A 114,608-nucleotide genomic window follows, 5' to 3' on the forward strand; every position below is an offset into this window, starting at 1 on the left:
CGGCTTAAGTCAAGGCAAGCTAACGAATTGCAGTTTGCCAAAAAAAGAGCAGTGGCTTTCACTTCGGAGCCCCCGTCGTCAATGAGAAGCAGAATGCTTTAAGAACATTGCCTTTCCCTTTGACAGGTGTCGGGGGGCGTCGGGGGGGACGGTTGGAGCCCTCCCTACGGGAGTTTGAAGTCCCCCCCCGACCCGTACTTTGCATACTTTCGTACGGGACCGAAAGTATGGGCCCGTCCGGCCTGAGGACAGAGAGAAAATTAGAAAAAATAAGGGTTAAGGGGCACTTTGCCCCAGTTTAGAAAATATTTCTTCTCGTGGCTACGAAAACCGCTTTGCGTTCCTATGCGGCCTGAAGCACAAAGAGAAAACAAGAAGAAATAGGGGTTAAGGGGCACTTGGCCCCAAATAAAAATTAGAATTTCTTCGCCGTCGCTGCCTGAAAGCCGCATTTTAACTCGTAAGCGTACAGATGAAAAGAAAAGAATAAAAAAGTGAAGACAAAAATAAGAAAAAAAGAATTTAAGTTGAAATTTATGGAAAGAAGCGGTATACTGTTTCTTGTAAGGCACATAAAAAAGTGCAAAGCAGGGACAAGGTGGTGAGACACCTCGCCCCCTGCATACGGAGAGTAGGCTCCATACACAGCGGTAAAACCGCGCATTTGCAGGTAATATTATACCTCATTCCCCCTGTTTTGTACAGAGCGGGAAAAAGGGGCGAAAAAAATTCCTGCTTTTCACGCGCGCCGGTGTATGGAATGAAAATTCCGTACCGGTGCTTTTTTGTGCCCTGTATCGGGCGAAACGCCCGCTCCCGCGTATTTTTCGGCACGGAACCCGGAAATTTCGTGCCGCCATTCTCTCCGCGGGGGCGGGAGCACGCCGCCCGGTACCGGCGGCTTTTCCGTTTTGAGAGGCGGGAAAGTGCAAAGCAAAACGCGTGAAAAGGAGTTCTTTCAATCAGGCACGCTCTTCTCGAGTTCACCCTCTTGGAGTGTGCCGCAGGCAACATGGCTCTCCGTCCTTTTGAAACGGCGGGGCCGCCGACACTGGGCCGCGTGGGTGATTCAGCACTCACGCGGCCTTTCTTTACGATGAAGGGCAGATACTCTATAGATAATCGCGGCGCTTTATTTATGCTATACTAAAAATAAATCTTTGAACAGCGAAATCATCTGCTGAGAGTCGGCCTTGGGGGCGGTGGGGATGAAAAGAAGGGAGTTTGGCATGGGCAATCGAATCATAAATGCTTAAAAAACCATTCTCTTACAATTATCAATGCTCTGTTGTTCTTTTCCCTGTTTACATCCCCCTGGCTGCTGGCCGCGGCTTGCCTGCTGGGCCTTTTGCAGGTTTTTGTCCAATGGAGGTCGCACGACCCGTCCCATTATAAGAGCACTTATGTCATGCTGATATTCGTCTACGGCGGTCTGCTCCTTGCGTGGATTTTTAGCTATGTGACTGCAAGTCGGAAGTATCTTTTTTGAATCGGAGTGAGGACGAAAGGAGGAGCAGCGATGGAACCAACGAAACCTATAAAAAATCCGTCTATCGGCAAAGCAGCCGCGTCCCTTGTTTTCGGCGTGATTGCAATCATATGCGCGTTTTTGGGTTTGGGAGCCTTCCTTGGCGTTATCCTTGGCTTGATTGGATTCATTCTTGGGCGAAAAGCGCAAAAGGAATCTCCGTCCGTTCTGGCGCGGGCGGGAATCATGATCACGATTTTAGCAATTGTTATTTGCGGGATTGGCATTTGGAACCTGCGCGGCGTTGGAGTGGCCGTCGCGTGGCAGTAAAATTGTAGCCGGAAAGAAACAAACCGCCTTTTCTCCGGGCGGTTTGTTTCTTTTCTCATCGTTGAGAATAACCCTTAATTTTTCCCCGGGAACGTGATATAATACTTCCATAACTTGTATCCGGGGGAAAAGCGATGAAATTACTGGTACTGGACGGCAACAGCATTCTGAACCGGGCGTTCTACGGCGTGCGGCTCCTGACGACGAAAGAGGGGCTGTTTACCAATGGAATCTACGGCTTTCTGACCATCCTGCAAAAAATGAACGCGGAAACTTCCCCCGATGCGGTCGCGGTCGCATTCGACCTGCGCGCGCCGACCTTTCGGCACAAAGAATACGCGGGCTACAAGGCGAACCGCAAGGGGATGCCGGAGGAGCTTGCCCAGCAGCTGCCGACGCTAAAGGAGCTTCTGGTGCTGCTCGGGTATCATCTGGTGGAATGCGAGGGCTTCGAGGCGGACGACATCCTCGGCACCCTCGCGCACCAATGCGAAAAAACGGGCGACGAGTGCGTCCTTGCGACGGGGGACCGCGACAGCCTGCAGCTGGTCGGGCCGCATGTCACGGTCCGCCTTGCCTCCACAAAAATGGGGCAGCCGCAGGTCACACTTTACGACGAAGCGAAAATCAAAGAGGATTACGGCGTGACCCCGAGGGAAATGATCGAGATCAAGGCGATTCAGGGTGATACCTCCGACTGCATCCCGGGCGTCGCCGGAATCGGGCCGAAGGGCGCGGGGCAGCTGGTTCAGGCCTACCATAATATCGATTACATCTATGCGCATCTGGACGAGCTGGAAATCAAGGACGGGATGCGGAAAAAGCTGGAGGCCGGCAAGGACAGCGCGTTTTTGAGCCGTCACCTCGGAACCATCCGAACCGACGCGCCGATCGACACAAACCTGAAAAACTATGTTCCCGTTCCCGGCGACCGCGCGGGCGCGGCGCGGCTGATGACGAAGCTGGAGTTTTTCTCGCTGATTGAGAAAATGGGCCTGGACGTGCCGGAGCCGGAGGAGGTTCGTCAGGAGCAGGCCGTGACGGTCGCGGAGCATACGGACCCGGCGGAGCTGCTGAACGCCGCGCGAAAAGCCGGGCGGGCGGACTTTATCGCGGAAACGGAGGACGGGGCGCTGCGCGTGCTTTGGAACCGGGACGGCGTACTCCATACCGTGGAAGACGCGGACACCCTGCGCGCGCTGTTTTCGGACGAATCCGTCCGGAAGAACACCCACAACGTCAAGCCGCTTTGTTCCAGACTGCTGAAGGACGGCGTGCGGCTGGCCGGGCCGGTGTTCGACACCCTTCTGGCCGCGTACCTGCTGAACCCGTCGGCCTCCGGGTACGAGCCGGCGCGGCTCGCGAGGGAGTACGGCGCGCCGGAACCTGCAGGGGAACTGACGGAAGCGCAGACGGCCGCCGCGCTGATGCCCGGCCTTGCGGACCGGCTTGCGGAAAAAATCGCCGAAAATTCCCAGACGGAGCTGCTCGACCGCATCGAGATTCCGCTGGCGAAGGTGCTTGCGGATATGGAAAACACCGGCTTCGCGGTGGACGAGGACGGAATCCGCGGGTTCGGCGAAAAGCTGGAGCACCGCATCACGGAGCTGCAGCGGCAGGTTTATGAATCCGTCGGGTACGAATTCAATATCAATTCGCCGAAGCAGCTTGGAGACGCGCTGTTTGAAAAGCTGGGCCTTCCGCACGGCAAAAAGACGAAGACCGGCTGGTCGACCGGAGCGGAAACGCTGGAAAAGCTGCGGTACGACCACCCGGCGGTCGAGATGGTGCTCGATTACCGCGCGCTTGCAAAGCTGAAATCCACCTACTGCGACGGCCTTTTAAAGGTCATCGGGCCGGACGGCAGGATTCATTCCAGCTTTAACCAGACCGAAACGCGCACGGGGCGTATCAGCTCCACGGAGCCGAACCTGCAGAATATCCCCGTTCGCACGGAGCTCGGGCGCGAAATGCGCCGCTTTTTCCGCGCCCGCCCCGGCTGGGTGCTGGTGGACGCGGACTATTCGCAGATCGAGCTGCGGGTGCTCGCGCATGTGGCGAACGACGAAAATATGATCCATGCCTTTCTGAATGACAACGACATTCACCGCAGCACGGCCGCACAGGTGTTCCATATGCCGGAGGAGCTGGTCACCCCGCTGATGCGCAGCCGGGCGAAGGCCGTCAATTTCGGAATCGTGTACGGCATCGGCGCGTTTTCGCTGTCCAAAAACATCCATGTTTCCGTCGCGGAGGCGAAGCGTTACATTACGGATTACCTCGCGAATTTTTCCGGCGTGGATTCCTACATGGAGCGCGTTGTGGAAAAAGCAAAGGAAGACGGCTACGTGCAGACGCTGTTCGGGCGGCGGAGGTATCTGCCCGAGCTGAAATCGTCGAATCACAATCTGCGCGCGTTCGGGGAGCGCGTGGCGCGGAACATGCCGATTCAGGGCACGGCGGCGGACATCATCAAAATCGCGATGATCCGCGTGCGGGACCGCCTGGAACGCGAACAGATGAAGTCGAAGCTCATTTTGCAGGTGCACGATGAACTGATCGTCGAAGCCCCCAATGAGGAGGCGGACCGTGCCGCCTCGCTGCTGACCGAGGAAATGCAGAACGCCGTGTCGCTTTCCGTTCCGATGATCGCGGAAGCGAAGACCGGGGAGACCTGGTATGAGGCGAAGGCGTAGCGTATGGGGATTTTTGCCTGCCCCGTCTGCGGGGCTACGCTCCGGCGGGAGGAAACGGCATACCGGTGCCCTCAGGGGCACAGTTATGACCTTGCGAAAGAGGGCTATGTTTATCTGCTTCCGCCGAACAGGAAGCATTCCGCCGACCCGGGGGACAGCCGCGAAATGGTCGCGGCGCGCCGGCGGTTTCTGGAAGCCGGGCATTACGCGCCGTTCAGCGACTGCCTGAACCGTCTGGCGGAGGACAGTCTTCCGCAGGGGCGCCCCGTGATTCTGGACGCGGGCTGCGGCGAGGGATACTATGCCGGGCGGCTGCGGGAACATCTGCTGAAAAGGGGAGCGGCTCCGGAGCAGTACGGGCTCGATATTTCGAAATCCGCGGTGCGCGCCGCCGCGAAGAAGTATCGGGGAATTATGTTTGCCGTGGGCAGCATCTTCGGCATTCCGGCTCTTTCCGCGTCCGCCGATGTTCTTACGGATGTGTTCGCGCCGATTGTTCCGCGGGAATATGCGCGGGTGCTGCGCCCCGGCGGGGTCCTGATCCTCGCCGTGCCGTCGCAGCGGCATTTGTACGGCCTGAAAGAAATCCTTTACGACGAGCCGTACGAGAACGAATACCGGGAAACCGAGTACCCTGGTTTTGCGTTCCTCCGGCGCGTGCCGGTGCGGGGGAATATCACATTAAACGGGGCGCGGGAAATCGGGGACTTGTTCGCCATGACGCCCTACTTCCGAAAAACACCGCGCGAGGGCTGCGAGCGGCTTGCCCGGACGCAGATGCTTAGAACGGAAATAGGATTCGATTTTTTACTCTATCGCAAGGTGGGAGAATGATGAGCAAGCGCAAGGCGTTCGTTAACTTTGTCAAAGCGGAGAATATCTTCTTCATGGTCGCCGTCACGGTCCTCGCCATGGCGGTCCGTCTCAGATTTTTCGGGTATATCTCCAGCGACTACCGGCAGTTTTTATCCGGATGGTTTGAGCTGCTTCGCCAGAACGGCGGCCTTTCGGCGGTGGGAATCAATTTCGGCGACTATACGCCGGCCTACTACTATCTGCTTGCCCTTCTCACCTATCTTCCGTTTTCCGGCCTGCACCTGATTAAGGCGCTTTCCTGCGCGGGGGACGTCGCGGCGGCGTATTATGTGTTTCGCATCGTCGACCGGAAATACGGTGAATTCTGGGGGGAAATCGCCTACGCGGTCACGCTGTTCCTGCCCAGCGTGATTCTGAATTCGGCGGTCTGGGCGCAGTGCGATTCCATCTATACCGCCGCGCTGCTCGCCTGCATCTGCTATCTGATGGAGGATCGGCAGTACCTTGCCGTCACGGCGTTTTCAATTGCGCTTGCGTTCAAGCTGCAGGCCGTGTTTCTCGCTCCGTTTCTGTTCGTCCTGCTCCTCAAGGGCAGAATCAAAGCGCGCTGTCTGCTGATCCCGCCGCTGGTGTATGTGATTTCCATTTTGCCCGCCGCCGTGATGGGCCGTAATTTCTGGGAATTACTGACCGTCTATTTCCGGCAGTCGCAGGAGTACAACGAGCTGACGATGAACCTGCCGAATCTGTTTACCTGGTTCCCCGCGGACGCGCCGGAATCCGTCGGCAGGGCGGCGGTGCTGGCCGCAGGGGCGCTGGTGCTGTTCACGTTTGCCTATCTCTGCGCACAGAAATTCCGCATCACGGATGAAATGCTGGTCTCCCTTGCGCTGTTTTATGTGATGCTGCTGCCGTATTTTCTTCCGTTTATGCACGAGAGATACTGGTACCCGGCGGATTTGCTCTCGCTTGTGTTCGCGTTTTATTTTCCGGAAAAGTTCTATGTCCCGGTCATCACGGTGATGTCCTCCGTCTACGCCTACAGCCGGTTTCTGTTTGGATTCCGGTTTATCAGCATGAAGCTGTTTTCCGTTCTGATGCTCTTTAACCTGATCTGGGTCGCGATTCATATTATTTACCGCATCCGGGACGGCTCGGACTGGAAGGTGATGAGGCGGGGATGGACGGACTGAAGCTGATTCCCATGGCGCCGCGGCACCTGGACCGCCTTGCCGAGCTGGAACGGCTCTGCTTTGCGGAGCCGTGGACGCGGGAAGGACTTGCCGCCGAGCTTTCCAGCGATACCGCCGTCTTTCTGGCCGCGGAGAGCGGCGGAGAAATCGCCGGCTACGCGGGGATGCACTGTGTCCGCGGGGAATGCTATGTGGACAACATCGCCGTTTTCCCCGCTTTTCGGCGTCAGGGCGTCGGACGCGCGCTGACGCGGGGCCTGATCGGCCGGGCGCGCGAGAGGAACGCGGAGTTTTTCAGCCTGGAGGTGCGTCCCTCCAACACGGCGGCGGTCGCGCTGTATCAGTCGCTGGGGCTTCGCCCCGCCGGGAGAAGGAAGAACTTTTACCGGAACCCTGCGGAGGACGCACTGATTCTTACCCTGCATTTTTAAGATGCTTTCTTGGGGCAGGCCGTCCGGCCCTTACTCGCCTACGGCGCCCACGGCTGAAAACAAGTCCTCTGCTTTACTTTCTCTTGCCCTCTTGATGCCGACAATCTGGATGCGGCGTCAGGCTGCTCCTCCCGACCCGCGTACCTTTCGTACGGGACCGAAAGTATGGGCCTGCGCGGTCGAACGCTCGCCTTACGCTGCCTTCAGGGCAAAAAGAAAGAATCGAGTATGAAATTCCGCTCAAAATTAAGAATCAGGGGGAATGCAACATGACAAAACGCGAAACCCGTCTGCTGGCGCTTGCCTGCACGTTCATCGGAATCGTGATCGGCTTTTTGCTTGCGCCGATCAAGGCCGGAACCACCGTTTCCTGCGGCAACAACAATACGCTTGAGGGACCGGACGCCAAGAGACTGAAGCACCGCGCCGGAAAGCGCTTCCGGACGCGGGAAGAGGAGCCCGGGGAGGACACATGCGAATTCTAGGAATTGAAAGCTCCTGCGACGAAACCGCCGCCGCCGTTGTCGAAGACGGCAGAATCATCCGCTCCAACTCGGTCGCCTCGCAGATTGAAGAACACCGGCTTTACGGCGGCGTTGTGCCGGAGATCGCCTCCCGCAGGCACTGCGAGGCGATTTCCGGCGTTGTGAATAACGCGCTGGACGACGCCGGGACAAGCCTGGAAGAAATCGATGCGATCGCCGTCACTTACGCGCCCGGGCTGATCGGCGCGCTGCTGGTCGGCGTCAACTTTGCGAAGGGGCTGGCCCTGTCGACGGGGAAGCCGCTCGTACCGGTGCACCACCTGCGCGCGCATATCGCCGCGAATTACCTGACGTTCCCGGAGCTTACGCCGCCGTTTCTCTGCCTGGTGGTTTCCGGCGGCCACACGCACCTGATCGACGTCCGGAACTACACGGACCTGCGCGTGCTGGGCCAGACCAGGGACGATGCGGCGGGCGAGGCGTTCGACAAGGCCGCGCGCGCGATGGGCATGCCGTACCCCGGCGGGGTCGAGCTGGATAAAGTTGCAGAGCGGGGGAATGATAAGGCATACAAACTCCCGCGCCCGTCCGTGGATGGGGCTCCGTTCGATTTCAGCTTTTCCGGCCTGAAAACCAACGTGCTTAATCAGCTGCACAACGCGCGGCAGCGCGGGGAAACGGTTTCGATTCCGGATCTTGCGGCGTCTTACCGCAGGGCGGTGGTCGACTGTCTGGTGCGGAACACGCTGCTCGCGGCGGAGGAAACCGGTGCGAAAAAGCTGGTGACGGCGGGCGGCGTCTCCGCCAACTCGCTGCTGCGGCGGGAACTGAAGACGGTGTGCCGGGAGCGCGGCCTGTCCTTTTACTGCCCGCGGCTGGACCTTTGCGGCGACAACGGCGCGATGGTCGCGGCCCAGGGCTTCTATGAGTATGCGGCCGGAAACGTTGCCGGACCCGGCCTGAACGCCCGCGCGGAGCTTTCTGTGGAATCTCTCTCCGTTTAATTTTGCAGGATGGGGCTCATCATTATTCATTATTCTGTGAGAGCATAAAAGAAAAATAATTTTCAAAAATTGATATATTTTTAACAAACGAATCCGATGTTATTGCACAATACGAAATGTTGTATTATAATGGCAGTATATTCATTAGGCCATTGGGCCGAAAGGAGAAGCATATGACTCAGAATCAATCGGTACTGGAATGGATGGAAAAGATGAAGGAGTTGGTCTGTCCGGACAGGGTGATCTGGATTGACGGGACTCAGGAGCAGCTTGAATCGTTGAGGGCCGAAGCTTGCAAAACCGGCGAGATGATCAAGCTCAATGAAGAGAAGCTTCCCGGCTGCTATCTTCATCGCACGGCCGTAAACGACGTGGCACGCGTGGAGGGACGCACCTTTATCTGCTCCCGCAGCGAGGAGGACGCGGGTCCGACCAATCATTGGATGGAGCCGTCAAAGGCCTATGAAATGCTGTACGGAATCGCAAAAAACAGCTATCGGGGCCGCACCATGTATGTGATTCCTTATTCTATGGGCCCCGTGGGCTCTCCGTTTGCCAAAATCGGCGTTGAACTGACCGATTCCATTTATGTTGTTCTGAATATGAGCATTATGACCCGCGTCGGCAGCGAGGTTCTTGAAACCCTTGGCAACAGCAGCGACTGGGTGCGCGGCCTGCACTGCAAATGCGAGATCGACGAAGAAAAAAGATACATTTGCCATTTTCCGGAGGACAACACGATTATATCCGTCAATTCCGGTTACGGCGGAAACGTTTTGCTCGGGAAAAAATGCTTTGCGCTGCGCATCGCGTCCTTCCTTGGCAAAAACGAGGGCTGGATGGCGGAGCACATGCTGATCCTCGGCATTCAGAATCCGCTGGGCGAAATCAAATATGTGGCTGCGGCGTTCCCGTCGGCCTGCGGCAAGACGAATCTCGCCATGCTGGTCCCGCCGGAATTCTACCGGAAAAAAGGCTACAAAATCTGGACGGTCGGCGACGACATCGCCTGGATGCGCATCGGACCGGACGGCAGGCTCTGGGCGATCAACCCGGAAAACGGATTTTTCGGCGTGGCGCCGGGAACCAACGAAAAATCGAACCCGAACGCCCTGGCGACGACAAAATCCGGCACGATTTTTACAAACGTTGTGCATAATCTGGACGACAACACCGTCTGGTGGGAAGGATTGGACCACAATCCGCCGAAGAATGCCGTGGACTGGAAGGGCCGCCCGTGGGACGGCACCAGCAGCAAGGAAAAGGGAGCGCACCCGAACAGCCGCTTTACCGCGCCGGCGAAAAACTGCCCGTGCATCAGCCCCGAGTTTGAAAACGGGCGCGGCGTTCCGATTTCCGCGATTATTTTCGGCGGCCGCCGCGCGCGCACCACGCCGCTGGTGTATCAGTCCAGGGACTGGAACAACGGCGTGTTTGTAGGCTCCATCATGGCGTCTGAAACAACCGCAGCCGCGACCGGCGCCGTGGGCGTCGTCCGCCGCGACCCGATGGCCATGCTGCCGTTCTGCGGCTACCATATGGGCGATTACTTCAAGCACTGGATCGATATGGGCGAAAGACTCGGCGACAAGGCGCCGAAGATTTTCAACGTAAACTGGTTCCGGCTGGACGACGAGGGCCATTTCATCTGGCCGGGCTTCGGCGATAATCTGCGCGTGCTCGAATGGATTCTGAAACGCTGCGAGGACAAGGCGGACGCGGTCGACACCCCGATCGGCTTTGTGCCGAAGGCGGAGGACATCAACCTCTCCGGTCTGGATCTGACCGTCGACACGCTCAAGACGATTCTGAACGTCGACAGCGCGGACTGGACGAAGGAAGCCGACGGAATTGAGGAATTCTATCAGAAATTCGGCGACAAGCTCCCGAAGGAACTGAAAACGGAACTTAAAAAGCTGAAAGAAAAACTTGCATAGGATGCAGCTGCCGTCAATATAGAAAAATCAGAGGAGCCCGCCCCTTGTAGGGACGTGCTCCTCTAATCGTTTGGTAACGGGGCTATAGAATCCCCAGACTCTTCATTAAATCGTGCAGCTGCTGTTCCTGAGCGTCGTTAAGCGGGAGCATGGGGGCGCAACAGGTGTCGCTGATTTCCAGGCCGGCGATCCGCATGGCCCTTTTGACAGTGGGGATGAAGGGGTGCGCAACCTCGTAAAGTGCCATTGCCCTGTCGATGTATTTCTGCATCTCCGCCATCCTGAATGCGTCATTTCTTTCCACGGCCTTTACCCATTCTGCGCATTTTTCCGGGATCAGGTTTGAAAGTCCGCCAATGACGCCTGCACCACCGCTCATGACGTTATGCACCAGGTTGTCATCGTAGCCACTGAACACCTCGAAATCCGGAAACTCGGGAGTTACCGTTCGAATGATTGCGCTGGTGTGGCTCATCTGCGTGACGGTATCCTTGACTCCCTTGATGTTTTTATGCTTGCGGGCCAGGCGCAAAACCAGGTCGGGGGAAATGTCGTGGACCGTCCGTTCGGGGAAGTTGTAAAGGAAGATGTCGGCGGGCGTGCTGTTGGCGACCAGGTCGAAAAAGGCTTCCAGAGCCTCCTGCGAAAATTTGAAGTAGTAAGGGCTTACAACCATGACCTCACGAAGCCCTTTGCCGTAGGCGTAGTTGGCGAGTTCAATCGCCTCGTCCGCTATCATGCGGCTGATGCCGATGAAAATTCGCGTCCTGCCTTTCACATAGTCAGCAGCAAGGTCGATCAGCTGCATCTGAGCCTCCATGGTCATGGAAAAAAATTCGCCGGTGCTGCCCATGATCACAAGGCCGCTGACGCCACCCTGAATCAGATGGTCATAGACTTTCTTATTGCCTTCCAGGTCCAGAGTGCCGTCCTTTTTGAAAATGGTCACAACAGGGGTTAAAAACTGAGCTTTCATTTAGGTAATATCACTCCAATCTAAAAAACGAGGGATACGGGGCTTCTTTGAGGAAAAAAAGCGGTGCCTGCCCATACGGAACACTCCGAGGAGCGGAAACCCGTTCTAAATCATAGGTTATAAATTCCGCTCGGGCAAACTCCCTTCCGTATTTATTCTATCATTATACATAGTTGCAGACACGCGCAATGGCCATTTCAGTATAGCCCAGGCTTTCGGCCTTGGTCTGCTTTCCGCTAGCGACCTGCGAAACCAGAGTAATCAGCCTGTCCCCGAGTTCCTCAACGGTTTTGTCGCCGTAAATGAGGGGCGAGGCATCTACGTCGATGTTGTCAATCATACTGGAATAGGTTAGCTTGTTGCCGGTGATTTTAATGACGGGCGCGATAGGGTTGCCTGTGGGGGTGCCGCGGCCAGTCGAAAAAACCACGACCTGGGCGCCGCCGGCCACCATGCCTGCTACGGATGAAGGGTCGTTGCCCGGAGTGTCCATGATAACCAGGCCGGCTTTTGTTCCTACCTGCTGTGCGTAATCATAGACCGCGTTCACAGGCGTGTGTCCGCCCTTGTGGATGCAGCCCAGCGACTTTTCTTCCAGAGTCGTAAGGCCGCCGGCTTTGTTTCCGGGGGATGGATTCCCTTCACGGACCTCTTCACCGACCAGGCTTAGGGCCTTTTCATACCGGTGGACGATTTCGTAAATCCGGTCGTGGACTTCCTTAGTGGCGGCGCGGCGAGCAAGAATATGTTCGGCACCAATAAACTCGGTCGTTTCGCTGAGAATGGAAGTGCCTCCTTCACTGACCATCAAATCGCTGAGCTGGCCTATCAGAGGGTTGGCCGCCAGACCACTGGTCGGGTCGGAGCCGCCGCATTCCGTTCCTATGATTAGTTCGGATAGCGGGAAGAGCTTCTTCTGAACAATGGAGGCCTCTGTGACCATTTCCTTGGCGTAACGTACGGCCTGGTCGATCGCCTTCAGCGTCCCGCCGGCCTCCTGGATGATGACCTGCTTCAAGGGTTTATTTGTGAGGGCCCGAATGGCGTTTACCACTAGGTCCATCTGGCAGTTTTCACAGCCCAGGGATACCACGACGGTTCCGAAAATATTGGGGTTAGCGGCATAGCCCGCCATTACGTCCATGGTGAGCTGTTGATCGGGGGCGACTTGGGAACAGCCGTTCTGGTTATTGAAGGTCACGGAGCCGACCACCTGTTGGGAAACAATGCGGGTAGTATCCGAAGCGCAGACGCTTGCCGGCAGGATTAGTACCTTATTGCGGACGCCAATCCGCCCGTCCGGGCGTTTATAACCGTAAAAATTCATTCTTAATCTCTCCTTCAGACTTCAAGGTCTTCACGATGGCTGGCAACGTTATGGACGTGCACGTGCTCGCCCGCTTTAATGTCACAGGAAGCTATACCGATATGTTCACCGTATTTTCGGATCGGCGTACCTTTGGCGATATCGCGGACCGCCAGTTTATGGTAAATGATAATATCCTGCAGGGCGGTGAGGGATTTTTCCTCACTGTTCACGACATAGGTTACAGTGTCGCCTTTTTTGATCGGTTCGATCGCGACGGCTACGTCATCCTTAAAATCGATAATCATTGCGTTGAGCATAGAAGGGCTCCTCTCTTTATTTTGTCAAATTATTGAGCAAGATGGATCAGGACTGGGCCTGTGAAATGTTCCGGATTTCGGACTGTTTCGGGCATTTGGGGGAACCGTATTTCTTTACCCACCAGTCGGTGATGAATGGGACCAGAATGGCCGTGATGACGGTGGACGCGGCGACCTGCACGGTGGCGGAGTTCACAAAAGGTTGATACCGCGGATCTACCAGAGCGACGGCTGCGGGCACGGCGACCGCATTCCCAGCAGTGGTGGCGACGGCCCAGCCGGCGTAGCCGGGGCGGCGCCCTATGAAGTGGTCGCAGAGAACGATGAACGGCCCGCCGATGAGGCAGGTCACGAGGCCGAGGACAATGCCCTGAGGGCCTCCTTTCACCATGTTTGTGATGTTGATCCCTGCTCCCAGACAGAAGCCGACGAATGGAATCATGATGGAACCGGCGGGGGCAAGGAATTTGCTGAGATCTCTGTCTATGTTGCCGAGGACCATGCCGACTAATATGGGTCCGATGGTGGCGATGAGTGCTTTGATGGGGACATTGGCCAGACCGGAGCCGCCGAGGGCGATCAGGGTGAATAGTGGGCCGTCGTTCAGACTTAGTAAGGCCATGGCGGCGCAGTCGGGAGCATCACCGTAATTTTCCATCAGAGCAAGGTATAGGGAGCCGTTGGAATTGGTCACTGCGCTGATGATAGCAAGGCTGGTCATGCCGAGTACGCCCGCCATGCCGAAAATTTTGCCAATGGAAATGCCGATTGCGGCGCCGATCACGAATTTGGCAAGCAGCAGGATCCCTCCGCGCTTTATTACCGGCGGGATGTCCCTGATCTGAAGGGGTTGTTCCCAGACAGAAAAGCTGAATGCCCATTGCGGTTGCCGCGCCTGCGCTGGTGAAAACCGCCGTGGTGAAGGAACCGATATTGACGATGTTGGGGAAAAAGGTATTGATGATGGAGCCTAATATCAGTGGGACGACCATCATTCCAGCGGGGATTTTTTTCAGGACTTTCATGATCATAAGCGGAGTCCTCCTCAAATTTAATTTGTTCCTATTTACGAACTAGATTCTTAAATAAGAACAAGTAACATTGTTAAATTATCACCAAACGCTGTTTCTGTCAAGATCAAATCTGCCATTTTGCATTTTTTTGTTTTATCTCTATATGCTTTTTTGATAAATTTGTATAATCTAACAACTTTTTTGCGGATTATTGCAATGGGAATATTCGTTTGTTATGATATGATAAAATGTAAAATTAAACGGAAAGATGATGAATACATGGAATTGGACGACATGCCGAAACAGCACCGGAGCACAGCGCGTGTTTTGGATGTTTTGGAATATCTCGCAACTGAGGGGCAAAAAGGATGTACCCTTTCGGAGCTTTCGGCTGCCCTGAACGCTCCGAAAAGCAGCCTGTTTCCGATTCTTCATACTCTCGCGGACCGAAAGTATGTATATCTGGACAAAGGGACAGGCCGATACTCGATTGGAATCGGTACCTATGCTTTGGGAAGGGCATTTACGGCGGGCAGGGATGCACTGGAGCTGATTCTGAAAGCCATGGAGGCGATCGTGAGAAGCTGTGAGGAAACCTGCCAACTTGCGGTGCTGGACAAAGAAAAAGTTCTTTATATTGGAAAGGTGGATTCCCCTCAGGCCATTCGCTTGGTTTCCTCTGTGGGAGCCAGGCTTCCGGCGAACTGTACGGCACTTGGAAAAGCTTTGCTGAGTGGCCTGAAGGACGAAGAAATCCTACTGCTGTTCAAAGACAGGCTTTGTCGCATGACGGACCGTTCAATTACGGACATCCAACACCTGCTTGCGCAGATACGGGCCATCCGGAAAGGCGGAATTGCATGGGAGCATGAAGAGTCGACGGATCATGTCTGTTGCTATGCGGTTCCTCTGCGTAAAGGGGGTAAAGTTTTCGCCGCTGTCAGCGTTTCGTTTCTCACATTCCGCAGTACGCCGGAAAAGGAACGACTGGTAAGGGAAAGTCTTGTAAAGGCGCAGGCAGAAATCGAGCAGATTGCGGAGGAACGGGGATTCGTCCTGAAGTATTAAACGGCGGATCTCCTGTAGCCGTCGTGATTCAGTGTCAGAATCTGCAACTAAAAAGTATGAATAAACTGTTTCTGAATTAAAAATTTTGTGTAAATGCAATATTGCGTTTTCACAGAGGAACCGATATACTTAACCTGTAATCGAAACGGGACCCGGCAATTTTGTCGGGCGATTTTTATTTTACGGAGGAATCGAAATGGCAGACAGTACAACGTCGGCGATCCATCCCAAGGGCGACTTTTTTAACCTGAAGGGGAACCACACGGATATCCGCACGGAGATCATCGCGGGGCTTACCACATTTTTCACGATGGCTTACATCATTTTTGTAAACCCGGCGATTCTCGGCGACGCCAAGATGGACAAGGGTGCGGTCATGCTTGCCACCTGTGTCGCCTCGGCGATCGGGACGCTTTTAAGCGGCCTTTTGTCCAACTACCCGCTGGCACAGGCGCCGGGCATGGGCCTGAACGCGTTCTTTGCCTACACCATCTGCGGCACTTACGGCTATTCCTGGCAGGCGGGCCTGTCCGCCGTGTTCATTTCCGGCGTCATCTTCATTGTTCTTTCCGCCGGAGGAATCCGCGAAAAAAATCGTGGATGCGATACCGCTTCCCATGAAAAAGGCCATCAGCGGCGGAATCGGGCTGTTTATCGCAATCGTGGCGCTTAAGGGCGCGGGAATCGTCGCGCCGAGCGAATCCACCATCATTACGCTGGGCAATTTCACGAATCCTACGACGGCGCTTGCCGTAATCGGAATTTTCATCACCGTCCTCCTGGTGGTTCAAGGCGTAAAGGGCGGCCTGTTCATCAGCATTCTGGCAACCAGTGTCGTGGGCGCTGTGATGCAGTTCGGGTTCGGGGTCAATGTCGGCATTTCGCAGGGCCTTTCGGTCGGCGGCTCGCTCGCCCCGACCTTCGGCAAATTCACGGGCGGCTTTTCCGAGCTGCTTCACACCAATGAAGGCATCGGTGTGGCGTTCTTCTCCCTGATTGCGGTCCTGATTTCCCTGACGATGGTCGACATGTTCGACACGGTCGGCACGCTGTACGGCACCGCCGGCAAGGCGGGCTTCCTGACCCCTGAGGGCAAGCTGCCCAACGCGACGAGAGCGCTGATGGCCGACGCGATCGCAACCTCCGTCGGCGCGGTGTTCGGCACCTCCACGGTGACCACCTATGTGGAATCCAGCGCGGGTATTTCGGAGGGCGGCAAAACCGGCCTGACCAGCGTTACCACCGCCATTTGCTTCATCCTCGCGATTTTCCTTGCTCCGTTTCTCGGCTTTATTCCGGGCTCCGCGACGTATCCGGTCCTTCTGATCGTCGGCGTCATGATGATCGGCGGCGTGAAGGACGTCGACTGGGACGACATGGAAATCGCGATTCCCTGCTTTTTGACGATCGCGATGATGCCGTTCGCGTACAGCATTTCCGAAGGCATCGCGTTCGGCAGCATCAGCTATTGCTTCATCAAGCTGGTGCGCGGCAAGGCAAGGGAGGTCAGCCCGATCATGTACGGGATCGCGGTGCTCTTTGTCATCCGCTACATTCTGGAATACGTTCACTTCTGAGTTTCATTTGAACGGCGGGAAGCCCCTCTCCGCATTTGCGGAGAGGGGCTTCCTTTTTTCGTCCCGGGAGAGCGCCGTCAGCTGATGCCGACGCCCGCGCTGGCATAGCCCGCGATCGTATTGACCAGGGACACGCCCGCCGCGGTGGCCGAAAAGACCATCAGCAGCCGCGTTTGGGCGGTGACCGGAATGGCGAGCCCGGTCGTGACGGCGTTGAAGGTGTCGCCGACGGAAATAACGCCGGTCAGCGGCGGAAGTGTCACCAGCGCGCCGGGGACCGGTGAAAACGTGTCGTTTGGGGTCGGCGAGCTGTAAAGCTGGGCGGTGATGGTCACGGTCGTGCCGGCAAGCGCAAGTGCCGCAGTCACGCTGAAATAGGCGGCGACGGAATTGATGACTCCGTCACGCGGCATTGAGAACGCAAAGTTGGTCAGGCCGGACAGGTCGATGACTCCTAAAGCGAGGACACCCGGCGCGTTCAGCCCGAACCCGATCAGTCCCAGAGTTCCGACCAGACCTCCCGCCACGGTTGTCAGCGAGGTTGGAGTTCCGGATGCGAACGGAATGATGGCTCCCGCACCCGCAGCACCCGTCGGTCCGGTCGGCCCGGTAACGCTCAGGCCCGCGGTTCCCGTTGGCCCCGTCGGTCCGGTCGGCCCGGTAACGCTCAGGCCCGCAGCACCCGTCGGCCCCGTCGGTCCGGTCGGCCCGGTAACGCTCAGGCCCGCCGCGCCCGTGGGCCCCGTCGGTCCGGTCGGCCCGGTAACGCTCAGGCCCGCCGCGCCCGTGGGCCCCGTCGGTCCGGTCGGCCCGGTAACGCTCAGGCCCGCCGCGCCCGTGGGCCCCGTCGGCCCGGTCGGCCCGGTAACGCTCAGGCCCGCCGCGCCCGTGGGCCCCGTCGGTCCGGTCGGCCCGGTAACGCTCAGGCCCGCCGCGCCCGTGGGCCCTGTCGGACCCGTCGGCCCGGTGGACCCGACGGGTCCGATAATACTGATACCCATGGGACCTGTCGGCCCGGTTGGGCCCGGCAGTCCTGGGAAGCCGGGAGGTCCCGGAAAGCCGGGAGGCCCCGGAGGTCCCGGAGGACCCGCCGGTCCAGGGTCACCGGTGAAGCCCTGAAAGCCCATCGGGCCCCTCGCGCCGGGAGGGCCGGGAGGGCCCGGAGGCCCCGGAGGACAGAAGCGTCCGCCGGGCGCCGCAAAAGCGGGACTGGAGCTTCCGACCGGATCCCGGCCGTTACGGCGTGGAAAACTTTGATTACAACCCAAGAAATCCCCTCCTGCTGTCAAAACGGATTCGCCGGCAGTAGGCCGGCAATCTTTTTTATCATAGTATGCCGAAAGTTCTTTGGTGCCAATAAAATTTAAAAGAACTCACGGCGGGATTTGTCCAAATAAGGAATAAAAGGCTTCCCAATCCGGCAAAGCCGGAATTGGGGAGCAGAGGGATCAGCAGGAAATCCGCACGGCGGTGATACTGGCAAAGGATACCGTGGATGCACCGCTCACGGTGAGGGAAACAACGCCGCCGGCAGGTACACTGACGATTGCCTGACCGCTGTAATTGGTGTCCGTCGTGGTAATAACGGCGGAGCCTGCGACCGGTACGCCGTTGAGAGCCAGACTTACCGTAACGCCCGCAAGAGGCGCCGTGACGGAAATATGATATTGAATCAAATAAACGCCCGGCCTGGTAAACAGCAGATTTCCGCCGGACAGTACGATGTCGGGAGTGGAGCTGCCGGTCCCGAAGACCACGGGCACGCCGGCCGCTACAGCCTGAGAAGCAGTCGTGTAATAAAACGCGTAGGAAGGAACCCTTGGATCACAGACGGGCGGACAGGGGACGCATTGGCAGCACTGGCACTGGCACTGGTACGGGCTGCGGTTAATCGGAAGAAACGCGGGAAAAACCCTGTTGCAAGAACATGGATCGCTGCAACTAAAACAGCTCAAAATAAAACCTCCTTTTCACTTATGCTGAACAATCTTTTACAGACCGTTCCCTGTATATACTATGCGGGAAAGGAGAATTTGTCTGCCGTTCGGCGAATTTCCGTACCGCTTTTCCCGGCGTTATGGTATAATCGGCAGTGAGAATCAAAAGGGAGAAAGGGGAGTTTCGCGTGAAAAAAGCGCTGGTGACGGGGGCCTCCGGGGGAATCGGACAAGCGGTCGCCGCGCGGCTGGCCGCCGACGGTTACAAAGTATATTTAAATTATTTTAAAAATGAAAAAGGCGCGCGCAGCCTTTGGGAAAGGCTGACGCGCGCCTGCGGCCCGGAATCCGCCGTTCTGGCGCGGGCGGATATTTCCGATTCCGCCCAGGCGGCGGAGCTGTTCCGCTCCGCCGGAAAGCTCGACCTGCTGGTCAATAACGCGGGGATTGCGCAGCAGAAGCTGTTCACCGACCTGACGGACGGCGACTGGGATCAGATGTTCAATGTGGATGTGCGCGGCGTCTTTCTGTGCTGCCGCGCCGCCCTTCCCGATATGATCCGGGAAAAGAGCGGCTGCATCCTCAATATTTCTTCCATGTGGGGGCAGGTCGGCGCTTCGTGCGAGGCGCACTATTCCGCCGCCAAAGCCGCCGTCATCGGGCTGACGAAAGCGCTCGCGAAAGAGGTCGGGCCCTCCGGCGTGCGGGTCAACTGCATCGCCCCGGGCGTGATCGCCACCGAAATGAACGCGGGGTTTTCCGAACAGACCATGGAAGAGCTGCGGGAGGAAACCCCGCTGTGCCGCATCGGCTCCCCGGAGGATATTGCCGCGGCGGTGTCGTTTCTTGCTTCCGAACAGGCGGGCTTCATCACCGGGCAGGTCCTGGGGGTCAACGGCGGCATGGTGATCTGACTAACCGGGAAAATGGCAAAACGGCTGCTCCGGCTCAGACCTCGGTCAGCAAAATTTCGCAGTCCCCCCTTCACGGTGTACCGGCCGAACCCCGCGGGAAGGAAAATGCTGTCCCCTTTCGCAAAGGTCAGAAGCGTACGGCCGCGGTCCAGAATCAGCGCGTCGCCGCTCAGGCATAAAATGGACTGAAAGCTCTTTTCACTCGCGCAAAGCGCGTGTTCCGTGATTTTCATGCGGTTGACGGTGAAATATTCGCACGAGCCGAGCAGGGTTTTCACGCAGCCCGGTTCCCGGATTTCGTCCCCCTGCGGGCCGACGGGACGCGCGGGGCGGCTCCGGCGGGTGACGTCGAGCGCCTGCGGGATATGCAGCTCCCGCGGCTTTCCGTCCGCGCCCGGGCGGCCGTAATCGTAAATGCGGTAGGTCAGATTGGAATTCTGCTGGATTTCCGCAATCAGAATCCCCGCGCCGATGGCGTGCAGCGTTCCGGATTCGATCATCAGTACGTCCCCGGGGTGCACCGTGACCTTGTTGAGGACTTCGGTCAGCGTGTTGTTCTCAATCCGTTCGCGGAATTCCTCTTTGGAGATTTCGTGGTCGAAGCCGTAATAGAGGTACGCCCCCTCCTCGCAGTCGACGATGTACCACATCTCGGTTTTGCCGAATCCGCCGCCGTGTGCGCGCGCGTACTCGTTGTCGGGGTGAACCTGAATGGAAAGCGCGTCCTTTGCGTCGATCAGTTTGATCAGCACCGGAAAATCGGGGAATTTTTCGCAGTCGGATCCGAGAACCCGCCTTCCGGCCATTTTAAAATATTCGTTCAGAGTCAGATCCCGGCACTCGCCGTTCGCGATGACCGCGGGCCCGTCCGGGTGGCAGGAAAGGACCCAGCTTTCCGCGACTTTCGCCGCGCTGCTCTGCTGATGGTATTCGGTTCTCAGCCGGGTGCCTCCCCAGATATAATCCTTACAAACGGCGTTCAGCCGGATCGGATACAGCTGTTCCATCTGAAACACTCCTTAAGAAACATGGATTTTGTCAGCGAATGAAAATAATCCCAAAAACGATTATACCCGGATTGACGCGCAATTACAATTACAGAACGAAAAAAACGAAAAGGGGGTGTTGCAAAACGGCACGAAAAAAAGTCGGAGCAACCATACGAAAAGGTATTGGCAGCTCCGGCTTTTTGCTTTAAAATTTAGTTGTGAAAGAAAATAAAAAGCTCTTAGAGCATAACAGATTTGAGCGAAAAAATCAACAGTTGACGCTCCCAATGGATATGGAAATAACAATACCGCAGGATGATCCGGTACGGCTTGCCAGCGCGCAGCTTGAGGAACTGGATTACAGGGAACTGTATCGCGCCTATTCTTCACAGGGAAGGAAATCGGCGGCTGAACCCCGGATCATCTTTGAGGTATTGGTGTACGGTTACATGTGCGGCATCTACTCGACGCGAAAGCTGGAGGAGGCCTGCCGGAAACGCGTGGACTTCATGTGGCTGCTCAATGGAGAACCGGTGCCGGACTACAGCACGTTTGCGAGGTTTCGCACCGGACGCACCAAAGAAGCGGTGGAAGATTTGTTTTACCAATTTGTCCGGCGCCTGGAACAGATGGGCGAGACGGAGCACGACGAGGTATTCATCGACGGCACCAAGCTGGAGAGCCGGGCGAACCGCTACACGTTTGTCTGGCGCAAGACGACGGAGAAATATTTGGCCAAAGTGAAGGATGCCGTGCGTGAGGAATTTGAAAGCCGTGGAATTTCCGGCAATGTGACCCTGAAAAAGTTCCGTGAATTGGTAAAATCGGAAAAGGCGGCCTGTGAGAAAAACGGAATTCATTTTGTACATGGAGCCGGTCGCCGCAAGCCGCCCCGGCAGCGGGCGTATGAGAAGATTTTTACATTGCTGGAAAAGTGGGAGGGCTATGAGAAGAAGCTGTTTTTAATGGGAAACAGTCGTAACAGTTATGCCAAAACAGATCCGGATGCCACCTTTATGCATATGAAGGAAGACCATATGCGCAACGGGCAGCTCAAACCGGGCTACAATGTGCAGATTGCCGTGAACAGCGAGTACATCACAGGCGCCGCGGCTTTTTCGAACCGGACGGACAGCGGGACGCTGCGACCCTTTTTGCGCAGACTCGAACAGCAGCATGGGGAACGCTACCGGGATATTGTGGCGGACGCGGGCTATGAAAGTCTGGACAACTACCTGTATCTGGAGGGAAACGGGCAGACCAGCTTCATCAAACCCATCAACTACGAAGCACAAAAAAACAAAAAGTTCAGGCAGCAGATCGGCCGCCGGGAGAATATGCAATATGACAAACAGCAAGACTGCTATGTCTGCGCGGCCGGCAGAAAGCTTCTTTTCCATCACGAAAGTACGCAGCGGAATCGGCAGGGATATTTCCCAACGACGGCGTATTACCGGTGCGATAGCTGCGTCGGCTGCCCGTGCCGTGAAGCTTGCTGCAAGGCAAAAAGCGGCACGCCGAAAGAACTGAGAGTGAAAACGGATTTGGTTCGCCTGAGTGACGATTCCCGGAAAAACATTAAAACCGAACGTGGAATTACGCTTCGGATGAACCGCTCTATCCAGGTGGAAGGGGCCTTCGGCGTTCTGAAAAGCAACCGCAAATTCAAGCGCTTTCTTACCCGGGGCCGGGCAAACATTTCAACGGAGCTTTACCTTTTGTGCATGGGCTACAACTTGAACAAGCTCTGTGCGAAATGCAACACAGGAAGGTTAAAAACACATTTGTTTTGCCTTCAAAAAGAGTAGATTCCAGAAAAACAGAAAATGATTGATTTTTCAGCTTCGCTTTACGGCGGAGCTTAGCATTGCTATTCCTATTTCGACGATTTGTCTCGCAAAGTTTTCAACAAAAGCTTCGTATTTAGATCACTTTTCAACATGAACGGGGGTGTTGCAAAATTTTCATTTTGCAACACCCCCTTTTAAACATGCGGGAAGCGTTTAAATGAACAGGTTCGTGTCGGACTGTTCCGCCGCGCCCAGGAAGGTCGCGACTCCGGCGACCTCGACTCCGTCGATCAGTTCCTCTTTGCGGATTCCCATAATATCCATGGACATCTGGCACGCGACGATCCGCACGCCGGAGTCCATCGCGGACTGGAGCAGCTCCTCCAGCGAAGAAACGTGCTTGCGCTTCATCACGCCGCGGATCATTTTCGGACCGATGCCGAGCATGTTCATGCGGGAAAGGCTGAGCTTTTGCGTGCCGCGCGGCATCATGGCGCCGAACATTTTTTCAATCAGGTTCTTTTGGACGCCGACGCGGTTGTTTCTGCGCAGAACGTTCAGGCCCCAGAATGTGAAGAACATTGTTACCTTCCGACCCATGGAAGCGGCGCCGTTCGCGATGATCAGGGAAGCGATGGCGCGGTCGAGGTCTCCGCTGAACACGATGATGCTTTTGTCGTTTCCGCCCGCGGCGGGCGCGGAAGCCGGAGCGGCGGGCACCGGAGCGCCCTTCTGCACGCGGACCTCATAGACGGTGCCTTTCCGCTCGGAGCCGAGCAGGCGGTTTCCGGTCCGTTCGCACCAGACGCCGATGTCTGAGACAAAGCCGGGGTCCGTCGCGCGGATGCACAGGGTCTCGCCCTCCGATGCCGCTTTCACGGCCTGCGCCGTTTTCATGATCGGGCCGGGGCACTGCAGGCCGCAGGCGTCCACCTCAATCGTCTTTTCGGGGGCGGAGGGCGGCGCGGGTTTTACCGGCTCACAGTTTTTTTTTATGCCCACGCAGTCGGTGGGCGAGGGGGCGGACGGCTTGTCGTGAACGTCGCGCCAGGTCTTCATTCCGCCGCTCAGGTTGTAAACGTCGAACCCGTGCTGCGTAAGGATACGGGACGCGACATAGCCGCGCAGGCCCACCGCGCAGTAGGCGTAGACCGGTTTGTCTTTCGGCAGCTCGGAAAGGCGGTTCCTCAGTTCGTCGACCGGAATATTGACGGCGCCGTCCAGCATGCCGGTCGCGGTTTCCTCCGGGGTGCGAACGTCGAGGAGCGTAACCTTGGAGCGGTCAAGGCCGTCCGTGTCCTCCGCGTAGAAAGGCTTGACGTCCCCGCGCAGCATGTTGGCGGCGGTAAAGCCCAGCATGTTCACCGGGTCTTTCGCGGAGGAATAGGGCGGCGCGTAGCATAGCTCCAGCTTTTCCAGGTCGTAAACCGTGCCGCCGAGGCGGATCGCGGTCGCGATCACGTCGATGCGCTTGTCGGAACCGGCCGCGCCGACTGCCTGGGCGCCGTAAATTTTGCCGTCCGGCGCGAACAGCAGCTTCATGCTCAGCTGGGTCGAGTTCGGGTAATAGGTGGCGTGGTCGCTGGGATGCACATAGGTCTTGAGGTACGGCAGCTTCTTTTCTTTCAGCTGTTTTTCGTTCAGGCCGGTTGAAGCGGCGGTCAGGCCGAACACCTTCAGAATTGCGCTGCCGATGACGCCCTCGTCCTTTTGAATCCGTTTCCCCAGCACGTTTTCGCCCGCCGCGCGGCCCTGCCGGTTTGCCGGGCCGGCCAGCGCCAGCAGGGTCTCTTCGCCGGTGATGAACTGCTTCACGTCGATTGCGTCGCCGACCGCGTAGATGTCCGGGTCTCCGGTTTGGAACGTGTCGTCCACCCGGATACTGTCCCTGATGCCGAGCGGAAGGCCGGCGTCTTTTACCAGAGAGCTGTCCGGCGCGACGCCGATGCTCAGAATGACAAGGTCCGCCGGAAGCTCGTTCTCGTCGGATAGCCTGACGCAGAGCCGCTCCTTCTGTTCAAAGCCCTTTACGCCCGTTCCGAACATCAGCCGGATCCCGTTTTCCCGCAGATGCCGGTGCAGGATCGCGGCCATTTCCGGGTCGAGGTTCGACACCGCCTGCGGCAGGAATTCGACGATGGTGACGTCGAGCCCGCGTTCCTTCAGGTTTTCCGCCATTTCCACGCCGATGAAGCCCGCGCCGACCACCACGGCGCTTTTGGAGCCGTGCTCTTTGATATACTCGTCAATGCGGAATGTGTCCGGAACGGTGCGCAGGGTAAAGATTCCGGGCAGGTCGATCCCGGGCAGCATCGGCCGCTTCGGGTTTCCGCCGGGGGATAGAATCAGTTTGTCATAGCTTTCCTCATACCGGGAGCCGTCCGCGTGGTTTACGACCGTGACGGTCTTTTTGTCCCGGTTGATCGACACGACTTCGTTTTCCACCCGCACGTCGATGTTGAAACGGCTTCGGAGCGTTTCCGGCTTTGTAACCAGAAGCCTGTCTTTATCCTTGATCGTTCCGCCGATGTAATACGGCAGGCCGCAGTTTGCGTAGGAGATGTATTTTCCCTTTTCAAACAGAACGATCTGCGCGTCCTCGCTGAGCCTGCGCAGTCTGCACGCCGCGCTGGCACCCCCCGCGACTCCGCCTACGATTAAAACCTTCATAGTAAAACCGCCTTTCATAATAGTTTGTGAATTGTCAAATAAATCAGGACAAAAGAAATTATGAGCCGGACAGGATCAGCTCGATTCCCTTTTTCAGCGCGTCGCCGTCCATGGCACCCGGCGAGCCGGCGGCTACCGTCCCGTCCGCTCGAATGAAAAAGGTTGCCGGAATGCCCGTCAGCCCGTATGCGGATACCGCTTCCTGATTCAGATCATAATAAGCCGGAAAGTCATAGCCGTTCTGCTTTAAAAACGCTTCGCCCTTTTCCTGCGTTTCCTGCCTTCCGTCGGTCCAGTTGACAAATAAGAACTGGACCCGATCCTTCTCTTCGCCGTAGACCTGATTGAACTCCGGCATTTCCTGCTTGCAGTAGTAGCACCAGCTTGCCCAGAAGTTGAGAACGACCGGCTTTCCCTTGAAATCCGACAGATGCACGGCATTTGAGTCCGCGTCGTAAACCGTGAAATCCGGCGCTTCGACCGCCGAGGACACCGCCTGCGAGGAACCCGCGGCACTCTGCGAAGAGGTCGGCGCCGATGAGACCGGTAAATCGCTTTCAGGCCGGTAGCGCGCGGAAAGGCCCGTGTAGGCAAAGTAAGCTCCGCCGAGGACCGCCGCGAACGCGGCGGTAAGAAGCGCTGTTTTCCATGCCCGGTTCATTTTCGCCCTCCTTAGGACAGCGGAACCAGAAGTCCGGCCGCCGTTAGAACTCCCACGATCACTAAAAGAATTCCGGATGCCGCCGTGACGGCCCGGTAATGCCGCTTGATGCGGTCGAACGAGCGTTTCAGCCGGTCGATCAGCAAAGCGGACGCAACGAACGGAATTCCCAGCCCCGCGGAATACGCGAGAAGCAGCAGAATCCCCTTCCAGCTTTCTCCGCCCGCCGCCGCGAGCATCAGGGCGGAGCCGAGAAACGCGCCGACGCACGGAGTCCAGCCGACGGAAAACGCGGCGCCGAACAGCGCGCAGCGGAAAAAGCCCAGCCGGTTCGGGCGGTAGCCGGAAACGCGGCTCTTCTCCAGGAACCCGATGTGCAGCACCCCCGCGAAATGCAGCCCGAACAGAACCATGACGGCGCCCGCGAAAAGGCCGGCCAGCCGGGAGTGCTGGCGCACCGCCGCGCCGAGCGTTCCCGCGAACGCGCCGAGGACCAGAAAAACGACGGTGAATCCCGCCGTGAACCCGAGCGCGTTTTTCACCGCGCCGCGATTGCCGCCGGAAATTTCCTGCCCGGCAAAAAAAGAAGCGTAGGCGGGCAGCATCGGAAGAAGACAGGGGGAGACAAAGGTGACGACGCCCTCCAGAAAGGTGATCAGGTATTCCGTCTTCTTTCCCTCCCATCTTTCTATTTTTTAAATACAAGTATATAATAAAGGTATTGTATCGCTTTTTCCGTGACAAAATCACATAAGTTAAAAAAATAACTTTGTGACGTTGTCACGGAAGAAGCAGGCAAAGCAGGTTAGGATGAAAATCACGAAAAAGAACGGAGGATCTCTCATGCCGGACGTTATTATACTGGGGAGCGGCCCAGCGGGAATTTCCGCCGCGCTGTACACCGCCCGCGCCGGACTTTCCACGCTGATTCTCGCCTCCGGGGCGGGAGCGCTGGAAAAAACGGATAAAATCGAAAATTATTACGGATTCGCCGAACCGGTCTCCGGTCGGCAGCTGCTCGAAAACGGAATCGCGCAGGCCGGACGCCTCGGCGTCTGCATTGTTCGGGAAGAGGCGGTCGGGCTCTCTTTCGACGGGGAATTTGAGGTCGCGACAAAAGAAAATTCCTATCGCGCGCCGTTTGCCGTCATGGCGACGGGCGCGTCGCGCAAAGCGCCGAAAATTCCGGGCCTAGCGGAGTTTGAGGGGAAGGGAGTCAGCTACTGTGCCGTTTGCGACGGTTTCTTCTATCGGAAAAAGCCGGTTGTAGTTCTGGGCGCGGGCGATTACGCCCTGCACGAAGCCGCCGAGCTGCTGCCGCTGGCCTCTTCCGTCACGATTCTGACCGACGGGCGGGAGCCGCAGGCCGTGTTTCCCGCGGGAATGACGGTAAATTCCCAAAAGGTGGCGGCGCTGACCGGCGGCGGGACGCTCGGGGGAGTCCGGTTCGAGGACGGCTCCGAGCTGGAAACGGCGGGTCTGTTCGTCGCGGTCGGCGTGGCGGGCAGCGCCGACCTTGCGCGAAAAATCGGCGCGGAGGTGAAGGGCGTTTCGGTTGTAGTCGACGAAAAGATGCGCACGAATGTGCCGGGTCTGTACGCGGCGGGGGACTGCACCGGCGGGCTGCTTCAGATATCAAAAGCGGTGTGCGACGGCGCGCTGGCGGGGACGGACGTCATCAAAGAGTTCCGGGCGCGGAAAAAAAGCTGATTTTTTGCCTGCGTGACAATGTTACGGAACATTTCTTCTCTTCTTCATAGAATACAGCAAAAGCAAATTTAAAATAGGAAAGGGAGAGACTCCAAATGTCGCCAGTAACCATTACCAGTAAGAATATCCACCAGCTTTTAAATTCCGATAAGCCGCTCCTCATCGATTTTTGGGCGCCCTGGTGCGGACCCTGCCGCATGGCCGCCCCCATCGTCGACGAGATTGCGCGGGAGGCCGCGGAAAAGGTCCGGGTCGGAAAGGTCGATATCGACAGCGAGCCGGAGCTTGCCGACAGGTTCGGCATCATGAGCATTCCGACCCTGGTTCTGCTCAGAAATAGCAAAGAAGCCGCCCGCAAGGTCGGGGTGAAAAGCAAAAAGGACATCATGAAAATGATCGGCACCTGAAACCGGATGGGCCGACCTGTTGAATGGAATAATCGGGGGCGAACGCTGATCTTTTTCGGCGGTCCCCGTTTTTTCTTGCTTGACTTCGCCGGGTAAAGTGATATCATTCTAACATATGTTAGAAATAGTTCACACCGGAGGGATCCTATGAATCAGAAAAAACTAAGTTTAAGGGTATCTGTTTTCTTTTTGTTTTCTCTGCCGGGAGCGGTGATGTTTGTCTCCGGCCTTTACAAAGCATGGAGCATTCCATCCAAAGCCTTTGTGCTTGCATCCGATGCGGTATTCCTGCTGCTTTGGGGGCTTCTGCTCTTTTGGTACCTGAAAAAAGGACAGCCGTACGACGAGATGGCGCGGTCCACCGCGGTTTCGGCGGCCTCGGCTTCCTGGGCGGTGCTTGCCGTTCTTCTTGCGGGAGTGGCGCTGTACTGCATCTTTACGGGGGGAACGATCGCGCTGACCGCGGCGGTGATGGATTTTGTTCTTGCGGGAATCGACGTATTGTACGCGCTGTTTTTTGTGCTATATGACTGGCGGGGGAGCGCGGTATGAGGCTGAAAACGGAGCTGCCCCGGTTTCGGCGGGAAACGGGCATGACGCAGAGCGGGCTTGCGGCGCTTGTCGGCGTGAGGCGCGAAACCATTGTCAACCTGGAAAACGGGAGATACAATCCTTCCCTGCGGCTGGCGATGGACCTTGCGGATGTTTTCCATACAACGGTGGAAGAGTTGTTCCGTTTTGAGGCGGAAAAAGATTGAATCCGAGTTTTAAGGCTTATTGGGGGAAAGGAAACCGCATGAATTTAGCAGATATTGTAAGGCCGCTGCTGCGGTGGTACGAAGAGAACCGCCGCAGCTTACCCTGGCGGGAGGAACCAACCCCTTACCGCGTGTGGATTTCGGAGATTATGCTTCAGCAGACGCGGGTGGAGGCGGTTAAGCCCTATTTCGAGCGGTTCCTTCGGGAACTGCCGGAGGTTGAGGCGCTGTCCAGCGCCCCGGAGGACCGCCTGCTAAAACTCTGGGAGGGGCTGGGGTATTACAGCCGGGTCAGGAATCTTCAAAAGGCTGCGAGAATTGTTGTGGAGCAGTACGGCGGAATCCTTCCCGGCGACCCGGGGGAATTGAGAAAACTGCCGGGCATCGGGGAGTACACCGCCGGGGCGATTTCTTCCATCGCGTTCGGAAGACCGGAGCCGGCCGTGGACGGCAATGTGCTGCGGGTGCTCGCGCGGCTGACCGCCGACGAACGGGATATCCGCGACCCGGCGGCGAAGCGCCTCGCGGCGGAAAACCTGCGCGGAATCTACCCCGCCGGGCGCAGCGGGGATTTTACACAGGCGCTGATGGAGCTTGGGGCGACGGTCTGCCTTCCGAACGGCGCGCCGCTGTGCGAACGCTGTCCGCTCTCCTCCTTATGCGAGGGGCTGAAAACGGGGCGGGCGGAGGCTCTGCCTACGGCTTCGCCGAAGCCCGCGCGCCGCAGGGAGGAGAAAACGGTGTTCCTGATTCTTTGCGGCGGAAAGGCGGCGCTGCAAAAACGCCCGGAAACCGGTCTTCTTGCCGGGATGTGGGAATTCCCCTGCGCGCCGGGGACCCTTTCGGAGGAGGAGGCCCGGCTTATTCTGAGCGGGTGGGGTGTTTCGGCACAGGGGATGGAGCCGCTGCCGGGTGCGAAACATGTTTTCACCCATGTGGAGTGGCAAATGAGCGGCTACCTTGTAAAATCGGAATTCATGACTAAAAATTTTTTCTGGGCGGATCGGGAAGATCTCGGTTCCCGCTGCGCCGTGCCGTCGGCTTATAAAAAGTTTTTAAAAATATTGCAGTCCCGGTGCGAACTGTGCTAGAATGTACCGGAATAATAGGTTCGCTGTTAAAAAAGGGAGAATCGCCGGATGGTGTTGTCAAAGGCCCGGAAGCAGTCCGTAATGCTGATGATCGGGAGCGCGCTGCTGTGGAGCATCGCGGGGGCGCTGATCAAGCTGCTTCCGTGGAATCCTTTTATCATTTCCGGCTTCCGCAGCCTGCTGGCGGCGGGAGTCATGTTTTTGTACATCAGGCACGCCGGAAACAAAATCCGCGTCAACCGCTATTCCATTCTCAGCTGTCTGACTCTTTGCGGGCTGATGTTTTCCTTTGTGGCGGCAAACAAGCTCACGACGGCGGCGAACGCGATTGTGCTGGAGTATTCGGCCCCCGCGTTCATCGTCGTGTTTTCTGCGCTGATTTTCAAACAGCGGTTTCACCCGGCCGATGTGCTCGCGGTCGCGGGAACGATGTTCGGCATCGCGCTGTTTTTTCTCGACCGGCTGACTGCAGGCGGCCTGCTCGGCAGCTGCATCGCGCTGTTTTCCGGCGTGCTGATGGCGCTGAATTTTATTGTTTCCGCCAGGGCGGACACCGACACCCGCATGAGCGGCATTCTGTTCGCGCACCTTGCGACGGCGGTGATCGGCGCGCCCGTGATCTTTTTTGATCCGCCCGTTTTTTCGGCGCAGTCACTTACCGCCATCCTGATTCTGGGAATTTTCCAGCTGGGGGTTCCCTACGTTCTGTACGGGTTGGCGCTGAAAAACTGCCCGCCCCTCGCGTGTTCGCTCATCGGCACGCTGGAACCGCTCCTGAACCCTATTTGGGTCTATCTGTTTTACGGGGAGGCCCCGGGCAGATACGCGCTGTTCGGCGGCGCGCTGGTTCTTATCTCGATTACCGGCTGGTGCGTGTGGCGCGATCGGTACGTCGCGGCGCACTCCGGAATATAAATATGTGATTCAATAGGAGGTCTGCGGACATGAAAACGAGGAAAATCGCTGTGATCGGCGCGGGGCATGTGGGATCCCACTGCGGATTCAGCCTGATCACACAGGGCGTCTGCGACGAGCTTGTGTATCTTGACACGGACAGGGACAAGGCCGTTTCTCAGGCAATGGACCTTGCGGACGCGACCGTTTATCTTCCGCACCACGTGAACGTACGCGCCGGCGATTACAATGATTTGGCGGACGCGGACATCGCCGTAATGGCCGCCGGCCCGCTGCCTGACGAGCACCAGACCAGAATGGACACGCTGGGCGCAACGATTAAAGAAATGAAAACCATCGTCGGCCCGATGAAGGAATCCGGATTTTCGGGAATCCTTGTCAGCATTTCGAATCCGGCGGACGTGATCGCGCATTATCTGCAGGAACGCACCGGCCTGCCCGCGAGGCATGTGATTTCCACCAGCACCACGCTGGATTCCGCGCGCCTGAGGCGGGTTCTTTCCGAGCGGACCGGAATCGACCAGAAATCCATTCACGCCTATGTGATGGGTGAGCACGGCGAATCGCAGATGGTGGCGTGGTCGAACGCGTCGGTCGCCGGGGTTCCCCTGACGGAGCTGATGAAAAAACATCCGGAGAGCTATGGAAAACTGGATCTGGACGAAATCGCGGCCGCGGCGAGAAAGGGCGGCTGGATCGTTCTTCACGGCAAGAAATCGACGGAGTTCGGCATCGGCACGGCGCTGACGGAAATCGTCAAGACCATTTTTCACGATGAGAAGAAGATCCTTCCCGTTTCCTGCCTGCTGGAAGGGCAGTACGGGCAGAGAAACGTTTACGCGAGCGTTCCGGCGGTGCTCGGCGCGGACGGCGCGGAGCGGATCGTTGAAATCGGCATGACGCAGGAGGAGCTGGAAAAATTCGGCGATTCGTGCGAAACAATGCGCAAGAACTTTAAAATCGCGATGGGACTGTAACGCGATTTTCCGGTACCGGACCCCGCCAAAAGCTGAAACGTCATAAGGAAGTACCGGAAAAATTTGGACTGTCTCAAGCCGGGAAATCTTATTAGCGAAACGATCCCCCTTGCAATCTGTTTATTCAGAGATGCAAGGGGGATTTGTTTCTATATAAAATGTGTTTTCCCTTAAGAAATTGTGCCGGAGGGCGAGCAGGCCGGTACTCTTTGATTCCGGCGGGCGTGCCGCTTATTGAGGAAGAATCCCGTTTTTTCTTTGGTCAACCGACCAACCTCCAAGGTCTAACCTGCTATGGGACTTTAATTTGTTCCAAAAACAATATTTATCATTGAAAAGCAGAAAAACAAATGATATGATACCAATAAAGAAAATTACAAGAGAAAATGCAATAATTTTAAGCTTACTAGCTGCATAAGTGGCTAGCAAGCCTCTTTTTTAAAAACATGAAAGGGACAAAATATGGAAAATCTTTTTTGGTTGCCTGCGATTTCAGTAATCGCGTTTGTCCTAAGAATATGTGCTTATCTTGTACTTATTGTTATTGGAATTAAGCTAATTAAAATATTTAATAGCCGTAATAAATTTTAGGAAATTACCTGCGCACGATGGCGATAATTTCTCGGGGTCTTCATCGCGGCCGTGATCCTTAGCGCAATCGGGGACCGAAAAGACCGTAAAACAGCCGCCGTAAACCCGGCGGCTACAGTTTATTGCAAATGTTGGATTCTCCATCAATTTCTTAAATTCCTCCAGCGCCGTCTTCCTGCTGGCGCACTGCTCCCGCCTCTTTCTTGTCTGCTCCGACCGCTCGTAAAAAGCTTCCTGCGTGATTTTCCCGTGCCTGATCCGCGAAAACCGCTTTTGCGGGTCTTTTTTCGTAAGGAATTTCCTGCTAAGGGGCTGTTGCAAAATGAATTTGCGATAGCAAATTGCACAACGGAATAGCCCTCAAAGCAAGAAAATGCGTCCTGAAACGGCTGACAAAGCCCGATCAAGGCGCATTTTTTGTGCATTATTTTTTATCAAAGCTGTTTTGCAACAGCCCCTTTTTCCTTTGGACCGCTTGTAAAACACATGGTGAGACGATATAATAAAGATATTATGCGAATCGTGTCGAATCACGGGAAAGGGGAATCGAAATGGCCAAGGTGATTTCAATTTCCAACCAAAAGGGCGGGGTCGGCAAAACGACGACGACCTGCGCCCTGGCCGCTGGATTAAAAAAAAGGGGCTACCGTGTTTTGGCAATCGACCTTGACCCGCAGGGGAATCTGGGGTTCAGCGTCGGGGCTGACGCCGAGACCAGCGCGTCGATTTACAACGTACTAAAGGGCGAGGTCAAAACTCAGTACGCGATTCAGAAAACCGACAGCATGGACATCATCATCTCCAGCATTCTGTTAAGCGGAATCGAGCTGGAATTTACCAACACGGGCCGCGAGTTCCTGCTCAAGGAGGCAATCCAGCCGATTCAGACCTTTTACGACTACATCCTGCTGGACACGCCCCCGAATCTGGGCATACTGACCATCAACGCGTTCACGGCGTCCGATCATATCGTTGTGCCGATGATTTCGGATATCTTCAGTCTTCAGGGCATCGCGCAGCTTTACGAAACCGTGGAACGCGTCAAAAAATACTGCAACCCGCACCTTTCCATCGCGGGAATCCTGCTGACCCGGTTTAATCCCCGCACCCGCCTGAGCCGCGAGGTGCGCGGCACCGCGGAGCTGATTGCGAACGACCTGAAAATCAGCATGTTTGAAAACACGATTCGCAGCAGCGTTTCGGCCAGCGAGGCGCAGTCGCTTCAGCAGAACGTGTTCGATTACGACCCCCGCAGCCATATCGCGCAGGATTATGGGAAATTTATCGACGAACTGCTGGCAAAGGGGGTGTGACGGCGCATGCCGAGGTCGAAAAAAGAGATCGACAAGGAACTGATGTACAAAAAGCTGATGCCGTCCCAGTCGAAACAGCAGAATCCCGCGGAGGAAGCCGGTGCGGTCAACGAAGCAGCGGCGGCGCCGCAGTCCGATTTCAGCGCGCCGCCCCAACGGGAGCCCGCCGCACACCGGGAGCCGGAGCCGCATAAGGTCAGCGTTCCGTCGCTTGACAGCCGCCGCACGGAGGTCGTCAACGTCATGGAGGAAGTCGTTCTGGAGAAGCTGGATTCGGTTCTGGCTCGGTTTCAGTGCTGCCGCTGCGACCGCTGCAAGAAAGACATCGTCGCGCTGGCGCTGAACAAGCTGCCGCCGAAATACAGGGTCGTTTCCGACGGGCAGATCACGCCGGACCTTGACGCGCAGACCAACGCGCAGGTTGTCACCGCGATGATTCAGGCCGTCATCAGGGTGCGCGCGAAGCCAAGACACTGACAAAATCGGAATTTTCGCCCCCGCCTGCATTTGCCGCGGCCGGGGGTATCATAATAGTGCTAGTTAAAATTGCGAATGGGGGTTTTGCAATGCTGAACGAAATAGAAAAACAGGCCCGCGCGGCCGTGACGGAATTTTTGGATCAGGTGACGGTGAAGCCGGGGCGGATTTTGGTGATCGGCTGTTCTTCCAGCGAAATCTGCGGGAAGCGGATCGGCTCCGGCTCCAGCGAGGAAACGGCGAACGCGGTGTTCGGCGCGATCTATCCCGTTTTAAAGGAAAAGGGAATTTTCCTCGCGGCCCAGTGCTGCGAGCACCTGAACCGGGCGATCATTCTGGAGGAAGCGGCGGCGGAGCAGTACGGTTTGCCAATCGTGAACGCGGTGCCGCAGCCGAAGGCGGGCGGTTCGTTCGCGACGGCGGCCTACCGCGCGTTCGAGCATCCGGTCGCGGTGGAACGTGTACAGGCTCACGCCGGAATGGACATCGGCGACACGCTGATCGGCATGCACCTGCGCCCGGTGGCGGTTCCGGTGCGGCTGAGCGTCAAAAAGATCGGCGAGGCAAACCTGGTCTGCGCCAGAACAAGGCCGAAATATATCGGCGGCGAGCGGGCGCATTACGACCCGGAGCTTGGATAACGGAGAAAAACAGCGCCCCGGCACAAGAAAAATGTGCCGGGGCGGTTTTTTATATTATCCCCGGGAACAGCCGCCAGGTGTGCTGTTTGTAGGCTTCGAATTCTTCGCCGAACTGGTCGGACAGCGCCCTTTCCTCCTTGCGGATACGCAGGCCGTAGCAGACGGCGCAGAGGATGAGCACCGGAACCGGCGCGAACACGCTGCGCAGGCAGAGCGCGATGCCGAGCAGGCTGAGGATGCTGCCCGTATAAGCGGGGTTCCGAATCAGTCGGTAAGGGCCTTTCGTGATTAAATGCTGGTCGTCGGTGGTCTGGACGTTCAGCGTGAACGCGCGTTTCAAAGTCCACACGGAAACGCACCGCAAAAGGATTCCGCCGACCAGGAAAGCCATGCCGACAAAATAGAACGCGTGGGGCAGAAGCAGGCTTTGCACAGTGGGGGAAACCCCTTTGCTTCGCAGGCCGAAACTGACGACAATGCCGCCCCACCACGCGAAAATAATCAGCCATAGGGTGGCATCCCGGCGTTCGGGACGCTCGTCGTGCCGTGCCCAGCGGCTGGAGGTGAACAGCCAGATCAGCGCTTCCGAACAGCACAGCAGGCCGAAAGCCGAATTGAACCAGAAATATTCGGCGGCACTGATAAATTTAGACGGGTCGCCCATGATTCATTCCCCCTTATCGCTTGACTTCCACACGGCGGACCAGCAGGAAGGTCAGGGCGGCAAGAAACGCGGCGAGAATCATGTGGGTCGCAAAATCGGCGGCCGGGTTCATCGCGCAGTTCATCCACCAGCGAAAGGCTTCGGCGAGGGCGGCGGAAATGCGGCCGCCGGTGAAGGTTTGGTCAAATATGGGGAGACCGATCAGCAAAACGATGGGAACCCCGAAGGAGAACACAAACTTCTGGGTGCGGGTTAACCGATAGTAGAAGGTCGTAATCAGCAGGCCGAGCAGTGCGGCGACAAAATAGAGACAGAAACACCACAGAAGGTTTTTCAGCAGAAAGGCGGGGCTTCTCACGGCCGGGTTCCCAAGGGCCGGCCACACCCGGTTGAATTTAAGGTTGACGCCCGTCGGCATCAGACTTTGGCTGTAAACCGACCGGTAATTCATGAACAGCGAGAAAACAAACATGTTGAACGTGTCGATCAGCGCCGTGCACGCGGCGGCGATTCCCAGCGACGAAACGATCCCGGCGAACATGCGGCGGCGGGAAACGCCGTTTGCCGAGTAGAAGAGAAAAAATTCACGGAACGAATTCAGCCCGAGGATAAAAATCGTGATGACCGTCGCGGTTTCCAGACCGGAGGTGGTCAGCTGCTGTCTGTCTTCGCTGAACAGTTCGTAAAAAACGTTGAGCGCCACAATGCAGTATACCACCAGATACATGATGCGGAAAACGCGGATGCCGGTCCGGCACTGCATGCGGATGATCGGTTTCAGATTCATTTCTGGTTCTCCTTCCGGCGGCCCGTCAGCTCGATAAACAGCTTTTGAAGGTCGATTTTTTCCGAAATCAGGTCTCCTCCGAGCGCGCCGGGGTCCGGCCTGCCGCGCAGGTAAACGGTTTTCAGGCCGCCGAGCAGCTCAGAGCTGATGACCGTGCGCCCCTCGGCGTACCGGTCGGCGGCCTGAGCCGGGCCCTTTATCAGGTACGAATCTTCCAAAAGCGTTTCCACATCCTCATTGAGGATCAGCTTTCCCCTCCGGAGCATGACCGCGCGGTCAATCAGTTTGGCCGCCTCTTCAATCAGGTGGGTGGAAAAAACGATCAGCCGGGGATTTTCCGAAAAATTCTGGATCAGCTCGCGGTAAAACAGCTCGCGGTTTCCGGCGTCCAGCCCCAGAACCGGTTCGTCCAGCAGCAGGATCGGCGCGCCGCTCGCCAGCGCGGTGATGATTTTCAGAATGGTTCCGTATCCGGTGGAAAGCTTATTGTTCTTCGCGTTCAGGTCCAACTCGAATTTTTCACTGAGGTTGAGTGCATAAGGCAGGTCAAAACGGGGATAGAATTCAGAAGTAAAGCGAAAGATTTCCCGGACGCGCAGACCTTCGGGAAAGTAGTTCGCCTCGCTCATACAGTAGATTTTGCCGAGCGCGCGGTCGTTTTCCAAAACCGGTTCCCCGTCGACCAGGATTTCCCCCTGCGTCGGAAGGAGCCGGCCCGCAATGAGATTCAGCAGGGTGCTTTTCCCCGCGCCGTTTCGCCCCAGCAGTCCGTAAATATGGCGGTCCTCCAGCGTAAGGCCGACGCGGTCCAGCGCCGCCGCGCCCTTGAAACGCTTCGTCACGCCCTTCAGTTCAATTCCCATCGTTAAATCCTCTTTTCGTCAGTTCGGCGGTTTCCTCCGGCCCAAGACCCAGCTTTTCGGCTTCCCGAACCATCGGAAGCACAAAGGCGCGGTAAAAGGATTGCTTGCGCTTTTCCAGAATCTTTTGCTTTGCGCCGGGGGCTACAAACATGCCGATTCCCCTTCGTTTATAGACAATGGATTCTTCCACCAGCAGATTGATTCCTTTTAATGCCGTGGCGGGGTTGATTTTATAGCTGACGGATATTTCCGTCGTGGAGGGAATCTGTTCCTCCTCCCGAAAGGCCCCGCTCAGAACCGCGTCCTCCAGTTCTTCCGCGACCTGCTGGAAGATCGGTTTTTCATTTGTAAAACCGGGAGGCATCCTTCTCACCTCTTAACTAGTTAATTACTTATGTAACTAACTATAATGCAGTACTTTTCCATTGTCAAGAGTTTCTTTCCGATATTTTCCGGCGCCGCCCGGGAACCTTGTTTCCGGGCCGAAAGCATGCTATAATAAAAAATCAGCGGACGGGGCGGCGCGCCCTGCCGCCGAAAAATCACAGAGACAGGAAAAGGGGGCCTCGCCGGATGAAGGATGTGTTCCATTCCAACGGTTTTAAAATTCTGATTGTCACCGTGTTTGTCCTGTTCGGGGTCATGCTGGTCACGGCGGGTTCGGGCGGATCGTTCGCGGCGGACGCTTTCGGCTTTCTTTCCACGCCGATGGAACGCGTGAGCACACTGATTACAAATAACGCAACGGTGGCGGCGCAGTCCGTCACGCAGTCGAAAGATGAGCTTGAGGCGGAAAACGCTCGGCTGAAGCAGCAGGTGGACGAGCTGAACCGCAAGTTAATCAATTATTATACCTATCAGCAGGAAAACGCGCAGCTGCGCAAATTTTTGGAACTGAAAAACGACAACAAGGATTTTAAACCGGTATCCGCCGCGGTGATCGCGCGCGACCCGGCAAACCTGTTTTACCAGTTTACCATCGACCAGGGCACTCTGGCCGGAATCGCCGTATACGACCCCGTCATTACGGAAAGCGGCGTGGCGGGATGGGTCTCCTCCGTCAGCGCGAATTACAGCAGGGTGACCACCATCCTTTCGCCGGACACAAAAATCAGCGCGACGGACAAGGTCAACCGCGAAAGCGGCGTGGCCGGCACCGACGTCAAGCTCTCGGACCAGGGAATTGTGAAACTCGGGATGCTCTCCGCCGGCACGACCGTGAAGGCGGGGGACATTGTCGTGACAAACGGCCTCGGCGGAATTTACCCGAGGGACCTCGCGGTCGGAACGGTGAAGAGCGTGAAGAACGACCCTTACGACGTATCCCTTTACGCGGAGGTTACCCCGTTTGTCGACGTGAAAACCGTGCGCGACGTAATGGTCATCACGTCCTTTCAGGGGCAGGGTCAGGCTTTGGACGACAACACGAAGCCGGCCTCTTCTTCATCCGCCTCTTCCCAGGGAGGAAAATAAAATGAGCGCGATAACCAGGCTGAAAGCGATCCGCTATTTCGCTTATGCCATTGAGCTGCTGGCCCTGTTTGTGCTGCAGGAAACCCCCGGGCTGATTCCGGCGGTCTATACGGCGAGGCCGGTGCTGGTGCTTCCGGCGGTGCTCTCCATCGCGATGTTCGAAGGCGAAACCGCCGCCATGGGGTTCGGCATTGCGGGCGGCCTGCTGATCGATCTGGGGTACGGCAGCGCGCTGGGGTTTCACGCTCTGTTGCTGGCGGCGGGGTGTTACCTGATTTCGCTGGTGGCGGCCAATCTGTTCCGGACAAATTTTGTTTCCGCGCTTTTGCTTTCCGCCGCGGTCACGGCCGTGACGTTTCTGCTGCAGTGGCTGTTCTTTTTCGTACTGAGCGGATATGAACACGCCGTGTATGCCCTTTTGACCCATTACCTGCCGCTTTTCTGCTACACGCTGGCGGTTATGCCTCTTGCATACTATTTTAACCGCGCGCTTGCCCTGCAGATCCGTTCAAAGGAGGAATGACGGTGGAAGAAAAAGAAAACCACGGGCCGGGGGCGCCGGATTTTTGCAGGACTGCTGATTTTTGCCGTCCTTCTCGCTTACGCGCTGCGGCTGTTCAACTGGCAGATCGTCAACGGCGCGACCTTTCTGGAAAAAGCGGACAAATCCAGCTCTTATAGAGTGGATATGGACACAACCAGGGGAGAAATCCTGGATTCCGCCGGGAACGGCCTGGCGGTGAACCGTACCGGCTACGCCATAGTATTCGACAAGGCGTACCTGACGAAAGAAACGGAGAACCCGACCATTCTGACTTTGATCCGGCTGCTGGGGTCCAAAGGGGAAAAATGGGCGGACGAGCTGCCGATCGCCGTGAATTCCAAAGGGGAATATGAGTTTATTTCCGGCAGGGACAAGGACATCGCAACGCTGAAATCCAAGGATTTCCTGCATGTGGAATCCTACGCGACGGCGGCGCAGTGCATGCAGCATCTGATCGACCAGTACGACTGCGGCGGGTACTCGGCGAAGGATACGCGGGATATTGTGTCCGTGCGGTACAATATGACGAAATCGGGATTTTCCGTTTCAACGCCCTATGTCTTCGCACAGGACGTGAGCAAGGAAACGGTGCAGGTCATCAGCGAAAACTCCATGCGCCTGCCGGGTGTTCAGGCGAAGCTGACCACAAAGCGGGAATATCCGGACGGGACCCTGATGCCTCAGATCCTCGGAACCATCGGCTCCATTTCCGCCGAGGAGTGGAAAACGCTTCAGGACAAGGACTACGAGTACAACGACCGCATCGGAAAAAGCGGCATCGAGCAGGCGTTTGAAAGCGCTCTGCGCGGCAAATCCGGCGAAAAGGTCGTTGAAATGACCGGGCAGGGGAACGTCGCCTCCGAAACGGTGACCAGCTCGCCGCAGCCGGGCGAAACCGTGTACCTTACCATCGACAGCCGCCTGCAGAAGGTTTTGAACGCGTCGCTGGCCCAGAATATCAAGGCGACGCGCGAATACGGGAAAAAGCTCTGCGCAGAAAACTACAAGGGGTCGTCCAGCGGGCACGGCGAAGACTGCGTGGCCGGCGGCGCGGTGATTCTCCGTGTCAGCGACTTCGCGGTTCTGGCTGCGTCCACGTTCCCGACCTATGACGAGAACGAATATCTGACGGACACGAATTATTACAGCCAGCTTCTAAAGGATAAAAACTTACCGCTGATCAACCGGGCGTTCAACGGCATCTTCACGCCGGGCTCCGTTGTCAAGCCCTATGTGGCGCTGACCGCGCTGCAGGAAAAGTCGATCACGACCTCTACCCGGATCCTGGGCAACAGCGTGTATACCCGCTTTTCGGATGTGGGGCTGCCGCTTGGCAGCATCGGCAACTACGGGATGATCACCGCCAATTACGCGATCGAAAAATCCAGCAACTCATTTTTTTATGAGGTCGGTTACCGCACCGGCATCAGCGCGCTGAATCTTTACGCCCCGCGCTTCGGCCTCGGCGTGAAAACGGGGATCGAGCTGAGCGAAAGCGCCGGCGTCCTCGCCGGACCGGCCGAAAAGAGCGCCTCCGGCGGTTCGTGGTGGGACGCGGACACCGTCGAGGCGGCGGTGGGCCAGAGCGACAACCAGTTTACCCCGCTGCAGCTCGCGACCTATGCCGCAACGATCGCCAACAACGGCACGCGTTTAAAATCTCATGTTGTGGATAAAATAACCAATTATGCGAGAAGTCAGGTCATTTCCCAGACAAAGCCGCAAACGGTGGAAAATATCGGCGTCGACCAGTCCTACATCGATTACGTCAAAGCGGCCATGCGCAGCGTGGCGGCGGAGGGCACCGCGTCCTCCATGTTCCGCAACTACGGCGTTCCGCTCGCGGCGAAAACCGGAACGGCTGTTCTGACTCCCCATTCCGACAACGTCACCTTCATCGGGTTCGCGCCCTACGACAACCCACAGATCGCGGTTGCGGTCGTTCTGGAGCACGGTGCGACGAGCAAATACAGCCTGACCGTTGCAAAAGACGCGTTCGACGCGTATTTCTACGGAAAAACCGTCGATGCAAACGGAAATCTGGTCATGCCGTCCGCTTCCGATGCGGCGCAGAAGAACAGCTCCTCCGGTTCGCCGTCGTCCCGGACCTCCTCCCAGGGATAAAGAGAGGCGCGGGTGAAAATATTGTAAAAACAGACAGGCAAAATGCTTTACTCCTATAATTTGTTGTGGTAATATGATAACAATAGAGGTACCGGCTATGGATTCAGTAACAGTAATTACATCGGGAAAAGGCGGGGTCGGCAAATCGACGGTTACCGCGTCTCTGGGCGCCGCGCTCGCGGCGCGCGGCAGGCGCGTGCTGCTGATCGACTGCGACGCGGGGCTGGGGAGCCTTGACCATATGCTCGGCGTGCTGGACCACCGCGTGTTCGACATCGCGGACGTGGTCTCCGGCGCGGTGGAGCCGTCAAAGGCGGTTTACCCGAGCGCGATTGATCCGAATCTCTTTCTGCTTTCCGCCCCGGGGACGGAAGAGGACGTTGTCAGCCCGGAAGTGATGCGGCAGCTGGTCGGCGTTCTGTCACGGTATTACGACCATGTTCTCATCGACAGCCCGGCGGGAATCGGGCAGGGCTTTTTAAGCGCGGCGGCAGCGGCCAAAAGGGCGCTTGTCGTGGCCACGCCGGACCCGGTCTGCCTGCGGGCCGCGGCCCGCACCCGGCAAAGCCTGGAGGAGGCCGGGGTGCGGCAGCACAGGCTGGTGGTCAACCGCTTTTCCGGCGCGCGGTTCCGCGCGCAGAAGTGCTACCCCGACCTCGATTCCGTCATCGACGCGGCCGGCGTCAGGCTGATCGCGGTGATTCCCGAGGACCCGGCTTTGGCGGCGGCGACGTTTCAGTCCGGCCCCGCGCCGGAAACCTCGCCGGGGATGCTGGCGGTCGGCCGGCTTGCGGCGAGGCTGGAGGGCGAACAGGTGCCGCTTCCCGCGGTCAATCGATTCTGACTCTATTTGTTGATTTTTGGAGGATCAAATTGTATGAATATTGCTTTAATTGCCCACGACGCGAAAAAGGAGCTGATGGTTCAGTTCTGCATTGCGTACTGCGGCGTGCTGAGCCGTCATTCGCTCTGCGCCACGGGTACCACGGGAAAACTGGTATCGGAGGCTACCGGCCTTGAAATCCAACGCTTTCTGGGCGGGTCACAGGGCGGCGACCAGCAGATTGCCGCAAGAATCGCCTGCAACGAGGTGGACCTTCTTCTGTTTTTCCGCGATCCGCTGAACCCGAAGCCCCACGAGCCGAACGACATGAATCTGCTGCGTCTGTGCGATATGCACAACATCCCGGTCGCAACCAACATCGCGACGGCGGAGGTGCTCATTCACGGGCTGGAGCGCGGCGATCTGGACTGGCGCAACATTTTGAACCCAAAGGACTGATCCTGCGGCTGAGAACGGAAAGAGTACCCGAAGCCCCCGCACAGGGAGGACCCGCCGCGACTGAGAGCGGGTCCGCGACAGAGAGCTTCGGCGAAGACATCCGGGAGCCGTTTTCCGCCCCGGGGAGGGGCAGCCGAAAGGGGGGCCGCCTGCGGCCCCTGAAAAAGGGTGGCACCACGAGAGGAAACTCCCTCGTCCCTTTCCATTGGGACGGGGATTTTTTGTTATTTGCACATATTTTGAAGCGCGCCGCGGGCGGCGGGCGAAACCGGTTTTCAGACGGTACGGGCTGCGGCTTTCTCGAAAGCGCAAGGTAAAAATAGAAAAAGGAGTCGACTATGGAACTGATTAAAGCACAGAGAGGAACACAGGACATTCTTCCCGGAAACAGCGAACGCTGGCAGGCGGTCGAGGAGGTCATGCGGGACGAGGCCGCGGTAAACGGTATTTCGGAGATCCGTACCCCGGTATTTGAGGATACGCGGCTGTTTCAGCGTTCCGTCGGGGAAACTACCGACGTGGTTCAGAAAGAGATGTATACGTTCGAGGACAAGGGGGGCCGTTCCGTCACCCTGAAGCCGGAGGGAACCGCCGGGGCCGTGCGGTCTTATCTGGAACACGGCCTTTACAACAGCCCCGCTCCGCAGAAGTTTTATTACCTTACGCCCTGCTATCGCTATGAAAAAGCGCAGGCGGGCCGCCTGCGCGAGTTTCACCAGTTCGGCGTTGAACTGTTCGGCACTTCGCTGCCGCTGGCGGACGCCGGGCTGATCGCATTTGCAAACGGCCTGTTTGACCGCCTCTGCGTGAAAAACCTGAAGCTGAAGATCAATTCCATCGGCTGCCCGACCTGCCGCGCGGAATACACGAAAGCGCTGAAAACGTATTTCACCGAACGGAAGGACCGGCTTTGCGAAACCTGCCGCTCCCGCCTTGACCGGAACCCGATGCGGATTCTGGACTGCAAGGAGCCAGGCTGCGCCGAAGCGGCAAAGGGCGCGCCGCGCATTCTCGACTATCTGTGCGGCGACTGCAAGGCTCACTTTGAGGGCGTCAAGTCGGCGCTCGACTCCATTCAGATCGAGTATGAAATCGACCCGTCCATTGTCCGCGGGCTGGATTATTACACCCGCACGGTGTTCGAGTTTGTTTCCGCCGACCTCGGCGCGCAGAGCACGGTCTGCGGCGGCGGCCGCTACGACGGCCTTGTGGAGGAAATGGGCGGCAAACCGACTCCGGCGCTCGGGTTTGCCCTCGGCATCGAACGCCTGCTGATGATCATGGAGGCGCAGCAGGTTGAATTCCCGGAACCGCACCCCTGCGAGCTGTATATCGCCTCCATCGGCGAGGCGGCGCAGAAGCGGGCATTCCAAATGGCCTGCGGCCTGCGCGAATGCTCCATCGCCGCGGCCTGCGACGAGGTCGGCCGCAGCCTGAACGCCCAGATGAAATACGCGGACAAGCTCGGCGCGCAGTTTACTCTGGTGCTTGGCGACGACGAGCTGGAAAAGGGCCTTGGCGTTGTCAAAAACATGAAGACAGGCGAAAAAACAAAGGTCAACCTGAACAACGATATCGAAGGGCAGTTTGCCGCCATCAGCACGCGGGCGGAAGACGAAGAGGACCTCTCTTTTTAACGGAATCGGAGATGATTGCATGAAGGAATCAATTCTGGACGGGTTCCGCCTGACCGCGGCGGAGCGGGGTCTTACGGTTTACGGGATCCGCGTGGAGCGGAAAAACGGGGAGTCCGTCACGCACTTCTGGCGGTCGAGCGATCCGGTGAATCTGTATTCGGCCGCCAAGACCTTTACCTCGCTTGCCGTCGGTATGTGCGCGGAGGACGGAAGATTCGCGCTGACCGACCGGGTGCTGGACTTTTTCCCGGAATACCGGGAAATCGCCGCGCCCGGCAGCGAGGACATCACGCTGCGGGACCTGCTGCACATGGCCTCCGGCAAACCGCATTTCTGGTTCGGCGAGCTGGATGCACAGAAGCCGGAGCGCGACTGGGCGGAGCTTTTCTTCCGCGTGCCGGTGGAAAAAAAGCCGGGAACGGCGTTCTTTTACTCCAACGCGTGCTGCTATATGCTGGGGCGCGCGGTGGAAAAAGTGACCGGAAATAACGTGCGGGACTTTCTGGTACCGCGCCTGTTTACCCCGCTGGGGATCGAAAATCCGCAGTGGCACACCGACCCGCGGGGGCATACGCTCTGCGCCACCCAGCTTTTCCTGACCCTGGACGAATTCAGCCGCCTTGGGCGGCTCCTGCTTCACAACGGAATCCGGGAGGACAAGCGGCTGATTTCGGAAGAATACCTGAAAAAGATGTCCTGGGACACGATCAAAAGCGGATGGGACGGGTGTTCGGAACCGGAGTGCCTCGCCGGGTACGGGTACCAGGTCTGGCTCTGCACGGCGCCGGGTTCTTTCCGGGCGGACGGCAAGTATGGCCAGTTCAGCATTCTTCTGCCGGAGCGGGAAGCCGTGGTGACCATAACGGCGCACGAGGAAAAGCGCCCTTACTCGCTAATCAGGGCAGTTCTCCGGGAAATTGTGCCAAGACTGTAACAGGAGTATTTTTAAATCAATAGATTAAACGGAATGGGGAAATCAAAAATGCCGGAATCATTAACGGGCCTGAAACGAACCAACTACTGCGGGGAGCTGCGCGCGGCCGACTGCGGCAGGGAAGTGACCGTCTGCGGATGGGTGCAGCGCCAGCGCGACCTGGGGCAGCTGATTTTTATCGATTTAAGGGACCGTACCGGAATCGTTCAGCTCGCATTCGGCGACAAGACGGACCGCGAGGTGTTTCAAAAGGCCTTTGCCGCCCGCGCGGAGTTCGTTCTGGCGGCGCGCGGAACCGTGAGGGAGCGCTCTGCCAAGAACGCGGAGCTGCCGACGGGCGACATTGAAATCGAGGTCGAGGAGCTGCGCGTGCTTGCCAAAAGCGAGACCCCGCCGTTCGCCATTGAGGAAAAGACCGACGTCAAGGAGGATCTGCGCCTGAAATACCGCTATCTGGACCTGCGCCGCCCGGAGATGCAGAGAAAGATCATCGGCCGGCACCGCATCGTCAAGGCTGCGCGCGATTATTTTGACGAAAACGGCTTCCTCGAAATCGAGACGCCGAACCTGATCAAATCCACGCCGGAGGGCGCGCGCGACTATCTGGTTCCTTCCCGTATGTTCCCGGGCAGCTTTTTCGCGCTGCCTCAGTCGCCGCAGCTTTATAAGCAGCTTCTGATGCTTTCGGGCTACGACCGTTACATGCAGGTTGCCCGCTGCTTCCGCGACGAGGACCTGCGCGCCGACCGCCAGCCGGAATTTACGCAGATCGACTTTGAGATGTCGTTTGTTTCTCAGGACGACGTGATGGCGATCGCGGAGGGATTTATCAAGGACGTCTATCAAAAAGTATTGGGTCTTGAAATCCGGACTCCGCTGCGCCGCATGACCTGGCAGGAGGCGATGAACCGCTTCGGCTCCGACAAGCCTGATTTGCGCTTCGGCATGGAGTTGACAGACGTGAGCGAAGCCCTGAAAAACACGGAATTCCGCGTGTTCGCCGGTGCTCTGTCCGCGGGCGGCAGCGTGCGCGGCATCAATCTGAAGAGGCAGGCGGACGCTTTAAGCCGCAAGGAGATCGACAAGCTGGGAGAGTGGGTCAAATCCTACGGAGCAAAGGGCCTTGCGTGGACACGTCTTGCCTCCGGCGGGGAAACCTCCTCCTATGAAAAATTCCTCGCTCCGGAAGAAGCGGCGGCCGTTCGAAAGGCGCTGGGCGCCGAAGCGGGCGACGTGCTGTTCCTGGTCGCGAGCGGCGAAAACAAAGTTGTGTTCGATTCCCTCGGCGCGCTGCGCAAAGAGCTTGCCGGGCGGTTCGGACTGATCGACGACTCGAAGCCCTGTCTTCTTTGGGTGACGGACTTCCCGCTGTTCGAGTACAGCAAGGAAGAAAACCGCTTTGTCGCGATGCACCACCCGTTCACCATGCCGCGCGAGGAGGATCTCGGCAAGCTGGAGTCCGACCCCGGCAGCGTGCTGGCGATCGCCTACGATATGGTGCTCAACGGAAACGAGCTCGGCGGCGGCTCGGTCCGTATCAATCGGCCGGACATCCAGGAGAGAATGTTCCAGGCCCTCGGCTTTACCCCCGAGCAGGCGCAGGAGCGCTTCGGCTTTTTGATCGACGCGTTCCGCTACGGCGCGCCGCCGCACGCCGGCATGGCGTTCGGCCTGGACCGCCTGGTCATGCTGATGCTCGGCTGCGACAGCATCCGCGACGTTATCGCGTTCCCGAAGGTCGCTTCCTCCGCGGAGCTGATGAGCAGCGCCCCGACCGGAGTCGACCCGAAGCAGCTTGAAGAGCTGGGCATATCCTTGCTGAAAAAGGATTAAAAGAAAGACAGGCGGGCGGTTGGTGCCCGGCCCCTGTCCGGAGGAACCGCGGGGAAATCGGTTGGAGGATGAAATGAAAAAGAAACGGGTCAAATTATTAGCACGGATTCTTTTGATTGCGGTGATACCTTTTCTGGCGCTGCTGGTAAAAAACCGTTACGACTTCGGCGAATGGGACCCGCGGAGTCTGCCGAACCGGATCGGATGCTATGACCGGACCTATTACGTCGGCCCGTCCTCTCCGAGTCTGATGAACGGCGGTCAAAAGCCCGCCTGCGCGGTCAGCAATTCCGACAACCGGACGGGCAGGGAGCTGTTCACCTCGGAGCCGAAAGGCGATTTGCTGCCGGTCGTAATTTATTTAAAATTGTCCGACGGCAGATACCAGCAGTATATTTTGTCCGGCGGTCAGTAAAGACCGCTTCACACGGACACACAGGATCAAGTCGTGTCACGATTTTTAAGCTAGTCGGGGCTTTGCAACAACTTTCCGGACAAATTTAGCCAATCCGGGGAAGGGGATCCCCGTGTGATGAAGATCATAATGTAAAACAGTGTTTTTCAGACGCGGACGCCGCAGGCGCGCGTGCAGGCTCAGCCCGGCCGAAACCGGAATATTATTTCGCACGGGATATTCAACGGGAGTTTTTGAAGACTCTCCCGCCAAACCGGGCTGTCAATTCCGCTCCGCGCGAAACGGCGGGGCGTGCGTGCAGGCTCAGCCTGCCGGGAAAGGAGGCGCATGATGAACAAAATCAATTACAGAAAACAGATGCTGGATGTAATTGCGGGATTTGAGGGCAGGGTGCCGACGCTGCTGCTGCACGACTGCTGCGCCCCCTGCCTGAGCAGCGTGCTGGAACAGCTTGCTCCGCTGTTCCGGGTCACGGTGTTTTTCTACAACCCAAATATCCTGCCGGAGGACGAGTACCGGAAGCGCGTCGCGGAGGTCAAGCGCCTGCTTGACGAGCTGCCGCAGAAATACCCCGCGCAGTTTATCGAGGGGCGGTACAATGTCCGCCAGTTCCTGGAAATGGCGCGCGGAATGGAACAGGAGCCGGAGGGCGGGGAACGCTGCATGGGCTGCTACCGCCTGCGGCTCGCGGAAACCGCAAAATACGCCCGGGCGGGCGGCTATGACTTCTTTACGACGACGCTGACGGTCAGCCCGTATAAAAACGCCCGCAGGCTCAATGAGATCGGATTGGAGCTCGCTCAGAAATATGAGGTGCCGTTTCTGCCGTCCGATTTTAAGAAAAACGGCGGGTATCAGCGGTCGATCGAGCTTTCCCGCACCTACGGGCTGTACCGGCAGGATTTCTGCGGATGTCCGTTTTCCAAGGAAGCCGCACGCCTCAAACGTGCGGAGCGCGGGGGAGGGTATGAGACGTGAAGAAGAAAAAGAAACGGGAAAAAAGAAGCCGGCAGGAGGAACCGGTCCGCATTCAGCCGGAAATTCCCCCGGCGCCTCAGCCGGAGGACGACGCCCCGCTGAGAGACGCCGTTTCGCTGGTCGGCGGCAAATGGAAGCTGCGCATCCTCTGGGCGCTGCGCTCCGGCGAACCGGCCCGCTACGGGGAGATCCGGCAGCGGATTCCCGGCATCACGGATATGATGCTGAGCCAGAGCCTGCGGGAGCTGACGGCGGACGGCCTGATTGAACGGCGGCAGTATCAGGAGATTCCGCCCCGCGTGGAGTATGCCGCGGCCGGCTGCGCCGCGGGGCTTTACCCGGCGCTGGAGCTGTTCTGCGACTGGGTGAAGAAACAAAAGAAAGGCGGTTAGCGGATGGAACGGAAAACCAGAATGATCCCTTATACGGCGAATGAGGAACGGTATGAAAAAATGGAGTATCGCCGGTGCGGAGAAAGCGGACTGAAGCTCAGCGCGGTGTCGCTCGGCTTCTGGCATAATTTCGGAACCTACGACTGCTACGAGACAAACCGGGCGGTGATGCGCCGGGCGTTTGACCTCGGAGTGACGGTGTTCGACCTTGCGAACAATTACGGTCCGCCCGCCGGCTCGGCGGAGGAGACCTTCGGCCGGCTGATGCGGGAGGATTTCTCACCCTACCGCGATGAGATGGTGATTACCACGAAGGCGGGCTACTCAATGTGGCCCGGCCCTTACGGGGATTTCGGCTCGCGGAAATACCTGCTTGCCAGTCTGGACCAGAGCCTCAGGCGGATGGGCCTTGATTACGTCGATATTTTCTATCATCACCGCATGGATCCGGACACGCCGCTGGAGGAAAGCATGGGCGCGCTGGCGCAGGCGGTCAAAAGCGGAAAGGCTTTGTACGCGGGCATTTCGAATTACAGCCCGGAAGCGGCGAAGCGGGCTGCCGCCCTGCTGCGTGAAATGGGTGTGCACTGCCTGATCTGCCAGTCGCGTTACAGTATGCTCGACCGGCAAATCGAAACGGACGGCCTGTTTGACGCGGCGAAAAGAGCGGGAATGGGCCTGACCGCGTTCAGCCCGCTCGCGCAGGGACTTCTGACCGGAAAATACAACGACGGCATTCCGCAGGGTTCCCGTGCTTCCGGAAAATCGCCGTTTCTGACGAAGGACGGGATTACTCCGGATGTAATCGAAAAGGTGCGCAAAATCGGCGCGCTTGCGAAACGGCGCGGACAAACCACCGCGCAGCTTGCGCTCGCGTGGATCCTGCGGCAGGAAACCATGGCCAGCGTGCTGATCGGCGCGAGCAGCGTCGCCCAGCTGGAGGAGAACGTCGGCGCCGTCAACCGCCTGACGTTCCGTGACGAGGAGCTGGCGGAAATCGAAAAGATTCTGAAATAGCACGGATTTGAATCAGACGCGAGGGCCTTTCCGTTTCGGGAAGGCCCTTTATAACGGGCGGCTTGGTTCCTGACCTCGCCACCTGGAACGGCGAGCTGTACCGTACGGCGGACGGAGGGAAGCACTGGAGCAAAACCGGAACAATCAAAAGCGTCCGTCCAGCCCCGGAAGGACTTAACTCCTCGGCGTACGGCGGCGGAGACAGCGTGATTTCCGGTCGGCGCGAGCTGCTCCGCGTCTCCGGCGACAAAACCGACTGGAAAAGCCCGGTTTCCGCTTTGAAGAGCGCGGGGGCCGTTGCCGCCGCGCTGCTGCCCGAAGGAAAGAGGATGATTCTGACGGCAGAATCGTCCGGCGCCGGCGCCTCTGAACTGCTGACAACATCCGACGCGGGCAAAACATGGAACCCGCACCCTTTGGAAGGAGTTGCGCAGGACGCTTTTGATACCCTGCGGGATTCTTGTCCCATGCAGGTTGCGGACGGGGGCACGGCTGGATTCTGGCCGCGCACGGACTGCTTTCGACGGCGGACGGCGGCAGAAGCCGGACCTGGCGCTGATTCCGTGCTGGAAGACGGCGGACTGTACGTATGGGGGTGAGTTAAAAAATAAACACAATATATTGTGTTTGCGTCCTTGACAATCCCGGAAAAAACAAGTATAATTCTTATTACACTCGTCCGTCGGATGGCGATATTTGCCGACGGAGAAGAACCGGAAAGGATGAAGTTGAAATGGCGACACGAATTCAAAAAAGGAACGGCTCGGTTGTTCCGTTTGATGAAAAGAAGATTCGCAGCGCGATTGAGAAGGCAAACAGGGCGGTGGAAACCGAGAAGATGTCCAGGGCGGAGCTGGACCGCCTGACGGCGGAGATCGCCGCGCGGTTCGGCGGGGACGCTGTGCCTACGGTGGAGCAGGTTCAGGACGCCGTTGAGGAAAAGCTGATTGCAAAGGATTTTGCGAAGACCGCCAAAGCCTATATCCTGTACCGCGCGGAGCACGCGAAGATCCGCCAGGCCGAAGGCGATTTGATGGACATTTACCGTCAGCTGACCTTCCGCGACGCGAAGGACATCGACCTGAAGCGGGAAAACGCCAATATCGACGCGGACACCGCAATGGGAACCATGCTGAAATACGGGTCGGAGGGTTCCAAGTACTTTATCAACAACTACATTCTTCCGAAGGACATCGCCGCGGCGCATTTAAGCGGAGACATCCATATCCACGACGAAGATTTTTATATGCTGACCGAGACCTGCTGCCAGATCGACCTTTTAAAGCTGTTTCACGGCGGATTCTGCACGGGGCACGGGACGCTTCGCGAGCCGAACGACATCAGCTCTTACGCGGCGCTCGCCTGTATCGCGATTCAGGCCAACCAGAACGAAATGCACGGCGGGCAGAGCGTTCCGAACTTTGATTATTCCATGGCGCCGGGCGTTGCGAAAACCTTTCGCCGCCACTATTTTCAGGAGCTTTCCCGTTATTTTCAGGTGGCCCACTCCATGCCGGCCGCCGATGCCGACGCAATGATCGACACGGTGCGCGGTTCCGTCGGCGATGATGTCACCATGGGCGGAGCGGACGGTTACGGCATTCGTTTCGTTCAGTTCCTGCCCGGTCATCAGCGCGCGGGCGGCTATGAGGAGGTTTCGGAGCAGGAGGCCGCGAAAGCGCATCAGTACGCGGTAGAAACGGCGACCCGGAATACGGACCGGGCCACATACCAGTCGATGGAGGCGCTCATCCACAACCTGAACACCATGAATTCCCGCGCGGGCGCGCAGGTTCCGTTCAGCTCGCTGAACTACGGCACAGACACGTCTCCCGAGGGCCGCATGGTGATGAAAAACCTGCTGCTTGCCACAAAGGCGGGCCTCGGCGGGGGCGAGACCCCGATTTTCCCCGTCCAGATTTTCAAAGTCAAGGAGGGCGTCAACTACAATCCGGGCGACCCGAACTACGACCTGTTCCAGCTGTCCGTCCGGGTCAGCGCGAAGCGACTGTTCCCGAATTTCAGCTTTCTTGACGCGCCGTTCAACCTGCAGTACTACAAGCCGGGCGACTATAACACGGAGGTCGCTTATATGGGCTGCCGCACGCGCGTGATGGGAAACGTTTACGATCCTGACCGCGAAGTCACCTGCGGCCGCGGCAACCTGAGCTTTACCTCGATCAATCTTCCGCGCATCGGCATCGAGGCGCACGGAGACGTGGCGAAATTCTATGAAATCCTGGATAAACGGATCGATCTCGTAATCCGCCAGCTGCTGCACCGCTTTCAAATCCAGTGCTCCAAAAAGGTTTACAACTATCCGTTCCTGATGGGTCAGGGCGTCTGGATCGACAGCGAGAAGCTCGACTGGGAGGACAGCATTGAAGAGGTCATCAAGCACGGCACGCTCAGCGTCGGGTTTATCGGCCTTGCGGAAACGCTCAAGGCGCTGACCGGCAAGCACCACGGCGAAAGCCCGGAAAGCCAGAAGCTTGGCCTTGAAATTATCGGCCACATGAGAAAGCGGGTCGACGACGAATCGCAGAAAACCGGCCTCAATTTTTCCCTTGTCGCTACCCCCGCGGAGGGCCTTTCGGGACGCTTTGTGCGCATCGACCAGAAAAAGTACGGTAAAATCCCCGGCGTGACCGACCGGGAATACTACACGAACTCATTCCACGTCCCCGTCTATTTCCCCATCCGCGCGTTCGAAAAGATCAAGCTGGAAGCCCCGTACCATGAGCTGACAAACGGCGGGCACATCAGCTATGTGGAGCTGGACGGCGACACGACGAAAAATCCGGAAGCGTTCGAGGCGATTATCCGCTGCATGAAGGAAAACGGCGTCGGCTACGGTTCCGTCAACCATCCGGTGGACCGCGACCCGGTCTGCGGCTATAACGGAATCATCGACAACGAGTGCCCTCACTGCCACCGCACGGAGGACGACGGGCCGAAATTCGAGCGCATCCGCCGGATCACCGGCTATCTGGTGGGAACGCTGGACCGGTTCAACGACGCAAAGCGCGCCGAGGAAAGGGACCGGGTCAAGCATGGAATCTGAGCTGAGGGTTTGCGGAATCGAGACGGAGTCCATTGTGGACGGAAAGGGCATCCGGTTCGTCGTTTTCGTGCAGGGCTGTCCGCATCACTGCCCGGGGTGCCACAATCCGCAGTCTCATCCGTTTGAGGGCGGAACGGTTTGGAGCATTCACGATCTTTTCGAAAAAATCCGTGAAAATCCGCTGCTGAAGGGCGTTACTTTCAGCGGCGGAGAGCCTTTCTGCCAGCCCGGGCCGCTCACGGAACTGGCCCGGCTGGTGCATTCCGCCGGACTGGACGTGACGACCTACACCGGCTATTTGTACGAGAATCTGGTTGCGATGCAGAGGCCTGAAATCGACGCGCTGCTGGAGCAGACCGACCTTTTGGTGGACGGGCCGTTTCTGCGGGAAGAGAAGGACCTGACGCTGCGTTTTCGGGGAAGCCGGAACCAGCGGGTTATCAACATGGCTGAGACCAGACGCAGGCGGATCATTGTTTTAGAGAAATTAGAGGAAGACGATTAATTCATATTATTCATTTTAAAGAATACAAGATATATAGTCACTAAACTTGATCTTGTAGTTTTATGTAAAATATGGTAAACTGTTTGCGTAGATTTTCGGATGGGGAAGCGATGTATTTGTATTCCGAGAACAGCAAAGTTGCGATTCAAATGTTTGGTGAATTTTCCATTACCATTAACGGGAACACCATGACGAACCTGAAAGGGCGAACCAAGCGGGTCTGGATGCTGATTCAGTATCTGGTTGCCCGGCGCTTTGCGCCGGTCCCGCTTGACCGCCTTCTGCGCGACATCTGGGACGGCCGCGAGTGCGGAGACCCGGAAAACGCCCTGAAGAATCTGGTTTACCGGGCACGCTCCCTGCTGCGCGAGCTGTCGGGGGACAAGTCCCAGTTTATCATATTTTTAAACGGAACCTATGCTTGGAACAACCAGTGCGGCTGCAGCGTGGATTCCGAGCGCTTTCTTGAATACGCCAAAAAGGCTTTTGTTCAGACCGCGCCGGAGGAGAAGCGCATCGGCTGGTACCGGAAGGCGATCGGGCTGTACCGGGGAGGCTTTTTGCCGAAATCCTCCTACAGCACTTGGGTGATCCTGCAGAGAGCGCGCTACTCGGAGATTTACAGACGCTGTGTCAATGAGCTTTGCGGCCTTTTGGCGAACCGGAACCGATACGAAGAAATGGTTCCGGTTGTCGAAAGCGCGCTGAGACGGTTCCCCTATGAAGAGCCGTTCCATATCCTGCTGCTGAAAGCTTATTCGAACACGGGCCGCACTGCGAAGGCGTTTGATCATTACAATCGCACCGTCAAAATGTTTTACCAGGAATTCGGCGTGGACCTCGGCGAATTTTTAAAGCCGTATTCCAGCCGGATGAATAATCAGAGCCGGTCGGAAACGGATCTGGAGACAATCTGGAACGACCTTCAGGAAAAAACCAAAGTGGAAGGAGCCTATTTCTGCGACTACGACATGTTCAAATGTCTGTACCGGTCGCAGGTGAGGCTGATGCCGCGCACGGGGCTTTCCATTTTTCTGATCCTTTTTACGCTCGGAGGAAAGGACGGCGGCGCTCCGGAGCCGGACGCGCTGAAAACAGCCTCTGAAAAGCTGAAAAATGCGATTCTGACCAGTATGAGAAAAGGGGACACCGTTGCTTCCTGCAGCGCGACGCAGTACATTGCCCTGCTGCAGACCGTCACCGTTGAGACCGCGCAGAGCATCGTGCAGAGGGTGATGCGGAAATTCAAGTTTGAATACCGCAAGGATAACGTCAATGTCGTTACAAAGGTAACATCGATTATAGAGTAAACGGTCCTCCAATCCAAAAGAAGAAGCGGACGCCCAGGCCGGGGCGCCCGCTTCTTCTTTTGTTCCGGCGGCGCGGTCCGCCTATTCGCCGCCGATGTAAAGGGACTTGTCTTTTGCATAAAGAATTTTCTGCTGGCTGTAAAGGCTGGAATATCCCGAAAGCATGTAGCTGATGCCGGCCGCCAGAAGGTAATAGAGGATTCCCTGTTCACCGAACACCTCCACGCTGAGAACAAAGGCGGTCAGCGGGCAGTTTGTCACGCCGCAAAACACCGCCATAAAGCCGATGGAAGCGCCGAACGACGGAGTCAGGCCGATCAGGCTGCCGGTAAAGGAGCCGAATGTGGCGCCCACAAAAAACGCCGGAACGATTTCGCCGCCGCGGAACCCTGCGCCCAGGGTTGCCGCAGTGAAAAGAAGCTTCAGCAGGAACGCTTCCGGGCGCGAACTGCGCTGGAACGCGGCGGCGATCACGTTTCCGCCCATACCCAGGTAATCCCGGCCGAACACGAACGACAGAAGAATGACGAGAACACCGCCGACAAGCACGCGGACATACTGGTTGCGGATCCACCGTTTGTACAAAAGCCCCGTGCCGTGCATGACAAAGCAGTAAAGAACGCTGACTACCGCGCAGAGTATCCCAAGCAAAGTTACCTGCATCAGCGGCAGAATGCCGATGGAGGGCGTGCCGGAGACATGGAACTGGGTCGGCGCTGCGTGGAAGGACTGCGCGATGCCCGCGGCGACGATGGAAGCCACCGTGCAAGGGACCAGTGCGGAATAGTACATGACTCCGACCGTGATGACCTCCATCACCAGCAGGGTGGAGGTCAGCGGCGTGCCGAACAGCGCGGAGAAACAGGCGGCCATACCGCACATGGTAACAACGTGCAGGTCCTTTTCATCCAGCCGGAACAGCCTGCCGATCCGGTACCCCAGGCTGCCGCCGAGCTGAAGCGCGGCGCCTTCGCGGCCCGCCGAGCCGCCGAACAGGTGCGTCACGGTGGTTGCGACAAAAATGAGCGGCGCCATCACGGTGGGGACCGGCTCCGGCGACCTTACCGCTTCAATCACCAGATCGGTTCCCTTCGGCTCGGTAATTTTGCCCGCGCGGTAAAGGAATACAATCAGCAGGCCGCCCAGGGGCAGAAGCCAGAGAAGCCAGCCGTGATCGATCCGCAAAGCCGTGACCGTGCGGATGCAGAAATAGAACAGGGTGCCGGCGGAACCGGCGATCGCGCCGATCAGAATGGAGAGAAGCCCCCATTTCAAAAAGGCCCTGATGTTGGAGATCATGTCGCGCGGGCTTCCGCATTGACATACGGCAAAATCGCACAGCTGCTGTTTCCATTCCCTGTGGCCCGCGATTTTGCCGCTGACAGAATCTGCAGCTTTCGCACTGATTCGTTTCACGTATTCCCTTAAGCTCATTTGCATTCACCTATTTTAGTTTATGATATTTTTAGTATAAGGGAAACAAAGGAGATTATAACGACCTAAAAGAAATTTATCGGTTGATGCAGAAATGAGGGAGGAAAGGACGATCCCTGCATGTCGATCGGCCCACACAATAAAAAAGTCCCCCTTTTGGGGGGATGGCATCGTAAAGATTTACGGGCCGCTGTTCGGTTCCCTCGTCAGTTCCCGGTAAATTTCGTTTTTCCGGCGGCCCGTTTCCGCGGCGGCCTGTTTCGCCGCGGCCGCCGCGGAAAGGCCCTGCGAAAGATAATCCCGGGCCAGCTCCAGCGCGTCCTGAGCGGAATATTCGGCCGTCGCTTCTTCCGGCGCCCCCTCGATGACGAGGACGAATTCCCCCTTTGCCGTTTCATTCGCGTAGCGGTCCGCGGCCTGAGAGAGCGTTGTGCGGATGACTTCCTCGTGGATTTTCGTCAGTTCGCGCACCAGGGCGACGCGCCGGGCGCCGCCCCACGCTTTAACCATATCGGCGAGAGTGGAGGCGAGCTTGTGCGGCGCCTCGTAGAAAACCATGGTGCGCTTTTCCGCTTTGAGCTGTTCCAGATGTTCGCGCCGGCTTTTTTGGGAAACGCTGAGGAAGCCCTCAAAGGTAAAGCGCCCGGTCGGCAGGCCGGACACGGCGAGCGCCGACACGACGGCGCTGGGGCCGGGAACCACGAAAACCGGAATGCCGCGTTCGGCGCACTGCGCGACCAGCAGCTCGCCGGGGTCCGAAATCGCGGGCATACCCGCGTCGGTCACCAGCGCGCAGGTTTCCCCGGCCTCCATCCTGCCGCAGATGATGTCTCCCTTTTCGTATTTGTTGTGTTCAAAATACGAGATCATCGGCTTTTTGATTTCAAAGTGGTTCAGAAGCTTGACGGTGACGCGCGTGTCCTCCGCCGCGATGAAGTCCGCGCTTTCCAGAGCCTGCCGCGCGCGCGGTGAAAAATCGGAGAGATTGCCGATCGGCGTCCCGACCACGATCAATTTTCCGCTCATTCTCTGCCCTCCTTGTAATCGCCGTAAATTTTCAGCATTTCTTCGGACCACCCCCCCGTTCCGATTCGATCAAGAGCGCGGGGTTCACAGTCATTCCGGGCCTGCCGCCGCGGTTGGCCTGCAAAAGAAACAAAAACGGGGGTTTGTCCCCGCGCTGCTGCACAAAGCGCAGGCGCTTCGGTTCCAGACCCGCCGCCCGCAGCGTCGCCATCGCGTCGCACAGGCGCTCGGGCCGAAGGCAGCAGAAAAAGCGGCCGCCCCAGCGCAGAAAGGCTGCCGCGGCGGCCGCAATATCGGCAAAGCTGCACGCGACCTCATGCCTTGCGATGCGCTGCCCCTCCCGCGCGCTGGGAACGCCGGTTCCGTCCGGCTTGTAGGGCGGGTTGCAGGCGATCAGGTCAAGGCCGAGGGGAAGGGGGCGGTTTTGCCTGAGAGTCTTGATATCTTCCCTTATAATCTCAATTTGATTTTCCAGTCCGCTGAGGCGGACGGAGCGGCGCGCCAGACGGCAGGCGTCCTCCTGAAGCTCGACGGCGTACACGCGCCGGGGAGCGGACCGCGCGCACCACAAAAGAGGAATGACGCCGCAGCCCGTGCCGAAGTCCGCACAGGTTTCGCCGGGGCGGGGCATCGAAAAGTCGGCGAGCAGGATCGTGTCGGTATTGAAGGTGTGGTTTTTGCCGGTCATCACGGTAAATCCGGCGGAAAGCGGCTCCGGCTTTTCACCGGAGCCAGGCGGTTCCCCCCGCGAAAGGGGGGTGCCCCGGTTTTCCATACTAAAAGGTCCTCCCTCAGGGTTAAAATAACGGCTTTCAAAAAGAAAAAAGGCGGTGCGCAGGCGCTCCGCCTTTTTATCTTGAATAATTTAGTCTTCCGGCTTCGGAGCGCCCACGGGGCAGACACTTGCGCAGGAACCGCACTCCGTGCAGGTGTCGGGATCTATCACAAATTTGCCGTCGCCTTCCGAAATCGCGTTGACCGGGCATTCCGCCGCGCAAGCACCGCAGGAAATGCAATCGTCGCTGATAACATATGCCATGAAAGGATACACCTCCAATACTTTTATAGGATTATTGTAACATAAAAACGCGAAATTGCAACTGTAAATTTAATTCCCCTCCAGGGCCCGAAGCTGCTCGAGCTCTTCCCGGCTGACGGAATTCCGGCCGGTTTTCAGCACCCGGACCTCTTTCGCGCGGAAATTCTGCGTCGGCGCGTCGGAGGCGGAATCCAGACGGACATAGACGGTTTCGGTCAATAAATTGTTGTCCGTCACGACCCCGCGGCCCTTCGGCGTCATGACGACGGAATTGACGCCGGGTACGCTGCGGAGAAGCTCCCCGTAGGTCTCCTGCTCGTATTTCAGGCAGCACATCAGCCGGCCGCAGATTCCGGAAATTTTCACCGGATTCAGGGACAGGCCCTGCTCCTTTGCCATTTTGATGGAAACGGGCTGAAACCCGCCGAGAAAGGTCGAACAGCAGAACGGCTTGCCGCAGATGCCGAGGCCGCCGAGCATCTTCGCCTCGTCCCTCACGCCGATCTGCCGCAGCTCGATGCGGGTGCGGAACACGGAGGCCAGGTCCTTGACCAGCTCGCGGAAATCCACGCGGCCGTCCGCCGTAAAATAAAACAGGATTTTGGAATTGTCGAAGGTGTATTCCACGTCCACCAGCTTCATTTCCAGCTTGTGGGCGGCGATTTTCTTCAGGCAGATTCCAAACGCCGTTTTTTCCTTCTTTTTGTTTTCCTCGACCTTTTTCAGGTCCTCCTCCGTCGCGACGCGGATCAGCTGGCGCAGGGGCTGCACAAGCTCCTCGTCGCTGATCTGGCGGTTTTCCATGGCGATTTCGCCGCATTCCACGCCGCGGGAGGTTTCGACGATCACCTTGTCGCCTTTTTTCAGGACGTTGCCGGCGGGGTCAAAATAATAAACCTTGCCGACATTTTTAAACCGGACGCCAATTACTTCAGCCATAGGGCCCTCCTTTCATCACTGTGTCTTATGATTTTCCGGCCGCTTCCCTCAGCCCCGCGCAGTATGCGGTGACCAGAAGCGCCGTGTTTGCGTTTCTTTCCAAAGCGCGCTGGGCGCGAGCGGTTTCCTCCACGAGGAGCATCAGGCTTTTGCGGGTCAGCTTGGACGCCAGGTACGCCGGAGCGTCCCTTTCGCCGGACAGGCAGGATTCTCCCCCCGCGCGCAGAACCGCCGCGTCGCGGAACAGAAGAAAGAGCTGCGCCAGAACCTTGCGCAGGCGGTCTTTGTCCCTAATGAGGGGCGCCGTGCCGAAAAGAAGCTCCGCCTCGCCCGGCGCGGCGACCGCGCGCGCGATTTTTGAGGTTTCTTCCAGACCCTCCCCGCTCGGCGCGCCGTCGTCCAGTGTAAAAATCTGGACGCGCGAGCGGATGGTCGGCAGCAGCGCGGAGGAACTGACCGCAGTGAGCAGGAACCACACGTTTTGAGGCGGTTCCTCCAGAACCTTTAGCAGCGCATTCTGGGAAGGCTCCGACATATTGTGAACGCCCAGCAGGCGGTAAACCTTGCGGGGCGCTTCATTCGGCCTGACGTAGGCGCCGGAGCGGATTTCCCGCACGGCGTCCACAGGGAAGACGCGCGGGTTGGCGTCTCCGTCCAGCGTGACAATGTCGGGGTGGGAGCCGGCCGCAGCCTTGACGCAGCCGGAGCAGCGCCCGCAGGGCCGCTCGCCTTCCGAGAGGCAGACAGCCGCCTTTGCCAGGATGCCGGAAAGCGCGGCGGTTCCGCTGCCGGGCGAACCCTCCAGAAGAATCGCGTGGGGAAACCGCCCCTCGTCAAAAGCGAGGGACAGGTTCTTTTTTATCTCCGGATTTCCCGGAAAATCCTCAAAATTTAAACTCATACTTTTTCAAAGCGGTCCACGTTCAGGACAAAAATTGTGGAGCCGCCAATGGTTACCTCCACCGGGAATGCGGAATAAACGCCGATATCCATGGTGGTGGTACTCGGGACAAGCTGCGTGCGGCGCCGGCTCTGGCCCGCGATGATGGAGATGACCTGGTCGACCTTGTCGTCCTCCGTTCCGACGATGAAGGTCGTATTGCCCTTTTTTAAAAATCCGCCCGTTGTCGCGAGCTTGGTGACGGAAAAGCCCTCCTTGGTCAGGGCGGCCGAAACCATGCCGCTGTCGTCGTTGCCGACAATCGCCAATACCAGCTTCATTAGTATCCCTCCGTTTCACGATATCGGTAGATAGATTTGAATTTTCAGATTCGATCTTATTTTAACACTTTTATTTCTAAAAAGCCATACCCGCACAGAAACTCGGCGGTTTCTTTTGTGACCCGTTCCCCCGGCATCACGGCGGGAATGCCGGGCGGGCAGGGGCAGGCGATCTGAGCGGCAATTTCGCCGACCGCCCGTTCCAGCGGGACGGTCCGGCTTTCCGCAAGCAAAGCCTCCCGCAGGGGAACGCAGGCAGAGGAAAACGGCGGCATTTCGGGAACTTCCGGCAGCGGTTCTGCGTCTGGGAGCGAACGGACGGCCCGCTCAAGCCGCTGAAAATCCTCTTCGGTATTAAACGGCGTCGCAATCAGGACAACGAAGGAGCGGTCCGCGTATTCCGGCTCGATTCCGGCAGTCCGGAACACCTCGGCCGCCCGTGTTCCGGTCAACCCGATCTTTGCCGTTTCCAGAGTCAGCCGCGTCGGGTCGGCGAGGCCCGACGGAGACGGAATCCCGCGTGAAAGGGCCAGGCGCCGCACCCGCTGCGCGCGTTCCTGCAAAAGGGGAAACGCGCCGGAGTGCGTTTCCAGCCATTCGCGGCACAGGTCAAGCGAAGCCAGAACCGGAAAAGAGGGGCTGGTGGAGCCGAAGAGCGCCATCGCGTCCTTCGCGCCCGCCGAAAACCGACTGTCGCCGATCTGGAGCCACGCTCCGCCGGTCAGGACTCCAAGCGTCTTGTGGGCGGAGTCCGCGGTCATGGATGCGCCGAGAAGAAGCGGGTGCAGCTTCGGCTCGGTAAACATCAGGTGCGCCCCGTGCGCGTTATCGACCAGAAGCGGGATTCCCTTTTTCCGGCACGCGGCGGAGATTGCGGGAATGTCGAGCAGGCGCCCGTAATAGTCGGGGCTTGTGACATAGACGGCTTTCGCGTCTTCGCAGGCGCCGACTGCCGGAACCAGCTCCTCCGGCATGGCCCAGACCGGCTCGATGCCGAGCAGGGCCATCGCGCCGACCGCGCTGCGGTGAACCTTGCGGCAGCAGACGACCTTTCCGCCGTTCGGCGCGGCAAGGCGGAACATCGCCTGCACGCACAGCGTGCAGCCTCCGGCGGAAAGGCAGGTGCGCGCCGTGCCGAACAGCTTGGAAGCAAGCGCTTCCGCCTGTTCGATCGGCCCGCCGCCGTCGTACAGGCTGCCGGTGTCCGGCAGCTCGGTCAGATCAAGCTGGAACAGGCCGCCCGGCAGGGCGGCGGGGCTGCTTTTGTGCCCGGGGGTGTGAAACGAAGCGCGCCCGAGGGCGGCATGGTTTTTCAGCGCGGAATAGAGCGGAGCGGACATGGGCGCGTCCTCCTTTCAAATAGAGCCGCGCAAACCATCCGGTCTGACGCGGCTCCGAGCTATACGGCCGAAAAACAAGATTGTTGATTGACCCGCCGTGCAAAACGGCAAAATCCGTTTGCTTTGCCGAACGGACGGGATGGAAAAGGTTCCCCGAAAGCGAAATTCGAAAACCCAAACGCATAAACGGCGCAGCGAAAAACCGAATGGCTCTCAGCCCGCGTTCTGGTAGGTTTTGCTGGGAATGTCGTCTTCAAAAATAAACTTCGCGATGTCTTCCTTGCATTTGTCGAGGTTGGGAACCAGCACGTCCGCGCCCGTGCCTCCGAGCATGACGGTTTCAGAGGTGTATTCATTATCCCCCGGGATTCGGTCCTGACTGATCGGGTAATTGAGGTATGTCAGGGAATTGGAGGCCATGGAGAGAATTTCCGCTTTTGTCATGTTGGTGGTAATAAGATACATGGTATCGGCCAGGGCGCTGTAAATCGTCGGCAGGCTGGAACCCTTCAGGGAATCCACGATGCTGGAAAAGACCTTGCGCTGCCGCTCGGTGCGCTCGAAGTCGTCGCCGATTGCGCGGATGCGCGAGTAGTAATGCGCCTGCGCGCCGGAAAGCGTAAACGTGCCGGCGGTCAGGTTGCGCCGGGGATCGCCGGAGTACTGGTTGACCAGCTTTGCCTCCGCCGCGGTCAGCGTGATTTTCACGCCGCCGAGCCGGTCGATGATTTTGTTGAACGCGTCGTTGTCGATGATCACATAGCGGTCGATGTCCGCGCCGAAATTCGACTCCAGAGTCCGCACGACGGACTGCGCTCCCTTGATTTTTCCGCCGGCAAGGCTGTACGCCGCGTTCAGCCGGTTATTCCCGATGCCCGGAATCGCGACGTAAAGGTCGCGCATAAACGAGGTCAGCTTGATTTTTTTGTGCCGCGTATCGACCGAGACCAGCATCATGCTGTCGCTGCGGCCCGTGTCGTTCGCCTGGTAGTTGTCCACGCCGAGCAGCAGGATGTTAGTGATGGCGTCGTCGTGGTACAAGCCTCCCAGAACGCCAGCTTTGGCGTTGTCGGCCTCGCCTCCCGATTCGTTTTCAAACAGGGACCCGGTAGCCTGGGAGCTGTCTTCTCCCTCTGCGTAATTGATGCGGTTCAACAGGCTGTCCGCGTAAACGCAGCCGATTCCCGCCGTCAGCATGAGTAAACTCAAAATCAAAATTGAGACATTTCGAAGCGTATGCCTTTTTTTTCCTATCATTTCATCGATCCCTTCATTTTCCCGTTTATACACAAGCCGCTCAATTCAAAAATGATGATTTTGGCCGCATTTCGCCGTATGGGCGCGAAAAACCCTTAACCGTAATAGTATAAAGAAAAGGCTGCACCATATAATTACTGAAAGAAAATAAAAAACTTAATTTCTGGAAGAACTGGTTATTCCTGCTCGTCCAGAGTCAGGCTGAACGAGGGCAGGAATTCTGCCATAAAGCAGTCGGCTTCCGGCAGGCGCAGCGACGCGACGGCGTCGCGCAGAGCGGTTTCCGCGCTGGAAAATTCCATGTTCCCCATTCTTTTTTCCTCCACGCACTTAATGACCGCCGAGATTTTGTCGGCCGCGTGAACCAGCGGAAGCAGGCCGCGGTCTTCGGGGGATTCGGCCGCGCCGAGGAGCGGGCGGTAGGAGTCCCGCAGGTCTTCCGGAAGAAATCCGAGCAGACGGTCGCGCGCGACCGATTCCACTTCCCGGTAGGCGGAGCGGATTTTCGGGCTGAAATATTTGACGGGCGTCGGCATGTCGCCCGTAATGATCTCCGTGGAATCGTGAAACAGCGCCAGCGCGGCGGCGCGGCCCGGGTCTGCGCTGCCGCCGAAGCGGGTGTTGCGCAAAACGGCGAGCGCGTGCGCGATCACGGCGGTTTCAAAGCTGTGCTCGCACAGGTTTTCCTGCCGGGTGTTTCGCATCAGACCCCACCGGTTGATGTTTTTCATCCGGGATAAAACGGCAAAAAAATGGAACACGGTCATCCTCCCTTTTCCATACTCTATTATCATACCGTATTTTCTCATATTTTCAATACAAAAAATTCATAGTTTCAACAGGAATCTTTCTTGTTTCATCAACGCGTTGTGTTATAATATGGAACGACATCGGTACTTGGGAGGCGGAGCAGTGGTTAAAATTCACAGCCTGAGGGGGAACGGGACAAGGGAGTATTTTTTCAAGGCGTTTTTTTACGGCCTTGCCGTTTCTTTTCTTTTTTTTATTCCATTTATCCTGTTTGACAACGGTTATTTTCTTTTTTACGGCGATTACAACGTTCAGCAGGTCCCTTTCTATCAGATGTGCCACGACGCGGTCAGAAGCGGCAGCATCGGGTGGAGCTGGACGACCGACCTCGGAGCCAATTTTATCGGTTCCTACACGTTTTATCTTCTGGGAAGCCCGTTTTTCTGGCTGACGATTCCGTTTCCAAGCTGGATGGTGCCGCACCTGATGGGCCCGCTGCTGATGCTGAAATTCGGCTGCGCGTCGCTCACGGCGTTCAATTACCTGCGGCGCTATGTCCGCGACCCGGATTACGCCGTGGCGGGCGGAATGCTGTACGCGTTTTCGGGCTTTTCCATTTACAATATTTTCTTCAACCATTTTCACGAGGCAATTGTCTTTTTCCCGCTGATGCTCTGGGCGCTGGACGAATACATGTACAAGCGCCGCCGCGGGGTTTTCGCGCTCTCCGTATTTCTGTGCGCGATGGTCAACTGGTACTTCTTTGTGGGACAGGTTGTGTTTGTCCTCCTCTACTGGTTTGTCCGGCTGCTGAGCAAAAACTGGACGCTTTCGGTGCGCGACTTTCTGCTCCTTGCGTGCGAATCGGTCATCGGCGTGCTGTGCGCGTCGGTGCTCCTGGTGCCCACCGTCCTCGCGGCGGTGCAGAATCCGCGCGTAAACAACCCGCCTTCCGGCTGGGGAACGCTTCTGTATGACTGGAACCAGCGGTATCTTCACATTCTGGAATGCTTCTTCTTCCCGCCGGATATTCCCGCAAGGCCGAATTTCACCCCGAACTCGGAGGCAAAATGGGCTTCGCTCGGCGCGTGGTTTCCGCTGCTGGGCATGACGGGCGTGTTCGCGTTTGTGCAGGCCAGAAAAAAGCACTGGGTGAAAACGCTCGTCTGCATCCTGTTTTTCATGGCGTTCGTCCCGATTCTGAACGCGGCGTTCCAGCTGTTTAACATGTCGTATTACGCGCGGTGGTTTTACATGCTGACGCTGATGCTGGCGCTGGCGACCGTGCTCGCGCTGCAGGACCGGCGTTCCGACTGGCCGCGGGCGATTAAATGGACGCTGGGCGTCACGCTAGGAATCGCGCTGCCGATCGGCCTGATGCCGAACAAAACCTCGAGCGGAAAGACCGTGTTCGGGCTGGAGGATTATCCGACCCGTTTCTGGCCCTATGTGGCTATCGCGCTGTTGAGCCTTGCGCTGCTGACGCTCTCCTTCCGGTTTTACCGCCGCGACAAAAAGCAGTTTGTCCACTGCGTGATGGGCGGCATTTCTCTGATTACCGTTGTTTACGCGGCCTATTTCATCGCGCTCGGCAAAACGCAGAGCGACGACACGCACAAGTGGATCATCCCGTATTCGCTGAACAAGGGGGCGCAGATCGATCTGCCAGATTCCGACCGGTTCAGCCGGATCGATATTTTCGACGGCATGGACAACCAGGCCATGTACTGGCAGAAGCCGACGATTCAGGCCTTTCACAGCATCGTTCCCGGCTCCATCATGGAGTTTTACCCCAGCATTGGCGTTCAGCGCGACGTCGGCTCCCGCCCGGAGGTAAAATACTACGGGCTCAGGGGTCTGACCAGCTGCGAATGGCTGTTCGATCCCTCCGACTCCGGGAAAAAGTTTACCGGTGAGGACGGGACCCCCGCGATGCCGGGCTGGAGCTATTACGCGACGCAGAACGGATGCGACGTTTACCGGAACGATTATTTTATCCCGATGGGCTTTAGTTATGACAGCTATGTGACCCGGAGCGAATACAACGCCCTCGCCGAGGAGGACCGCAACCTGCTTCTGCTGAAAGCCGTGGTGCTGGAGGATGCGGACGTCGGCCAAGAAGCGCGGGGGCTGAATCATTTGGACCCGGAGTCCCAGGATTATTCGCAGGACGCCTATTTTAGGGACTGCACCGAACGGGCGGCGGAGTCGGCGTCCTCGTTCACGACGGACAGCGGCGGATTTTCGGCACAGGATACGTCGGATCAAAGCCGCCTGGTGTTTTTCAGCGTTCCGTGGGAAGGCGGCTGGAGCGCCGAAGTAAACGGCAAGCCCGCGGAGATTGTCAAAGTGAACGTGGGCTTCATGGCCGTGCGGGTTCCGGCGGGAACCTCGCGGATCCGTTTCAATTATAAGACCCCCGGCCTTGCGATGGGCGCCGCCGCGACGGGCGGAGGAGTCCTTCTATTTGTGTTCTATTACCTTATAACCCGGCGGTATGACCGCGGACAGCGCAGGAAAAGGAAAATTTACAGGGTGGTAAAGCTCCGGCTTCCGAATTTTTCAAACATGACGGAGAGAATCCGCCCGGCCGGGCCGAATGGGCCTGACCCGAAACCAGAAGACGAAATTCATGAGACGCAAAGGTAGGTTTAACGATGTCTGTACCGGTAGTATATTTTGTGATTCCCTGTTATAACGAGGAACAGGTTTTGCCGGAAACGGTGAAACGGCTGACGGAAAAACTGCACGCCATGATTTCCGCCGGGCTGGCGGACCCGAAGAGCCGGATGCTCTTTGTGGATGACGGCAGCCGGGACGGAACCTGGCGGATGATTTCCGAATTCTGCGACGCCAATAAGCTGGTCAGCGGGATTAAGCTGGCGCACAACCGCGGGCACCAGAACGCGCTGCTGGCGGGCCTGATGACGGCGCGGGAGCTCGCGGACTGCGCGGTCAGCCTGGACGCGGACTTACAGGACGATGTGGATGTTCTGGACGAATTCGTCAAAAAATATCTGGAAGGCTGCGACGTGGTTTACGGCGTGAGGAACAAGCGCGATACCGACACGGCCTTTAAGCGGATGACCGCTCTCGGCTTTTACCGCTTTATGGCGGTGCTGGGCGTTGACGTGGTTTACAACCACGCGGATTACCGCCTGATGAGCCGCCGCGCGCTCGACGCGCTTTCGGAGTACCGCGAGGTCAACCTGTTCCTGCGAGGGCTGGTGCCGCTCATCGGGTACCGCAGCGCGGTCGTCACCTATGACCGGCACGAGCGGTTCGCGGGCGAGTCGAAATATCCGCTCAAAAAGATGCTGGCGTTCGCGGTGGACGGAATCACGTCGTTCAGCGTGAAACCCCTGAAGCTGATTTTTCATCTCGGCGTTCTGGTCAGCCTGATCGGCTTTGTCGGCACGGTCTGGGCGGGGATCGCTCATTTTGCCGCCGGCTGGGCCGGCTGGCTTGCGGCGTTCTGGTCGCTGTGGCTGCTCGGCGGCCTCATTCTGCTCGGTATGGGCGTTGTAGGCACTTATCTCGGCAAAATTTACGCGGAGGTCAAGGCAAGGCCGCGGTATAAGATCGAAGAATTCAAAAAATGACCCTCCGGTCGGGACGGAGGGTCGGAACTCCCAAAAGGCTGAAACCGTGAACGCCATAGGCGCGCCCCGTCCGGACGGACCGGCATAAAAAAATCAGGAGCAAAGCGCCCGCCGAACGGGCGCTTTGCTCCCTTTTGCCGGCAAAAACGCTCCGCGCGCGCCGGGTATGGTAGGGGTTGCATTACTTTTTCCACAGTTCTTATCACAAACATCAGTTTTGCCGGCGGGGAACATGCCGCCGCGTGCCTGCCGAGGAGTTCACCCTTTGCGAGGCGCGGCGTTTGTTACCCGCAAGAAAACAAAAAGCGCCGGTACGGAAAAGGGTCATTCCATACACCGGCGCGCGCGCAATCAGGTTGTGGACCATCTTTCTTCCCTCTGTACAAAAACGGAAAAAGGAAGTATAATGGTTTCTGCAATGCGCGGTGAATTCCGTGGTATATGGAGGCTGGTGCTCCGTATGCAGGGGATGGGGTGTTTGCCCACTCCATTCCTGCATTGCGCTTTTTATTTGCCTTGCAATCTCATTATAATCCTTTATTTTCCAAAATTCAACTAAATATTTTTATCGTATGAAAGCGGCGGCGGTTCGTCCTTTTTTTGTTTTACTTTCTTAAGGAACCTCTGAACAAATGGCGCAGGAAGAGGAATTCAGCGAAAAGGGATTCAAGAGGCGTTCCAACTGAATGATTACGTCGAATTTCGACGCTATACTCCTGAATTTATTTCCACTTTTGCGGAAATGGGCGCACTTCTCCCTTGTCAGGTCTCACTGAAACTTCGACCTGCCATTGCCAGCATATAGAGATTTGCGCACGCGAACATGGCATACAGCCGGTTCTCGTTTTTCATTAAGCCTCTGTACCGGGTTTTCGTGTAGCCAAATTGGCATTTGATGATGCGAAAAACGTGCTCCACTTTGCATCGCACAGAGGATTTGCGATGTTCGATGAGACGCTCCCAATCAATGGAATTGTCGGAAACCCTAGGCAAGCTGTGCGGACGGCGGTTGATACGGTAGTCGATCTTGGATAAATGCGCGTCATTCCGAACCTCCGGGCGCTTTTGAATACCAAGATAACCGGAATCACCATAGACCACCTCGTCATCCTTACGGATGAGTTTCGCCGCTGCGGTCACATCATGTTCGTTGGCGGCAGTTACCTCTATCGTGTGAACCAGCCCGCTGCCGGCGTCAACGCCGGCGTGACACTTCATGCCGAAACGCCATTCATTCCCCTTTTTTGTTTGATGCATCTCCGGGTCGCGTGCTTTCTCCGCATTTTTTGTAGAGCTGGGTGCGTTGATGATGGTAGCGTCTACAATTGTGCCGCCTTTCATCATGTGGCCGGTAGCTACCATGACGCGGTTAATGGCGTCAAAAAACAGCTTGTTTAGCCCGTCTTTTTCCAGCAGGTGCCGAAACTTGCAAAGCGTCGTCTCATCCGGGACATTCTCCGTCATGAAATCGATGCCGGTAAACTTACGCATGGCATAGCTGTCATAGATTGCGTCCTCGGTAGCCGGGTCGGAAAGGTTGAACCAGATCTGCAGCAGATACATCCGCAGCATCCGTTCTATGCCCATGGGTGGACGTCCCCGTTTGCCGTGGGGATAATACGGCGCAATGATACCGACCCACTCTTCCCACGGGATAATCTCGTCCATGGTTTCCAGAAACTCTTCCCGCCGTGTTTTCTTCTTTCTGCAGCTATATTCGATATCCGTAAAAGTTTGTTGCTTTTTCATTTCTCTGCACCGCCTGTGAATTGATAGTTCTATTTTACCAGAGTTCTCCTCTCTTCGGTAGAGGGGCGGATTAAATCAGAGGTTCCTTAATTATTCAGCCGCAGCGCGGCGCTATTTTATTATTGGGGCAATCAGCCCCAGAAGAATAAGAAGAATAAAATGAGAAGGATTAAGGCCGCGCAGCGCGATAGCCGCTTTGCGTCCCGCCCAACCTGAGGACAGGCTTATTTCGGTGAACCGAACGGAATCAATTCGCTTTTTTTCAACCGGCTCGCGTCGAATCGGAAATGCCCGCTGATTTCGCCGCAGCGCGTCAGCGCGTCCTCCTCGCGCTCCGGCTGTCCCGCGTTGTGGAGCAAATAGGGAATGCCGCTTTTGTCCCTGCGGTCGGAGATGATCCCGATGTGATGGGTCCCGAACGTGACGATGTCGCCGGGCTGCCACTCGGCGATCTGTTTCGGGTCCGTCGTCAGAGAAACGGCGTGCCGCTCAAAATAGATTTTCAAAACGGCCGTGCGGCGGAAGTCGATGTTGGGGTCCGGCTTTCCATCGACGGGATAAGCGGGCGTGTGCTCCGCAATATCCCGGTCCACCATGTCTTTCAGGCAGTACCCGGCGTTCCGGAAAGCGCGCCAGACAAGGTCCGTGCAGGCGCCGGAGCCATCCGGCGGGTATCCGCCCCGATAGTAGGAATTGTCGTATTTCGGTTTGTCCTGCGCGTCTTTGCGGGCGCCAAGCAGAAAATCGGTGTAATCGTCCGTGCCGTTTCCATTGAAATCCACTGGGCTGTGAACGGTCTGAATCCCGAAGTCCTCAGCCGATCGATCCTCCTTCGGCGGCGTGCCGCTTTGCCCCGGCGACAGGCTGCCGCCGCCGTTTTGCGGGCGCAGCCAGAGGACGGTAAGACAGGCCCCGAAGGCAAGCGCCGCGATCAGGATGAAAAGAATAAATCGGCTTCGGCGAATCGCCATAAAAAGTCCCTCCCGCGGGCCGGTCATCGGTTCTGCTTTTTGTCCGGAGGAGCAAGCAGAAGCCTGGTTTCCCCGGGGTTCAGGGTGACGAGCTTGGAAGCGATGCGGGGATGCTTGAGTCGCACGCGGACCATGTTGCGCAGGGCCTGCCCTCCGTTGTAGCCGTGGATGACCCGGATTTCCCTGACCTGCGGCCCGGCGTGGGGAAGAAGATGCTCCAGACGGCGCTTTGCGTCCTCCGCCGTCAGGCCGTGAAGATCCGCTTCCAGAACGGAACCCGTCTTTGAAATATGCATGGCGATTCACCTCTCCGAATTTATTATAACACGGAGTGAGAAAAAAGGGACGAAGCATGCCCTGCACGATTGGATTTTTATATGGTTTCTGATATAATGGGAATGGTCGGGGGTGAGACCGGTGAAAGTGGTTGATTTGCGAAATCTGTTTACCAGCAGCAATGTGTCGCTGATCGAATTTGACGGCGATAAAATCTATTATGCTGAGGAAAAATCGGAGGAAGGGCATAACAGCCTCTTTCTTCTCGAATACAACCTGAAAACACGCCGGGAGCGCATTGTCGCGAATTATTTTTTGACGGACCCGGCTTATGTGCAGCATTTTTTCAGCTTCCCGGAAGACCTTGTCATCGTCATGGAATCCGGAGAAAGCACGGTCTGGATTCTGCGCGTGGACAAGAATACCGGAGCGGAAAAGAACATGGCCCGGCTGAACTTCATCGGGACCTTTGCCGAGTGCCGCGCGCTGGATGAAAGCCATGTGCTTCTGTACACATCCGCGAATGAAAGGCATCGGCAGCTGTTTCACGAATATAAAAGACTGACGGGGCTTTCCCGGGTTGCCTATCTGTACGACCTGGAGGAGGGCCGGTACTATTACGCCCGCGACCCGCGCATCTGCAACGGGAACGCGGGGAGCCTGCTTTCCTATGACCAGAGCGGGGAACGGCAGCTTCTGGTGCTGCAGCCGCACGGGGACGAGGAGGAAAAGCTGAAATGCTTTCACAATATGCGCTGGCTGGGCGACAATATCAACGACAACGTCTGGCTTTGCCCTCTGCTTGACTTTATCGTAGCCGTCAAGGCGGGGGAGGAATGCGTTCCCCTTGAGCTCATCCTCAGCGCAGGGACCAGCGGCCTGGTGCGCTATGTCGGGATGGACGACGGCAGTCTGTATTTCCGCGCGCGGTATTTCCCGACCGGGGACCAGCGCCTGTGCGCCTATGACAAGCAGACCGGGCGAAAATCGGTTGCCGCGACGCTCAGCCTGGGGCAGGACGAAGAGGACGCCCTCTTCAGCATCGACCCGCAGGGGGGCGCGCCTACCGCATTGCGGAGGGCGACGGCTTCTGCGAGGTGACGGGCGTCCTGAATTCGAAGATTCACGCCAAATATCCCGGCGATCTTGGCAAATTTGTAACCTGCGTGGACGATCGGTTCATCATCGCGCGTTACATCCTTTCAGACGGAAAGGATTCGTTTGAATTCAATTCGATTTATGACGTGGAAAACGAAACGCAGAAAAGCTATGAATGCCGCTGTGCGGTGAAGGGCGGCACGGTCGTGCTGTACTAGAGGGCGCCGCGTAATACACAACGGAAAAAAACGAACTGCGCTCCCGCCGGAGCGCAGTTCCTACAGGGAAGCGCGGGATTACAGAAAATACCGCGCTTCCTTTTTCTGCTTGCTTTCCCTTTGGAGAAACCGGCCCGGCAGGGAACCAAACCGGAACTGAACGGCGCGTGCGCCCTTGGGACAGGCTCTGACGCACGCAAAGCATCGGATGCAGGCTTTTTCGTCGATGCGGAGCGTGTTCGGGTCGATCGCGCCCATCGGGCAGATACGCGCGCACGCGCCGCACCGAGGACAAAATTCCAGCTGGAAACGCGGAGGGCGCGCGAAGGCCTTTGCGGCGCTCTTTGGCAAAATACGTCCGGGCAGCGGGATTTTCCCTTTCGGAATCAGAAAGGACAGGGCGGAAGCGTCCTTTGCCGCGAAGAGTTTTTGCGTGATTTTTCGCCCGAATTCCTGCGCGGCGGCAAGATCCTTTTCGTTGGGGCGGCCCGCCTCAACCGGAAAATCCGGGGTGGAAAAGGAATGCTGACCGAGAAAGGCGCCCGCTGCGGCGGGAACGAAACCGCGGGCTTCGGCGATTTCCGCGAGTTCGTTCAGCGTGACGCCGTAATCAATGCCGCCGTAAACGGCGACAAAAACGGCGGACCTGCCTCCTCCGTCCATTCCGTTCAGGCAGGAAAGCAGAAACGCGGGGACTCTGCCCGCGTAGACCGGAACCCCGAGGATCAAAAGGTCGGCGCAGGCGGCGGGGAGCGGGCCGCGGTTTTCTTTCCGGGTCAGATCCGTTTCCCGGAGAATGGAAGCGCCGGTTCCCTCCGCGACGGCACGGACGGTTTCGCGCGTTGTGCCGGTGGGAGAGAAATAAATCAGTTCGACAGTTTTCAGTTCCATGTTACACCCGATTTCGCTGTGTTGGCTGCCCATATTTTACCACGATTTTCCCGCCGCGGCAAGGAACCGGGGACGCAAAGAGCCGCCGGAAAGCGTCTGCTTCCCGGCGGCTCTTTCAGATCGGGGGAACGGCGGTTACTTTTCCGCAGCGAACATGGACGGGTCGTAAGAATCGATCGCCTTTTCGTTTATGGTCACTCCGCTGACGGAGTCTGCTTCCTTGGAAATCTCGTCGGAAAATTCCTGCCCCTTGTAATCGGCAAGCAGGTTGTTCCTGCCGTCGTCGGTTTTCATCTCATCGGCGGTCTTCTTTGCAATATCGTTCTTGGTTGCGAGAATGTAGAGGTAGCCGCTGGAAATCTCGGCCGCCTTGGTTTCGCCGGCTTTCATTCCGTCGAGCAGCTTGACAAGGTCGTCCGGATAACCCTGAAGATTTGTCTTGAGGTTCGCGGTGTCGTTCTGAACCGAAATGGTGGAGTCAACTGATTTGTATGCGTCGGCCGCCTGCTGCAGCGTCATGGTTCCGGCGCTGATTTTAGAGGCGTAGTCGTTGAATTCCGCTTCGGCCTTTTTCTTTTCGCTGTCGGTGAAAGAAGCGGAATAGTTTCCGCTCGAATCCGTTTTATAAAGCTTGCACAGCACATAGGAAAAATCGGTGTAGTTCTTTTCAAAGAAACTCTTCAGCTCGTCGTCGGGAACCGCCTTGGCTCCGCTTTTGCCATAGGTGGCCTGAAAAACCTTCTGGTATTTCGCGCTGTATTCCGCCGCGGCGAGCTGATAGGAGCTTTCCGCAATTCCGTAGCCCTCCAGCGTGCTCTTGTAGTTAGCCCAGGAGCTGTCGGTGTTGGTTTTGATGGATGCCTTTTCGGCGTCCGTCAGCGTCAGCTTCAGATCCTTCATTTTCCGGTCGATGACGAAAAGCGATTTTGTTGAATTCAGCGCTTTTTCGCGAATCCACGTTTTGGCGTCCTTGCCGTCGATTTTCCGGTCCAGCACGGAAGATTCCGCGGCCTGGGAGGAGGCGCTGCCGGCGGCCGTATCGCCCGTCTGGCTGGAAGCGCTGTAATACGCGGCGTACAGCTCATAAATATAGCTGCCGATCGGCACGGTCAGGCTGTCGTTTTTCGCGGCCCAGCTCTTGTCGGAGGAACACGCGGCCGTGGAGGCCAGCATAACCGCGGCAAGGAGCAGCGCGGCGACCTTTTTCATTCTTTTCATTTGACACACTCCGATATTCTTAACATTCTTCCCAAAGGCTTTGTTTCATGATTGCAATTATACACTTTTTCCGGTATCCTGTCCATGCTTTTTTCGGGCGGCGGGGTATTCTCATCCGGATTTCATCCGTCAGGAAGGAGCTTCCATCAGCCTGAGCGCCTGCGACAGCGTCTGCAGCGGAGTTTCGTCCGGGACGATCTTCACGCTGACATAGGGCTTTGCGCCCGCGTTGAGCAGAACCCTGCCGCGCAGCGCGGACACCAGCGCGCCGACCTTTTTCATGTCGATTCGGTCGGAGTAGAGGAAGATCGAGCTTTCCTGCTGGCGCACCTCGCGGATGCCGAGACGGGAGGCGACGTTGCGCAGAAGCGCGATGTCGATCAGGCCGTTCACGCTGGCGGGCGGTTCGCCGAACCGGTCGATCAGTTCGTCCGTGACGTCCAGCGCGTCCTCCCGCGTGCGGATGTCCGCGATGCGGCGGTAGATGTCGAGCCGCTGGTTCAGGTCGGCAATGTAGCTTTCCGGGATATGCGCGGTGACCTGCATGTCGACCAGGCACTCTTCGCCGTATTCCTGCACCGGCTTGCCCTTTGCGCGGTCGACGGCTTCGCCCAGCAGGTGCAGGTACATGTCGTAGCCGACGGCCTCCATGTGCCCGTGCTGCTCGCCGCCCAGAATGTTCCCCGCGCCGCGGATTTCAAGGTCGCGCATTGCGATTTTGAACCCGGAGCCGAACTCCGTGAACTGCCGGATGGCGGAAAGGCGCTTCTGCGCGATTTCGGAGAGCGCCTTGTCGCGCTTGAAGGTCAGGTAGGCGAACGCCCGACGGCTGGAACGCCCGACGCGCCCGCGGATCTGATGCAGCTGGGACAGGCCCATGTGGTCGGCGTTGTCAATAATCAGCGTGTTGACGTTCGGCACGTCCACGCCGGTTTCGATAATCGTCGTGCAGACCAGAACGTCGATCTCCTGCTCGATCAGGCGACGCCAGACCTCCGAAAGCTCCTGCTCGTTCATTTTTCCGTGACCGTAGCCGACCTTCGCTTCCGGAATTGCCTGCTGAATCCGTGTTGCGACCTGCTGGATGCTTCCCACATCGTTGTGCAGATAGTAAACCTGCCCGCCGCGCCGCAGCTCGCGGCGGATGGCTTCAAAGAGGATGCCGTCGTCATGCTCCAGCACATAAGTCTGCACCGGGTGCCGGTCGTGCGGCGCTTCTTCAATCACGCTCATGTCGCGGATGCCGGACAGCGCCATGTTCAGCGTCCGGGGGATCGGCGTCGCCGAAAGCGTGAGGACGTCCACGTCCTTGTAACGCGTTTTCAGCCGTTCTTTCTGCGCGACTCCGAAGCGCTGCTCCTCGTCGACGATGATGAGGCCCAGGTTTCGGAATTCCACATCCTTGGAAATCAGCCGGTGCGTGCCGACGACCATGTCGATTTCGCCGCGGGCGAGCTTTTTGATGATTTCGGCCTGCTCCTTTGCCGAGCGGAAGCGCGAAAGCAGCTCGACGCGGATGGGGAACCCCTCCATGCGGCGGGTGATGGTCTGGTAATGCTGCCACGCGAGAATCGTCGTGGGCACCAGCATCGCGCACTGCATGGAGTCGGTGATGCACTTGAACGCGGCGCGCAGGGCCACCTCCGTTTTGCCGAAGCCGACGTCTCCGCACAGCAGGCGGTCCATCGGCGCGCTCTTTTCCATGTCGGATTTGATTTCCTCGATGCAGCGGAGCTGATCTTCGGTTTCCTCAAATTCGAAATGCGCTTCAAAATCACGCTGCCATTCGGAGTCCGGGGCAAACGCGTGCCCTTTGGCCTGCATGCGCTGGGCGTACAGGCGGATCAGGTCGTCCGCAATGTCCTTGACGGCGCGGCGCACCTTTGCCTTCGCCTTCTGCCAGTCGCTTCCGCCCAGACGGCTCAGTCGGATGGTGGCGTCCTCCCGCGGGCCGATGTATTTGGAAACCATGTCGAGCTGTGTCACGGGAACATACAGCAGGTCGTTTTTGGCGTAGCGCACCTTGATGTAGTCTTTGACGACGCCGTTCATGTCGATTTTGTGGATTCCCTCGAACACGCCGATGCCGTGCGAGGCATGGACGATGTAGTCCCCCGGCGTCAGATCGGAGATGCTGTAAATCGCTTCGCCGCTTTTTTTCTTTTTCTGCTTTTTCACATGGGGGAGTACCGCGCGCCCGTGGGTGATCAGGCCGAAAAAAGCCCCGGGGTACTCAATCCCGCCGGAGAGCGCGCCGAGGGTTACGACCACTTCTCCGCGTTCGATTTTCTTCGGGCTTTCCACAAACGCCGCGTTGATTCCCTTTGCCTGAAGGTCCGCCGCGACGTTGCGCGCCGCGCGTTCGGAGCCGCAGAGCACGGCGCAGGCCCAGCGGTTGAAGAGCATGTTCTGAAGATCCTCGGTCAGAAGCTGGATGCTGCCGCCCCAGGAGGAAAGCTGGCGCGCGTTCATGCCGATCAGGGTGCGCACCGGCGTTTCATAGCCGCCGTGGACAAACGCGTCCAGGTAAACCGCGCCGAAGCGCTCGAACGCCGCGAGCGCACAGGCCCAGTCCCCGCTGTAGCTGTCCAGTCCCCGGCACAGGGTGCCGTCCGAAAGAAGCTCCCTGAGATCCTCGCCCCACTGCCACAGCACGCTTCGCATCCGTTCCCGCAATTTGACCGGTTCGCTGACAAACAGCAGCATGTCCTGCGAAAGATAGCTGAAAAGCGTCGCTTTTTCTCCATACAGAAGGGGCAGGTATTTGTCCGCGCAGCCAAGGTGAACTCCGTTGTTCAGCTTGTCGGCCTGTTCGTTTAAAACGGCCCTTGCCGCCGGCGCGGCCTTGCCCCTCAGCTCGGACGCAAGGCGGCGGAGCTGTTCGGCCAGAATCTGCGGATGCTCGATCAGCGCTTCTGCGGCGGGTTCGATGGTCGCCGAGGGAATGGATTCCGTCCGCCGCTGGGAGACGGGGTCGAACAGGGAGAGGGAGTCGACCTCCTCCCCGAAAAATTCCGCGCGGACCGGCGCTTCGCCGCCCGGCGGATAAAAGTCGAGAATTCCGCCCCGCGCGGCGAACTGCCCCGCGCCTTCTATCTGGGCGGCGCGCTCGTACCCGCAGGCGGAAAGGACGCCGAGCACCCGCTCCATCGGAACGCTTTTGCCCGTTTCCAGCGTGACGGTGCGGCGCCTGAGCTCGGCGGGCGGAATGGTGAGCTGAAGGGCGGCGTCAATGCAGCAGACAACCGCGTCGCAGGTGCCTGAAATCAGGCGCTCCAAAACCTGCAGCCGCTGGTGTTCGTATTCGTGGGAGCTGCCCTCCGCGTCGTGGAACGAAAAGTCGCGCGCCGGGTAGAACAGGGGCCTCAGGCCCATCGCCGTCAGGTCGGAGCACAGGCGCTGCGCCTCCGCTTCGTCTCCGGCGACGACGAAAGCCCTGCGCCGCCGATCTGCGCAGAGCGAATAGATGATGTTTGCTTTGTGGACCCCGGATACCCCGGTTACCGCGGCGGGCAGCATCCGGCTGCCGACGGCGGACTCCAAATCCGTAAATTCCTTGAGTCCGCGGACGGCGGTTGTCAGAAATTCCATGAAACTCTCCTTATTCGAACCCGGCGGCAGTATCGGGACAGCTGCTGCCGGGATTGTTCTCTTCAATCATGACTGGAATCCGGTCGCCGGGGTTCAAAACAGGGCGTTCCCATAACAGGCCGCTGAATCCCTTGAAATTCCGTCCGCCAAATTCATTATCATAAAAAAACGCGCCGAGGGTGTCGCCTTTTTTCCCGGCGCGCCGGTCACATCATAAATTGCGCCCAAAATGGCGCAAATCAGCGCGAAGCATCCTGATATTGTTTTAGGCGACACGATTGTTCTCAGACTTACGGTCATCCTCCAATCTGTCAGTTACGGAGGAAAATCGGTCCTGCGGTATTATTTTCCGTTGTAGAGATTCATTGCCTCGGCGGCTTTGCCCTGCACTATCAGCGCGACGGCGTCGTTTGCGTGGGCGGCGGCCTCCTGGAAACGCTTGAGGTCGTCCGGCGAAAAGCGGGAAAGAACCCAGTCCGCAAGGTCCCACCGGCGGTCCGGGCGGTCGCCCGTGCCGAGCTTGATGCGCGGAAAACAGTCGCTGCCGGAAAGGTAAATGATGTTTTTCATCCCGTTCTGGCCGCCGTCGCTTCCTTTCAGGCGGATGCGCAGCTTTCCGGGCGGAAAACTGATGTCGTCGAAAAGAACGACGACCCGTTCGGGCGGAATATGGTAAAAGTTCATCGCTTCCACCACGCTTTGCCCGCTCAGGTTCATATAAGTGCCGGGCTTTAAAAGCAGCACGTTTTTTCCGCCGATCCGCGCCGGCGCGCAGAGGCCTTTGAATTTCAGCCGGTCGATTTTAACCCCGGCCTGTTCGGCGATGTGGTCGACGGCCATGAACCCCGCGTTATGTCTCGTCCCGTCGTATTTTGAGCCCGGGTTGCCCAGGCCCACGACCAGGTATTCGACCGGCCCCGCCGGCTGGGGGCGGAGGTGCAACAGGTTGTTCAGCATAAAATTCTCCCTTGAAAAGAATGCGGAAACGGGCGGGACGGATGATCCGCCCCGCCTTGTTCCGCCGCCCGGGTGTGGCGCCCGGGCGCGATGCCCTGTATCGTAAGCTGTTCTTCCTGCCGGAATCAGACAAACATGGGGGAAACCGGTTTGTCTTCGTAAATGCGGTCGATCGCTTCCGCAAACAGCGGGGCGACGGAGAACACCGTCATGTTCGGCAGCATTTTTTCCTCCGGGATCGGAATAGTGCTGAGCAGGAAGACGTTTTTGATCGGGCTGTTCTGAATCCGCTCGATCGCCGGACCGGACAGAACGCCGTGCGTCGCGCAGGCGGTCACCTGGGTCGCGCCGTTGTCCATAATGGCCTGCGCGGCGTTGCAGAGGGTTCCGGCGGTGTCAATCATGTCGTCCACCAGAATGATCTTTTTCCCCTTTACGCTGCCGATGATGTTCATCACCTCGCAGACGTTGGCCTTCTGGCGGCGTTTGTCCACAATGGCGAGCGGCACGCCGAGACGGTCGGCAAAGTTGCGCGCCCGCGTGACGGAGCCGAGGTCGGGGGATACCACGACGTATTCGTCGGCGTGCCCGGCAATCAGTTCCTTCATGTGGGAAGCGAGAAGCGGCACTCCAAGCAGATGGTCGACCGGAATGTTGAAGAAGCCCTGAATCTGCGACGCGTGCAGGTCCATGGTCAGAACGCGGTTCGCTCCGGCCGTGGTCAGAAGGTCGGCGCAGAGCTTTGCCGTGATGGGGTCGTGCGCCTTTGCCTTGCGGTCCTGGCGGGCGTAGCCGAAGTACGGCATGACGGCGGTGATTCTGGCGGCGGAAGCGCGCTTCATGGCGTCGATCATGATAAGCAGCTCCATCAGGTTGCTGTTGACGGGAGCGCAGGTGGACTGCACGATGAAACAGTCGGAGCCGCGGACCGAATCGTAGAGAGAAACCGAAATTTCGCCGTCGCTGAATGTGCCGACGTCGCTTCTGCCCAGAGGAAGCCCGAGGCATTTGGCGATCTTTTTAGCCGTTTCCTGGCTCGCGCTGGCGGCGAAGATTTTGATGTCTTTCCCATGAAAACTCATTTGTGTTTATCCCCCTAATTTTTGTCTGTCTTTGCCTGTTTGATCATGAATGTATATGGAGCAACGGTCTGCCCGGGTTGAATGGTGCACCCGCTGCACTGTACCGAATTGAGAACAGCGCCCTCGCCGACGGCGCAGTCGGTCAGAACGGTGTTCGGCCCGACGACGCAGCCCGCCCCCACCGAGGTTCTGCCGCGCAGGATGGTTCCCGGCAGAATGCTGACGTTGCGGCCGACGGAGACGTCCGGACCGATGATAACCCCGTCGCTGCAGGGGATATCGGTGCCCTCCAGAAGGTGGGCGGTCAGAATTTTTTCGCGCGCGATGCGGTTCAGCTCGGCAAGCTGAAGGCAGTCGTTGGCGCCCAGCACCGCCTGTGCGCTGCCGGCTTTGCAGGCGTCCGCCTCCGCGCCCCGTTCAATCAGGAGCCGCACGGCGTCCGTCAAATAGTATTCCCCCTGGGCGTTGTCGTTCCTGATTTCCGAGAGAATTCCCAGCAGGGCCTTTGTTTGAAACCAGTATGCCCCGGAATTGATCTCCGGAATCTTTTGCACTTCGGGGGAAGCGTCTTTTTGTTCCACAATGGCGGCAAGTCTGCCGGTCTGCGGGTCGCGCACAATGCGCCCGTAACCCGCGGGGTCGGGCAGCTCCGCCGAAATCACCGTAACGGCGTTTTCGTTTTCGCGGTGGATTTCGTAGGCGTTCCGGATTTCTTTCGGACTGACAAACGGGGAATCCCCGTTCAGGACCAGAACGCTGCCGCCGTCATTTGAGCGCAAAAAATCGGCCGCCATCATCACGGCGTGCCCGGTGCCCCTGCGCTGCGGCTGATAGACGGTGCGAAGGCCGGGGTCGTATTCGGACAAATATTGCTCCACCTGTTTGTGCAGGTGCCCGGTGACAACACACAGGCGCCCGATCCCCGCCGCCTTTACGGAATCGAGAACCCATTCCAGCATCGGCTTGAACAGGACGGGCGCGAGAGCCTTGGGACAATCCCGCTTCATCCGTTTTCCCTCTCCCGCGGCAAGAATCACGGCGCAATTTTCCTGTGGCATGCTGATTCCTCCGTATCTTGGGGTTTGCGTATTCATGTGTACCGAATTTCTTCGCTTCTATTATCTCATATTCAATTTTTTTTTCAAGCCATTTTGGTGTATCTGTTAAATTTTGTACAATGATCTGTTAAAAATCGATTGACTTATGTCATGATATGGAATAGAATGGAAAAAAGGAATTAAAGAATGGAAAACGATGGTGCCATCGGCATGATGAAGCTCAGGCAGCGCTTTGTTGAAAAGGGGATTTTCCATGAGGTTTTTTCATGCGGACTGGGTCGAGGTCTACCTTGGAACGGATTACGGGGAGTACCTTAGAAAGCAGACTCTTCTGCAAAACTCCGGCGTAAAATTCAAGGCGAAAACCAGAAGGAATTCGCGCCGGTTTTCCATAAATTTTCCGGGATGCGGAAGCCTGGGACTCACCCGGGGGGGCCTCCGGATCAAGGATTATTATGTCATACTTGTCCCGCGCGAAAACGCTGTTTATGCGGGACGGCTGCTGGAATGACCGAAGCCGATGCGCTGGAATTTTCTGTGAAATCAGGGAAAAAATAATGTTTGTGATTTGGAAAAAGTTATAGCATTTGATTCCCGTATTTGATATAATACAGGTTGAGCGATTTGCGATCGTCCGCGAATGTTCAATACATTATTATAAAATCTTTTTCAGGAGGTAGTTTAATGAGCAATAAATTCCTTTATTATTTCTCCGAGGGCAGTGGAGCTTTTCACGGCGACATGACCACGATGAAGAATACCCTGGGCGGCAAGGGCGCGGGCCTGGCGGAAATGACCGCGGCCGGGATGCCGGTTCCGCAGGGCTTCACCATCACGACCGACGCGTGCACCCAGTACTACAAAGACGGCCGCCAGATCAATGCGGATATCGAAAAGGATATTTTTGAGCATATGAAGGGCCTGGAGAAAATCACCGGGAAAACCTTCGGCGACATCAGCAACCCGCTGCTGGTATCCGTCCGCTCCGGCGCGCGCCAGTCCATGCCCGGCATGATGGACACGATCCTGAACCTGGGCCTCAACGACGAATCCGTTGAAGGTCTGGCGAAAAAGACAAACAACGCACGTTTTGCTTACGACAGCTACCGCCGGTTTGTTCAGATGTTCGCGGACGTCGTCATGGGCGTTTCCAAGAGCCTGTTTGAAGAAGAGATCGATAAAATGAAGGCGGAAAAGGGCGTTAAGAACGATGTGGACCTGACCGCCGAAGACCTGAAAAAGCTGGTCGTTGTTTTCAAGAAGATTTACGAGGATAACGAGCACAAGCCGTTCCCGCAGGATCCGAAGGAACAGCTGATCGAGGCTGTTAAGGCTGTTTTCCGTTCCTGGGACAACCCCCGTGCAAACGTTTACCGCAAGATGAACGAAATTCCGTACGAGTGGGGCACCGCCGTTAACGTTCAGCAGATGGCGTTCGGCAACTCCGGCGACAACTCCGGCACGGGCGTAGCGTTTACCCGCAACCCGGCAACCGGCGAAAAGGCGCTTTTCGGCGAATACCTGATCAACGCGCAGGGCGAAGACGTCGTCGCGGGCGTCCGCACACCGTCCCCGATCAGCCATCTGAAGGACCAGATGCCGCAGGTGTACGATCAGTTCGTTGAGATTGCGACGCGACTTGAAAACCATTTCAAGGATATGCAGGACATGGAGTTCACCATTGAGGACGGCCACCTGTTCATGCTGCAGACCCGCAACGGCAAGCGTACCGCCGCCGCCGCTCTGAAGGTTGCATGTGACCTTGTGGATGAAGGCATGATCAATGAGGAAGAGGCTGTTCTCCGCGTGGAACCCAAGCAGCTTGACGCGCTTCTGCATCCTCAGTTTGACGCGGAAGTACTGAAAAAATCGAAAGAAATCGGGCACGGCCTCGCGGCGTCTCCGGGGGCTGCCTGCGGCAAGGTCGTCTTCTCCGCGGAAGACGCCAAGGAATGGGCCACGAAGGGTGAAAAAGTCATCCTGGTCCGTCTGGAAACCTCTCCGGAGGATATCGAAGGCATGGCGGTTGCGCAGGGCATCCTGACCGTACGCGGCGGCATGACCTCCCACGCGGCGGTTGTCGCGCGCGGCATGGGCACCTGCTGTGTGTCCGGCTGCGGCGAAATCACCGTCGACTACGACAAGAAGCAGTTTACTCTCTCCGGCAAGACCGTAAAAGAAGGCGACTATATCTCCATTGACGGTTCGACCGGCAAGGTGTACGACATTGCGATCCCGACCGTTCCGGCGTCCATTTCCGGCAACTTCGGCCGCTTTATGGCCTGGGCCGACAAAGCCCGCAAGCTGCAGGTTTACACCAATGCCGATACTCCGCGCGATGCGAAGCAGGCCCGTGAGTTCGGCGCGGAAGGCATCGGCCTGTGCCGCACGGAGCACATGTTCTTTGAGGGCGAGCGCATCAAGGCCATGCGTGAGATGATCGTCGCGAAGACGGTTGAGGAACGCAAAACTGCGCTTGCCAAGCTCCTGCCGTACCAGCAGGGCGACTTTGAGGGCCTGTACGAGGTCATGGAGGGCCGCCCGGTCATTATCCGTTACCTCGATCCGCCGCTGCATGAATTCCTGCCGACCAAGGAAGAGGATATCAAAGAGATCGCCGGCGAACTGAAAATCACCGTCGAAGAGCTCAAGAACGTCATCTCCAGCCTGCATGAATTCAACCCGATGATGGGCCACCGCGGATGCCGTCTGTCTGTTTCCTATCCGGAAATCGCGGAAATGCAGACCACCGCTGTGATCAATGCGGCAATCAACGTGAACAAAAAGCATCCGGAATTCAAAACCGAGCCGAACATCATGATTCCGCTGGTCGGCGAAATCAAGGAGCTCAAATTTGTGAAAGATATCGTAACATCCACAGCCGACAGGATCATCAAGGAAGCCGGCGTGGATCTGAAATATCAGGTCGGCACCATGATCGAGATTCCGCGCGCCGCTCTGACCGCGGGCGATATCGCCAAGGAAGCCGAGTTCTTCAGCTTCGGCACGAACGACCTGACCCAGATGACCTTTGGATTCAGCCGCGACGATGCCGGCAAGTTCCTCGATTCCTACTACGAGAACAAGATCTATGAATCCGATCCGTTCGCGCACCTTGACCAGGTGGGCGTCGGCAAACTGATCAAGATGGCGGTGGCCGACGGCCGCGCCACCCGCCCGGATATCCACCTTGGCATCTGCGGCGAACACGGCGGCGATCCGTCTTCCGTGGAGTTCTGCCATTTCGCGGGTCTCAATTACGTTTCCTGCTCGCCGTTCCGCGTGCCGATCGCGCGTCTGGCGGCTGCGCAGGCTGCAATTAAGGAGAAAAGGGCGAAAGCCTGATTTCTGCTTCTAAAGCTTTCAGTTTCCCCTGCGCGTAAACGCGCAGGGGAATTCTTTTCAAAAAAGGGAGGCCGGATCTGATGCTGAAAAAACAGGTGAAAATCCTGCTGATCGCAATGCAGCTGCTGCTGATTGGGATGCAGTTCCTGCCCGTCGGCAGGACAGCCGACACCGCAGGTTCCGGTGGCGCCAAGTCGCTGAGCGTTTTCAGTATGATTTCGCGATATGCCGGCATGGGGTTTGCAAACGACGCTCTGGTTTACCTGCTGCTTTCGTGCCTGCTTCCGGTTTTAACCATTCTGCTGCTGATTTTCCTGAAAACGCGTTACAATTACGGTACGGCGGCGGGCCTCAGCGCGTTTTACATGCTGGCGGCGGCATGCTTTTTCAGCGCGGCAAAGCGGAAGATGGTGGATTCCGTCATGCTGACGGGGCTGCACTACCTGATCATACTGGTATCGATTTTATCCCTGGCACTTGCCTCGTGGGGATTTTGCCTCTGCGCACCGCCGTCCGACGCGGACTAAACCGATCCTGAAAAAAACACCTGAAAAGGCTTGACTTTTTTCGCTGAATCTAATATAATAATAAAGCTGTCCAGAAGGGCAGCTTTCAGAATGCGCTCGTAGCTCAGCTGGATAGAGTGTCTGACTACGAATCAGAAGGTCAGGGGTTCGAATCCCTTCGGGCGCGCCAAATATGGTACTGGGGCAAAGTGAACATCATTTTGCCCTTGTTATCATAAAATCAAGTGTTTAAGCCTCTAAACATTTGATTTTATGATAACTCTCTGGCTGTTCTGATTGGTACAACCAAAGAGAACATAAAACTGCCTGTCATCCGAAAGCCGTTCCTGTGCAAACCCACATTTCTGGTGCAGATAAGTTGTTCACGTTATCAGGGAGTTCAGAGGTTGGCTCCGAGCTTTCATCACCTCTTTTCATATATTTGCTCATCGTCGCGCAACTTAAAATGGTTCGATCCAACTCCGGTATACTTCCGGCAAGCATATTACAAGCAAATCAGCGCGAACATTTGAAGTTTAGGTTCAAATGTTGGTTTTGGTTTACTTAATCTTTTCAAAGTGCGCCAACCTCGCGCAACTGGCTTTTTAAGGTCAGAGACAAGAGGTACACAACCGGTCCGTTGTGGAAATCGTGAACTGGTACGTCCACGATCTTGCTTTCGTAAAAAGGGCAATAAAAAAGCAAGAGCCTGAACGCAGTCTGGAAGAAACTGTTACGCTCAAGACTCTTGACAAGTATAATGATTACCATGCTACCATTAATGTAACACAGAAAACCAACCCTGTTGATGACTAATTAGTCTTCGGAACGTAACGTGTTTTTACGTTTTGATTAGTGTAAAGAATCCGCAAAATTCTTTACAGCTAATGTAAGTTATTGATAGGGTTATTTTATTTTCTCTTATTATTATATCACTTGGGCCCATAAAGCAGTATATTTCCACTTAACCTTTATTATGGATTTTTAGGAAGCATAATGGCTTCCTTTATTCGTTATAGAAATTATAAGGCATTAACTTGGATGGTTACCGATGGGAACGGCCAATCCGGAGCATCGGAATCAGCATGACGGATCTTGTTCCGGACACGGTTCCTTCCCAGGGGAACCTGTACCGGGATGAGGCGGGCCGGGAACGGCTGAAACATCTGGACCGCGCGGTGGACCGGCTGAAAAACAGGTTCGGGAGTTTTGCGGTGCAGCCCGCGGTTCTGCTGAATAGAAAAGAGTAACGGACGCTTCCGAGATAAAAACCGGAGGCGTCCGTTTTTATGAAATGCGGAACTGGTTCCGCATTTTTAAGTTTTTCTTAGCATATTTCGTTGAATTTACTGTTTTGTGAGAATATAATGATAAAAGGAAGTATGTGCTAAGCATGGTTAGAGCTTCTGCCCAGGAGCCCGGCAACGACGTGTTTTAAGCAAAAATGCGGAGTTCGACTGCTGACAGAGACGGGCTATATCATGTGCTGCCAAGTACTTACATAAATGGAAATTAAGGCTTTCATGTGGGAGATAACTATGGAACGTCCGGTTTACTATGCACATACCCTTGAAGGGGAAAACGAGGAAAAGTGGCAGACCATAAAAGAACATTCCGAAAATGTTGCAAAGCTTGTAAAGAAATTTTCTGCGGCATGGTGCACGGAGGAATATGCCGAAGATCTCGGACTGCTGCACGATGCGGGAAAATACCAGACCGATTTTCAGCTCCGCCTGCACGGTGAAAAGCTGTCTGTGGAGCACTCGATTGCCGGAGCAAGACGATGGCTCGAAATGAAGTGGCCGGAGTCGGGGGCATATTGCATTGCCGGTCACCACAGCGGTCTGCCGGATGTGGGCAACCGAACCGATTCGGAAGACGAACCGACACTTCTCGGACGCATGAAAAGAGAACAGCAGGATTTTACCGCCTGCAAAGGCGAGCTTGCACTAACTGAAATCAACGCCTTCCCCGCGAAAGATGCCGTTTGCAGGAACGGCAGCAGCGCGGACGATATTAAAAAAGAATACGCTTTTTGGACACGGATGATGTTTTCCTGTCTGACCGATGCCGATTATCTTGACACGGAAGAATTCTGCAGCGGCCGAAAGAAACGGGGGATTCATGCAGACTTCATGGCGTGCTGCGATCTGATGAATCAGCATATTGCGCAGTTTCAGGCGGATACTCCCGTCAAACGAGCCCGTGAGGCTCTGCGCAGGCAGGTCATATCACACGCGGATGAAAAGGCCGACATTTATCTGATTCATATGCCCACGGGAAGCGGCAAGACGCTCACCAGCATGCAGTTCGCGCTCGAAAGAGCAATTCGGTCTCATAAAAAGCACATTATCTATGTGATTCCTTACACAAGCATCATTGAACAGAATGCGAAGGTGTTCAAAGACATCTTTGGAGCCGAAACCATTTTGGAACACCACTGCAACTTTGATTACGAATCCGTTCAAGACGCCGCTATGCGCAAAAGACTCAAACGAACGGCTGAAAACTGGGACGCATCCATTGTTGTGACAACCAACGTGCAGTTCTTTGAATCGATTTACGGCAACCGCGGCAGCGAGCTCCGCAAACTGCACAATATTGCCGACAGCGTCATCGTGTTCGACGAAGCACATATGTTCCCCAGCCTGTTTTTTCAGCCATGTCTGGAAGCTGTGCGGATTCTGACCCAGAGATATCACTGCGAAGCGGTCTTCATGACGGCCACCATGCCCGATTTTCACACATGGATGCGCGAATTCGGCTGCGGAGGTGTAAAATCCCTCGACCTGACGGAAGACAAAAGCAGTTTTCCCATTTTTGACCGCTGCAAAATCGAATCTCTTGGACGGCGCTCGTCGGAAAAGCTGGCAGGTCTCGCGGCGGAGGCTGAAAATTCGCTCATCGTTGTCAATTCCCGCAGGGCCGCAAGACGGATTTATCAACTGCTGCCGGGGAAAAAGTATCATCTCTCGACCTACATGACCCACGACGACCGCAGCAGGGTCATCGCCGAAGTGAGGGATTCCCTTGCAAATCGCGAACATTTCTGCCTGGTCTCCACATCGCTTATCGAAGCAGGCGTAGATTTGGATTTCGACCTTGTTTTCCGCGAACTTGCAGGGCTTGACAATCTGCTCCAAACTGCCGGGCGCTGCAACCGTGAGGGCAAAAAGCGGGACTGCAAAACATACGCCTTTGAGTTTGAGGAGGAAGACCTGCGGCCCAAAAGCAATGAATTTATGATTCAGCAATCGTTCTGCCGTGAAGTGTTTCAAAGATATGACGATGTGGCTTCTCCAGAGGCAGTCGAGTTTTACTTTAACCGGCTTTATGCCTATACGCTTGACAGCAGAAAATCGATGGATTTCAAAGCGGCGTTCTCCCCCGCTTCCTGCGGCATTGACGGATTCGGATTCAATTACGCCCGATATGCCGGGGATTTTCGCCTGATTGACGAAAACACGCAGCCGCTCGTGATCGTTACCGAAGAAAACAGGGAGACGGTTATGCCGCTGCTGAAAGCTGCCGCCTACGGCGGGATGGCCGCCGTGAGGCGGCTCCAGAAGTGTTCAATTTCGCTGCGCCCATACGAATTTGAGAAACTGACCAAGGCCGGCGCTGTCTGTGACGAAAAAGGAATCCGCTACCTTGGCTGCGAGCGGTATTACAGCAGAGAAACCGGAATTCTGTTTGAAAACAATGAAGCCAATATCTGGTGAAATTATCTTGCCACAAGAAAGATTAAGGAGGTTTCCAATGGGTTACGGAATCAAGATTCTCATCGAAGGCGACTACGCGCTTTTCAGCAGGCCCGAGATGAAAGTGGAACGAGTTTCCTACGATGTGCCGACGCCGAGCGCTTTGACCGGACTAATTTCCAATATCTACTGGCACCCTGGTATGAAATACATCATTGACACGATCTATGTGCTGAGGCCCGTGCAGTTCGTCAACCTCAGGCGAAACGAGGTCAGCGAAAAGCTGCTTCCATCCGCTGTGAAAAAGCAGATGGACGGCATGGCAGACGACATCAGCATTTATACGAAGGAATGCATCAGCCAGCGGGCGAGCCTTCTGCTGAAAAATGTCCTTTACGGCGTTGAGGCACACTTTGAGCTGACGGACGAAAAAGAAGAAAATCAGACCCCGGAAAAGTGCTACAACATTCTGCTGCGGCGGCTCCGCAAAGGACAGCATTTCGCCCAGCCGTGCCTCGGCTGCAGAGAATTTCCCGCGCGAATCACGCTGACCGACAAAATTCCGCAAAGCCCGATCACGGGCGACGTTGACCTCGGGTATATGCTTTACGATCTTCAGTATAAAAAAGATAAAACCGGCAAAAGTCTGGATTCCGCTGAACCGCGCTTTTACCGCCCCCATATGATAAACGGTGTTATCGATGTGGCGAAGTATGCCAAGGGGCTGCTATGTTAAGGGCGCTCAGCAAATACTACGACTGTCTGTGCCGGCAGAAGGACAGCGGCCTTGTGCCGGACGGTTACAGCAAAGTTGGCGTGAATTATAATTTGGTGTTACATTCCAACGGAACCATAAAAGAGATTTTGCCGTACACAAAAGCTGTGCTCAACGGAAAAAAAGAGAAGGAAGTTCCGCGGGACGAGTTTTTTCCTTTTCGAAACTCGGTGCCCGGAATCTCGGCTGAAACCATAGACCACCGTGAAAAATACCTTTTTGGCATTGAGTGGGACAAGAAGAATGAAAAGCTTTCGGCGACGAAGAACTCCCTGCTCGCCTTTGAAAAATGCAAAGAGAAAAATCTTTCGTTTCTTGAGGGATTAAGCTCTCCGATCATCGACGCATATAAAATCTTCCTGCAAAACTGGAACCCGGAAAACGAGCTTGACAATCCGTTCCTTACGGCACTGGGCAAAAAATACGGCGGTGCGAAATTCATTGTCACGTCGCAGGAAGACCCAGCTGCACAAAGACCGCTCAGTCGTGAAGCGCAGGTAAAAGAGAAGTGGGAAAACGACTGGCGGAACAGGCCGATCCCGGCCGACGCGGTGTTGGGGCAGTGCAGCATCAGCGGAAAGTATGGCCAGATTGCCCGGATCCACGACAATCTTACGGGAATATCCGGCGGGCTTGCCACCGGCGTGAACATTGTTTGCCTAAAGTCGTCGGCCTTCTGGTCTTATGGCCGAAGGGAATCCTATAACAGTTCCGTGTCACAGGAGATTATGGAGAAATATACCAAGGCGTTCAATTATCTCACTTCCGTACCGGCTCATAAACAGATGCTTGACGGTATGACGCTCCTTTTCTGGGCTATGACGGCGGAATCCGAAAAGCCGTATCTGCAGGCATTCAACACCGGGGCTGGTTTTTTCTCTTTGCCGGCGGAAGATCCATCCGAAGCGGAGCGGAACGAACGTCAATCGCAGGAACAGGCGCTTGCATCTGTTTTCAGTCAGCTTTCACAGGGCAAGGAAGCCGACTGGAAAGGCTTTGGGATCGATCAAGGCACGGAGTTTTACATTCTCGGCGTGAAACCAAACAGCAGCCGTTTGGCCATCAAGATATTCGAACACAATTCTTTCGGAACGATAATGGACCGTATTCAGCAGCATCACAGGGATATGCAGCTCTCTCCGGCGGACAAACAGATGCCGATCTGGCTCATCAGCAAAGCACTGAAATCACCGATTGCCTCCAAGGACCCGCTGCCGCCCGACCTTTCGACGAAAATCTTGCAAAGCATCCTCCGCGGCTCCCCTTATCCCCGTTTTATGCTCGAAACAGCGGTGCGCCGGGCAAAAACAGATCAGGACGACGCGGCGAAAAAGTTTTATGCGGTCAGCCGCGACCGCGTGCGGATCATCAAGGCGTGCCTGACACGCATGGATCTTATAAAAAGGAGCGAATTTACTATGTTGAACACGCAGAACACGGACGGCGCCTACAACTGCGGCAGACTCTTTGCCGTTCTGGAAATGATTCAGCAAAAGGCGCTTCCGGGGATCAACACCACGATTAAGGACAGGTTTTTTTCCTCGGCCTGCAGTACGCCGTATCTTGTTTTCCCCCGCTTACTGAAACTTTCTCAGAGCCATTTCGGAAAACTGGACAGAGGCAATGCAATTTTCTTTGATCAAATCGTTCAGGAAATTGTAAGCAATCTCGGCGACTCTTTCCCCAAGGCCATGAACATGGAAAAGCAGGGGATGTTTATCCTTGGATATTACCAGCAAAAAGAAAAAATATTTGCAAAGAAAAGCGAAGGAGAGAAAGACAATGAGCCTGCATAACCGGTACGAGTTCGTCATGCTTTTCGACGTGGAGAACGGCAACCCCAACGGAGATCCCGACGCGGGCAATATGCCCCGCGTCGACGCCGAAACAAGCATCGGCATTGTGACCGACGTCTGCCTCAAACGTAAAATCCGCAACTATGTCGAGGCCACACAGGAGGGAAAGCCCGGCTACAATATTCTCATTAAAAACGACCGGGCCCTGAACACAAAGTATACTGAAGCATACGACGCCTGCAGTCTCAAAACGAAACAGAAGGGCAAAGACCAGAACGCGGTAGCACAGGCTCGGGATTACATCTGCAGAAATTATTTTGACGTGCGTACCTTCGGCGCCGTTATGAGCACAGGCGACGACCCGTGCGGCATTGTTCGCGGGCCGGTTCAGATCAACTTTGCGCGCAGCATCGACCCGGTGCTTCCGCAGGAAATCACCATTACCCGTCAGGCCCTTACCACAGAATCCGACCAGTCCGAAAAGGGAAATACCATGGGAAAAAAGAACTTTATCCCCTACGGCCTTTACCGGGCGGAGGGATATGTTTCCGCGCTGCTTGCCAACAAAACAGGGTTCAGTGAAGACGACCTTGCACTGCTTTGGCGGAGTATCGAAAACATGTTTGAAATCGACCACAGCGCGGCACGGGGCAAACTGTGCATGCGGAAGCTGTATGTCTTCAAGCACGACTCGGTCCTCGGCAATGCACCATCCCATCTGCTGTTCGACAAAATAGCAATCGAAAAGAAAAGCGGAGTGGAGATTCCCCGCAAATTCAGCGATTACAGCATTACGGTTGACAAGGCAATGCCCGAAGGGGTAGAGATCATTGAAAAGTTCTGACACGTTGACAGAGATCCGGTCGGTTCAGCAGTACCTCTACTGCCCGCATCGGTGGGGACTGATGGAGACCGATTGCAGCTGGGCCGAAAATGTGTTTGTCTGCAAGGGTAATCTGATCCACGAAAACGTGGACGCCGGCAAATGCGGTTCGGCCCGCAGCGCAATCGTGGAACGGTCGGTCAGGGTATACAACGACGACTGGGGGCTGTTCGGCGTGATCGACTGCCTTGAACTTCGCCGCTCTCCGTCAGGATGCTTGATCGGGAAATACGGCGAGCGCTTTGAACTTACCATTGTCAAATACAAGGTGCGTTCTCCCAAAGCCGGTGATTTTCGGCGTGAGGACGCGATGCAGCTTCTGGCACAGAAAATCTGTGCGGACGGTATTTTCAAAACAGACTGTAAAACCTTCTTTTATTACGCGGATACCCGAAAAAGAATACGGGTTGATTTCCGCGAGGATGATTACGCATTTTTAAAATCGACCCTCTCGGAAATGAAAGCGCTGCGCGAAGCCTGCGTCATTCCTCCCATCCGGGACGGCCAGTACTGCGGCGGATGCTCCTTAAAGGATATTTGCATGCCAAAGGGGGAGAAGCGCCGTCATGCGAAAACTGCTTAACACGCTGTATATCACCCATCAGGAGGCCTACCTCAGCCTGGACGGGGAAAATATTGTGATGCTGTTAGATGGGAAAGAGGCCGCAAGACTGCCGCTTTCCAATATTGAAAGCGTTGTCTGCATGAACTATCCCGGCTGCAGTCCGGCGCTGATGGGCAAATGCGCAGAAGAACGGATCGGACTGTGCTTTATCTCTCCCGGCGGAAGGTTCCTTGCCAGAGTAACCGGGCAGATGAAAGGCAATGTCTTTCTGCGCAAACAGCAAATGGAGACGTTCTCCGATCCGGAAAGACAAACGGAGCTGATCCAAAATCTGATCACCGCAAAGCTGAAGAACACACGCAATTTACTCATGCGTTCGCGCCGCGATTATCCGCAAACCGACACCGGCGGCAAGCTGTCCCGCTGTATTGATTTGCTTACAGAGAATCAGAAAAAGCTGCTTCAGGAAAAGGAACCGGAAGCATTACGGGGGATTGAGGGTCAGAGCGCCAAAGCGTATTTTGATGTGTTCGACTCGCTGTTTACCCAACAAAAAGAGGATTTCTCACTTTCCGGAAGAACAAAGCGCCCACCTCTTGATTTAACCAACGCCATGCTTTCCTTTCTTTATACGATCTGCACTAATGATATTGCGTCTGCTCTCGAATGTGTCGGTCTCGACCCCTATATTGGCCTGTTTCATACACTGCGCCCGGGAAGGGCTTCTCTCGCGTGCGATATCATGGAGGAATTCCGGGCATTGGTTGAGCGTTTGGTCCTTACGATGGTCAATCTGAAAATCGTGCAAAAAAGTGATTTTGATAAGCAGGTCAGCGGGGCAGTATGGCTCAATGATGACGGCCGAAAGAAAGTCATTACCGCATGGCAGAACAAAAAGAACGAATGTGTAAAACATCCATTTACGAAAGAAAAAGCGCCAATCGGTCTGTTTCCCTATGTTCAGGCAAATCTGCTGGCCAAATATATTCGGGGTGAAATCGAGACTTATCCAAATCTTGTCTGGGGGTAGAATATGTTTGTCATTGTCGCCTATGACGTGAACATCACTTCCGAAAAAGGCAAAACACGGCTGCGAAAAGTCGCAAAAGAATGTGTCAATTACGGTCAGAGGGTACAAAATTCGGTGTTTGAGGTTAATCTCGACTACGGCAAATTTTTACAGATGAAAGACCGTCTTATCAAGCTGATTGACCCTGATAAGGACAGCCTGCGTTTTTATTATTTGGGGGATAACTGGAAAAAGCGTGTTGAGCATATCGGTGTGAAACCGGGATATGACAGCGAGGGGGTGTTGATTTTCTGAGTGCGAACGTGCGGTGACTGCAAAAATACCGTGCGGTTCGCGGATTAAATTTTGTCCGTCTCCATAAAGGAATCTTCATAGCAGATAGATTACTTGTTATTGTTGTCCGCCCCGTATGCGGAATGCAACTCCATATGCACAATATATAGAGTCGCACCTCTCGCGGGGTGCGTGGATTGAAATTTTAAAGGGGGTAAATTATGATTGCAAAAGTAAAGTCGCACCTCTCGCGGGGTGCGTGGATTGAAATATTAATAAGTGTAGCTAAAATCCAGTACATTTCGTCGCACCTCTCGCGGGGTGCGTGGATTGAAATGCGTGATGAAACGCGCGCCGACAAATTCGGAAATTGGTCGCACCTCTCGCGGGGTGCGTGGATTGAAATTCCTTCCCATAGCGCCTCCATCTTTGCGATTTCGGTCGCACCTCTCGCGGGGTGCGTGGATTGAAATCCCACCGTTTTTGATTCAGCCACGTCGACGGATGTCGCACCTCTCGCGGGGTGCGTGGATTGAAATATCTGAAAGAATACGATGCGCTTTATCGCGAGTGTCGCACCTCTCGCGGGGTGCGTGGATTGAAATCGCAACCCTCCGATATTGATAAATTAACATCTGAGTCGCACCTCTCGCGGGGTGCGTGGATTGAAATGGTGAAAATGATGGTGGTTATGGCGTTTTGGCTTGTCGCACCTCTCGCGGGGTGCGTGGATTGAAATGGTATTAAGAATCTGCGGAGAATATATGACAAATGGTCGCACCTCTCGCGGGGTGCGTGGATTGAAATTTCAATGAAAATCCTGGGTCAAAAGTATCAAGGAGTCGCACCTCTCGCGGGGTGCGTGGATTGAAATGCAAGAATCCGCAACGAAAAAGAAAAAAGCGGCCCGCATGTTCATTTAGCCGTCTTCGAACCGGGATAAGATGGTTTATGTATGATGAAACAGTCTTACAGCAATTCCAGTTGCATTGTAGAATTTTCTTATGTCCATATTTGCAATCTAAGTTCGGAAAAGCTTTAGGATGCATGCTGTCACAGATGATGCTCTTCTGTTCAGCCAACGGGGTCAATCACGATTTTTCCGTCCGCTTCAATCGGAACGGCGCCCGCGTCCCGCAGGACAACAGCGACAGCGGCGTCCAGCCGCGACGGGAGCTCCGGCCATTTCAGGGAAGCCTTGAATTTTACGGATTCATTATCGGATTTGAGCAGTTCTTTCACGATTTCCCCAATGGTTGCCCGGCCGACCCGGCGATGCGCGGCAAGAATCTCTTTTTTCATCTCTTTATAGTACGTGCAGAAGAAGTCAAAGAAGGCCTCGCTGTCCGCACTGTTGGCGGTGTACATTTCCAGCTCGTATTGGTTGACCGGAACCCCCTTTGCCTTCAGCACCCTGTTCATGTCATGGGACCTGTGGGCGTCCATGGTATAAACAATCAAGCCTTCATGCGCCATCGTCCTGTATTTATCGGTTATGTCGATCAGCTTATCCATGGAACTGTACAGAAACGGCGGATTAATTTCAATCGTGGTATCCCCGCTGAAAATGATTTTGTATTTCGGATCGTAGACGCAGACATGCCCGCGGGAGTGAGAGCCGTCAAAGGAAATGAAGAACCGTCCCAGCTCCCACCCGGTAAGCGTCACGCTGCCGTATTGCCGGGTGATTCTTGAGCTTGGCTTTAAAATAGTCGCCTCATCCACCATATGATTGTCGTCATGACCCACGGTTTCTTCCACGATTGCTCTCATCACGTTCTTCGTCAGGCGGTGAGACTTCTTTTCGGTCATTTCGAACAGCGGATTTCCCGGGAACTCCGTAGAGAATACATCTTCCCATTTTTCCAGTTCCTCGTAATCGTTCATAATATCCGTAATCATACTTCTTGTCGTTCCGATTTCTTCTTCAGGAAGATAGAATTTCCAGGGGAGCCCAGTTTCCTTCACAACGTCGCAGTTGGCAGCATGGTCAAAATGGCCCTGGGTGATCAGCATAACGACTTCCCCGACCCCTTTTTTTTCATACAGATCAACCAGGTCCAGTATCTTTTTCTTGCAGTACGGAAGCGTTCCCGGATCGATGATGTAAACCTTATCTTCGTCCCTCAGGACATAGGTTGTGGAAGACGGTGCTCTGCCCCAGAAATTGCCGCTCAAAAATCCCTCAATTCTCCAAACGTCAGGCAGCACCTCTTGGACCAAATCGTCGGATTCTGCTTCATTTTTTGTTTTTTCCATCATGGAAGACCTCCAATTTATTTATTTTATGAAACATACCAATTAATATATTTCATAAAACGTTGTGCTTATTATAGATTCCGGCTATTGAATAATCAATAGTTATAATATATAATGATTAATAAATTTCATATTTTATAATTATTTAATATTTATAAAACAGTTTCATTAATATATTTCATAATTTTGGATGTGCGGTATGAACGGATTCGAAAAAAGGCGTAAAAAAAAAAAGAAGCCATATTGCTTGCAGCGAAGGAGCTGTTCAAACAATATGGCTACCATAAAGTGAGCATTGCCGAAATTGCAGAAAAGGCGTCCGTTTCACAGGTGTCCATCTACAATTTCTTTGAAAGTAAGGAAAATCTAAAAAATCAATTAATGAAAACTCTTTGGGAAGATTACTACCATACCATCCTGTCCGTTATAAACAGTGAAGAAACGGTCCAAAAGAAAATTGAAAAATTTTTTTACACCGTGGCGGTCTATTCTAGAAATTATTCCGCCAATTTTGTTGCAGAATCCCTGCGCAGCCAGTTAAAAACAGAAGAAAATACGACGGAAGACCAACTGGAAAAAATCAGGCAGGCCATAGTTTTCCTGATTGAACAGGGAAAAAGCGAAGGCGCCATCAAAGATACGATTACGACGGACGCTATGCTGAACTTAATTGATATGTTTCGATTCTATGTAATCCATAATCCTCAGGCAAGTTTGAACTATGACCAGAATCCACACCTTCTTGATGAAATGATATCGCTGCTTCTGACGGCGCTGCTGGTTTAGCCCGATATTCCATCCCAAACCTATGGAAGCGCCTTTGAAGAATTATTGGGTTGTTATTTACTTACCCGGCGAATTGGAATAAAGTATATTACAAATAAGTATAACGTTAAATCTCAATCAACGCACACGATATAAGGAGACTCTATGATTACGATCAAGGATATCGCAAGGGCTGCGAATGTGACGCCTATGACTGTAAGCAATGTTATTCATGCCAAGTCTCGAATGGCGTTGATCCGAAAACCCTCATCCCTTTGCGAGGCACGAACTTTTGCCGGGCATCGAATGCTACAAAAACTTATCGTGTGAAAGCACTACTTCATGTATTTATTGATTACTTCATTATAAATGTTGCGATAGACATCAGGTTTGGTCTGAACAAGATTCAGTTCGCCATCTGTTAGCGATTTCACGTTGAACGAGTTCTTTTCATCAGAGTTAATTACCGGATACCGACCTGTTTCCTTACCAGAAGGCGTGTAAAAGCCCCGAAGAAACTCATTACTGTCGTCATCTTTAATTAGGAAAAAGATATATTCTTTATTGGGCATAGATGGTCCATACCCGAGCTCATAACGTACTGCTTTTCCATTTTCTTCAACAGTATAATACCTTTCAGCGATTGAAATTGTGTCACCCTCTTTTAGGTTTCCTTTAAATACACGGGAAATTTGAAATGAGGAAGCTGTAATTCCAAAGGTTACTGATTTTGAGTCAGGGCTATATAGTTTTTGCTTTGCGTCGTCAAGTATCTTGCCTTCTACAATATATTCCGCCAGCTTCTCCTCTTCATCTAATGTCTGGGGATCATACAAGGAATCTCCTGTTACAACTTGAACCTGATCTGCCGCTAAGGGCTTTTGCCCCAGACCGGAAGGCTCCGTAGAATTGACTTGACATGCCGACAGGGAGATTGCGATAATAGTGGAATAAAGTAATAACGTAATACGATTTTTCATCATTTTAACCCCCTATAATTATGAATACAGGTATTTTAAGTTTGCACTGTCATGTAACTCTATATTATAACTTGCAAGACCCGAATCGAGATACGCTGACTGAAACATAATGGCTTGACTTTGACATGTCGGATGATCTAAGCCGTAGATATGGCCTGTTTCATGCGCCACGGTTCTTATTAATTCTTTTTTTCCTATAGTACTGTCATTTCCATTAAAATAGTATGAATTCAATTTCATGCGTCGCAAGCCTGTATCAATCCATTGGCCATTAATTATCATTGCATCTGTTTCTGCAATAAAGTCCTGCGAATCTCCAGGATAAGCATTCAAAACAACGTTGTAATCATCTGGGGTCTCATTACCGACATTCGCAACAAAGTCTATTTTGACTGTACTAATAATTCCATTCCATTTATTTATGGCGCTGCTGATATCACTGTAGGAAAGGACTGTCAGGTCCTGTGCGCTGGGAGCAATGGCAAATTTTAGCTTGATCGGGTCCTGATATCTTCCTATTACAGCATCTTCTTCTGGAGTAATATAGAATTGTTTAGTGGTGTAATTATTGGACCGATCCACATCGTTAATATTTTTATTTTTATCTACCTCTACACTGAATTGTCCACCCCCACAGGCATAATAGGTTAATGTTAGTGTGAGGATTCTTCCTGTTTTCGCGGGAAGATCCACTGTCGTATTGGCTGTGACACCTCCGGGTAAGTAGAAATCCACTCGTACGCCTGTCACTGAAATGTCTCCATAGTTTACTACAGGTGCCTTTACATGAAATTCCTCTGTGCAAATTAAAGGATCTTCAACTTGTGTCGGAGCTATTGCGGCCAAATCTATAACACTTTGCCACGTGTAATTTCTACCACTTTTATTATTTGAAGAATTCGTTTCAGTAGTGTCACCCTCTATTTCAATATCGATTCGATGAGATCCACATAATTTGCTAATCGAAACAGTATATATGCCGCCATAGCCTGATGCAAAAGTACCGAAGTTATCTATCCATGCTGTTTCACCGTCGATTAGTGTAGCTATTGTTACATTTGTGTCGCTTGTATCTCCTATATTCGCAACTGGTACACTGAATTTAGTATAATTTGTATAAGAAAATGGTTGAGTAGATGGATTGGTAGTAATGCTTCCAATTGCCAGATCAGGACCACTAGCGTTTGGACTCATGATAGAATCTTTGACCTGTTTATTTTCTGTTAGCTTTGCTCCTTTTATAATATCATTACCAGAATCGCTATCTTTTGTATTTAACATGGCCTTTTTTTGATTTATTATGTCGCTGATTGCCATTGGTTCTGATTCATCAATCGAAAGGACCTTAACAGCCGATTTCATGTTTGGATTAGCCGAATTTCGGTTTGGTGAAGCAGCATAAACCGGTTGTATAATAGCAAGAACCGCTACAGTTAAAAAAACAGAGAAAAACATTTTTGACCTTTTCATCTTTGAAACCTCCTACTATAATAATTAAGATAGATTGGTATTAACAGCCGAAGAGGCTGATGATATAATAAATTCGTATAGGTGAGGATTCCTTTACCTCCCTCCTTTTTGAATATGAAGCGTGCGTCTATTCTGTATTCGTTGCATTGGGGATATCTATTGTTTTATCCCCCAAAAACCAAACTCATGCCTTGCTTCATCGCCGTCCTAGAAAAGTGGCGTTTCATGAACAATTTCTATACTGTGTTGTCTAATATGGCGGTAGCCATACTTCTTATTGATCGAATAAATCACAGCGTTTATGGGATTAGCTATTGATCGAAATATAATGGGCGCCAGCAGTAAATGGAAAATCTTGAATTATATGTAACATTATTGCTAATTACCATAATATTACATATATGGATATCTGTCAATTGATTTGCCTGATACGATTTATTTCAATATATTTCTTATCGTCAATCTTCAATTCGGCGAAAATTGAATTTACCCTAATAATTAATTAGTGCGATATTAAAGTCTTATTGACTGTGCATCTTCAACAAGATAATAAAAGCGTCAATAAGGATGAAAGCCCAAAGAGGATACTCGATTTTATCATATTTGGTGGCATCACGCCTGAAATGTTAAACCGCCAGTGGACGCAGGTATTACATTTTGGCGGGATTACATAGTCAGCGTCCTGAATCTAGGTAGTCCGAACAGTTTCCTCAGCATGAAGAAAGCGGACGAGGGCTATCAGCGCATAAGTGTAACACCTCTTAATTTTTCAGGCGATACTGTGATTGAGCTTGGTCTTGATTTTTCGCTTGTTCATGAGTCCAGCCAATATAATTACTGGCAGGAAATCAAGAAAGAGCAGTGTGGGCTTGGGGCGGCTATCATAGGCCGCACCCTGACAACCGGAATCCGCATCTTTTCCGGGTTCAGTCTTGATTCGAAAGAAGTCGCAGAGAAAACAGTCTGCTGTGATGACCGCTATATCGGGCTGAAATGCGTTGTAAATCTGACAAAATCAGAGAAAAGTACGCTTGTTAAAAAAGTGCTCGGGATGCGAAGCGACGGCGAGCTGCTTGAACTGAATCCGATGATACCGGAGGAGTGGAATTCGTACAGTTTCCGCATTGCTTACAGGGGATCCGTACTTTTCATCGGTATCGATCAAAAAAGTCTTAAAATCAGGGCTGTCAATGGAGTGGAAGTCTCTGTGCTGCTTTATGGCGAAAAGCGGCGGATCACCGAAAAAGGTGTGGAATTTCCCCGGAGGGGCAGCAACAGGACTTGATTTTGAAGGTGTGGCAAAATGGACTGGATTATAAGCGAAGAGGGCTTTGAGCGCGATAAAATAATCGGCAACGGCAATAAATTTATGACGGGAAACGGCTATATGGGATGCCGCGGGACAATAGAGGAATACAGAAAATCCGAATATACGGGCATCAATCTTGCCGGCGTGTATGACAGGCATGGCGAACAGTGGCGTGAAACGGTAAATGCGCCGAACCCGCTCTTCACGAAGCTTTTCGTTGATGGGAATGAGATTAGCCTTCTTTCGGAAAAGCCGGCTGCCCATGAGCAGAGTCTCAATATCAGAATGGGGCTGCACAGGATTTTTCGGGTCCCGGCCGTCGGCTGAACCCTGGAGCCGCCTGATTTGGCCGGCATGGAATTCGCCCGAATCTTCGGTTGTTCACACCGGGGAAAAGCGGTATAATAGAATCAGTACAAATAAGTGCTTATCTGGGGAGAAGTGGGAATTTTGGAAACGGCGGAGAAAAGAAAAATATACAACATTCTGGTAAAACGGTTTGAGTTTGAAACTCCGTATCTGATGGCTCTGGTCGGGGGTTATCTGAGTGAAAATCATATCAGTTGCGAGAACTTCGGGTACCCGAAAATGCGTCAGCTTTTGGAAGAGATGCCCGAATGCGCTTCGCTTAGCCAGGTCCGCACCGGCACGAACATGAATTATACCGTTACGCTGCATGAGTGGAAGGAAGAAGCCGTGCAGGAGGAAGCGGAGCGTCTGCCCGCGCCGCGGGAGGGAGAGAAGCCGGAGGCGGAACCCCTCGAAAAGCCGCTGGGCGAATCGGACAAGCGCGCCGTTTATGATTTGCTGATCGACGAATTTCCGGCGGAAACGCCTCTGCCCATGGCGTCAATCAGCCTTGTCATGACAAACGAAGGGTATCGCAAGGAAACGTACGGATTTGTAAAGATGAAGCAGCTGCTCCGGCAGCTTTCGGAGTTCATGACGCTTCAGGACACGGTCACCAACGGCGTCCCCGCCACCCTGGTCACGCTTCATCGGGTTCCCTCCTGGGACCATGAAAGGGGCCGGAATTCAACCGGCTGCCCCGAAGCTTTTCAGCAGCTGCCGGAAACGATGAATGAGATCATTCTGCCGAATAAAACGCTGGCCATTCTGAATAAGCTGATCACCGGGGAGGAAGCGGCGCCGTCCGAAGAAATTCTGAACCGGATGAAGGAGTCCTACCGGGAGGCGAGGGCAAACGGCACGTTTACGGTCAGGGAAAATGCCTATACCTTTCCGCTTTCCCTGAAAGCGGTCGGCGGCGAGCCGATGATCGCGGGAATCAAGCCCTCCCGTTTCGAAGGGGAAAACGGATGGTTCCTGAACTTTATCGGCGTTCAGCACAGCACGCCGGGCAAGGCGATTGAAAATTTCGCCTTTATGGGTTTCTGGGACAACGTGCTCAGCGACCTTGCGGAAATGGCGCTGCCCGAAAAGTGGTATTTTCAGGGGGAGGATCCCAACAGTAAGCTGATGCTGCGAAGTTATCTGCAGTACACGTTTTACCGCCTTCAGCTGGAGGATAAGGTCAGCGTCAGCGACGACGGGCGGTTCGCGGCTTTCAACACGGGCATGGTCACGCCGCATTACGACGATATTTACGCGTGCTTTGAACCAAACGACGACAGGCAGAAAAACAGATGGCGCTTCATCGGCTTTTCCAAGGCGGGCGGCAGAGGATTGGGAAAGCGGCTTGTAAATTATTTTAATCCCCTGCCGCAGCCCGCCTCTTATTTCGAACGCAAAGAGGATCTTCTGTTCGACCTGGAAAAGGATCTGCACACCGATTATGACCATATCCTGCTGGATAATATCGCCCGGCTGCCGGTTGAATTTCTCCGGGAGGAGCTGCACAGCGAACCGGATGCGCTGGAGCTGCTGGATGAAATCGAGGCCGAGCGTTCCCCAAAGGCGAAAAAGAACCTGTATGCGCAACTGCGGGATATCGTTTCGGATTCCAACCGGCTGTATAACCGGCTTCGAAACCGGCTGGAAGACGCGATCAATCTTGCGCGAAAACAGGTTCGCTGGAACTATAAGACGGCGATTCCCTGCTTTTTCCCGACCCGGAACGTCATGAGCCTGATGCTGCCGCTGTGTCTGGTCAGCGAGGGCCGTGCGGACGCGGCGCTCGTCGTGGAGCTGACCCGCGCCGGGAACTATCAGGGCCAGACGATTCTGACGCTTCAGCAGGCCTATATCGACGCGCGGATGATCTGCCGCCCGAACAGCGAATGGCTGAACGCAGACCAGATCGTTCCGGATCTGGACGCCTACACGGACTCCGACTCCGCCGACTGAAAACCGGACGGCGGCGTCAAAAATAGAAAACAGCGGTTAACATATACAGTTTTTAAATCCGGATGCAGATGTGACTGTACCATACGATGAAAATTGAAAATATCTCTTTCCGAAACTTCATCTTTCAGATTTCGAACCGATACTTTTATAGGAAATTACCAAACGGCCCGAAGCGGGGGATATGCGGCGGCGAGGGCTGAAACAATTCGGAGGGATATTATGAGAGCAAGCCTGAAAACACTGGCACAGGACACGGGGATGACCTACGACCAAAAGCGAATGAGCGCTTTTGGATATTATCAGGGGTATCAAATGATCATCAGGAATGTGCCGAACGTGCGCGTTTTTGAAATCCGGTTTTATGTAAACGGCGGCACCCCGGAACAGGCAAAGGCGGTTCAGGATTATTTCGCTGGCCTGTCCCAGTCCAATCCGGCGGTTAAATCCGCCGTTTTCGACGGCGTCGGCGCATCCGTTCAGGTGAAGTCGAACGGGAAAAACAGGATGGAAGCCTTAAAGGAGGTCCTGAACTCCGTTTTAAGCGTCTGCAGGTCAAGCTCGATGGTGAGCTGCTGCAAATACTGCGGGGCCCAGACAAATCTGGGCGTTTACAGTCTGGGCGGGGAGTGTGCCTCCCTGTGCGGCGGCTGCTTTGAAAAGGCGCAGTCCGACCTTTCCATGGCGAAGCAGTCTTTAAAAGAGCAAAAGAGCAATATCGCCGGCGGAATCGTCGGGGCTTTGCTGGGCTCCCTGATCGGCGTCGCGCTGTGGGTCATTGTCTATCAGCTGGGCTATATTGCCGGGATCGTCGGCTTTGTCATGGCGGTCTGCTGCATGAAGGGATATGAAAAGTTCGGCGGCAAGCTGAATGCCGCGGGAATGGTGATTTCTCTTCTGATTGCGGTCGCAATGCTCTATTTTGCCGAAAACGTCTCCCTTGCGCTGGAAATTTACAACGAGTTCAAAACGGAATACGACATTACGTTTTTCGACGCGTTCCGGGCAATTCCGGAATTCATGAAGGACGACTCCGTGTCGAGATCGGTTCTTTCGGACCTTGCGATGGGTTATCTGCTGATGCTGGTCGCCAGCGTATCTTCGATTCGAGCCACCTATCAGAACGCGAACCTGAAACATGAAATGAAGAAATTAAGCTGAGGCTGTCCGCCGGAAACAGAGAAAGAGGTGCCGGGGTGGATCGTGCAAAAGGAGTCGCATACTGCGGCCTTGCCTGCTGCCTGTGCGGCAAAAATAAAACCTGTGCCGGCTGCAGAAACGACGGCTGCCGCGAAAAGGACTGGTGCAAGTCTTTTCGCTGCTGCAGGGAAAAGGGACTGAACGGCTGCTGGGAATGCGCGGAGTTTCCCTGTGAAAACCGGATGTTTCAAAAACCGAAGGTCACTGCGTTTGCAAAGTTCCTTGCAAAATACGGGGAAAAAAGTCTGATGGATCTGCTGGAACGAAACGAATCGGCCGGGGTGGTTTATCACAGGTCCGGCATTACCGGGGACTATGATCTGGAAACGGAAGAGAAAGTGGAGAGCCTGCTCGAAACGGCTCGGTTGAAAAAAAGCTAACCTTTTTAAAAAAGCGGGTGAAACGATGAAACAGGAAAAATCCTGCGGAGCGGTCGTCTTTTTACGGACCGGCGGAGAAATCAGGTACCTGTTGATCCGGCATGTCAACGGCGGGCACTGGTCTTTCCCCAAGGGTCATGTGGAAAACGGGGAAACCGAGGCACAGACCGCGCTGCGCGAAATCAGGGAGGAAACGGGCCTGCGCGTCGCGCTTGACACGGATTTTCGCCGGGTTGCCTCCTACAGTCCTTCGGCGGGCGTCTGGAAGGACGTGGTCTATTTTGTCGCGGAAGCCGGGGACAGCCGGCTGAAAACGCAGGCGGAGGAAATCCTGGAAGCCGGGTGGTACCCTTTTCACGAGGCAAAGAAAAGGATCACCTACCAAAACGACGCCGATTTGCTTGAGTCGGCTGCCGATTACCTGAAAAATCAAATTCAGGGATCAAAAACCTGAAACAGGGCGCGGAACGATTTTTTTCGTTCCGCGCCCTGTTTTTTGCCTGATCGAAAGCAAAAACGGCGCTGTATGAGGGGGAATATGAAAAGGGAATGTTGGCGGCCGGTTCAAGGGGGACCTCCGCACGCGCGCCCGATACGGGACATATTTTAAAGAGAGGCCTGCAAGGAAAGGAGACTTGTATTGTGACTGATCAGAAAAGCTATGAGATTATCAAAGCCCTGGCCCTTGGCATGACATCGGAGCAGACAGCCCGCGCGGAGAACGCCCAAGTCCGTGAAATCGACGGCATTCGGGAAACCTCCGCAGTAGAAATTGCCGCGGAGCGGGATGCGCTTCGGAAAGCGGGGCGTTTGATTTGAATGAGAAATGGATCGACGTCTCCGCTCACAACGGAGAGATCGGCTGGAAGCAGGTCGCGGCCTCCGGCGTTCGCGGGGCGGTTTTGCGGGCCGGCTACGGGAACAGCCCTTCGCAGACGGATACGCGGTTCCAAAACAATATTGCCGGCACGGCTGCGGCAGGCCTGAAAACAGCCGTGTACTGGTTTTCCTACGCGGATTCGGAAGCGGACGCGCTCGCGGAATGGGCCGTATGTAAAAAGACGATCGAGCCGTATCGCGGGAAGATTCTGTTTGTCGCGTATGACTATGAATATTCTTCCGTCAACTATTACAAAAAGGTGCATGGAACCGCGCCGTCCGGCAAACTGATCAACAGCATGGTCAACACGTTCCTGGCCGCGGCCCAACAGGACGGCTGGAACGCGGTATTGTACCTGAACAACGATTACCGGCTGAATGTGTTTACGCCGCAGACGCTTGGTTTGTGGAGCCTGTGGCTTGCGGATTACAGCGGCGGGCCGGATGCGGACTGCGCGCTGCAGCAGACGACAAGCTTCGGCACGGTGCCCGGCATTTCCGGCAGGGTGGATCTTGACGCCGTTTTCCGTGACTTTTCCGCCGCCGCGACAAGCGTGGAAATCGACACCACCATGGATCTGTCCCGCCCGCACGGGGAATTTTACACGGTAAAAACCGTCTGCCCGAGGCAAGTGTCTTTAACGGCGGGAACCGGGGGAATCGTCACGGTCGTTCCATTCCCCAGAAACGGAAACGAGCAGCTGTTTGCTTTGGTCGCCGTGGGCGGGCCCGGAACGGAAACGGGAATCTATACGGCAGCGCCGGGGGAAAAACCCCTGAAACGTTTTGTCTACCGTGTAACGTAAGGTGTGATGACTTTGTCGGTGCAGAACTGGATCGCCCTGATCAGCGCTTCGGTTGCTTTTCTCGCGCTGCTGGTTACGCTGCTGCGGGGAATGAAATCGGAAGCCCGTGAGGACGGAAAAACAGCGGAGGTGCTTCGCCAGGTCAACAGCAAACTGGAAGGCATCACAAAGCAGGAGGCGGCCAACAGCGCCAGAATCGAGGCGATTGTCGAACGGGTCGTCGTTTTGGAGCAGTCAACCAAACAGGCTCACTTCCGCATAGATGAACTGCGGGAGGAGCTGCATAAATGAAAAGCCGGATGATTCCGGCGGAAAGAGGGTTTTTCAATGGATTGGAAGGCAAAGCTGTCCTCCAGAAAATTCTGGGTTGCCGTCGCGGGCCTGGCGGTCGGCGTCATCGCGCTGCTCAGCCCGGGGACGGACACCTCGCAGATTACAGGGGTCATCATGGCGCTCGGCTCGGTCGTTGCCTATATTGTCGGCGAAGGCATGGTTGACGCCGCCGCGGCCGGCGCGCCTCAGGACAGCGGCGGGAAACAAACCGGAAATTCAGAGGACAAAACCAACTAGAAAAATTTCTATATCGAAGCGGGCCCGCCGGGGATCGAATCCGGCGGGCCTCTTTTTATTCTATCAGCAGCGGGGCAGCCCGGCGTTACTGCCGGGAACCGCCGATGTTCCAGACCATACCCGTAATCAATACGCCGATTCCAATTAAGATCAGCAAGAAAAGAATACTCATGGGCCTTCTCCTTTTCATCCATGGAAAACCGCCCTTGGAAAGGGCGGTCGCGAGAATTCTTCTGTAAACAAGGCTTCTGCCGGCACGATTGAAAGTTTACCGGTAAAATATGGACGAACCGTGAAGGAACCATGAAAAAACAGAAAAAAATCTAGGCCGTCATTCTTTCCTCGACCCGGCCGCGAAACTCCTCATACGACCGGCTGCCGTTCAGCAGACGAAGCTGTTCGTTGTCAGGAAGGGAAAGAAAATAGGTCCTTAATTTTTCTTCCTCCTCGCTCAATCTGGATGGAAACGGGAATTCACGATATCCGGAGTAATCCATTTTTCTCATCACCTCATGTTTATTCTATGGCGAATCCTGGCAAATATGCGTCGGAAAACAGGAGATGATTGACAGATCGTTGTTTCAATGCTATGATGATTGCAATTAATAAAAATAGGTTTTACTTAGTGAAATTGAAGGGAGTCCAAATGGCTTATTTTGAAATTACCGGAGTGTTTCCGCCTGTCATTACGCCCTTTCACGAGGATGAAAGCGTGGATTACGATTCGTTTACCGCAAATCTTGAAAAATGGAACCGGACGGGCCTTGCGGGCTACCTGATTCTGGGATCCAACAGTGAAACGCCTTATTTGACGGAGGAGGAAAAGCTGGGGCTGGTGCGGCTTGCAAAGCAGCACAAAGCGCAGGACAAACTTCTGATGGTCGGCACGGGGCTGGAATCGACGGAAGCGACCGTCAGGCTGACAAATCTGGCGGCGGACGCGGGGGCGGACGCGGCTTTGGTACTGACGCCCGGTTTTTACGGCGCGGCGATGGGCGACGATGCCCAGTACGCGTTTTTTACGGAAGTCGCGGACCGCAGCAAGATTCCTGTTCTGCTTTATAATGTGCCGAAATTTACGCATATTAATTTGACTCCGTCGGTGGTCTCGCGCCTGAGCCGGCACCCGAACATCATCGGGATGAAGGACAGCTCCGGCGATATCGGGCGTATGACCGCGCTGATGACGGAGGGATTGGACAGCGAGTTCAATTTGCTGGTCGGCACGGCCTCGGTCTGGTATCCCGCGCTGGCGCTCGGAATCCGCGGCGGCGTTATGGCGCTGTGTAACTGCGCGCCGCGGGAATGCGCCGAAATTCAAACCCTCTTCGACGCGGGCAAATATCAGGAGGCTTTGAAGCTGAACAAAAAAATGTTCCCCGTTAATGCGGCGGTGACCGGAGCGTTTGGCGTTCCGGGTTTAAAATATGCCTGCGACCTTGTCGGTTACAAGGGAGGGTGCCCGCGCAAACCGCTGCTCCCTCTTACGCAGGAGAAAAAAGACCGGCTGGAACAAATCTTGAAAAGCTCCGGACTGGTTTGATTACAGCGGAGTCCGTCAAGTACCGGCCGTAGAAAAAACACGGCCTGAATCAAATATGAAAAGAAGGAAGAGATATTGATGAAAATCAGTCTGTTGGAACCCCTGGGCGTGCCGGAAAGCGTGATCCGCGAACTGTCGGCGGAGCTGACAAAGGCGGGGCATGAGTTTGTTTATTACGACACCAAAACAACCGACAAAAAGGAACTGGCGAAGCGTTCCAAAGATTCCGACGTCGTCATGATCGCGAACAACCCCTATCCGGATGAAGTGGTGGAGGCCGCCGAAAAGCTGAAAATGCTCGCGGTCGCGTTCACGGGAATCGACCATGTGGGTCTTGCGGCCTGCCGAAAAAAGGCGTGACCGTCTGCAACTGCGCCGGGTATTCGAATGAAACCGTGGCGGAGCTGGCGGTGGGACTCGCGATCGGGGTGCTGCGCCACGTTCTCCCCGCGGACGAGGCGGCCAGAACCGGAAAGACGGCGGCGGGCCTGACCGGCCGCGAAATTTGCGGACGCACGGTCGGCATTGTCGGCACCGGACGCATCGGCGTGCGCACGGCGCAGCTTTTCAAAGCGTTCGGGGCAACGGTGCTCGGCTGCGCGCGGCATGAGTCGGAAGAAGCAAAGGCCGCGGGAATCCGGTTCGCCGGGCTGGAAGAGCTGCTGCAAAAAAGCGATATCGTTTCGCTGCACCTTCCTTTGACGGCGGAAACCAGAAAAACCTTCGGCAAAAAGCAGTTCGACGCGATGAAACCGGGCTCGATTTTCCTTAACTGCGCGCGCGGCGCGATCGTTGACAATCAGGCGCTTGCGGACGCGCTGAACAGCGGTAAAATCGCGGGTGCGGGCGTCGATGTTTTCGACATGGAGCCGCCGATCCCGGAGGAATACCCGCTGCTGCACGCGAAAAATATTCTTCTCACGCCACACGTCGCGTTTGCTTCGGAGGAATCGATGCTGCGGCGCGCGAAAATCGAATTTGCGAACGTGGCGGCTTACCTCTCCGGCTCGCCGGAAAACGTCTGCAAAATCGGATGAGAGAAGAAATCCCGGAGCGGAGCGATCCGCTCAAAAAAAACCAGTCGGTGGAAAAAGCGTTTCGAATTCTGGAAGCGATGGCGTCCTGCCGGGAGCCCGTCCAGCTGCGGCGGCTGGCGGAGCTGACCGGCTGCCCGCCCAGCACGGCGATCCGGTTTCTGCGCACGCTGATGAAGCTGGGCTATGTCCGGCAGGACCCGGAAACGCAGAAATATTTTCTCACGTTTCAGCTTTGCCGCCTGGCCGGGCAGATCCGCGACGCGAACCCGCTCAACAGAATCGCAAGGCCGGTGATGAAAGAGCTGTCGGTACGGTGCGGGGAATCCGTCTGCCTTGCGGTGGAACAGGAAAACCGCGCGGTTTACGTCGAAGTAGTCGACGGGCCGGATCAGCTCGTCCGCTCCCTTCAGCGGATCGGCAGCAGTTCGCCGCTGCACTGCACCGGAGTCGGAAAGCTGTTCCTTTTGAACCGCTCGCGGGAAGAGCTGGCTGTTTTTTTCCGCGAAGAAACACTGGAACGCTTTACCCGGAATACGATGACGGAGCCGGAGGCGATTTTCACGGAGCTGGAAGCAATCCGCCGGCGCGGGTACGCGTTCGACAACGAGGAATGCGAAATCGGCGCGCGCTGCGTCGCGTTCCCCGTCCGTGATTTTACGGGGAAAATCGCCGCGGGCCTTTCCGTGACGGGCACCGTGTTCCATATCGACGACAAATTCATTGAAAAGACCGCGCCGATCATCCGTGCGGCCGCGGAGGAAATTTCCGGAATTCTCGGTTATTCCAAATAAACTGAGGGGACATGGCTTTCGGCCATGCCCCCTCAGTTTATTTTTCGGTGATGCCGTCCAGCGTCAGCAGCGGACGGTAAAGCTCCGGCCTGCGGTCGCGGAACACGCCCCATTCGGCGCGCTGCGCCTCGAGCGCGTCCAGGTCGAACGCCGCGGTCAGCACGGTTTCCTCCGTTCGCCCGGCCTGCGCCAGAATTTCCCCCGTAGGCCCCGCGATGAAGGAGGAACCGTAAAACTCGATGGAGGAAGAGCCGGCCTTTTCGCCGCCGACTCGGTTTGAGGCGATCACGGGAACCAGATTGCAGGCGGCGTGGCCGACCATACAGCGCTGCCAGTGCTGCATGGAATCAACCTCCGGGGCCTCCGGCTCCGAACCGATCGCGGTCGGGTAAAACAGCAGCTCCGCGCCGAGCAGAGCCATGCAGCGGGCCGCTTCCGGGAACCACTGGTCCCAGCAGATGCCAACGCCGATTTTTCCGAACTTTGTCTCCCAGACCCGAAAGCCCGTGTCTCCGGGGCTGAAATAGAATTTTTCCTCATACCCCGGGCCGTCCGGAATATGGCTTTTTCGGTACACACCGAGCAGGCTGCCGTCGGCGTCGATGATTGCAATGGAATTATACCGGGCGTTGTTTTTCTTTTCGTAAAAACTAACGGGAATTACTACGCCAAGCTCTTTTGCCACTTCGCGGAAATGCCGCACCGCGGGATTCCGTTCCGTTTCACAGGCCCAGCCGTAAACGGCGGGGTCTTCCATTTGGCAAAAATAGGGGGTTTCAAACAGCTCCTGCAACAGGATGATCTGCGCGCCCCGTCCGGCTGCCTCGCGGAGCATCCGGTCTGCTTTCATCAGGTTTTTTTCCGTTGAATCGCAGCAGCTCATCTGCGTTGCCGCGACAACCACGTTTCTCATCAGGCTCATTCCTCCAATTCCCGGCGCGCCAGCGGAATCTGCTGGGTAATGCAGTGGACGTTTCCGCCCTCCCGCACAAGCGGAATCCCGTTGACGGTCCGAATCTTACGGTCCGGAAACGCTTTTTGCAGAATTTCAACGGCACACCGGTCGGTTTCGGCGGCGTCCCCGCCGAAGACCGGGAGAATCAGACCGCCGTTGACCAGATAAAAGTTGAGATAGCTCAGGGTCAGCCGGACTCCGCCGTACCGGCGCGCGGGCGGCTGAGGAATTTCGATCAGCTCCGGGCGGCGGCCCCGCGCGTCCGTCGCGCTCAGCAGGATCCGACGGTTTTCCTGTGTGATTTCGTAATTGGGATCCTTCGGATCCTCGCAGACCTGCAGAAGCACCGCGCCGGGCCGGGCAAAGCACGCGGCGTTGTCCACGTGCCCGTCCGTTTCGTCGCCCGCGAGCCCTCTCCTGAGCCAAAATATCGTTGTCACGCCGAGCAGGGATTTCAGAATGTCCTCAATTTCCGCCCGGGTCCGGTCCGGGTTTCGGTTCGGGTTCAGCAGGCACTGCTCGGTGGTCATCAGAGTTCCCTGTCCGTCCGTGTGAATCGAACCGCCTTCCAGAATGATCGGCGCGTCCAGACGCGGAATTCCCAGATGCTCCAGAACCGCGCTCGCCGCTTCATGGTCCGGCTCATACGGGGCGTATTTTCCGCCCCACGCGTTAAAGCGCCAGCGGATGCCGAGCCGGGCTCCGCTTTCTTCCTGCACGACCGTCGGGCCGCTGTCGCGAACCCATGCGTCGCTGTGCGCGGCGGTGAAGATTTCAATTTTATCCCCGCAGTGCAGACGGGCCTGCGGCGCGGTTTCTTCCTCCGCGATCACCGTAACGGGTTCAAATTCTGCGGCGGCGCGGGCCGCCTCCGCGTAACCCGCGCAGACCTCCTCATAATTTTCAGGGTGTATTAGAGAATTCCGCACCGGCCACTGAATCAGCGTCCTTTCGTGCGGCTCCCATTCCGCCGGCATTCTTCCGGTTTCGGTCATACTCAGTCCTCCTGTGCCGTAATTCATCTTATTATAGCATGTCCCGTTTTTAAAATCATCACGTGCGGACATATCTTTAATGCGGAAGAATCTAAAGATGCAGTTTCTAACAGATAGATAAAATTTCTTTACAAGGAAAGATGTTTTCGTTTATAATAGATCTGAAAACTGCAAACGGCAGTAAAGTATGCAGTTAATTGTTATAATTTTAACAATCTGCTGGAAACTTACGGTGGAAATGGGAGGAGATACTTTGAGCAGACTGGTTGTTGCAACGCCGGACAAAGCCCAGACGACGGTGGAAGGGCTCTACCGCGACCTGGAGCGCCGGATCGCGGCAAGCCCGCCCGGACTTTGTCCGGTCGATCTGGCGGCGTCCTTTTTAAAGCTGTGCAGGGCGCAGACCTGCGGCAAGTGCGTGCCCTGCCGCGTGGGGCTGGCGCAGCTGGAAAAGCTTCTGGAAGATGTTCTGGAGCACCGCGCCACCCTGCAAACGCTGGACCTGATTGAAAAAACGGCGCGCGTGATTGTCAGCACCGCCGACTGCGCGATCGGCTGGGAGGCGGCCGGAATGGTTCTGCGCGGCGTGCGCGGATTCCGCGGGGACTATGTGGAACACATTGTGAACGGACGGTGCACCTGCAGCCTGAACCAGCCGGTGCCGTGCGTCGCGCTGTGCCCCGCCGGGGTGGATATTCCCGGTTATATCGCTCTGGTCGCGGCGGGAAGATATGCGGACGCGGTGCGCCTGATCCGGAAGGACAATCCGTTCCCGGCTTCCTGCGGATACGTCTGCGAGCATCCGTGCGAAGCGCGCTGCCGCAGGAACATGATCGACGCCGCCGTCAACATCCGCGGGCTTAAGCGGTTTGCGGCCGACCACGCCGGAACCGTTCCGGTCCCCGAAAGGGCCCCGGCTACCGGAAAAAGGGTCGCCGTCATCGGCGCGGGGCCGGGGGGCTCAGCGCCGCGTACTACCTTTCGCTGATGGGCCACGGCGTCACGGTTTATGAAAAGCAGCCCTTGCCGGGAGGGATGCTTCGATATGGGATTCCCAGCTACCGCCTGCCGCGCGAAAAGCTTCAAGCGGATATCGACGCCATTCTGTCGGCCGGCGTTAAGCTGAAAACCGGAGCGGAAGTGGGCAGGGCCCTGCCGATTGCGGACCTGACGCGCGAATACGACGCGGTTTATATCGCGATCGGCGCGCACTCCGACAAAAAGCTGGGGATTCCGGGCGAGGAAAGCGAAGGCGTCGTTTCGGCGGTCGAAATGCTGCGGGAGATCGGAAACGGAAAGAATCCGGATTTCAGCGGCCGGAGCGTCGCGGTGATCGGCGGCGGCAATGTGGCAATGGACGTGGCCCGTTCCGCCGTTCGGCTGGGCGCGTCCCGCGTCGGCATTGTGTACCGCCGCAGGCAAAAGGACATGACCGCCCTGCCGGAGGAGGTCGAGGGAGCCGTGGGCGAGGGATGCGAGGTGCTGAGCCTTCACGCGCCGTCGCGCATTGAATCGGACGAAAACGGAAATGTTTCCGCGCTGTGGCTCAGGCCGCAGATCATCGGGAAAATCGATTCGGCGGGAAGGCCGTCCCCGAGAAACGCGGATGTCGGCGAACTGCGCTTCCCGTGCGACCTGATCGTCGTCGCCATCGGGCAGAGCATTGAATACGGCCCGTTTGCGGAATTCGGAGTTCCGGTCAGCCGCGGCGCCATACAGGTGAAAAACAGCGCCAGAATTGAAAACGTCGCGAACCTGTTCGCGGGCGGAGACTGCGCCAGCGGCCCCGCGACGGTCATCCGCGCGATCGCGGCCGGAAAGGTCGCTGCCGCGAACATCGACAATTATCTGGGCTTTAACCATGAGATCACGGCGGACGTCGAAATCCCGCAGGCGAACCTGAGCGACCGGCCGCCGTGCGGGAGAGTGAACCTGACGGACCGCGCCGCCTGTGAACGGAAGTCGGATTTTGACGCGATTGAATACGGCATGACGTTGGAAGAGGCGATGCAGGAATCCTCGCGCTGCCTGCGGTGCGACCACTTCGGCTACGGGATTTTCAAAGGGGGGAGGATTGCAAAATGGTAAACGTCACGATCAATGGAACCCCCCTGGCCGCGCGGGACGAGGCAACGATTCTGGAAGCGGCCGCGGCGGCGGGAGTTTCGATTCCCACTCTCTGCTATTTAAAGGGAATCAATGAAATCGGAGCCTGCCGCGTCTGCGTGGTGGAGCTGGAGGGGACCGACCGGCTGGTCACGGCCTGCAACAACCGGGTGAAGGAGGGCATGGTCATCCGCACCAACAGCCCCCGCGTGCGCGAAGCGCGGCGGACCAACGTGGAGCTGATTTTATCCCAGCACGACTGTTACTGCGCCACCTGCGCGCGCAGCGGGAACTGCAGCCTGCAGTCCATGGCGAACGACCTTGGAATCCTCGACCTGCCGTACCACAGGGAGCTTCCGTATTCCCCGTGGAACCGGGAGTTTCCGCTGATCCGGGATTTTTCAAAGTGCATCAAGTGTATGCGCTGCGTTCAGGTCTGCGACCGGATTCAGGGCATGGGAATCTGGGACGTCGCGAATACCGGCTCCCGCACGACGGTGGATGTGTCCCTGAACCGTAAAATCGAGGATTCCGACTGCGCGCTGTGCGGGCAGTGCATCACCCACTGCCCGGTCGGCGCGCTGAGAGAACGGGACGACACGGAGCGGGCTTTCGCCGCGCTGGCGGACCCGCAGACGGTCACGGTGGTTCAAGTCGCCCCCGCCGTTCGCGCGGCATGGGGGGAATCACTCGGAATCGGCAGGGAACAGGCGACTGTGAAGCGGCTTGTTTCCGCGCTGAGGAAAATGGGCTTCGATTATATTTTCGACACCACCTTCAGCGCCGACCTGACCATCATGGAGGAGGGGAGCGAATTCCTGGGGCGGCTGAAAACACGCGGGGACAATCCCCTGCCGATGTTTACCTCCTGCTGCCCGGGCTGGGTCCGCTTCCTGAAATCGCAGTACCCGGATCTGGTCGGTCAGCTTTCCACCGCGAAATCCCCGCAGCAGATGTTCGGCGCGGTCGCGAAGAGCTATTACGCAAAGCTTCTCGGCATTGAACCGGAACGAATCTGCTGCGTTTCCGTCATGCCGTGCATTGCGAAAAAGCACGAGGCCGAGCTTCCGACCATGAACAGCGCGGGGTGCGGGCATGACGTGGACATTGTGCTGACCACCCGCGAAATCGACCGGATGATCCGCGCGGAGCATATCCGCGCCGGCGAGCTGGGCGAAGAGGAGTTTGACGCGCCTCTCGGCGAGGGATCGGGCGCGGGGGTCATTTTCGGCGCGACCGGCGGCGTGATGGAGGCCGCGCTGCGAAGCGCGTATTACCTGACCGCCGGGAAAAACCCGGACCCGGACGCGTTCCGTCGAGTGCGCGGCATGGACGGATGGAAGGAAGCCGCTTTCGACCTGAACGGCACGCCGCTGAAAGTCGCG

106 protein-coding genes, 1 tRNA gene, 5 pseudogenes and 1 CRISPR repeat array (1 of these 113 running past the window's edge) are annotated in these 114,608 nt (G+C 56.0%); of the genes and pseudogenes, 72 read left to right on the forward strand and 40 right to left on the reverse strand.

All coding sequences use genetic code 11. From position 1 onward, the window contains the following. The first annotated feature begins 1,519 nt into the window (after nt 1-1,519). From HCR03_RS13030 to HCR03_RS13065, 8 genes are all read left to right on the forward strand, one after another. Nucleotides 1,520-1,798, forward strand: coding sequence for a hypothetical protein (locus HCR03_RS13030; RefSeq protein ID WP_187034594.1), 279 nt, complete (start codon nt 1,520-1,522; stop codon nt 1,796-1,798). A 134-nt stretch (nt 1,799-1,932) separates the two neighbouring features. After that, nucleotides 1,933-4,494: a DNA polymerase I gene (polA, locus tag HCR03_RS13035; RefSeq protein WP_187034596.1), complete on the forward strand. Its 2,562-nt coding sequence runs from the start codon at nt 1,933-1,935 to the stop codon at nt 4,492-4,494. A gap of 3 nt (nt 4,495-4,497) precedes the next feature. Beyond that, the gene (locus HCR03_RS13040) at nt 4,498-5,328 is read left to right on the forward strand and encodes a putative RNA methyltransferase (RefSeq protein WP_156991056.1); all 831 of its coding nucleotides are present in this window, start codon (nt 4,498-4,500) and stop codon (nt 5,326-5,328) included. Next, nucleotides 5,325-6,503, forward strand: coding sequence for a glycosyltransferase 87 family protein (locus HCR03_RS13045; RefSeq protein ID WP_083210142.1), 1,179 nt, complete (start codon nt 5,325-5,327; stop codon nt 6,501-6,503). Before HCR03_RS13040 ends, HCR03_RS13045 begins: the two co-directional genes overlap by 4 nt. Then, nucleotides 6,491-6,934, forward strand: a complete 444-nt coding sequence (gene rimI, locus HCR03_RS13050) for a ribosomal protein S18-alanine N-acetyltransferase (protein WP_066646748.1) — start codon at nt 6,491-6,493, stop codon at nt 6,932-6,934. Before HCR03_RS13045 ends, rimI begins: the two co-directional genes overlap by 13 nt. Nucleotides 6,935-7,203: 269 nt before the next feature. Continuing rightward, the gene (locus HCR03_RS13055; RefSeq protein WP_066646746.1) at nt 7,204-7,419 is read left to right on the forward strand and encodes a hypothetical protein; all 216 of its coding nucleotides are present in this window, start codon (nt 7,204-7,206) and stop codon (nt 7,417-7,419) included. Then, nucleotides 7,407-8,423 carry a tRNA (adenosine(37)-N6)-threonylcarbamoyltransferase complex transferase subunit TsaD gene (gene tsaD / locus HCR03_RS13060; protein WP_187034598.1) on the forward strand — a complete coding sequence of 339 codons (1,017 nt, stop codon included), beginning with the start codon at nt 7,407-7,409 and terminating at the stop codon, nt 8,421-8,423. The genes HCR03_RS13055 and tsaD overlap by 13 nt, the downstream gene beginning before the upstream one ends. Before the next feature lie 173 nt (nt 8,424-8,596). Continuing rightward, the gene (locus HCR03_RS13065) at nt 8,597-10,360 is read left to right on the forward strand and encodes a phosphoenolpyruvate carboxykinase (GTP) (RefSeq protein ID WP_066646740.1); all 1,764 of its coding nucleotides are present in this window, start codon (nt 8,597-8,599) and stop codon (nt 10,358-10,360) included. A gap of 82 nt (nt 10,361-10,442) precedes the next feature. On the opposite strand, the gene HCR03_RS13070 is transcribed toward HCR03_RS13065, so the two are convergent. The 5 genes and pseudogenes from HCR03_RS13070 to HCR03_RS20335 form a co-directional block, all read right to left on the reverse strand. Continuing rightward, a complete protein-coding gene (locus HCR03_RS13070) occupies nt 10,443-11,336 on the reverse strand; it encodes a dihydrodipicolinate synthase family protein (RefSeq protein ID WP_066646737.1) in 894 nt (297 codons plus the stop codon). Between the two features lie 163 nt (nt 11,337-11,499). Continuing rightward, nucleotides 11,500-12,663: a UxaA family hydrolase gene (locus HCR03_RS13075; protein WP_066646734.1), complete on the reverse strand. Its 1,164-nt coding sequence runs from the start codon at nt 12,661-12,663 to the stop codon at nt 11,500-11,502. 14 nt (nt 12,664-12,677) lie between these two features. Beyond that, the gene (locus HCR03_RS13080) at nt 12,678-12,962 is read right to left on the reverse strand and encodes a UxaA family hydrolase (protein WP_066646732.1); all 285 of its coding nucleotides are present in this window, start codon (nt 12,960-12,962) and stop codon (nt 12,678-12,680) included. A 46-nt stretch (nt 12,963-13,008) separates the two neighbouring features. Next, nucleotides 13,009-13,920 carry a 2-keto-3-deoxygluconate permease gene (locus tag HCR03_RS13085; RefSeq protein ID WP_330601187.1) on the reverse strand — a complete coding sequence of 304 codons (912 nt, stop codon included), beginning with the start codon at nt 13,918-13,920 and terminating at the stop codon, nt 13,009-13,011. Then, a pseudogene (locus HCR03_RS20335) lies at nt 13,871-13,993 on the reverse strand (2-keto-3-deoxygluconate permease); the annotation flags it as partial. The pseudogene HCR03_RS20335 and the gene HCR03_RS13085, both read right to left, overlap by 50 nt. Nucleotides 13,994-14,254: 261 nt before the next feature. Between HCR03_RS20335 and HCR03_RS13090 the strand changes: the two are divergent. Continuing rightward, nucleotides 14,255-15,043: an IclR family transcriptional regulator gene (locus HCR03_RS13090; RefSeq protein ID WP_228724964.1), complete on the forward strand. Its 789-nt coding sequence runs from the start codon at nt 14,255-14,257 to the stop codon at nt 15,041-15,043. Nucleotides 15,044-15,239: 196 nt separating this feature from the next. Beyond that, nucleotides 15,240-16,620: pseudogene (locus tag HCR03_RS13095) on the forward strand (NCS2 family permease). A 77-nt stretch (nt 16,621-16,697) separates the two neighbouring features. Here HCR03_RS13095 and HCR03_RS13100 read toward each other — a convergent pair. Both HCR03_RS13100 and HCR03_RS13105 read right to left on the reverse strand, forming a co-directional pair. Then, nucleotides 16,698-17,621, reverse strand: a complete 924-nt coding sequence (locus HCR03_RS13100; protein ID WP_407926811.1) for an exosporium glycoprotein BclB-related protein — start codon at nt 17,619-17,621, stop codon at nt 16,698-16,700. Between the two features lie 447 nt (nt 17,622-18,068). Continuing rightward, nucleotides 18,069-18,575: a BclA C-terminal domain-containing protein gene (locus tag HCR03_RS13105; protein WP_066646720.1), complete on the reverse strand. Its 507-nt coding sequence runs from the start codon at nt 18,573-18,575 to the stop codon at nt 18,069-18,071. A gap of 170 nt (nt 18,576-18,745) precedes the next feature. Between HCR03_RS13105 and ymfI the strand changes: the two genes are divergently transcribed. Further along, entirely contained in the window at nt 18,746-19,471 is a 726-nt protein-coding gene (ymfI, locus tag HCR03_RS13110; RefSeq protein WP_187034599.1) for an elongation factor P 5-aminopentanone reductase, read from the forward strand. Between the two features lie 119 nt (nt 19,472-19,590). On the opposite strand, the pseudogene HCR03_RS13115 reads toward ymfI, so the two are convergent. After that, nucleotides 19,591-20,478: pseudogene (locus HCR03_RS13115) on the reverse strand (type I phosphomannose isomerase catalytic subunit); the annotation flags it as partial. A 269-nt stretch (nt 20,479-20,747) separates the two neighbouring features. On the opposite strand from HCR03_RS13115, the gene HCR03_RS13120 reads away from it, so the two are divergent. Further along, nucleotides 20,748-22,268 (forward strand): IS1182 family transposase, encoded by a 1,521-nt coding sequence (locus tag HCR03_RS13120; protein ID WP_187034602.1) that lies wholly within the window; start codon nt 20,748-20,750, stop codon nt 22,266-22,268. Between the two features lie 195 nt (nt 22,269-22,463). Here the strand turns inward: HCR03_RS13120 and HCR03_RS13125 are convergent, their stop codons facing one another. Genes HCR03_RS13125 through HCR03_RS13135 form a run of 3 tightly spaced genes read right to left on the reverse strand, consistent with a single transcriptional unit; the run spans nt 22,464 to nt 26,186 of the window. Next, entirely contained in the window at nt 22,464-24,920 is a 2,457-nt protein-coding gene (locus tag HCR03_RS13125) for a DsrE/DsrF/DrsH-like family protein (RefSeq protein WP_187034604.1), read from the reverse strand. 58 nt (nt 24,921-24,978) lie between these two features. Continuing rightward, nucleotides 24,979-25,581, reverse strand: a complete 603-nt coding sequence (locus HCR03_RS13130; RefSeq protein ID WP_187034607.1) for a TlpA family protein disulfide reductase — start codon at nt 25,579-25,581, stop codon at nt 24,979-24,981. Nucleotides 25,582-25,592: 11 nt separating this feature from the next. Beyond that, entirely contained in the window at nt 25,593-26,186 is a 594-nt protein-coding gene (locus HCR03_RS13135; protein WP_233452830.1) for a cytochrome c biogenesis CcdA family protein, read from the reverse strand. Nucleotides 26,187-26,424: 238 nt separating this feature from the next. Between HCR03_RS13135 and HCR03_RS13140 the strand changes: the two genes are divergently transcribed. The 10 genes from HCR03_RS13140 to HCR03_RS13185 all read left to right on the forward strand — a co-directional run bounded on the left by HCR03_RS13140 (nt 26,425) and on the right by HCR03_RS13185 (nt 34,461). Then, nucleotides 26,425-27,291, forward strand: a complete 867-nt coding sequence (locus HCR03_RS13140; protein WP_187034609.1) for an NAD(P)/FAD-dependent oxidoreductase — start codon at nt 26,425-26,427, stop codon at nt 27,289-27,291. Between the two features lie 95 nt (nt 27,292-27,386). Beyond that, nucleotides 27,387-27,698: a thioredoxin gene (gene trxA, locus HCR03_RS13145; protein WP_187034611.1), complete on the forward strand. Its 312-nt coding sequence runs from the start codon at nt 27,387-27,389 to the stop codon at nt 27,696-27,698. Nucleotides 27,699-27,845: 147 nt separating this feature from the next. Continuing rightward, the gene (locus HCR03_RS13150) at nt 27,846-28,250 is read left to right on the forward strand and encodes a hypothetical protein (protein ID WP_066646693.1); all 405 of its coding nucleotides are present in this window, start codon (nt 27,846-27,848) and stop codon (nt 28,248-28,250) included. Then, nucleotides 28,247-28,456 (forward strand): helix-turn-helix transcriptional regulator, encoded by a 210-nt coding sequence (locus HCR03_RS13155; protein ID WP_066646691.1) that lies wholly within the window; start codon nt 28,247-28,249, stop codon nt 28,454-28,456. The genes HCR03_RS13150 and HCR03_RS13155 overlap by 4 nt, the downstream gene beginning before the upstream one ends. Before the next feature lie 38 nt (nt 28,457-28,494). Next, entirely contained in the window at nt 28,495-29,547 is a 1,053-nt protein-coding gene (gene mutY, locus HCR03_RS13160; RefSeq protein ID WP_187034613.1) for an A/G-specific adenine glycosylase, read from the forward strand. Between the two features lie 48 nt (nt 29,548-29,595). After that, complete coding sequence (locus HCR03_RS13165) at nt 29,596-30,462, forward strand: DMT family transporter (protein ID WP_187034615.1); 867 nt, start codon at nt 29,596-29,598, stop codon at nt 30,460-30,462. 29 nt (nt 30,463-30,491) lie between these two features. Then, nucleotides 30,492-31,439 (forward strand): L-lactate dehydrogenase, encoded by a 948-nt coding sequence (locus tag HCR03_RS13170; RefSeq protein WP_156991065.1) that lies wholly within the window; start codon nt 30,492-30,494, stop codon nt 31,437-31,439. 1,142 nt (nt 31,440-32,581) lie between these two features. Next, nucleotides 32,582-33,343 (forward strand): ParA family protein, encoded by a 762-nt coding sequence (locus tag HCR03_RS13175; protein ID WP_187034617.1) that lies wholly within the window; start codon nt 32,582-32,584, stop codon nt 33,341-33,343. 6 nt (nt 33,344-33,349) lie between these two features. Then, entirely contained in the window at nt 33,350-33,820 is a 471-nt protein-coding gene (locus HCR03_RS13180; protein WP_187034619.1) for a late competence development ComFB family protein, read from the forward strand. An 89-nt stretch (nt 33,821-33,909) separates the two neighbouring features. Then, nucleotides 33,910-34,461 carry a TIGR01440 family protein gene (locus HCR03_RS13185; RefSeq protein ID WP_187034621.1) on the forward strand — a complete coding sequence of 184 codons (552 nt, stop codon included), beginning with the start codon at nt 33,910-33,912 and terminating at the stop codon, nt 34,459-34,461. A gap of 49 nt (nt 34,462-34,510) precedes the next feature. Here the strand turns inward: HCR03_RS13185 and HCR03_RS13190 are convergent, their stop codons facing one another. The 4 genes from HCR03_RS13190 to HCR03_RS13205 are packed head-to-tail and all read right to left on the reverse strand — an operon-like array spanning nt 34,511 to nt 37,139. Next, nucleotides 34,511-35,125: a methyltransferase family protein gene (locus tag HCR03_RS13190; protein ID WP_187034623.1), complete on the reverse strand. Its 615-nt coding sequence runs from the start codon at nt 35,123-35,125 to the stop codon at nt 34,511-34,513. A gap of 13 nt (nt 35,126-35,138) precedes the next feature. Then, nucleotides 35,139-35,912, reverse strand: a complete 774-nt coding sequence (locus tag HCR03_RS13195; RefSeq protein ID WP_187034625.1) for a hypothetical protein — start codon at nt 35,910-35,912, stop codon at nt 35,139-35,141. Beyond that, nucleotides 35,909-36,775, reverse strand: coding sequence for an ABC transporter ATP-binding protein (locus HCR03_RS13200; protein ID WP_187034627.1), 867 nt, complete (start codon nt 36,773-36,775; stop codon nt 35,909-35,911). Before HCR03_RS13200 ends, HCR03_RS13195 begins: the two co-directional genes overlap by 4 nt. Further along, a complete protein-coding gene (locus tag HCR03_RS13205; RefSeq protein ID WP_066646652.1) occupies nt 36,765-37,139 on the reverse strand; it encodes a GntR family transcriptional regulator in 375 nt (124 codons plus the stop codon). The genes HCR03_RS13200 and HCR03_RS13205 overlap by 11 nt, the downstream gene beginning before the upstream one ends. A 209-nt stretch (nt 37,140-37,348) precedes the next feature. On the opposite strand from HCR03_RS13205, the gene mreC reads away from it, so the two are divergent. The 17 genes from mreC (at nt 37,349) to HCR03_RS13290 (ending at nt 54,283) form a co-directional block, all read left to right on the forward strand. Beyond that, nucleotides 37,349-38,248 carry a rod shape-determining protein MreC gene (mreC, locus tag HCR03_RS13210; protein ID WP_066646648.1) on the forward strand — a complete coding sequence of 300 codons (900 nt, stop codon included), beginning with the start codon at nt 37,349-37,351 and terminating at the stop codon, nt 38,246-38,248. Nucleotide 38,249: 1 nt separating this feature from the next. Then, entirely contained in the window at nt 38,250-38,771 is a 522-nt protein-coding gene (gene mreD, locus HCR03_RS13215) for a rod shape-determining protein MreD (RefSeq protein WP_187034629.1), read from the forward strand. Nucleotides 38,772-38,773: 2 nt separating this feature from the next. Continuing rightward, entirely contained in the window at nt 38,774-38,929 is a 156-nt protein-coding gene (locus HCR03_RS13220; RefSeq protein WP_187034630.1) for a hypothetical protein, read from the forward strand. 7 nt (nt 38,930-38,936) lie between these two features. After that, nucleotides 38,937-40,916, forward strand: coding sequence for a penicillin-binding transpeptidase domain-containing protein (locus HCR03_RS13225; protein WP_187034633.1), 1,980 nt, complete (start codon nt 38,937-38,939; stop codon nt 40,914-40,916). Between the two features lie 97 nt (nt 40,917-41,013). After that, the gene (locus HCR03_RS13230) at nt 41,014-41,760 is read left to right on the forward strand and encodes a nucleotide-binding protein (protein ID WP_066646637.1); all 747 of its coding nucleotides are present in this window, start codon (nt 41,014-41,016) and stop codon (nt 41,758-41,760) included. A 33-nt stretch (nt 41,761-41,793) separates the two neighbouring features. Further along, complete coding sequence (locus HCR03_RS13235) at nt 41,794-42,198, forward strand: methylglyoxal synthase (RefSeq protein ID WP_066646634.1); 405 nt, start codon at nt 41,794-41,796, stop codon at nt 42,196-42,198. A 338-nt stretch (nt 42,199-42,536) separates the two neighbouring features. Then, a complete protein-coding gene (gene hisS, locus HCR03_RS13240; protein WP_187034635.1) occupies nt 42,537-43,835 on the forward strand; it encodes a histidine--tRNA ligase in 1,299 nt (432 codons plus the stop codon). 19 nt (nt 43,836-43,854) lie between these two features. Beyond that, nucleotides 43,855-44,769, forward strand: a complete 915-nt coding sequence (locus HCR03_RS13245) for a serine hydrolase domain-containing protein (RefSeq protein ID WP_187034637.1) — start codon at nt 43,855-43,857, stop codon at nt 44,767-44,769. Nucleotides 44,770-44,817: 48 nt separating this feature from the next. Beyond that, a complete protein-coding gene (gene aspS, locus HCR03_RS13250) occupies nt 44,818-46,602 on the forward strand; it encodes an aspartate--tRNA ligase (protein WP_187034639.1) in 1,785 nt (594 codons plus the stop codon). A gap of 73 nt (nt 46,603-46,675) precedes the next feature. Then, nucleotides 46,676-47,017 (forward strand): hypothetical protein, encoded by a 342-nt coding sequence (locus HCR03_RS13255; RefSeq protein WP_187034641.1) that lies wholly within the window; start codon nt 46,676-46,678, stop codon nt 47,015-47,017. A 327-nt stretch (nt 47,018-47,344) separates the two neighbouring features. Continuing rightward, the gene (locus HCR03_RS13260; RefSeq protein WP_330601008.1) at nt 47,345-47,995 is read left to right on the forward strand and encodes an epoxyqueuosine reductase QueH; all 651 of its coding nucleotides are present in this window, start codon (nt 47,345-47,347) and stop codon (nt 47,993-47,995) included. Beyond that, a complete protein-coding gene (locus tag HCR03_RS13265) occupies nt 47,992-48,387 on the forward strand; it encodes a winged helix-turn-helix transcriptional regulator (RefSeq protein WP_187034643.1) in 396 nt (131 codons plus the stop codon). Before HCR03_RS13260 ends, HCR03_RS13265 begins: the two co-directional genes overlap by 4 nt. Nucleotides 48,388-48,390: 3 nt before the next feature. Then, nucleotides 48,391-49,404 (forward strand): L-glyceraldehyde 3-phosphate reductase, encoded by a 1,014-nt coding sequence (gene mgrA / locus HCR03_RS13270; RefSeq protein WP_276529910.1) that lies wholly within the window; start codon nt 48,391-48,393, stop codon nt 49,402-49,404. A gap of 62 nt (nt 49,405-49,466) precedes the next feature. Beyond that, nucleotides 49,467-50,003 (forward strand): hypothetical protein, encoded by a 537-nt coding sequence (locus tag HCR03_RS13275; protein ID WP_187034645.1) that lies wholly within the window; start codon nt 49,467-49,469, stop codon nt 50,001-50,003. A 134-nt stretch (nt 50,004-50,137) separates the two neighbouring features. Then, nucleotides 50,138-52,468, forward strand: coding sequence for an anaerobic ribonucleoside triphosphate reductase (locus HCR03_RS13280; RefSeq protein WP_187034647.1), 2,331 nt, complete (start codon nt 50,138-50,140; stop codon nt 52,466-52,468). Next, on the forward strand, nt 52,458-52,973 hold the full coding sequence (nrdG, locus tag HCR03_RS13285; protein ID WP_066646611.1) for an anaerobic ribonucleoside-triphosphate reductase activating protein: 516 nt from the start codon (nt 52,458-52,460) through the stop codon (nt 52,971-52,973). Before HCR03_RS13280 ends, nrdG begins: the two co-directional genes overlap by 11 nt. A gap of 110 nt (nt 52,974-53,083) precedes the next feature. Next, nucleotides 53,084-54,283: an AfsR/SARP family transcriptional regulator gene (locus HCR03_RS13290; protein ID WP_066646608.1), complete on the forward strand. Its 1,200-nt coding sequence runs from the start codon at nt 53,084-53,086 to the stop codon at nt 54,281-54,283. Nucleotides 54,284-54,364: 81 nt separating this feature from the next. Here the strand turns inward: HCR03_RS13290 and HCR03_RS13295 are convergent, their stop codons facing one another. From HCR03_RS13295 to yfbR, 10 genes are all read right to left on the reverse strand, one after another. Next, on the reverse strand, nt 54,365-55,717 hold the full coding sequence (locus HCR03_RS13295; protein WP_228724966.1) for a chloride channel protein: 1,353 nt from the start codon (nt 55,715-55,717) through the stop codon (nt 54,365-54,367). A 180-nt stretch (nt 55,718-55,897) separates the two neighbouring features. Continuing rightward, the gene (gene rsmI, locus HCR03_RS13300) at nt 55,898-56,743 is read right to left on the reverse strand and encodes a 16S rRNA (cytidine(1402)-2'-O)-methyltransferase (RefSeq protein ID WP_187034649.1); all 846 of its coding nucleotides are present in this window, start codon (nt 56,741-56,743) and stop codon (nt 55,898-55,900) included. A gap of 31 nt (nt 56,744-56,774) precedes the next feature. Next, the gene (locus HCR03_RS13305; protein WP_228724967.1) at nt 56,775-57,518 is read right to left on the reverse strand and encodes a tRNA1(Val) (adenine(37)-N6)-methyltransferase; all 744 of its coding nucleotides are present in this window, start codon (nt 57,516-57,518) and stop codon (nt 56,775-56,777) included. A gap of 90 nt (nt 57,519-57,608) precedes the next feature. Next, nucleotides 57,609-57,782, reverse strand: a complete 174-nt coding sequence (locus tag HCR03_RS13310) for a DUF362 domain-containing protein (protein ID WP_066646600.1) — start codon at nt 57,780-57,782, stop codon at nt 57,609-57,611. 69 nt (nt 57,783-57,851) lie between these two features. Next, nucleotides 57,852-58,721, reverse strand: a complete 870-nt coding sequence (locus HCR03_RS13315) for a PSP1 domain-containing protein (protein ID WP_187034651.1) — start codon at nt 58,719-58,721, stop codon at nt 57,852-57,854. Between the two features lie 25 nt (nt 58,722-58,746). After that, nucleotides 58,747-59,622: a DNA polymerase III subunit gene (locus HCR03_RS13320; RefSeq protein ID WP_156991074.1), complete on the reverse strand. Its 876-nt coding sequence runs from the start codon at nt 59,620-59,622 to the stop codon at nt 58,747-58,749. Further along, a complete protein-coding gene (locus tag HCR03_RS13325) occupies nt 59,619-59,942 on the reverse strand; it encodes a cyclic-di-AMP receptor (RefSeq protein WP_066646589.1) in 324 nt (107 codons plus the stop codon). The genes HCR03_RS13320 and HCR03_RS13325 overlap by 4 nt, the downstream gene beginning before the upstream one ends. Nucleotides 59,943-59,998: 56 nt before the next feature. Continuing rightward, complete coding sequence (locus HCR03_RS13330) at nt 59,999-61,282, reverse strand: aminotransferase class I/II-fold pyridoxal phosphate-dependent enzyme (protein ID WP_187034653.1); 1,284 nt, start codon at nt 61,280-61,282, stop codon at nt 59,999-60,001. A 213-nt stretch (nt 61,283-61,495) separates the two neighbouring features. Beyond that, the gene (locus HCR03_RS13335) at nt 61,496-62,539 is read right to left on the reverse strand and encodes an LCP family protein (protein WP_066646585.1); all 1,044 of its coding nucleotides are present in this window, start codon (nt 62,537-62,539) and stop codon (nt 61,496-61,498) included. 176 nt (nt 62,540-62,715) lie between these two features. Then, a complete protein-coding gene (gene yfbR, locus HCR03_RS13340; protein ID WP_066646584.1) occupies nt 62,716-63,306 on the reverse strand; it encodes a 5'-deoxynucleotidase in 591 nt (196 codons plus the stop codon). Between the two features lie 145 nt (nt 63,307-63,451). On the opposite strand from yfbR, the gene HCR03_RS13345 reads away from it, so the two are divergent. Next, nucleotides 63,452-65,938, forward strand: a complete 2,487-nt coding sequence (locus HCR03_RS13345; RefSeq protein ID WP_066646583.1) for a YfhO family protein — start codon at nt 63,452-63,454, stop codon at nt 65,936-65,938. A gap of 8 nt (nt 65,939-65,946) precedes the next feature. After that, nucleotides 65,947-66,891 (forward strand): glycosyltransferase family 2 protein, encoded by a 945-nt coding sequence (locus HCR03_RS13350; RefSeq protein WP_187034655.1) that lies wholly within the window; start codon nt 65,947-65,949, stop codon nt 66,889-66,891. A gap of 762 nt (nt 66,892-67,653) precedes the next feature. On the opposite strand, the gene HCR03_RS13355 is transcribed toward HCR03_RS13350, so the two are convergent. The 3 genes from HCR03_RS13355 to HCR03_RS13365 form a co-directional block, all read right to left on the reverse strand. Beyond that, nucleotides 67,654-68,640, reverse strand: a complete 987-nt coding sequence (locus HCR03_RS13355; RefSeq protein WP_187034658.1) for an IS5 family transposase — start codon at nt 68,638-68,640, stop codon at nt 67,654-67,656. Between the two features lie 224 nt (nt 68,641-68,864). Beyond that, nucleotides 68,865-69,611: a DUF1287 domain-containing protein gene (locus HCR03_RS13360; protein ID WP_187034660.1), complete on the reverse strand. Its 747-nt coding sequence runs from the start codon at nt 69,609-69,611 to the stop codon at nt 68,865-68,867. Nucleotides 69,612-69,634: 23 nt separating this feature from the next. After that, the gene (locus HCR03_RS13365; RefSeq protein WP_187034662.1) at nt 69,635-69,907 is read right to left on the reverse strand and encodes a Smr/MutS family protein; all 273 of its coding nucleotides are present in this window, start codon (nt 69,905-69,907) and stop codon (nt 69,635-69,637) included. A gap of 121 nt (nt 69,908-70,028) precedes the next feature. Here HCR03_RS13365 and HCR03_RS13370 point away from each other — a divergent pair, with 121 nt between their 5' ends. Both HCR03_RS13370 and HCR03_RS19840 read left to right on the forward strand, forming a co-directional pair. Continuing rightward, a complete protein-coding gene (locus tag HCR03_RS13370; RefSeq protein ID WP_228724968.1) occupies nt 70,029-70,988 on the forward strand; it encodes a hypothetical protein in 960 nt (319 codons plus the stop codon). Next, on the forward strand, nt 70,985-71,203 hold the full coding sequence (locus HCR03_RS19840) for a hypothetical protein (RefSeq protein ID WP_228724969.1): 219 nt from the start codon (nt 70,985-70,987) through the stop codon (nt 71,201-71,203). Before HCR03_RS13370 ends, HCR03_RS19840 begins: the two co-directional genes overlap by 4 nt. A gap of 78 nt (nt 71,204-71,281) precedes the next feature. Here the strand turns inward: HCR03_RS19840 and HCR03_RS13375 are convergent, their stop codons facing one another. The 6 genes from HCR03_RS13375 to HCR03_RS13400 form a co-directional block, all read right to left on the reverse strand. Further along, nucleotides 71,282-72,094, reverse strand: a complete 813-nt coding sequence (locus HCR03_RS13375; RefSeq protein ID WP_187034664.1) for an EFR1 family ferrodoxin — start codon at nt 72,092-72,094, stop codon at nt 71,282-71,284. 135 nt (nt 72,095-72,229) lie between these two features. Then, nucleotides 72,230-73,312: a hypothetical protein gene (locus HCR03_RS13380; RefSeq protein ID WP_187034666.1), complete on the reverse strand. Its 1,083-nt coding sequence runs from the start codon at nt 73,310-73,312 to the stop codon at nt 72,230-72,232. 129 nt (nt 73,313-73,441) lie between these two features. Continuing rightward, a complete protein-coding gene (gene mfd / locus HCR03_RS13385) occupies nt 73,442-76,903 on the reverse strand; it encodes a transcription-repair coupling factor (protein ID WP_187034668.1) in 3,462 nt (1,153 codons plus the stop codon). 342 nt (nt 76,904-77,245) lie between these two features. Beyond that, nucleotides 77,246-77,860: an aminoacyl-tRNA hydrolase gene (pth, locus tag HCR03_RS13390; RefSeq protein WP_066646553.1), complete on the reverse strand. Its 615-nt coding sequence runs from the start codon at nt 77,858-77,860 to the stop codon at nt 77,246-77,248. A gap of 125 nt (nt 77,861-77,985) precedes the next feature. Further along, on the reverse strand, nt 77,986-78,942 hold the full coding sequence (locus HCR03_RS13395; protein ID WP_066646551.1) for a ribose-phosphate diphosphokinase: 957 nt from the start codon (nt 78,940-78,942) through the stop codon (nt 77,986-77,988). Nucleotides 78,943-78,956: 14 nt separating this feature from the next. Beyond that, nucleotides 78,957-80,000 (reverse strand): sugar phosphate nucleotidyltransferase, encoded by a 1,044-nt coding sequence (locus HCR03_RS13400; RefSeq protein WP_066646549.1) that lies wholly within the window; start codon nt 79,998-80,000, stop codon nt 78,957-78,959. A gap of 253 nt (nt 80,001-80,253) precedes the next feature. Between HCR03_RS13400 and HCR03_RS13405 the strand changes: the two genes are divergently transcribed. The 12 genes from HCR03_RS13405 (at nt 80,254) to cas2 (ending at nt 92,895) form a co-directional block, all read left to right on the forward strand. Further along, nucleotides 80,254-80,511, forward strand: a complete 258-nt coding sequence (locus HCR03_RS13405) for a hypothetical protein (RefSeq protein ID WP_187034670.1) — start codon at nt 80,254-80,256, stop codon at nt 80,509-80,511. Nucleotides 80,512-80,684: 173 nt separating this feature from the next. Further along, complete coding sequence (ppdK, locus tag HCR03_RS13410) at nt 80,685-83,345, forward strand: pyruvate, phosphate dikinase (RefSeq protein WP_156990819.1); 2,661 nt, start codon at nt 80,685-80,687, stop codon at nt 83,343-83,345. Nucleotides 83,346-83,425: 80 nt separating this feature from the next. Further along, nucleotides 83,426-83,872, forward strand: a complete 447-nt coding sequence (locus tag HCR03_RS13415; RefSeq protein ID WP_066646533.1) for a hypothetical protein — start codon at nt 83,426-83,428, stop codon at nt 83,870-83,872. A gap of 92 nt (nt 83,873-83,964) precedes the next feature. Continuing rightward, nucleotides 83,965-84,041: transfer RNA gene (locus HCR03_RS13420), tRNA-Arg, on the forward strand. A gap of 847 nt (nt 84,042-84,888) precedes the next feature. Continuing rightward, on the forward strand, nt 84,889-85,101 hold the full coding sequence (locus HCR03_RS13425) for a hypothetical protein (RefSeq protein ID WP_156990818.1): 213 nt from the start codon (nt 84,889-84,891) through the stop codon (nt 85,099-85,101). 288 nt (nt 85,102-85,389) lie between these two features. Beyond that, nucleotides 85,390-87,573, forward strand: coding sequence for a CRISPR-associated helicase Cas3' (cas3, locus tag HCR03_RS13430; RefSeq protein WP_187034673.1), 2,184 nt, complete (start codon nt 85,390-85,392; stop codon nt 87,571-87,573). Nucleotides 87,574-87,610: 37 nt separating this feature from the next. Beyond that, complete coding sequence (gene cas5c, locus HCR03_RS13435) at nt 87,611-88,288, forward strand: type I-C CRISPR-associated protein Cas5c (RefSeq protein WP_187034675.1); 678 nt, start codon at nt 87,611-87,613, stop codon at nt 88,286-88,288. After that, nucleotides 88,282-90,123, forward strand: a complete 1,842-nt coding sequence (gene cas8c, locus HCR03_RS13440) for a type I-C CRISPR-associated protein Cas8c/Csd1 (protein WP_187034677.1) — start codon at nt 88,282-88,284, stop codon at nt 90,121-90,123. The genes cas5c and cas8c overlap by 7 nt, the downstream gene beginning before the upstream one ends. Then, a complete protein-coding gene (cas7c, locus tag HCR03_RS13445) occupies nt 90,110-90,967 on the forward strand; it encodes a type I-C CRISPR-associated protein Cas7/Csd2 (RefSeq protein ID WP_187034679.1) in 858 nt (285 codons plus the stop codon). Before cas8c ends, cas7c begins: the two co-directional genes overlap by 14 nt. Continuing rightward, entirely contained in the window at nt 90,954-91,589 is a 636-nt protein-coding gene (gene cas4, locus HCR03_RS13450) for a CRISPR-associated protein Cas4 (RefSeq protein ID WP_187034681.1), read from the forward strand. Before cas7c ends, cas4 begins: the two co-directional genes overlap by 14 nt. Beyond that, entirely contained in the window at nt 91,573-92,601 is a 1,029-nt protein-coding gene (gene cas1c, locus HCR03_RS13455) for a type I-C CRISPR-associated endonuclease Cas1c (protein WP_187034683.1), read from the forward strand. Before cas4 ends, cas1c begins: the two co-directional genes overlap by 17 nt. A 3-nt stretch (nt 92,602-92,604) precedes the next feature. Continuing rightward, nucleotides 92,605-92,895: a CRISPR-associated endonuclease Cas2 gene (cas2, locus tag HCR03_RS13460; RefSeq protein WP_066646502.1), complete on the forward strand. Its 291-nt coding sequence runs from the start codon at nt 92,605-92,607 to the stop codon at nt 92,893-92,895. 150 nt (nt 92,896-93,045) lie between these two features. Then, a CRISPR array of direct repeats spans nt 93,046-93,748; the repeat unit is 33 nt; unit sequence GTCGCACCTCTCGCGGGGTGCGTGGATTGAAAT. 200 nt (nt 93,749-93,948) lie between these two features. On the opposite strand, the gene HCR03_RS13465 is transcribed toward cas2, so the two are convergent. Continuing rightward, a complete protein-coding gene (locus HCR03_RS13465) occupies nt 93,949-95,136 on the reverse strand; it encodes an MBL fold metallo-hydrolase (RefSeq protein ID WP_156990815.1) in 1,188 nt (395 codons plus the stop codon). Nucleotides 95,137-95,376: 240 nt separating this feature from the next. Here HCR03_RS13465 and HCR03_RS13470 point away from each other — a divergent pair, with 240 nt between their 5' ends. Further along, nucleotides 95,377-95,919 (forward strand): TetR/AcrR family transcriptional regulator, encoded by a 543-nt coding sequence (locus HCR03_RS13470; protein WP_187034685.1) that lies wholly within the window; start codon nt 95,377-95,379, stop codon nt 95,917-95,919. 144 nt (nt 95,920-96,063) lie between these two features. Beyond that, the gene (locus HCR03_RS20615; protein ID WP_083210133.1) at nt 96,064-96,228 is read left to right on the forward strand and encodes a LacI family DNA-binding transcriptional regulator; all 165 of its coding nucleotides are present in this window, start codon (nt 96,064-96,066) and stop codon (nt 96,226-96,228) included. A 5-nt stretch (nt 96,229-96,233) separates the two neighbouring features. Here HCR03_RS20615 and HCR03_RS13480 read toward each other — a convergent pair whose 3' ends face one another. Beyond that, a complete protein-coding gene (locus HCR03_RS13480; protein WP_156990813.1) occupies nt 96,234-96,881 on the reverse strand; it encodes a hypothetical protein in 648 nt (215 codons plus the stop codon). A gap of 15 nt (nt 96,882-96,896) precedes the next feature. Beyond that, on the reverse strand, nt 96,897-98,348 hold the full coding sequence (locus tag HCR03_RS13485) for a CARDB domain-containing protein (RefSeq protein ID WP_187034687.1): 1,452 nt from the start codon (nt 98,346-98,348) through the stop codon (nt 96,897-96,899). 715 nt (nt 98,349-99,063) lie between these two features. Here HCR03_RS13485 and HCR03_RS13490 point away from each other — a divergent pair. The 10 genes from HCR03_RS13490 to HCR03_RS13535 all read left to right on the forward strand — a co-directional run bounded on the left by HCR03_RS13490 (nt 99,064) and on the right by HCR03_RS13535 (nt 105,796). Beyond that, entirely contained in the window at nt 99,064-99,633 is a 570-nt protein-coding gene (locus HCR03_RS13490) for a glycosyl hydrolase family 65 protein (protein WP_066643893.1), read from the forward strand. Between the two features lie 18 nt (nt 99,634-99,651). Next, on the forward strand, nt 99,652-99,984 hold the full coding sequence (locus tag HCR03_RS13495; RefSeq protein WP_066643894.1) for a hypothetical protein: 333 nt from the start codon (nt 99,652-99,654) through the stop codon (nt 99,982-99,984). A gap of 114 nt (nt 99,985-100,098) precedes the next feature. Beyond that, nucleotides 100,099-101,964 (forward strand): DUF3825 domain-containing protein, encoded by a 1,866-nt coding sequence (locus HCR03_RS13500; protein WP_187034689.1) that lies wholly within the window; start codon nt 100,099-100,101, stop codon nt 101,962-101,964. 219 nt (nt 101,965-102,183) lie between these two features. After that, complete coding sequence (locus HCR03_RS13505) at nt 102,184-103,122, forward strand: hypothetical protein (RefSeq protein ID WP_066643896.1); 939 nt, start codon at nt 102,184-102,186, stop codon at nt 103,120-103,122. A gap of 35 nt (nt 103,123-103,157) precedes the next feature. Beyond that, nucleotides 103,158-103,541 carry a DUF3795 domain-containing protein gene (locus HCR03_RS13510; RefSeq protein WP_187034691.1) on the forward strand — a complete coding sequence of 128 codons (384 nt, stop codon included), beginning with the start codon at nt 103,158-103,160 and terminating at the stop codon, nt 103,539-103,541. Nucleotides 103,542-103,566: 25 nt separating this feature from the next. Next, nucleotides 103,567-103,995 carry a bis(5'-nucleosyl)-tetraphosphatase gene (locus HCR03_RS13515; RefSeq protein ID WP_187034694.1) on the forward strand — a complete coding sequence of 143 codons (429 nt, stop codon included), beginning with the start codon at nt 103,567-103,569 and terminating at the stop codon, nt 103,993-103,995. Between the two features lie 188 nt (nt 103,996-104,183). Further along, nucleotides 104,184-104,360 (forward strand): hypothetical protein, encoded by a 177-nt coding sequence (locus HCR03_RS13520; RefSeq protein WP_156990808.1) that lies wholly within the window; start codon nt 104,184-104,186, stop codon nt 104,358-104,360. Next, the gene (locus HCR03_RS13525; protein WP_187034696.1) at nt 104,357-105,226 is read left to right on the forward strand and encodes a GH25 family lysozyme; all 870 of its coding nucleotides are present in this window, start codon (nt 104,357-104,359) and stop codon (nt 105,224-105,226) included. The genes HCR03_RS13520 and HCR03_RS13525 overlap by 4 nt, the downstream gene beginning before the upstream one ends. Before the next feature lie 12 nt (nt 105,227-105,238). Continuing rightward, complete coding sequence (locus tag HCR03_RS13530; RefSeq protein ID WP_066643900.1) at nt 105,239-105,517, forward strand: hypothetical protein; 279 nt, start codon at nt 105,239-105,241, stop codon at nt 105,515-105,517. Nucleotides 105,518-105,553: 36 nt separating this feature from the next. Beyond that, nucleotides 105,554-105,796: a hypothetical protein gene (locus tag HCR03_RS13535; RefSeq protein WP_187034698.1), complete on the forward strand. Its 243-nt coding sequence runs from the start codon at nt 105,554-105,556 to the stop codon at nt 105,794-105,796. A gap of 323 nt (nt 105,797-106,119) precedes the next feature. Here HCR03_RS13535 and HCR03_RS13540 read toward each other — a convergent pair whose 3' ends face one another. Beyond that, nucleotides 106,120-106,293, reverse strand: coding sequence for a hypothetical protein (locus tag HCR03_RS13540; protein ID WP_166525134.1), 174 nt, complete (start codon nt 106,291-106,293; stop codon nt 106,120-106,122). A 149-nt stretch (nt 106,294-106,442) separates the two neighbouring features. Here HCR03_RS13540 and HCR03_RS13545 point away from each other — a divergent pair, with 149 nt between their 5' ends. From HCR03_RS13545 to HCR03_RS13555, 3 genes and pseudogenes are all read left to right on the forward strand, one after another. Continuing rightward, nucleotides 106,443-107,339, forward strand: a complete 897-nt coding sequence (locus tag HCR03_RS13545) for a dihydrodipicolinate synthase family protein (protein WP_187034700.1) — start codon at nt 106,443-106,445, stop codon at nt 107,337-107,339. A 78-nt stretch (nt 107,340-107,417) separates the two neighbouring features. After that, nucleotides 107,418-108,376, forward strand: a pseudogene (locus tag HCR03_RS13550) (2-hydroxyacid dehydrogenase). Continuing rightward, entirely contained in the window at nt 108,373-109,167 is a 795-nt protein-coding gene (locus tag HCR03_RS13555; protein ID WP_187034702.1) for an IclR family transcriptional regulator, read from the forward strand. The pseudogene HCR03_RS13550 and the gene HCR03_RS13555 overlap by 4 nt, the downstream one beginning before the upstream one ends. Nucleotides 109,168-109,204: 37 nt before the next feature. On the opposite strand, the gene aguB is transcribed toward HCR03_RS13555, so the two are convergent. Then, nucleotides 109,205-110,080 carry an N-carbamoylputrescine amidase gene (gene aguB / locus HCR03_RS13560; RefSeq protein ID WP_187034704.1) on the reverse strand — a complete coding sequence of 292 codons (876 nt, stop codon included), beginning with the start codon at nt 110,078-110,080 and terminating at the stop codon, nt 109,205-109,207. Nucleotides 110,081-110,085: 5 nt separating this feature from the next. Further along, nucleotides 110,086-111,117 carry an agmatine deiminase family protein gene (locus HCR03_RS13565; RefSeq protein WP_207727249.1) on the reverse strand — a complete coding sequence of 344 codons (1,032 nt, stop codon included), beginning with the start codon at nt 111,115-111,117 and terminating at the stop codon, nt 110,086-110,088. A 253-nt stretch (nt 111,118-111,370) separates the two neighbouring features. On the opposite strand from HCR03_RS13565, the pseudogene HCR03_RS13570 reads away from it, so the two are divergent. Further along, nucleotides 111,371-113,205 (forward strand): annotated as a pseudogene (locus tag HCR03_RS13570) (NAD(P)-binding protein). Beyond that, nucleotides 113,199-114,608: the 5' portion of a [FeFe] hydrogenase, group A gene (locus tag HCR03_RS13575; protein ID WP_187034706.1), read on the forward strand. The gene runs 369 nt beyond the window's last position; only the first 1,410 of its 1,779 coding nucleotides appear in the window; it begins with the start codon at nt 113,199-113,201; its stop codon lies beyond the right edge, outside the window. Before HCR03_RS13570 ends, HCR03_RS13575 begins: the two are co-directional and overlap by 7 nt.

This window comes from Caproicibacter fermentans (assembly GCF_014303955.1).
Lineage (GTDB): Bacteria > Bacillota > Clostridia > Oscillospirales > Acutalibacteraceae > Caproicibacter > Caproicibacter fermentans.

Bases quoted from the DNA above. Each gene is read 5' to 3' on its own strand.
- HCR03_RS13030 (WP_187034594.1), top strand. From the start codon at position 1,520: ATGGAACCAACGAAACCTATAAAAAATCCGTCTATCGGCAAAGCAGCC.
- polA (WP_187034596.1), top strand. From the start codon at position 1,933: ATGAAATTACTGGTACTGGACGGCAACAGCATTCTGAACCGGGCGTTC.
- HCR03_RS13040 (WP_156991056.1), top strand. From the start codon at position 4,498: ATGGGGATTTTTGCCTGCCCCGTCTGCGGGGCTACGCTCCGGCGGGAG.
- HCR03_RS13045 (WP_083210142.1), top strand. From the start codon at position 5,325: ATGATGAGCAAGCGCAAGGCGTTCGTTAACTTTGTCAAAGCGGAGAAT.
- rimI (WP_066646748.1), top strand. From the start codon at position 6,491: ATGGACGGACTGAAGCTGATTCCCATGGCGCCGCGGCACCTGGACCGC.
- HCR03_RS13055 (WP_066646746.1), top strand. From the start codon at position 7,204: ATGACAAAACGCGAAACCCGTCTGCTGGCGCTTGCCTGCACGTTCATC.
- tsaD (WP_187034598.1), top strand. From the start codon at position 7,407: ATGCGAATTCTAGGAATTGAAAGCTCCTGCGACGAAACCGCCGCCGCC.
- HCR03_RS13065 (WP_066646740.1), top strand. From the start codon at position 8,597: ATGACTCAGAATCAATCGGTACTGGAATGGATGGAAAAGATGAAGGAG.
- HCR03_RS13070 (WP_066646737.1), bottom strand. From the start codon at position 11,336: ATGAAAGCTCAGTTTTTAACCCCTGTTGTGACCATTTTCAAAAAGGAC.
- HCR03_RS13075 (WP_066646734.1), bottom strand. From the start codon at position 12,663: ATGAATTTTTACGGTTATAAACGCCCGGACGGGCGGATTGGCGTCCGC.
- HCR03_RS13080 (WP_066646732.1), bottom strand. From the start codon at position 12,962: ATGCTCAACGCAATGATTATCGATTTTAAGGATGACGTAGCCGTCGCG.
- HCR03_RS13090 (WP_228724964.1), top strand. From the start codon at position 14,255: ATGGAATTGGACGACATGCCGAAACAGCACCGGAGCACAGCGCGTGTT.
- HCR03_RS13100 (WP_407926811.1), bottom strand. From the start codon at position 17,621: ATGGGTATCAGTATTATCGGACCCGTCGGGTCCACCGGGCCGACGGGT.
- HCR03_RS13120 (WP_187034602.1), top strand. From the start codon at position 20,748: ATGGATATGGAAATAACAATACCGCAGGATGATCCGGTACGGCTTGCC.
- HCR03_RS13125 (WP_187034604.1), bottom strand. From the start codon at position 24,920: ATGAAGGTTTTAATCGTAGGCGGAGTCGCGGGGGGTGCCAGCGCGGCG.
- HCR03_RS13130 (WP_187034607.1), bottom strand. From the start codon at position 25,581: ATGAACCGGGCATGGAAAACAGCGCTTCTTACCGCCGCGTTCGCGGCG.
- HCR03_RS13135 (WP_233452830.1), bottom strand. From the start codon at position 26,186: ATGCTGCCCGCCTACGCTTCTTTTTTTGCCGGGCAGGAAATTTCCGGC.
- HCR03_RS13140 (WP_187034609.1), top strand. From the start codon at position 26,425: ATGCCGGACGTTATTATACTGGGGAGCGGCCCAGCGGGAATTTCCGCC.
- trxA (WP_187034611.1), top strand. From the start codon at position 27,387: ATGTCGCCAGTAACCATTACCAGTAAGAATATCCACCAGCTTTTAAAT.
- HCR03_RS13150 (WP_066646693.1), top strand. From the start codon at position 27,846: ATGAATCAGAAAAAACTAAGTTTAAGGGTATCTGTTTTCTTTTTGTTT.
- HCR03_RS13155 (WP_066646691.1), top strand. From the start codon at position 28,247: ATGAGGCTGAAAACGGAGCTGCCCCGGTTTCGGCGGGAAACGGGCATG.
- mutY (WP_187034613.1), top strand. From the start codon at position 28,495: ATGAATTTAGCAGATATTGTAAGGCCGCTGCTGCGGTGGTACGAAGAG.
- HCR03_RS13165 (WP_187034615.1), top strand. From the start codon at position 29,596: ATGGTGTTGTCAAAGGCCCGGAAGCAGTCCGTAATGCTGATGATCGGG.
- HCR03_RS13170 (WP_156991065.1), top strand. From the start codon at position 30,492: ATGAAAACGAGGAAAATCGCTGTGATCGGCGCGGGGCATGTGGGATCC.
- HCR03_RS13175 (WP_187034617.1), top strand. From the start codon at position 32,582: ATGGCCAAGGTGATTTCAATTTCCAACCAAAAGGGCGGGGTCGGCAAA.
- HCR03_RS13180 (WP_187034619.1), top strand. From the start codon at position 33,350: ATGCCGAGGTCGAAAAAAGAGATCGACAAGGAACTGATGTACAAAAAG.
- HCR03_RS13185 (WP_187034621.1), top strand. From the start codon at position 33,910: ATGCTGAACGAAATAGAAAAACAGGCCCGCGCGGCCGTGACGGAATTT.
- HCR03_RS13190 (WP_187034623.1), bottom strand. From the start codon at position 35,125: ATGGGCGACCCGTCTAAATTTATCAGTGCCGCCGAATATTTCTGGTTC.
- HCR03_RS13195 (WP_187034625.1), bottom strand. From the start codon at position 35,912: ATGAATCTGAAACCGATCATCCGCATGCAGTGCCGGACCGGCATCCGC.
- HCR03_RS13200 (WP_187034627.1), bottom strand. From the start codon at position 36,775: ATGGGAATTGAACTGAAGGGCGTGACGAAGCGTTTCAAGGGCGCGGCG.
- HCR03_RS13205 (WP_066646652.1), bottom strand. From the start codon at position 37,139: ATGCCTCCCGGTTTTACAAATGAAAAACCGATCTTCCAGCAGGTCGCG.
- mreC (WP_066646648.1), top strand. From the start codon at position 37,349: ATGAAGGATGTGTTCCATTCCAACGGTTTTAAAATTCTGATTGTCACC.
- mreD (WP_187034629.1), top strand. From the start codon at position 38,250: ATGAGCGCGATAACCAGGCTGAAAGCGATCCGCTATTTCGCTTATGCC.
- HCR03_RS13225 (WP_187034633.1), top strand. From the start codon at position 38,937: ATGGACACAACCAGGGGAGAAATCCTGGATTCCGCCGGGAACGGCCTG.
- HCR03_RS13230 (WP_066646637.1), top strand. From the start codon at position 41,014: ATGGATTCAGTAACAGTAATTACATCGGGAAAAGGCGGGGTCGGCAAA.
- HCR03_RS13235 (WP_066646634.1), top strand. From the start codon at position 41,794: ATGAATATTGCTTTAATTGCCCACGACGCGAAAAAGGAGCTGATGGTT.
- hisS (WP_187034635.1), top strand. From the start codon at position 42,537: ATGGAACTGATTAAAGCACAGAGAGGAACACAGGACATTCTTCCCGGA.
- HCR03_RS13245 (WP_187034637.1), top strand. From the start codon at position 43,855: ATGAAGGAATCAATTCTGGACGGGTTCCGCCTGACCGCGGCGGAGCGG.
- aspS (WP_187034639.1), top strand. From the start codon at position 44,818: ATGCCGGAATCATTAACGGGCCTGAAACGAACCAACTACTGCGGGGAG.
- HCR03_RS13255 (WP_187034641.1), top strand. From the start codon at position 46,676: ATGAAAAAGAAACGGGTCAAATTATTAGCACGGATTCTTTTGATTGCG.
- HCR03_RS13260 (WP_330601008.1), top strand. From the start codon at position 47,345: ATGATGAACAAAATCAATTACAGAAAACAGATGCTGGATGTAATTGCG.
- mgrA (WP_276529910.1), top strand. From the start codon at position 48,391: ATGGAACGGAAAACCAGAATGATCCCTTATACGGCGAATGAGGAACGG.
- HCR03_RS13280 (WP_187034647.1), top strand. From the start codon at position 50,138: ATGGCGACACGAATTCAAAAAAGGAACGGCTCGGTTGTTCCGTTTGAT.
- nrdG (WP_066646611.1), top strand. From the start codon at position 52,458: ATGGAATCTGAGCTGAGGGTTTGCGGAATCGAGACGGAGTCCATTGTG.
- HCR03_RS13290 (WP_066646608.1), top strand. From the start codon at position 53,084: ATGTATTTGTATTCCGAGAACAGCAAAGTTGCGATTCAAATGTTTGGT.
- HCR03_RS13295 (WP_228724966.1), bottom strand. From the start codon at position 55,717: ATGAGCTTAAGGGAATACGTGAAACGAATCAGTGCGAAAGCTGCAGAT.
- rsmI (WP_187034649.1), bottom strand. From the start codon at position 56,743: ATGAGCGGAAAATTGATCGTGGTCGGGACGCCGATCGGCAATCTCTCC.
- HCR03_RS13305 (WP_228724967.1), bottom strand. From the start codon at position 57,518: ATGGAAAACCGGGGCACCCCCCTTTCGCGGGGGGAACCGCCTGGCTCC.
- HCR03_RS13310 (WP_066646600.1), bottom strand. From the start codon at position 57,782: ATGGCATATGTTATCAGCGACGATTGCATTTCCTGCGGTGCTTGCGCG.
- HCR03_RS13315 (WP_187034651.1), bottom strand. From the start codon at position 58,721: ATGGCTGAAGTAATTGGCGTCCGGTTTAAAAATGTCGGCAAGGTTTAT.
- HCR03_RS13320 (WP_156991074.1), bottom strand. From the start codon at position 59,622: ATGAGTTTAAATTTTGAGGATTTTCCGGGAAATCCGGAGATAAAAAAG.
- HCR03_RS13325 (WP_066646589.1), bottom strand. From the start codon at position 59,942: ATGAAGCTGGTATTGGCGATTGTCGGCAACGACGACAGCGGCATGGTT.
- HCR03_RS13330 (WP_187034653.1), bottom strand. From the start codon at position 61,282: ATGTCCGCTCCGCTCTATTCCGCGCTGAAAAACCATGCCGCCCTCGGG.
- HCR03_RS13335 (WP_066646585.1), bottom strand. From the start codon at position 62,539: ATGATAGGAAAAAAAAGGCATACGCTTCGAAATGTCTCAATTTTGATT.
- yfbR (WP_066646584.1), bottom strand. From the start codon at position 63,306: ATGACCGTGTTCCATTTTTTTGCCGTTTTATCCCGGATGAAAAACATC.
- HCR03_RS13350 (WP_187034655.1), top strand. From the start codon at position 65,947: ATGTCTGTACCGGTAGTATATTTTGTGATTCCCTGTTATAACGAGGAA.
- HCR03_RS13355 (WP_187034658.1), bottom strand. From the start codon at position 68,640: ATGAAAAAGCAACAAACTTTTACGGATATCGAATATAGCTGCAGAAAG.
- HCR03_RS13360 (WP_187034660.1), bottom strand. From the start codon at position 69,611: ATGGCGATTCGCCGAAGCCGATTTATTCTTTTCATCCTGATCGCGGCG.
- HCR03_RS13365 (WP_187034662.1), bottom strand. From the start codon at position 69,907: ATGCATATTTCAAAGACGGGTTCCGTTCTGGAAGCGGATCTTCACGGC.
- HCR03_RS13375 (WP_187034664.1), bottom strand. From the start codon at position 72,094: ATGGAACTGAAAACTGTCGAACTGATTTATTTCTCTCCCACCGGCACA.
- HCR03_RS13380 (WP_187034666.1), bottom strand. From the start codon at position 73,312: ATGAAAAGAATGAAAAAGGTCGCCGCGCTGCTCCTTGCCGCGGTTATG.
- mfd (WP_187034668.1), bottom strand. From the start codon at position 76,903: ATGGAATTTCTGACAACCGCCGTCCGCGGACTCAAGGAATTTACGGAT.
- pth (WP_066646553.1), bottom strand. From the start codon at position 77,860: ATGCTGAACAACCTGTTGCACCTCCGCCCCCAGCCGGCGGGGCCGGTC.
- HCR03_RS13395 (WP_066646551.1), bottom strand. From the start codon at position 78,942: ATGAGTTTTCATGGGAAAGACATCAAAATCTTCGCCGCCAGCGCGAGC.
- HCR03_RS13400 (WP_066646549.1), bottom strand. From the start codon at position 80,000: ATGCCACAGGAAAATTGCGCCGTGATTCTTGCCGCGGGAGAGGGAAAA.
- HCR03_RS13405 (WP_187034670.1), top strand. From the start codon at position 80,254: ATGAGGTTTTTTCATGCGGACTGGGTCGAGGTCTACCTTGGAACGGAT.
- ppdK (WP_156990819.1), top strand. From the start codon at position 80,685: ATGAGCAATAAATTCCTTTATTATTTCTCCGAGGGCAGTGGAGCTTTT.
- HCR03_RS13415 (WP_066646533.1), top strand. From the start codon at position 83,426: ATGCTGAAAAAACAGGTGAAAATCCTGCTGATCGCAATGCAGCTGCTG.
- cas3 (WP_187034673.1), top strand. From the start codon at position 85,390: ATGGAACGTCCGGTTTACTATGCACATACCCTTGAAGGGGAAAACGAG.
- cas5c (WP_187034675.1), top strand. From the start codon at position 87,611: ATGGGTTACGGAATCAAGATTCTCATCGAAGGCGACTACGCGCTTTTC.
- cas8c (WP_187034677.1), top strand. From the start codon at position 88,282: ATGTTAAGGGCGCTCAGCAAATACTACGACTGTCTGTGCCGGCAGAAG.
- cas7c (WP_187034679.1), top strand. From the start codon at position 90,110: ATGAGCCTGCATAACCGGTACGAGTTCGTCATGCTTTTCGACGTGGAG.
- cas1c (WP_187034683.1), top strand. From the start codon at position 91,573: ATGCGAAAACTGCTTAACACGCTGTATATCACCCATCAGGAGGCCTAC.
- cas2 (WP_066646502.1), top strand. From the start codon at position 92,605: ATGTTTGTCATTGTCGCCTATGACGTGAACATCACTTCCGAAAAAGGC.
- HCR03_RS13465 (WP_156990815.1), bottom strand. From the start codon at position 95,136: ATGATGGAAAAAACAAAAAATGAAGCAGAATCCGACGATTTGGTCCAA.
- HCR03_RS20615 (WP_083210133.1), top strand. From the start codon at position 96,064: ATGATTACGATCAAGGATATCGCAAGGGCTGCGAATGTGACGCCTATG.
- HCR03_RS13480 (WP_156990813.1), bottom strand. From the start codon at position 96,881: ATGATGAAAAATCGTATTACGTTATTACTTTATTCCACTATTATCGCA.
- HCR03_RS13485 (WP_187034687.1), bottom strand. From the start codon at position 98,348: ATGAAAAGGTCAAAAATGTTTTTCTCTGTTTTTTTAACTGTAGCGGTT.
- HCR03_RS13490 (WP_066643893.1), top strand. From the start codon at position 99,064: ATGAAGAAAGCGGACGAGGGCTATCAGCGCATAAGTGTAACACCTCTT.
- HCR03_RS13495 (WP_066643894.1), top strand. From the start codon at position 99,652: ATGGACTGGATTATAAGCGAAGAGGGCTTTGAGCGCGATAAAATAATC.
- HCR03_RS13505 (WP_066643896.1), top strand. From the start codon at position 102,184: ATGAGAGCAAGCCTGAAAACACTGGCACAGGACACGGGGATGACCTAC.
- HCR03_RS13515 (WP_187034694.1), top strand. From the start codon at position 103,567: ATGAAACAGGAAAAATCCTGCGGAGCGGTCGTCTTTTTACGGACCGGC.
- HCR03_RS13535 (WP_187034698.1), top strand. From the start codon at position 105,554: ATGGATTGGAAGGCAAAGCTGTCCTCCAGAAAATTCTGGGTTGCCGTC.
- HCR03_RS13540 (WP_166525134.1), bottom strand. From the start codon at position 106,293: ATGGATTACTCCGGATATCGTGAATTCCCGTTTCCATCCAGATTGAGC.
- HCR03_RS13545 (WP_187034700.1), top strand. From the start codon at position 106,443: ATGGCTTATTTTGAAATTACCGGAGTGTTTCCGCCTGTCATTACGCCC.
- HCR03_RS13555 (WP_187034702.1), top strand. From the start codon at position 108,373: ATGAGAGAAGAAATCCCGGAGCGGAGCGATCCGCTCAAAAAAAACCAG.
- aguB (WP_187034704.1), bottom strand. From the start codon at position 110,080: ATGAGAAACGTGGTTGTCGCGGCAACGCAGATGAGCTGCTGCGATTCA.
- HCR03_RS13565 (WP_207727249.1), bottom strand. From the start codon at position 111,117: ATGACCGAAACCGGAAGAATGCCGGCGGAATGGGAGCCGCACGAAAGG.